Below are 115,343 nucleotides of genomic sequence, written 5' to 3' on the forward strand. Positions count from 1 at the left end.
GATGGTTGGTGGGGATTACCTAATGGTAAAGAGTGGTATCAAACGCTAGCAAATAGTCATACCACCACTAAAATGCCGGTTGATGAAATTCATCAAATTGGTCTTTCAGAAGTAAAACGCATTTTAACTGAAATGGATACAGTACGTGAACAAGTTGGCTTTGAAGGTGATTTAAGCGCTTTCTTCGCATCACTTTCAAGTGATCCAGAATATTTCTTTAGTGAGCGCCAAGGCTTAATTGATGGCTATATGGCACTAAAAGATGACATCAATAAAGAGTTACCTAAATACTTTAACGTGATGCCAAAAGCTGATTATGTTGTTAAACCTGTTGAAAGCTTTAGAGAAAAATCAGCAGCAGGGGCTTCTTATCAATCTCCTGCGGTAGATGGCTCACGTCCTGGTGTGTTTTATATTAATACCTTTAATTTAAAAGCACAGCCTAAGTGGGGCATGACAACGCTTTCTTTACATGAAGCCGCGCCTGGGCATCACTTTCAAATTGCCATTAAACAAGAGTTAACCGGTATTCCTGAGTTCCAACGTTTCCAAGGTTATACTGCATTTGAAGAAGGCTGGGCATTATATGCTGAGTACTTAGGCATCGAAATGGGCTTATTCAGCGATCCTTATCAGTACTTTGGTAAGCTATCTGATGAAATGCTCCGTGCAATGCGGTTGGTGGTTGATACTGGCTTACATGCTAAAGGCTGGAGCCGTGAGCAAGCTATTCAGTATATGAAGGACAACTCGCCAATGGCAGAGTCTGACATTATTGCAGAAGTAGAACGTTATATGGCTATCCCTGGTCAGGCGTTATCTTACAAAATTGGTCAGCTGACTATTTTAAGATTACGTGCTGATGCTGAAGCCCAGCTTAGTGATAAATTTGATCTTAAGGGCTTTCATGATCAAATTTTAACAACCGGTTCGTTACCTATGGCAGTCATGGAGAAAAAAATTGCCCGCTGGATTGAATCCGAATTGGCAAAATAACCAATAACTGATAGTTTAGTAAATGTAATCTGAGTAACAAGGGAGCAATTTATGCTCCCTTTTATTTTTTATAAAAAAATGACTAATTAATGGCATCAATTGCCAAAGGAGCTATAAATGGTACAGGCAACAGCTAGGCATCTTCTTGTGAGTTCTGAAGAACAATGTGAAACGCTTAAGCAGCAAATCATAGCAGGTGCAGACTTCGCTGAAATTGCTAAAGCCCATTCATCATGTCCATCAGGTGCACAAGGTGGAGAACTTGGCTCTTTCGGTCCAGGTATGATGGTTCGTGAGTTTGATGAAGTCGTATTTAGCGCGCCTTTAAATGAAGTACAAGGCCCAGTTAAAACTCAATTTGGTTACCATTTATTAGAAGTAACCAGCAGAGGCTAAACGCCTTATGTTGATTAAGGCAGCTTAGGCTGCCTTTTTTATTGGAGGTCACCACTTAATGATTGCGTTATATACTGACAGATTAAAAATTAGAACCTTAATCAAGGAGGATTGGGACAGTTTTAACCGCCTGTATCAAAATCCTGATGTCATCCAATATATCTGTGAGCCAATGACTGAGTTAGCCATTAAACAGAAATTTAATTCAAGACTTGCACCGTGGGAGTTTGATTTAGGAGAGTGGTTAACGTTAGTGATTGAAGATATTCACACCGGTGCTTTTATTGGTTTTACAGGTTTTCATTGTGATGATGCCTTGCTAAGGCGTGCTGAGGTAGGTTATATCATAGCACCTGAGATGTCCGGTCAAGGTTACGCTACTGAAAGCTTAAACGCAGTTATTGATTGGGGGATCCATCAATTTGGGGTCCACAAGTATATTGGTATCTGTTCAACTAACAATCTCGCTTCAGCCAAGGTAATGACGGCTTGTGGTTTTATTACTGAAGGCTGCTTAAGACAAAATTATAAAATAGGCCCCGATTGGCATGATGAATTTACTTTTGGCCTACTTACTCAAGACACTCGTTAACATTTAAGTAAACAAACACCTCATATAAGCAGCCAATTTAGCCGTTATCAAAATATAATACTCAAAGCACTATTTTCTTTTGGGCTTTTATCACATAATTGACAATACAATTGAAAACCATTCTCGTTTGCACTCGTAAAACATGATCTAGGTAAAGGTTTTGCTTAGTTAGCTCATATAAAATTAGTGTAATTCATATTTATAATCCCAAGGTAACTGCTTTATGAAGCTTAGTGAACTCAATCCCGGCGATAGCGCTAAGATTGCAGAGGTTGGCCAACTCTCTTTACCTCAAACAGTAAAGCGTAAATTACTCTCTATGGGCATCACTCCTCATACGTCATTTAAAATGTTACGCAGAGCGCCGATGGGTTCAGGAGTTGAATTAGATTTACGTGGTAGCCGTTTATGTATGCGCCGTGATTTAGCGGATGTTATTGAGGTAGTAAAAACAAATGACTAAAGAATTTCATTGCGTCACCGTAGGTAATCCTAATGCAGGCAAGTCAACGCTGTTTAATGCATTAACGGGCTCTAATCAGCAGGTGGGTAATTGGTCTGGCGTAACGGTAGAAAAGAAAACCGGTTATTTCACTCTTGATAACACCAATATCCATTTGACGGATTTACCAGGTATTTATGATTTATTACCGGCAGGAAATAGCTGTGACTGTTCTTTAGATGAACAAATCGCCCAGCAATATCTCGCCGAACAAAGAATTGATGGCATCATCAATCTTGTGGACGCAACCAATATCGAACGACATCTTTACCTCACAGTTCAATTAAGAGAGCTGGGTATTCCAATGGTTGTGGTGTTGAATAAAATTGATGCGGCTAAAAAATTAGGTATCGAAGTCAACCTTAAGAAAATGTCTGCAGAGCTTGGTTGCCCTGTTATTGCCGTTTGTTCACGAGAACTAAACGATGTTAAACAGGTTCAAGATCAAGTCTTAAAGTTACTCAAAGGCGAAATTTCAGAGTCTGCTTTAATTCTTAATTATGATGAAAGTATTGAAGCGGGCGTACAAACCCTGCAACAACATGCAAGTGATTTAAGTCGCGGACGCGCACTAGCCATGTTAGGTAACGGCAATGGTTGCGGGCAGTGTAATAACACCAGTTTAAAAGACGTAGTTAATGATTGCACTAAAATTGCTGAACAATCAGGTACAGACGTTGAAGTACTTGTTGCGACTACGCGTTTTGACTTTGTTGAAAAAGTATTTAGCCATTCTGTCGAAGTGGGTGAGTTTGAAAGCACCAGTGACAAGCTCGATAAATTGATTTTACATCCAGCACTCGGTGTTCCGGTGTTTTTGTTAGTGATGTATTTAATGTTCATGTTCAGTATCAATGTTGGTAGCTCGTTTATTGACTTTTTTGATATTACAGCTGGGGCTATTTTTGTCGATCATTTAGGTGCATTGTTAACCACAATTGGTGCTCCAGTATGGTTAGTGACAATTATTGCTGGCGGTATAGGTCAGGGCATTCAAACCGTGGCCACCTTTATACCGGTTATTGCAGCACTATTTCTTGCTTTATCAGTACTTGAAGCATCGGGTTACATGTCTCGTGCTGCATTTGTCGTTGATGGATTAATGAGACGCATTGGTCTACCCGGCAAAGCGTTTGTACCAATGATTGTCGGTTTTGGTTGTTCTGTACCTGCCATTATGGCAACACGCACTTTAGGTAGTGAGCGCGAAAGAATCGTTACCGGCATGATGGCACCCTTTATGTCATGTGGTGCTCGTCTTCCTGTTTATGCTCTATTTGCTGCGGCGTTCTTTCCTGATTCAGGTCAAAACTTAGTATTTTTACTGTATATCATTGGTATTTTTGCTGCTATTGGTACCGGTTTATTACTTCGCAGCACAGTATTGCCAGGTTCAAGCAGCGCGGTAGTGATGGAACTGCCTAGTTATGAAATGCCAAAAGCGAAAGCAGTTTTCTCTCGCACAGTTAAACGTACTAAAAGTTTTATTTTAGGTGCCGGTAAAACCATTGTTATCGTGGTGACGCTACTGAATTTTGTCAATGCAATTGGTACCGATGGTAGTTTCGGCCATGAAGACAGTAACGAGTCAGTACTAAGTGTATTAAGCCAAAAAGTAACACCATTTTTCTCACCAATGGGTGTAGAGCAAGATAACTGGCCTGCAACAGTAGGTATTATCACTGGTATTTTTGCAAAAGAGGCGGTTGTTGGCACATTAAACAGCTTATATGCCACGCCAGCAGGCGAAGATGAAGAGTTAGCGAGTCTGTCTGAAAGTTTTTCTGAGGCATTAAGTACTATCCCTGAAAACTTATTGGGTATTGCCCCTGAAGATCCTTTATCAATTGATGTTGGAAATGTCGAAAATTTAGAAGAAGCCGCTGCAGAGCTTGAAGTTGATAGTTCAACATTCAGTGCACTGCAAGCTGGTTTCACAACCAAAATTGCAGCATTCTCATATTTGCTCTTCATCTTGCTATACACGCCTTGTGTTGCGGCAATGGGCGCATTAGTGAATGAGTTTGGTGCTAAGTGGGCTCGATTTGCTGCGCTATGGACCTTTGCATTAGCTTATGGCAGTGCAACGGTAGTATATCAAGGTGCCAATATTGCTAAGCATCCAGTGCAATCTATCGGGTGGATTTCATTCTTTTCTATTGCGCTAGTGGGCTTTTATTTCTGGCTTAAAAAGCAAGGTAAAAAGAGTCAACAGATTATCCCAGGAATTAAAATCATCACTGAATAAGAGATTTTGTGTTCAAATTAAAACCAGCATTTTACGAAATGCTGGTTTTTTGTTTTTTGAGGGTTATTTTTAGCAAACAGGCATTGTAACTCGCGTAAATCTGTAGGATCATCAAAGGTCATAAATTTCACCATCGTGCACCAAGAGGAACTCCATGAGCCAAGTGGACAACGAAGTACGTCCAAGTAACTTCATTCGTAATATTATTGATGAAGACTTAAAAAGTGGTAAACACACCAGTGTGCAAACCCGTTTTCCGCCAGAGCCAAATGGTTTTTTACACATTGGCCATGCAAAGTCTATTTGTTTAAATTTTGGCATAGCACAAGATTATCAAGGTCAATGTAACTTACGTTTTGATGATACTAACCCTGAAAAGGAAGACATCGATTATGTTCATTCTATTCAGGATGATGTACGTTGGTTAGGTTTTAAATGGTCAGGTGAAGTTCGTTATTCTTCGAATTACTTCGATCAATTACATCAATATGCGGTTGAGCTAATCTCAAAAGGTTTAGCTTATGTGTGCTTCTTAAATGCTGAAGAAACACGCGAGTACCGTGGCACATTAAAAGCACCTGGTAAAAATAGCCCTTACCGTGATACCTCAGTTGAAGAAAACTTGAACCTATTTGAAAAAATGCGTGCAGGTGAATTCAAAGAGGGTGAGTGTGCACTGCGGGCTAAAATCGATATGGCTTCACCATTCATGTGTATGCGTGATCCGGTTATTTACCGTATTCGTTTTGCTCACCATCATCAAACAGGCGATAAGTGGTGCATTTACCCAATGTACGACTTTACTCACTGTATTTCAGATGCGATTGAAAACATCACTCATTCGTTATGTACTTTAGAGTTCCAAGACAACCGTCGTTTGTATGATTGGGTGTTAGATCATTTAGATGATTTTAATCAACCAAACCGTACACGTCAGTATGAATTTTCAAGACTTAACCTTGAATACACCATGATGTCGAAACGTAAATTGAACGATTTAGTAACGCGTGAAATCGTGTCTGGTTGGGATGATCCTCGTATGCCAACTATCGCAGGTTTACGCCGTCGCGGTTATACTCCGGCGTCTATTCGTGAATTCTGCCAACGTATCGGTGTTACAAAGCAAGAAAACCTTATTGAAGGTGGCGTGCTTGATGCGTGTATTCGTGAAGAGCTCAACGAAAATGCACCTCGTGCCATGGCTGTGTTAAGACCGATTAAAGTGGTAATTGAAAACTACCCGTCGGATACACCTGAAATAATTAATGCCCCAATGCATCCGAATAAACCTGAAATGGGTACCCGCGAAATTGCATTTGGTAAAGAGTTATTCATCGATGCCGAAGACTTTAAAGAGTCTGCTAATAAGCATTTTAAGCGTTTAGTACTTGGTAAAGAAGTTCGTTTACGTAATGCTTATGTGATTAAAGCTGAACGTTTTGATCAAGATGAAGACGGTAATGTCACCACTGTTTATTGTACTTACGACAATGAAACATTGGGTAAGAACCCAAGTGATGGCCGCAAAGTTAAAGGTGTTATTCATTGGGTTGAAGCGACAACGGCCAAACCAGCTGAATTTCGTTTATACCACCGTTTATTTACTGAAGCGTCTCCAGCAGCTTTTGAAACCTTAGACGAAGTGTTAAGCGATGACTCTTTAACTGTGCTTAAGGGTGTCGCTGAAGCAAGCTTAGCCAATGCAGTGGCAGAAAAAGCGTACCAGTTTGAACGTGAAGGTTACTTCTGCGCTGATAACAAGGATTCATCAAAAGAGGCTTTAGTGTTTAACTTAACTGTGGCACTACGTGATTCTTTTGCTTAAAGTTTACCTGTAGCTTTTACTGGGGGTAGTTTATCCCTAAGTCAGTTAATAAAAATGCCAGAACAATATTGTTCTGGCATTTTTTTGGTTAATCATCAGTAGAACTTGCTTGGTTATTTGCGGAAATTAAGTGTATTGGCGCACCATCACTTAAATAGGCGGCGTCCACTTGATCAAGTTTGTTGTAACGGATCATCTGCTGGATACTATCAATATAGGCTTGGCCACGTTCGGAATATTTATCTAATGTGGTGACTAATTTAAGGCCTGTAATCGGTTTTTTCTCATAACGTAATTGCTGTCTCATTTGTCTCAGTTTAAGGTAGGCTGCATGGGTATTGATATTTAGCATATAGCCCTCAACGGATGCTTGCGGAGTATTAAATCGTGCTAAACCGTAATTGCCTAACTCTGTTCTTTGCTTTTTAGGAGCCATGCCGTTGCCACTGAAATCCCACTGGCCAAAAAAGGCGTTACCTTCAACGGTAAATCGCGATGTCGCCCAGCCGCTTTCTTCAGCCGCTTGGGCTAGCACTAATGACGGCGGCATGATGTCTACGCGCTTAAGCAGTTGTTTTCGCAAATCTTGAGTTAATGGTGTTTGCTTATCGGGGATGACCTTGTATTTTGTTGCGATATCAATAAGCTTGTTATCGGTTAGCTCAGCCTGTTTCACCCATTTTCGCTCTAAAATAATATTTTCATTACTGAGTAATATTAATGGCGCCATTAATCTGAAAAAAACCATTTTCTTAACCTGTACAGGGATCTCATTTGAGGTTTTTTGCCAATTCTCACTCACGCTATCAAAGGTTAATCGAGGTACTTCCCTTACACCGGCATCCCAGCTTTGTTTGTTGTAATTTAACGAGTCGAATAATTCAATTAATTGATCGAGCGAGTTTAAAATAATCTCTGTTGAGGCCTTGGTTTGCGGTTTTTTAGTTGTGAGTTTGTTGTTTGCGGCATCTATATATTGATGATTAACATCTGGCTCAATTGTTGCTGTTGGAGATTTAGTCGCGTTTGTACCAGTAGTATCAGTCTCATTTTCTGTAGTGGATGACTTAACCCAGTAGTTGATGGCAAATAAACCCGCTAGAAGCAGCAATACAAAAAGGATTTTTTGATAGGTATTTTGGGTCATATATCACCTTAGTTCAAACTCACTTTATGGGCCGAGCCATAACAAAAAAGGCGCGAAAGCGCCTTTTAAATATAGTACAAAAACATTTACTGCATCATAGGTCCTAAGCCTAAGCTCCATAATATAACGCTAGTGCCCATTAATCCGACCAATAGCACTAAACCTGCAGTAACGACTGAACTTGCGTAAATAAAGCCTTTTTCTTCAGGGATATTCATAATGATGGGGACACCAGCATAAAGTAGATATACTGAGTAGGCTAAGCCTGCAAGGCCCACTAACATCATAAACCATAACACAGGGTATAGCGCTGATATGCCAACCATAAATAATGGTGTAGCGGTATAGGCGGCTAACTCAAGTGCTTGAGTGAAGGTTGGTGCGGCATCAAAGGTTTTTGCCATCCAATAAGATAAATATGCCAGTGCAAATACGCCAGCAATGAGGCCAAAGTACATACCCACTGACATGAACATGGCGCTTTGTGGAGTGAGAAATAGTAGCTCGCCGTTAGCAGGATGCCAGCCTATATAAGCGGTTGCTACAAAACTGCACACAGCAGGGATTAAGGCGATAAGTAAGATATGACTAAGGCTGCTTTTAACTGCCTCGTGATTACGTTCAATTGTTTGCCACTCTTGTTTCGGATGAGTGTATAGCCCCATTAGGTGATTCAATATCATTGTTATTATCCTTGTTTAGCATTTCATACATAGCTCGCCAAACTTCAGACGAACTGATCATAGCCCCATATATCAATCGCCTTAATCAGTCCTACACATACTTAATGCACTCGTTACTAGTGAGCCGTTTAAGTAATAACTTCATCCCTATCGAAGCTTATCCATTAAAGGTGATTGAAATACAACTTAAGCAACTATTGTTACGCAGATGTATAGACTATTTATTGAACATTAGCGGCCATTCGTCAAGTGCTATTGTTGTTTTATCAGTATAAAAAGCTAATAAGCTCATCAGAAGTTAGCTCATGCAGTATTTTTCTCTTTAGATTGTCGATTTATATGTAAATATTCGACGTTAATGTAACTTAGTTGATGATTGTTAAATATCTATTTGCTGCTTAATGCAATCTTAGAATATGCAGATGGGTTGTCGTATCTGTTTCATTTTTTTAATACAATGGCGGCACATAAAATATTTAGTGGTACTTCAATGATGTATGAGCAGGGTTTACTTGAGCCGATTTACTCTTTTTTGAATTGTGAAACACCTGATAAGTGGATTGAAATGGCCAGCAAGCCTGAAAACTTATCCATCATTCTTCGTGATCATATGATTTGTGAGTTAAAAGCCGCCCAAAGCGCGATGTTTTTAATTAGGAAATACGCGGTTGATAAACCCAGTGCTGAGCAGTTATCCCAATGGATAAAGCCATACGAAGAGTTTGCCTATAAAAAGGTCGGCGATTTAGCCTCTCTTAAAGGAAAAAGTAACGTCAGCAAACAAATCACAGTGCGTGAAGGCTGTGTTTATGGTCAAGAGTTAGTTGATAAAATGGTATTGCTGATCAAAGAAGAATTACATCATTTCTATCAAGTAATGGAGTTGATGGAAAAAAAACAGGTACAGTATGAGCTAATAGAGGCCGGACGTTATGCCAAAGGCTTACTGAAACATGTTAAAACCTTCGAGCCAGATGCATTAGTCGATAAGTTAATTATTGGTGCACTAATTGAGGCCAGATCTTGTGAACGTTTTGCCAAACTTGCCCCGCATCTGGATGAAGAATTAAGTAAATTCTACGTATCGCTACTTCGCTCTGAAGCTCGTCACTACCAAGATTACCTGACGTTGGCCGAGGTAGTATCGGATAAAGATATTAGTGACAGAGTAAGGTTTTTGACCGAGGTTGAAGCTGAGCTTATTTTAACCCCTGATACCGATTTTAAATTCCACAGTGGTTTACCCAATTAACACTATATCCTTGCGGTATTTGAAGTCCTCAAGTTAGCAAGGGCAGTTGTTCAAGATTGGCAGTGTATTGGTCGACAATCAGTATGCTGCCTTGCTCGTACCAGTCACCAACCACAATGCGCTGCTTGTTATCGGCTAATTGATGTATTGCCGGACGATGGGTATGGCCATGGATCATTCTTTGGCAGTTGGTTTTTAGCAGTAGGCTGTCAACGGCTGATTGCTCAACATCCATAATGGTATAGCTTTTTTGTTGATTGCTTTTTTGACTTTTTTTGCGAATATCAGCAGCGATGTTCTGTCGCGTTGATTTAGGCAAGTTACGGTAAATCCATTTCACGAATGATGAATTTCTGAAGCTTCTAAATCTTTGATAAGCCTTATCGAGCGTGCAAAGGCTATCACCATGCAAGACTACTGTTTTTATCCCATACAAATCTAACTCGACAACTTCTGGGAGTATGATCATTCCAGCTTTACGAGCAAATGATTTGCCAATCATAAAATCTCGATTACCGTGGATAAAATAAATAGGGATGCTTGTGGCGACACGTTTTAGATGGGTGGCTATTTCGTCAGTAAAGGGCTCGGCAATATCATCACTGGTCCAGACTTCAAACAAGTCACCGATGATATAAATCGCTTCAACATCAGAAAGATCTGAGTTGAGGTAGCGAATAAAAGCTTGGCTAATATCTGGGCGGTCTGCACTTAAGTGCAAATCGCCCATAAAAACAGTCTGCATTAATGATTATTCAGCAATGCTTGCACTGTTAATGATAACAGCTTCTAGTGGTACGTCTTGATGCATGCCACGGTTACCTGTGCTAACAGTTTTGATTTTCTCTACAATATCAAAACCTTCAACAACTTCAGCGAATACACAATAGCCCCAGCCTTGAGATGTTTCGGCTTTAAAGTCTAAGAAAGTGTTGTCATTCACATTGATAAAAAACTGTGATGTTGCTGAATGCGGATCAGATGTACGCGCCATCGCTAAGGTACCGACTTTGTTTGATAAGCCGTTGTTCGCTTCATTTTTAACTGCAGCATGAGGGGTTTTCTGAACCATATCTTCAGTAAAGCCACCACCTTGTACCATGAAACCATCAATCACACGGTGAAAAATAGTACCGTCGTAGAAACCTTCTTTTACGTACTTAATGAAGCTTTCAACAGTTAAAGGTGCTTTTTCAGCATTTAAAGCGATTTTGATGTCGCCCATATTTGTGTGCAAAGTGATCATATTTAATTACCTAGATAAAAATTGTTGCGCGATTCTAACTTATCTTACGTGAGGCTTAAAGTGCAGTGTTCAAAACAGTGTTGCTCATGGTAGACTTTGTGGCAATTAAATTGAGTTTTATTAAGAGTAAAAGAGAACCATCGATGTTGAAAATTTACAATAGTATGAGTCGTGAAAAGCAAGAGTTTAAACCGATTAACCCTGGCAAGATTGACATGTATGTATGTGGGATCACCATATATGATTTATGTCACATTGGTCATGGTCGTACTTTTGTGTCTTTCGATATGATAGTTCGCTACTTACGTTATAGTGGCTATGCGGTGAACTACTTACGTAACATCACCGATGTCGACGATAAAATCATTAAACGCGCCGCTGAAAATAACGAAAGTTGTGACTCACTCACTGAGCGTTTGATTGGTGAGATGCACAATGATTTTGATTCATTAAATATGCTACGCCCAGATTTCGAACCAAGAGCGACCCTGCATATTGATGAGATCATCGAAATGGTGCAGACACTCATCGCTAAAGAGCATGCTTATGTTGCTGACAATGGCGATGTGCTCTTTAGTGTGGCTTCATTTGCGGAATATGGCCGCTTATCAGGACAAAACCTTGAACAGCTTCAAGCTGGCGCGCGCGTTGAAGTGGAAGCTGCTAAACGTAATCCTATGGATTTTGTTTTGTGGAAAATGTCAAAACCTGGCGAACCAACGTGGGAGTCTCCATGGGGGCCTGGTCGTCCTGGCTGGCACATTGAATGTTCTGCAATGAATGGCAAACACTTAGGTGAAAACTTTGATATTCATGGCGGCGGTAGCGATTTACAGTTCCCACATCATGAAAACGAAATTGCGCAGTCTTGCTGTGCTCATGGCTCAAAGTATGTCAACTACTGGATGCATACTGGCATGGTGATGGTTGATAAAGAAAAAATGTCTAAATCACTGGGCAACTTCTTCACAATCAGAGATGTGTTAGAACATTACGATCCAGAAACAGTACGTTACTTCTTATTATCGGGTCACTATCGTAGCCAGCTAAATTATTCTGAAGATAATTTAAAGCAAGCTAAGTCGGCTTTAGAACGTATTTATACTTCGCTAAAAGGCTTAGATTTATCAGTTTCTCCAGCAGCTGCACCTGAGTATGTCGGTAAATTTAAACTGGCGATGGATGATGATTTTAATACACCAGAAGCCTACTCGGTTATCTTTGATATGGTACGTGAGATTAACCGTCTTAAATCAGTTGATATGGCGCAAGCCAGCGCCTTAGGTGTTAGCCTTAAGCAATTAACAGACGTGCTAGGCATTATCAGCAACGATGTTGATGTTTATTTCCAAGGCGAGGGCAGTGATGATGAAGTCGCTGAAATTGAGGCCTTGATCGTTGAACGTAATCGCGCCCGCGCTGAAAAAGATTGGCCTGCTGCAGATATCGCTAGAGATAGACTAAATGCCCTTGGGGTTATTCTGGAAGATGGCGAAAATGGTGTAACAACTTGGCGTAAAAAGTAACGTCTAAGTTTAATCCGCCATAAAAAAGCCTGCATTAGCAGGCTTTTTTAGTTAATACAATTATTAACTCTGATTAAACAAAGGTTTAGTCGTGGTAAGTCTCAGCAGCATATAAGGTATTTTCTAGTAAGCTGGCAATTGTCATCGGACCTACACCACCGGGTACTGGGGTAATGAATGCCGCTTTCTCAGCAGCAAGGTCAAATTCTACATCACCCACTAAGCGGCCATTGTCTAAGCGGTTAATGCCCACATCGATAACAATCGCACCAGGTTTAATCCAATCACCAGCAATAAAACCAGGTTTACCTACTGCAACAATCAACAAGTCAGCTTGGCGTACCTTTTGTTCAAGGTTTTTAGTAAAGCGATGACAGGTGGTCGTAGTACAGCCTGCAAGTAGTAGCTCCAATGTCATTGGTCTACCGACAATATTAGACGCGCCAACAATCGTTGCATCAAGACCATATGTATCTACACCCGTTGAGTTGATCAAGGTCATAATGCCTTTTGGCGTACATGAACGCAGCACTGGGATGCGCTGAGCAAGTCGGCCGACATTATAAGGGTGGAAACCATCAACATCTTTATCAGGGCGAATTTGCTCAATGACTTTAGATTCTTCAATGTGTGCAGGTAATGGCAGTTGCACTAAAATGCCATCAATTTTAGGGTCATCATTGCATTGATCAATTAAGGCTAACAATTCTGCTTCAGTGGCCGTGGTCTCTAAATCATATGAATAAGATTGAAAGCCGACTTCTTCACACGCGCGGCGCTTACTTCCTACATAGACTTGTGACGCAGCATCTGCACCAACTAAGATGACCGCTAAGCCAGGAATTCTTTTACCTGCTTCTTTACGGGCAAGTACTTTTTCTTTTAAAGTGATTCGAATAGATTGAGCGATCGCTTTGCCATCAATATTTTGGGCAGTCATGGGGGTATAGTTTCCTTTATGGCGCGATAATAAGACGAAATTAACGAAGCGTATTCTATCAGTCAGCTAAAGTCATGTCATGAATATTGCCTTAGTGATTTTTTAAAAACAGAATTTTTTGTTTGTTAAAACAGCAGCTGAACAAGTTTGTCAAAAAAATCGTTGACGATAGGAAAGTGACTCGTTAATATGCGCTCCGTTCTCACAGCGAAGGTGTTTAAAGAAAATAAACATTGTAGCATTGAACATCTCGGTGATTAGCGCAGCCCGGTAGCGCATCTCGTTTGGGACGAGAGGGTCAGAGGTTCGAATCCTCTATCACCGACCAAATTTATTTATTTGTAAAGCTTCGGTTTTATGAATAAGCTGTAAAAAGATAAGTTGTTAACCAAAGCAACTTATCACGTTAGTAGGATATACAGATTTATCTGTAAACCATGCGCCCGTAGCTCAGTTGGATAGAGCACCCGCCTTCTAAGCGGGTGGTCGCAGGTTCGAATCCTGCCGGGCGTACCAAATTATGGTGATTGTAGCTCAGTTGGTAGAGCCCCGGATTGTGATTCCGGTTGTCGTGGGTTCGAGCCCCATCAGTCACCCCAAATTTTGCATTGATAATGCACAGTTGTAGAAAAAGCGACCTAAGGTCGCTTTTTTTATGTCTAAAATCCCCATTTAACCGCGTTTTCAGACTCGACTCGGCAGTAAACGGTCGCTATAATGTCGCGTCTTGATAAATATCTAATACGGATTACTACGGGTAACAGCGCTTAAACGCTGCTGTATCACTACTTTTATTAGTAAACATTAATCATCAAGAAATGAATATTTAATAGTTGAGTTTTCGACTATTACAAAGGACGTCAGACATATTTCGAGGTAAAACAATGCAAGTTTCTGTTGAAACAACTCAAGGCCTAGAACGTCGCCTAACAATTTCTGTACCTGCTGAGCAAATTGAGAAATTAGTTAAAGACAATTTATTACGTGAAGCGAAGCGTGCAAAGATCTCTGGTTTCCGTCCAGGTAAAGTACCAGTATCAGTAATCAACCAACGTTACGGTAAAGCTATCCGTCAAGATGTGACCGGTGAAGTTATGCAACGCAACTTCATTGAAGCTATCATGGCAGAAAAACTAAACCCAGCTGGCGCACCAGTATTTGCTCCTAGTAAAGCAGAAGGCGAGAACTTCGAGTTCGTTGCTACTTTTGAAATCTACCCAGAAGTTGAATTAACTGGTTTAGATGCAATCGCTGTTGAACAACCACAAGCTGAAGTTAATGACGCTGACGTTGACACCATGATTGAAACGCTTCGCAAGCAACACGCTACTTTCGCTGTAGTTGAAACTGCTGCTGAAGAAGGCAACAAAGTTAAAATGAACTTTGTTGGTTCAGTTGAAGGTGAAGAATTTGAAGGTGGCAAAGCTGACGATTTCGAACTTGAGCTTGGTAGCAACCGTATGATTCCAGGTTTTGAAACTGGCATCATTGGTCATAAAGCCGGTGAAGAATTTGAAGTTGAAGTCACTTTCCCTGAAGATTACCACGCTGAAAACTTAAAAGGTAAAGCGGCTAATTTCGTTATTACTCTTACCGAAGTTCAAGCTGCAGAATTACCAGAAGTGAATGACGAGTTCGCTTCATTATTCGGTATTGCTGAAGGTGGCCTAGAAGCCCTTAAAGCTGAAATCCGTAAAAACATGACTCGTGAACTTGATCAAGCGCTTAAAGCGAATGTTAAAGAGCAAGTTATCGAAGGCTTATTAGCTGCTAACGACATCACTATCCCTAAAGCACTTGTAGACGGTGAAGTGAATGTTCTTCGTCAACAAGCTATGCAACGTTTTGGTGGTCAAGCTGAAAACATGCCTGAGCTTCCAGCTGATCTATTCACTGAGCAAGCTGAGCGTCGCGTTAAAGTTGGTCTATTATTAGGCGAAGTAATCAAAACGAATGAACTTCAAGCTGAAGATGAGCGCGTTCAAGGTTTAATCGCTTCAATGGCTTCTGCTTACGAAGATCCAACTGAAGTTGTTGAATACTACAATGGCAACAAAGAGCTTATGCAGAACATGCGTAACGTAGCTCTTGAAGAGCAAGCTGTTGAAGTGCTATTAAAATCAGCAAAAGTAACTCTAAAAGAAGTTGCTTTTGAAGAATTTATGAACAAGGCAACAGGTAAAGCGTAACCTTCGCTTGACTTGATTGGCGGTTCGCCATTTATAATGGCTCGTATGAGGTTCTCATACGAGCCATTTTTATTTTAGGGAAAGTATAAAATGCATAAAGCGCCAGAATCTGTACTCAATGCTCTCGTACCTATGGTTGTTGAACAAACAGCAAAAGGTGAGCGTTCATATGATATTTACTCTCGTTTATTAAAAGAGCGTGTAATTTTCTTGGTTGGCCAGGTTGAAGAACACATGGCTAATTTGATCGTGGCGCAATTATTGTTCCTAGAATCAGAAAGCCCAGACAAAGATATTTCAATTTACATTAACTCGCCAGGAGGCTCAGTAACAGCCGGCATGGCGATTTATGACACCATGCAGTTTATCAAGCCAAATGTCAGTACAGTATGTATTGGTCAAGCAGCAAGCATGGGCGCTTTTTTACTTGCTGGTGGCGCAAAAGGCAAACGTCATTGTTTACCTAATTCTCGCGTGATGATCCACCAACCATTAGGCGGTTTCCAAGGTCAGGCTTCAGATATTGCAATTCATGCTCAAGAAATTCTTGGCATTAAGAACAAATTGAACCAAATGTTGGCGGAACATACCGGTCAACCAATGGAAATCATTGAACGTGATACTGACCGTGATAACTTCATGAGTGCTCAAGAAGCAGCCGATTATGGTTTAGTTGATTCAGTTTTTGAAAAGCGTAGCTGATCTTTACGCCTGAGTGCGCTATTCTTTGAAGAATAGAGTATTAAAATATAAGACTGTGTTTGTGCATTTAAACAGTACAGATGGTTTTCTACAGACAGTGTCTAGGCTGTAACAGAGGTAGAGTTAATGGGCGATAACAAAAATTCCGGTGACAGCGGTAAGCTGCTGTACTGCTCTTTTTGCGGGAAAAGCCAACATGAAGTTAGAAAGCTAATTGCTGGACCTTCAGTATATGTTTGTGACGAATGTGTCGAGTTATGTAATGACATAATTCGTGAAGAGATAAAAGAAATTTCGCCTAAACGCGATCAAGACCAATTACCAACGCCACACGAATTACGTAATCACCTCGATGATTACGTCATTGGTCAGAATCAGGCAAAAAAGGTGCTATCGGTAGCGGTTTATAATCACTATAAGCGCTTACGTAATGGTACGCCGATTGAAGGTGTTGAGCTTGGTAAAAGTAATATCTTACTTATTGGGCCTACAGGTAGTGGTAAAACATTACTGGCTGAAACCTTAGCGCGTTCACTTGATGTGCCGTTTACTATGGCTGATGCAACCACATTAACTGAAGCAGGTTATGTGGGTGAAGACGTTGAAAACATTATTCAGAAACTTCTGCAAAAATGTGATTACGACGTTGAAAAAGCGGAACGTGGTATTGTTTACATCGATGAAATCGACAAGATTAGTCGTAAATCTGACAATCCTTCTATAACTCGTGATGTATCGGGTGAAGGTGTTCAGCAGGCGCTACTAAAACTAATTGAAGGTACTGTTGCTTCTGTGCCACCTCAAGGTGGTCGTAAGCATCCACAACAAGAGTTTTTGCAAGTTGATACTTCAAAGATCTTATTTATTTGTGGTGGTGCGTTTGCTGGGCTTGAAAAAGTTATTGAGCAACGTGGCTTAACAGGTACTGGTATCGGTTTTGGCGCTGAAGTTAAAGGTGATGCAGATAAAGCGACTATCTCGCAAACATTAGGTAAGGTTGAACCAGAAGATTTAATTAAATTTGGTTTGATCCCAGAGTTTATCGGTCGTTTACCTGTTGTTGCGACGCTAACTGAATTAGATGAATCTGCATTGGTTCAAATCTTATCTCAACCTAAAAATGCACTTACTAAGCAATATGGTGCCTTATTTGAGATGGAAGATGTTGAGTTAGAGTTCCGCGAAGATGCGCTTAAAGCCATTGCTCATAAAGCAATGACCCGTAAAACCGGTGCTCGTGGACTTCGTTCAATTATCGAAGATATTTTACTCGATACCATGTATGACATCCCTTCAGTGGAAGGCGTGATTAAGGCCGTTGTTGATGAGTCTGTAGTAAAAGGCGAATCCGCACCAATCCTAATTTACGAAAATGCCGAAAGCCAAGTTGCTGGTGGTGAACAATAAATAGACGATTTAGTCTTTTATTAAAAATAAGGAGTCCATTGGGCTCCTTTTTTCGTATTAACCATTGAAAGTTTGAGAAACATCCCAATATACTGACTTATAAAATCCATTCATCAAACGGAATCGAACTATGACCCAAGAGCGTGAAGCGCATATCGAACTCCCCGTGCTGCCACTGCGAGATGTAGTGGTTTATCCCCATATGGTAATTCCGTTGTTCGTCGGACGAGAGAAATCTATTCGTTGTCTCGAATCGGCAATGGAACAAGACAAGCAAATTTTATTGGTCGCACAGCGAGAAGCTGATTTAGACGAGCCAACAAAAGAAGATATTTTCGACGTCGGTACCGTAGCCTCAATTTTGCAGTTATTAAAACTACCTGACGGGACTGTTAAAGTCTTAGTTGAAGGTGGTCAGCGTGCAAAAGTAACCGCTTACACCCAAGAAGATGAATTCTTTGTCGCGACAGCTGAATACTTAGCTTCTGAAGACTTAGCTGACAAAGAAGAAGAAGTCTTAGTCCGCAGTGCAATCAGTCAATTTGAAGGTTACATCAAGCTTAACAAGAAAATACCGCCTGAAGTGCTCACTTCATTAACCGGTATTGAAGAAGCAGCGCGCCTTGCTGACACCATGGCGGCGCATATGCCACTTAAGCTAGAAGACAAACAGTCTGTGCTTGAGATGATTAATGTTGGTGAGCGCCTTGAATACTTAATGGCGATGATGGAAGGCGAGATTGACTTATTACAAGTTGAAAAACGCATCCGTGGCCGCGTTAAGAAACAAATGGAAAAGAGTCAACGCGAATACTATTTGAATGAGCAAATGAAAGCCATTCAAAAAGAATTAGGCGATCTTGATGAAGGCCAAGATGAGTTTGAAGTATTAGCTCGGAAGATCACTGAGGCTAAAATGCCAGCAGAAGCCAAAGAAAAAGCCGAAGCTGAGTTAAACAAACTGAAGATGATGTCTCCAATGTCTGCAGAAGCGACTGTTGTCAGAAGCTATGTCGATTGGATGACCTCGGTACCTTGGAGTCAGCGTTCTAAAATTAAGCGTGATTTATCAAAAGCTGAAGCCATTCTTGATACCGATCACCATGGGCTTGAGAAGGTTAAAGAGCGCATTTTAGAGTATCTTGCGGTACAAAGCCGTGTTAAACAGCTTAAAGGGCCAATTCTTTGTCTAGTGGGCCCACCAGGTGTCGGTAAAACGTCACTCGGTCAGTCAATTGCAAAGGCGACAGGTCGTAAGTATGTGCGTGTTGCATTAGGTGGTGTGCGTGATGAAGCCGAGATCCGTGGTCATCGTCGTACTTATATTGGTTCTATGCCAGGTAAAGTCATTCAAAAAATGGCTAAAGTGGGCGTTAAAAACCCATTATTCCTATTAGATGAAATTGATAAAATGAGTTCTGATATGCGCGGCGATCCATCGTCAGCATTATTAGAAGTATTAGATCCTGAACAAAACTCAGCATTTAACGATCATTACCTTGAAGTGGATTACGACTTATCAGACGTAATGTTTGTCGCTACCTCAAACTCAATGGATATCCCTGGACCATTACTTGACCGTATGGAAGTGATCCGTTTATCGGGTTACACCGAAGATGAAAAGCTTAATATTGCTAAGAAGCATTTATTAACCAAACAGATTGAGCGTAATGGCTTAAAAGCGAGTGAGATAACCATAGAAGACAGTGCCATTATTGGCATGATCCGTTATTACACCCGTGAAGCTGGCGTGCGTTCATTAGAGCGTGAGCTGTCTAAAGTTTGTCGTAAAGTCGTAAAAATGATTTTGCTTGATAAGTCAGTGAAAACCGTTGTTGTGGATCAAGATAACCTGAAGTCTTTCTTAGGTGTGCAGCGCTTTGATTACGGTAAAGCTGAATCTAACAATCAAATTGGTCAAGTTACTGGCCTTGCATGGACTCAAGTTGGTGGTGATTTACTGACCATTGAAGCCACTTCGGTGCCAGGTAAAGGCAAACTTGCTTATACCGGTTCGCTAGGTGACGTGATGCAAGAGTCAATTCAAGCTGCAATGACCGTTGTTAGAGGCCGCGCAGAGCAGTTGGGGATCAATAACGACTTTTATGAAAAGCGTGATATCCATGTTCATGTACCAGAAGGTGCAACGCCAAAAGATGGTCCTTCAGCAGGTGCGGCAATGTGTACTGCTTTAGTATCAAGTTTAACCGGCAACCCGGTTAAAAGTGACGTAGCGATGACGGGTGAAATTACCCTTCGTGGTGAAGTGTTACCAATTGGTGGCCTGAAAGAGAAACTGCTTGCGGCGCATCGCGGTGGGATAAAAGTTGTGCTTATTCCTAAAGAAAATGAGCGTGATTTAGAAGAAATTCCAGCAAATGTGATTGCTGATTTAAAGATCCACCCTGTAAGGTGGGTCGAGGAAGTCCTTGAATTGGCCTTAGAAAGACCTGTTAAAGGCTTCGAAGTGGTCAAAAAGTAACTAATCAGTAAGAAAACTTGCTAGTAACCCAAAAAAAATGAAAAAAGGGGCTTAACAAACACGAAAGCTGTGGTAGCCTAGATAAGTGGAGAGTCAGTTAGCACCAAACCCTTGGCGCATCTGACTTTGAGCTGTATCCAAGTACATTTTTTTTGGTTTTCCAACTAAGTTTGGTGTGGTATCAAACTTACGATAAAAAGCCTCCGTAGACCGTTCCAAAGACGGATTTGGTTGCGGCGCAAAAATAACATTCAAGGGGATGACATGAACAAATCTGAACTAATCGAGAAAATCGCTTCTGGTGCTGACATTTCTAAAGCAGGCGCTGGCCGTGCACTAGATTCTTTTATTGCTGCTGTTACTGAAGCGCTTAAAGAAGGCGATAAGATTTCTCTAGTTGGTTTTGGTACTTTTGAAGTACGTCAACGTGCAGAACGTACTGGCCGTAACCCACAAACGGGTGCAGAAATCAAAATTGCAGCAGCAAACATTCCTGCCTTCAAAGCTGGTAAAGCACTAAAAGACGCTGTTAACTAAATAGTTGGTATCGTTGCCTTTTGTAAGGCATTTGTAGAAAGCACTGTTTTAACAGTGCTTTTTGCGAAATAAAGTATCAGAATTAACTTTGTTTTTTTGATATTAGGAGAGATAAGGCATACCTCGGTAGCGTCTGAATACTCCGTCTAAATTACAAGAAGGCGCATCCGCAAAAGGTGCGCCTTTTTATTTTATTATGTCGCAACAAGCGAGAATTCAGATGTTAGAAAAAATTCGCGAAGGTTCACAGGGCGTTATAGCTAAAAGTATTTTAGTACTGGTGATCCTTTCGTTCGCATTTGCTGGTGTCAGTAGTTACCTAGGAACCTCGACAGATGTTCCAGCCGCAGTAGTTAATGGTGACGAAATCACAGCCAATGAATTAGAACAAGCATTCCAAAATGAACGTGGCCGTTTAGAACAACAACTAGGCGAAATGTTTGATGCCTTAGCTGCTGATGATAACTATATGAATGGTATCAAGCAGAATGTATTAGATCGTTTGATTTCAGATAAGCTAATTAGCCAAGCGGCTGAAGATTTGGGACTACGTGTTTCAGATGAGCAAATTAAACAAGCGATTCTGAATGAGCAAGCATTCCAAACCGATGGTGTATTTGATAATGACCGCTACTTAGCTGTACTACGTCAATTAGGTTATCAAACCACTAGCTTTAGAAATATGATGCGTGTTGATATGACTCGTCGTCAACTTTTAACCGCGCTAGTGGGAAGTGAGTTTGTTCTTGATGGTGAAGCAAAGCAATTAGCTGAAGTTCAAGGTCAAACCCGTGATATTCGTTATTTAGTTGTGGACTCTACACCTTTCTTAGCTTCTTCAACAGTTTCTGCTGAAGAGATTAAAGCCTATTACGAAAGTAACTTAATTCAGTTCATGAGCCAAGAAAAAGTTAGCTTAGAATATGTCGAGTTGGACGTTGCAGATCTGGCTAAAGGTATCGAAACGTCAGTTGATGATGCGCGTGCTTTTTATGAAGACAACCAACAACAATATCAAACGCCAGAAAAACGTTTAGCTGCACATATTTTATTTGCATCTGGCGATGATAGCGCCGATGAAGCAAAGGCCGAAGCTGCTTTAGCTAAATTACAAGCTGGTGAAGACTTTGCTGCCGTTGCTAAATCAGATTCAGATGACCAATTTAGCGCAGAGCAGGGCGGTCAACTCGATTGGTTCGAACAAGGTGTAATGGATCCTGCATTTGACTCAGCTTTATTTGCACTTTCAACTGGTGAGTACTCACAAATTGTGAAGAGTGAATTTGGTTATCACATTATCAAGTTACTCGATGTGGAATCTGGTGCTGCAGCGCCGTTTGATGACGTGCAAGATAAAATCATCGCTGATCTTCAAAACAAAAAAGCGGTTGATGAATTTTATAGCTTACAAAGTGTTTTAGCCGATACCAGCTACGAAATACCTGACACTTTAGATGAAACAGCTAAAGCATTAGGCGTTGAGGTTCAATCAACAGCGTTATTTTCTCGTGATAATGCGCCTGTTAATTTAAATACTCCAGCTTTAATCAAAGCTGCATTTTCTGATGACGTTATTGGTAGCGGCATGAACAGTGAAGTGATTGAGTTAGCACCTAACCATGTGGTTGTGATTCGTTTACTGCAACATAAAGATGCTGGTACATTGCCATTAACTGAAGTATCTAGCAGCATTGAAGCACGTTTATTGCAAGATAAAGCGAACTTTGCCGCAAGTGAAAAAGCCAATGAATATTTAGCGCAATTAAAAGCAGGCACTGAAATCACTGAAGTTGCAGTAGCAACGAAAGAGAAGCTAGCACGATTTAATCAAGATATTGATCAAGCTATCTCGACTAAGGCATTTAAAATTGCAGCTCCAGATGCTGGTGCAAGCTCATTTGATACCGCTGCATTAGCTAATGGCTATGCGGTTATTGCTTTGGATAAAGTTAATGATGCAGAAGGTATTGATGCAAATATTGTTGAAAGTATTAAGCAACGTTTAGTACCTCAATACAGCGAAGCTGATTACCGTTCAGTTGTCGCAGCTTTAAAAGCAAAAGCAACAGTTGAATACCCAGTAGCTGAATAAGCTGATTGGAATTCACAAAAGCCAAGGTTCGCCTTGGCTTTTTTATGTCAAAATTTTGAGGTTCTTATAAGGATATTTATGAACTTAGCATTGTTTGATTTTGATGGAACTATTACAAGTAAAGATACTTACACGCCATTTATTTACTCAAGTGTACCTAAGTGGCGTTTAATCGTTTGTTATCCGATATTAATCCCTGTGATAGCCGCTTATAAATGGCAGCTCATTGGTGGGTCAAGAACGCGTAGCATCATTTCTAAGTTTGCTTTTTGGCAACAAGATGAGCAACACATTAAGGCCATCGGCGAAGATTATGCTACAAGTTTTGATCTACAAATCAAACCTCAAGCGCTAGCGCGTCTGCAATGGCATCAGATGCAAGGTGACACCATTGTTGTGGTTTCGGCATCACTTAATGTTTATTTAGCGCCATGGTGTCGCCAGCATGGATTTAAACTGATATGTGCAGAGCTAGAAAGTAAAAAGGGTAAACTGACCGGACGGTATATTAATGGTGACTGTAGCGGCGCTGCAAAATCAAATCGAGTTTTAGCTCAGTTTGACCTACAAGATTTTGATAAAGTGTATGCCTATGGTGATACAGAAGAAGATAAACCCATGCTAGAACTTGCTGATGTCAGTTATTACCGATGGCAAAAACTGACAGGCTAACGCCGTTATATAGTAAAAAACTAAGGTATGGCTTTACTGTTTACTAGTAAATCTAGCGGTTTATAAGCCAAACAACTTGTTGCAGTCATGGGACTAAAAATCGGACTTGTAAGTTGTGTTTATATGAAAGATAAGTCAGTTTTAAACTAAGAGGTCTAGTCAAAAATTGAAAGATTTACATGCTCAATTTGAAGTGCTGTTAAGCTATATCGATAATAATCTACCTGCAATTTCTGCGTTTGATGACAATCTCAACAGCCGCTTAGCGGCGATTGCAGGGGTTGCTGAAGTGCATTTTGGTGCGTTATTTTACAGTCTGTTTCATACTAAAGTGCAGGATTATATTCGTTTGCTAAAAAACCTTGAAGCGGCGCAGTTACTGGGTTTTGATAAAACTATTAGCTTAGATACTGTCGCGTTAAAAATGGGCTACCCGTCAACTGCGGCATTTATTACCGCGTTTACCGACAGCATTGGTCAAAGTCCGCAAAGCTTTCAAGCCTCACCTGATTGGGGGAATTTTTTTGCCAAGCAGCAACCACTGAGTACCCTAGCAGAAGGGCATGAGCAGTTTTCTGCTGCTGAGGTTAATATTCAGGCATCGGATCTAACGGCGACAGAGTTAGTGGTTATTAAGCATCGTGGACCCGCTTGTTATTTATCTCAATCGAAAAATGCCTTAAACGCATTTAGGCAAAAATATCACTTATCGCCAAGTACTAGTCGCACCTTTAATTTCGTTTATGATATGCCTTATCCGCAAATTAATGCCTTAGCTGATGAGCAATCCATGTTATCGCTGGATATTGGTGTGAGTGTTAATCAAGCGCAGCTTACTGAATTAGCGCCTGTTATTGCTGAGTCTGGTTATTTTTCGAATAAGTCTGTGGCTAAGGGGCGTTATGCTCAGTTTTATCATTTGGGTTCTGAAAAAGAGCTCAATAGCAAAATAAAATATCTTTATAGTCATTGGCTTGCTGCCAGTGATTGGACTTTAACGACCCAGCCGCTGATAATTGAACGCTTGGATGTGATTAAGAGTGAGGCTGTTGAAGCTGCTATTGCCGATGACAACCAAGAGCTTGTAGAGGTTAGAGTCTATTTAAAATTACAGTAACAGGTATCCGTATATGTTCACTGTAAGAAATTAACTCATCGTTTTATTGCGATACGAGCCGCATCATCTCGGCGCATAGCCAAGCCATGTAAGTTGCCCAAGCATAACCAAATACTGAGAACATGATCGCGATAGGTACCAGTGAGCGGTGAAATGCAATTGCCACCACAGGGGATGATGCCGCGCCGCCAATACAGCATTGACTTGCTAATGCCATATAAGCCACAGGTGCTTTCATCACTAGCCCAGCAATAATCACGAACAGGCTATGAATTGCTAACCATACAAAGCCGATGGCAAAGTAGATTGGAAAGTCATCAATCATGGTCAAGTCCATTCTAAGGCCCATACTAGCAATCAAAATATACAGCATGACAGTGGAGACCTTTGATGCCCCTAATTGCTCAAGTTCACGCACTTTGGTATTTGAAAGTGCAATACTGATAGTGGTCACTATGATGACAATCCAAAAGAAATTTGAAGTCAGACTAAACTTTTCTGTTGCAGGGTAGTGGGCGGCAAAATATGGCGCCAGAATATCAGCCCCCATATGTGCTAATCCCGTCACGCCAAATGCCACACTGAATATTAATATGTAATCAGTTATGGTGATATTCTTGACCGTGTGAGCTTGCTGATATTCGCTTGTAGCGATTAACCGCTGATAATTGCTTGAGTCGGCACCCGTTTTTTTATCTATCGCAGCAGCATTATTGGCGCAGATTAATAAAAATGACATCCAAATCGCTGAGTAGACTACATTGACCGAAATCATAATCGCAAATAAGTTTTCTTTTACCTGATAGATTTCTTTCATGGCAAGTTGATTCGCTGTGCCACCAACCCAATTCCCTGCTAAGGTCGCCATTCCGCGCCAGGCAGCATCTTCACCTAGCCAATTAATAGATTCAGGCGCTATTTTCGCAAAAAGTATCAGAGTTAACGGGCCGCCAATAATAATGCCTAAGCTGGCAATTAAAAACAGCATGACAATTTTAGGGCCCAATAATAGAATGGATTTTATGTCTACACTGATAATTAGTAATGTTAAACAAGCGGGCATTAAATACTTTGAGGATATGTGGGGTAATTGACTTTGGGAAGCATCGACAATGTTTAAGGTATTTAAAAATGATGGCAACACATAAATCATGACCATAATGGGCACAAAACGGTAAAGTTGTTTCCAAAAGCTTTGTTTTAGCTTGCTAGTATAAAATACCAAACCAATAATCGCGGCCAACAAGCCAAAAATGACCGGATCTGCAGTAATCATAATTTATATTGGCAACCTTATTAGTTTATCGCTTTGTTATTGATTGCAGAATTGGATGAACTCTTCAAGTAACGGACTTAATGCTTCTTCATTACGCCAAATAGACCAGTAGTTTCGCTCGAAATCCCACTCTGGTAAATCTATTTCAATAAGTTGACCGCTGGCTATTTCTTCTTTTACAGCAAGGTAGGGCAGTACACTAACGCCAATGCCAGTACCAATAGCACGTTTTATCGCGCCCATAGTATTCATTGATAATTCTTGATGAATATTGATACTGGCACTTTTTAATAGCTGGGTATTACGTAGCCTCGACACCGAAATGGTTTCATCCATAACCCATAATTGTTGCGACAGCAATTCAGGGGTAATGGTTTCGCTTGCTATTGGATTGTTACTGCCGATGACGATACACAATCTATCTTTAAGCCACTGCTGATATTGTAAATTATTTAACCCAGGCTTGGCATCGACAAAACCTAAATCCAGTTCTTTTTCAGACACCATTTTCTCGATGGCTAAACTGTTGTTAATCACTAGTTTAATATCAACACAGGGGTGTTGTTGTTTAAATAATGGGATGATTCTTGAAAGAATATAGTTACCCGCAGTTTTACTACTGCCAACTTTGATGGTGCCACCGATGGCTGTTCGCTCAGTAAACATCTGCTCTAATTGATTACTTTTAGAAAGCATCTCATTGGCGTAAGGCAAAATAACTTCACCATTATCATTAATGGTTAAGCCGTTACTGCTTCTCTCAAACAGACGGGTGCCTAATGAACCTTCTAAATCCTTTAACGCCATACTGACAGCGGGGACTGACATATGTAATGTTTTGGCTGCTTTAGAGATCTGGCCATTAATATGGATGGCTTTAAATATTGACAGTTGCTTGAGTGTGATTTTCATGGGCAAATTATTCTATGAATTCATCAATAGTATAACGAGTTGACAATATTACTCTGTAAACTTTTGGTATTATTTTTAGGAATTGCTAACGAGTTCAAGTTATTTGAAAAAGTCTTACCTTGTTAGCATAAACCCATCATTTATGATGGGTTTATCATATTTTATCAGCGAGACCTAGATCGATATAAGTGCAGATATTAACGCGAAATAAAAATTGGACTTAGAAATCGTAGCGCACGCCTAGGGTAAATACATTATCATCTTCTAATTCAATCGTCGGGCCTGTGTTAGCAACCCGATATTCACCTTCATAGGTGGCGTAGTGGCCAAACACCATCGTTGATTTTGATAGACGGTAATCGGCACCGACTGTGAAGGAGTTAATATCGACATCGGTCGCTTCATTATATTGGGCTGAAGAGACGTCATTATTTTTAAAATATTTACCAAAACCGGCCTTGTCCTTGCCGTATTCAGCTTTAAAGTTGATGCCACTCCAGTTATATATTGCGCTAATAAAGTAAGAATTACCTTCTTTATCACTGTAAGTTTGGCTTTGGGTATTTTGTAATAAACCGCCTAGTTTAAGACTACCTATTTTGATTTGACCAACCCCGCGGTATGCGTCGACACCACCAATGGTGTTATATGCTGCTGCAACATAATAACGTTGTTTTTTGAGCTTTTTATCACCAGCGGTGACGCTTAATGCGTACTGACTTTCGCCAGAGTCATAATTGTTATCCACTAAATAGGTCGCATTTACACTGACTAAATCGGCAATTTTAGGTGAATAGTATGTGATTCCATCGGCTTTCCTGTCTTGCCCAGCAATCATTCTATTGTAGGCGGCATTGGTTAATGCAAATGCTTCAGCAGTACCTTTTGAGGTTTTCATTACCGTATCATTACGACCGACAATGACGGTACCAAAGTCACTTTTTAGCCCTAAGTAGGTGTTTCTTGGTTTAAATAAATCATCATCAGCTTCGTTGGTGGCAGCGTTAACCTGTACTTCAACATTGTAAATGATTTCAATATTTTCAGATATTTTCTCACTGCCTTTTACCCCTAGGCGAGAAAAGTTATTTTCCAGCACAGTACCCGATTTTTGATTTTGTGTTGTTAAACCGTTATCAGACTCTGTTAGTGCCATTTCTAAGCGGCCATAGAACTGCGGTGACTCAGCGAATGCGGCAAAAGAGCTCGCTGATAGGATTGATACAACAGTGAGTGAAACTAGTGATTTTTTCATCTTCTTACTCATCTCTATTTTAAAGTAATATTATCAATTGGTTATATTGCTTTAGCTAATGAATAGATTCATTAATAAACCTCAATATCATCAATTTTGAGGAGGTTGCAGCGTATGTAAACCTGATATACATAATAGGATTGAATCATGGAGATAAATTCTAACTGGGTCACAAATGTTGTGGCTTTGTAGCGATTTAAGTTAATTTTAATTTGGTTTCATTAAAACTTAACCAAGTGCCAATGTTGACCAATGTCTAAGTTTTACTATCTCTTTATGAGTATTCTATCGTCCAACAAAGCAAGTTGTGAAAATGATAATTAGAGGTATGAACCAATGAAACTTAAATATTTAGCTTCGGCAGTGGCAGTGATGATGCTTACTTCTGGCAGCGTAATGGCAAAAAATGACTTAGCGTCTTTCCATACTGAAATGGGTGACTGTCAAAGCTGTCACGTTGCAGAAAAAATGAAAGACATCAAGAAAAGCATGACTGATAGCCAAACTCATGAGAACGCCCAGTGTCAGGACTGTCATGGTGGTTATGCTGATTTAGTTAACGATGAACTTGCGTTTGACCCTCATGCATCTCATTTAGGAGATATCAACTGTACTTCTTGTCATACCGCCCATGCTAAACCTGAGTTGACTTGTAATAACTGTCATAACTTTGAAATGGAAATGCCATTTGCTGATTCAAAAGCGAAGAAGAAGTGGGATGGTGATTGGAATCAAGACAAAATCCAACAAGCGATTGATAAAGGCCCTGTAGAAACGGTTGATGTGATTGTTGTTGGTGGCGGTAGTGCCGGTTTCAATGCAGCGATTTCAGCTAAATTGGCAGGTGCCAACGTTGTTTTATTTGAAAAAGCCCCTTATACCGGTGGTAACTCAATGCTTGCTGCAGGCGGTATTAATGCTGTCGGCACACCACAACAAAAAGCCAAAGGCATTGAAGACACTGTTGATTGGTATGCTGAAGATGCCATGAAAGGCGGTCGTTATCAAAATGACCCTAAACTTGTGCAAACTATGGCTGAAGAGTCTGCTGGCGCTGTAGCATGGCTTGAGTCTTTAGGTGCTGATATGTCAGAGCTTAAACGTTCAGGCGGCGCAAGAGCAGAGCGTACTCACGCACCTTCTGGTGGCGCGTCAATTGGTCCACACTTAATTGATACCTTGCGTAAAGCCGCAGTAGAACGTGATATTCCAGTTCGCGTTAACTCAAGAGTTGAAAAAATCGTCTTAAATGATGATCAATCAGTTGCTGGCGTGGTGGTTCACGGCCGTCATTCAGGCTACAACATGGTCGCTGCTGATTCTATTGTATTAGCGACAGGTGGTTATGGTATGAATAAGCAAATGGTTGCTTACTACCGCCCAACAATGAAAGACATGTCTAGTTCAAATAACGTTACAGCCACTGGTGATGGTGTGCTACTTGCTAAAGAAATTGGCGCTTCAATGACTGATATTGATTGGGTTCAAGCGCATCCTACAGTAGGTAAAGATAGCCGTATTTTGATTTCTGAAACCGTTCGCGGTGTTGGTGCAATTATGGTCAATACTGATGGCAACCGTTTCATTAATGAACTAACGACTCGTGACCGTGCATCAGATGCAATCTTAAAGCAAAAAGATCAATATGCTTGGTTAGTGTTCGATGAGCAATTGGTTGAGAAAAAGAAAATGGTACGTGGTTACGAACATTTAGGTATGTTAAGTAAAGCCAACACCATTGAAGAACTGGCAAAAATCACCGGAATGGCTGATTTACCGAAAACTGCAGCGGATTACAACAAGTATAAAGCAGCAGGTAAAGATGATGCATTCGGCCGCGCCAATATGCCATTAAGCTTAAGCACGCCGCCATACTACGCTGTAAAAGTAGCACCTGGTATTCACCATACTATGGGCGGGATCGCAATTGATACCGATACGAATATCTTGAACCTACAAAGCTGGAAAATGCCTGGTTTGTTTGCGGCTGGTGAGGTCACTGGTGGTGTTCATGGTTATAACCGTCTAGGCGGTAACGCAATCGCTGATACGGTAGTATTTGGTCGTAAAGCTGGTGAAAACGCCGCTAAGCATGCGCTAAAAACTAAATAACTCTTAGTTAAATTTCATCATTCCCTTATAAAGGCCAAGTCTCATCAACTTGGCCTTTTTTTATTAATAACGCCGCATTAATAAAATAAAGAGTCACTGTGCAGTTAACCAGATATAAAAAAGCCAAGTTATAATAACTTGGCTTTTCTTATTACCTTAGGGGATTAAAGGCTGATAACATCAAAAGTCACGTTTGGATTAACGTCAGCTTCATAGTCGATGCCAGCAATACCAAAACCAAACAGTTTTAAAAACTCTTCTTTGTATTCATTGTAATCAGTCAGTTCAGCAAGGTTTTCAGTGGTGACATCCGGCCATAAGTCACGGCAATGTTTTTGAATTTCTTCGCGTAACTCCCAATCATCTAAACGAAGACGATTTTCATCATCTGTTGGTGCCGCTTGACCATCAGCGCGATATAAACGCTCGCTGAACATACGGTAAATTTGGTCCATACAGCCTTCATGAACGCCTTCTTCACGCATTTTCTTAAATACCATCGCGATGTATAAAGGCATTACCGGGATAGCAGAGCTTGCTTGAGTGACAACACTCTTAAGCACAGCCACATTGGCAGAGCCGCCTGTTTTGGCTAACTTTTCATTAAGGCTATGAGCCGCACGGTCTAAATCCATTTTGGCTTTACCTAATGCGCCATGCCAGTAGATAGGCCAAGTGATCTCGGTGCCAATATAGCTGTAGGCCACGGTTTTACAATTATCCGCTAATACACCCGCATCACTTAAGGCGCTCATCCATAATTCCCAATCTTGACCGCCCATCACTGTCACGGTATCAGCAATTTCTTGCTCTGTTGCTGGCTCTACCGAGGTTTCGATGATGGTGTTTTTGTTGGTGTCTACCGCAGTTGCGGTATAAGTTTCACCGATAGGCTTAAGGCTTGAGCGGATCACTTCACCGGTATCAGGCAATTTACGCACTGGAGAAGCTAAAGAGTAAACCACCATATCAATTTGACCTAAGTCTTGTTTGATAAGCTCAATGACTTTTTGTTTAGCTTCATGGCTAAATGCATCACAGTTAATGCTTTTTGAATATAAACCTTCAGCTTTAGCGAATTTATCAAAGTAGGCAGAGTTGTACCAACCGGCCGTACCTGGTTTGGTTTCTGTGCTTGGTTTTTCAAAGAAAACACCAATGGTGGCCGCATCACTACCGAACGCTGATGCAATACGAGAAGATAAGCCGTAGCCACTTGAAGAGCCAACCACTAAGACTTTTTTAGGGCCATTGGCAATTTTGCCTTTTGCTTTGGTTAATTCGATTTGTTCTTTGACGTTAGCTTCACAACCGATAGGATGAGTGGTTGTACAAATAAAGCCACGTGTTTTAGGTTTAATAATCATAATTTGGTTTCTTCCTTTAACAATCGCACTAGGATAAATAGTTAGGCGACGAATTGGCACTAGTTTTTATGTTTTTTGGCTAAATTACTCAGTGGTTGGAGCAGTTTAGCGTTTGGCTGTGAGTTGTGTTTGCTGCGATATTAAGCGGCGAGAGTATTCTTGTTGTGGGTGATTGAATAATTCTTCTGTGCTCGCTAGTTCAACTACGCTGCCATTTTTGAGCACCAGTACCTTGTCACTAAAATGACGTACAATGTTCAAATTGTGGGTCACAAAAATATACGATAGCCCCATTTCTTTTTGTAATTTTATCAGCAGATTAAGTATTTGAGAACGCACTGATAAATCTAATGAGGCAAGTGCTTCATCAGCGATAATGATTTTAGGGTTTAACATTAAAGCTCTAGCAACGGCTACACGTTGTTTTTGACCTTCAGAGACCATATGAGGATAGAAATTGGCATGTTCAGGTAGTAAGCCCACTTTTCTGAGTCTATCTGCCACCCGCACTTTTCGTTCCGCTGAATTCAATGTGGTGTTAAATCGTAATGGTTCTTCTAGTAGGCTACCAATGGTTAACCTCGGGTTTAATGAGGTGTTAGGGTCTTGAAAAATCATTCTAATTAAGCGGCTGCGCTGTTTGAGATTTCGCGCCTCCAATGCTTCCCCTTCAAACAATATTTCTCCACCGCTGCGAGGCTCTGCGCCAACCAGTATTCGCGCTAAGGTACTTTTACCTGAGCTTACTTCACCGACAATAGCCAAGGTTTGTCCACGCTCAAGTTTAAATGATAGTGGTGACAGGGCTTGATTATATTGCGCTTTGAACCTTTTATAACCCGTAAAATAGCGTTTGCTTAGCTGGTTTACTTTAAGTAATGGAGTTGTCATCTTCTATCTCACTGTTATACGGGAAATGGCAGGCAAAATAGCGATCTTTTTCGTGGGCCAAACTGGGTTGGATAACACATGCTCTTTGGGCGTCAGGGCAGCGAGGACCCAGCCTGCACCCTGCAGGCAAATGCTGCAATGACGGCGAGGAACCTTGCAATGTTGGTAAATAGGCTTTGTGGCGTATTTGGCCTGCAAAGTCTGGCAGATTTTTGAATAATGCTTTGGTATAGGGGTGATAGGGTTGTTTGATTAATTCGTTAACGGGCCCCGACTCCATGATTTGTCCGCTGTATAAAATACTGATGCGATCGCACCATTTTGCTAAAGTTTCTAGTTCATGGCTGACTAGAAGTATAGAGACATTTTGAAGTTGGTTTAATTGAGCTAACAAACGAAATATTTGCGCTTGAGTACTTAATTCCATCGCATTCGTTGGTTCGTCGGCGATTAATAACTTAGGGTGGTTAGCTACTGCCATAGCAATCATTACCTTTTGGCAGGCACCTTCAGAAAGTTCCCAAGGGTAGCGCTTCATAATGGCTTTGGGCTTTTTAATTCCAACTTTATGAAGCCATTTTTGCGCGGTTAAATGAGTGTCTTTTGCTCTGCGCCAAAAAGGCACGGCTTTGTTTGGCGTGAGCGATTCAATTAACTGACTGCCGATAGTTTTTACCGGGTCTAAACTGCCAGAAGGGTCTTGGAAAATCATGGTCATATCACTGCCCATTAAGCTGCGACGTTGCTTTTTAGTCATTTCCAATAAATTTTTGCCATCCCACATCATGCGATCGGCAATGATGCGCCAGTTTGGGCCTAAAACGCCTAGTACCGCTTTGGCTAATAAGCTACGCCCAGAACCTGATTCACCAACTAAGCCATGAATTTCACCCGGATTAATGGTTAAACTGACTTTCTCAAGTACCTTCACTGTGCCTTGTGGGGTATCGAGTTCGATAGTGAGATTTCTGACATCAAGTAACGGCATGGGCTAGTTTCTTATCGGCGCGAGCGCCGAGCGTAATCCGTCACCCACCAAATTAATGGATAACACGGTAAATAGGATCGCCAAACCTGGAATGGTAATCGACCAAGGCGCAATTAATTGGCTGTTTAACCCTTGAAAAATCATCGCTCCCCACTCTGAGCTAGGGGCTTGTGCTCCAAGATTGAGAAAGCCTAAGGCGGCAATGTCTAATATCGCCACCGATATGGCAATGGTCGTTTGAATAATAACCACTTCCCAGACGTTTGGCATGATGACATACCAAAAGATTTGTATTTGACTGGCGCCATCAAGTTTAGCGGCAATAACGTATTCTTTTTGTAGCTCTTCATGTACTGCTTGGTGAATTGCCCGCACAAATTGCGGCGTTAAGGCTAAGCCTACTGCCCAAAATACATTTATTAACCCCGGACCGGTCACTGCGACAACCAAAATGGCGAGCAATAATGACGGAATTGATAATAAGGCATCGAGCAAATGACCTAAAATACTTGATTTTAACCCACGCATCATTCCTGAAAGGGAGCCAATAATAAAGCCGACGATTAAGGCGCAAAGCACCACAATTAATGACATGCCGAACGTTAATCTAACCCCATGCAATAAGCGGCTGAATAAGTCTCGGCCTAAATCATCGGTACCTAAAAAATGCGAAACATGTCCAAGGGCGTCCCATGATGGCGGTAATAATATGGCATCAGGATTTTGCATTTCTGGTGGGTAAGGAGCGAGTAGCGGCCCCAATACAACCAGTAGTAATAAAAATATTACCGCCCAAAGGCCTGCGACAGCAAATGGGTTACTAGCAAATGCTTTCCACAATTGCATCATAGGTGAAGCTATGTGTTCATCCTGATATATTTTAATTGCTGGCATACAGTTCTTTCCTATTAATAGGGTTAATAGTGGTATGCACTAAATCAATCATAATGCTTAAAAAGATAATCAGCAAAGAGACTGAAAGGATCCCTGCTTGAATCACGGTGTAATCTCGCTGATATATTCCTGCAATAAGCCATGATCCCACCCCTGGCCATGCAAAAATTACCTCGACAATAATGCCGTAACTGGCAAACGAGCCAAGCATTAAGCCAAAGGCTTTAAGAACTGGGATAAGCGCGTTAGGTAAGGCGTGTTTCATTAAAATACTATAGGTATTAAGGCCACGGGCTTCAGCAGCGCGAATATAGGTTTGGGTCATAACCGTCATCATTGCTTGACGTGTGATACGTATAACGACAGTAAAAGGTAATACCGCTAAGGTTACCGCAGGTAAAATGATGTGTAATAAGGCATCTTTAAATGCTGAGATCCGATAGGCTTCATGTGATAGCAAAGTATCGATCAGCATAAAACCTGTGACGGGTTCAATTTCATATAATAAATTGATTTGTCCAGAGATCGGCAACCACTCTAGCTTTACCCCAAACCATAATGACAAGGTTAATCCGAGCCAGAATACAGGTATAGAGTAACCGGTTAAGGTTAGGGCTAAAATACTGCACTGGACTGACTTGCTTTCACTTAATGAGGACAATACGCCAAGTGGCACTCCAAAAAATATTGCTATCGTCCCAGCAAATAATGACAATTCAAAAGAGGCGGGTAACACGTTACTGAGCTCTGTGGCGACACTTTGTTGTGAGTTAACCGAAATCCCTAAATTGCCTGATAATCGCTCGGTTAAATAAGCGATAAATTGACTAAGCTGGTTACTATCAAGCTTAAAGTCTGCAACGGTTTGTGCTTGTTGCTCACTGCTAGGGAACTGTATCCCAGTTAAGGCGTAGCTTTTTTCAACTGGAAACATACCTGTGGCAAAAAACAGTACCGCAATCATAACCAATGAAGTGGCAAAAAATAAATTAATTCGTCTTAGAAAATAACGCCACATTAAGGTTTTTTCTCCGCAGTTTTTAGTTCGATATTAGAGAAAGCCATTCCACCATAGGGGTTAACATCTTTAGTTGATACTGAAATGTTTTTTAGGATCAATTTTTGTCCATGGGCAATATTAACCAAGGGAACTTGCTGATGAATGAGCTGTTCAGCTTGCTGATATAGCGCCTTTCTTGTGGTTTTTATTGGCGTAGCTTTAGCTTGTGCAAGTATTGCGTCCAATTCAGCTGAACACCATTTAGAACGGTTATTATTTGATTCTAGGGCTGAGCAACTGAGTAGTGGGGTAAAGAAATTATCAGGATCGGTATTGTCAGCATTCCAACCAATTAATACTGAATCATAATCTTGGCTAATTAATTTTTGCGTAAACACGCTCCAGTCATAACTGACAATATTCACTTTAACCCCAATGTTGGCTAAGTCGGCCTGAATCAGCTCTGCGGTCTTGAGGGCGTTTGGATTATAAATTCGCACCACTGGCATCGCCCAAATATCAAAGGTTAAGTTATTAACCCCTGATTCTTCTAACAGCCTTTTAGCTTTCTCAGGATCAAAATCATTAGGGTCGGATGAGTCTGAATAAGCCCATGATCCTGGCGGCAGCATTCCGGTCGCTTCTACAGCGGTGTCATGGTAAACCACATTAAGGATATTTTTCTTATCAATGGCATGGGCAAGGGCAAGTCGAACTCGCACATCGTCTAGAGGAGGCTTTTGAGTGTTAAATGCCCAAAAACCGACGTTTAACCCCGGTTTAGTGTTAACTTTTAAGTGTTTATGCTGTTTAATTACTGCAAGTTCATTTGCCTTTGGCAGGGCAGACACATGGCAATCTTTAGTGATGATTTTAGCCAGTCTAGACTCACTTTTAGGTGTGATATCAAAAACTAACAGGTCAATTTTAGCCGCTTTACCCCAATATGCGGTATTGCGTTTATAGCGAATAAAATCATTTTTGACATAATCTGCGAGGTAAAAAGGCCCTGTGCCGATGGCGAAGTAATCGATATTTTCAGGGGTACCTGCCTGCCATTGTTGCTCGCCATATTCGGCAGAAAGAATAACGGCAAAATCAGTGGCCAAATTAGCTAAAAATGATGCATCAGGTTGGGTTAAGTGGAATACCACTTCATAATCGTTTACTTTTTCGACTCGACTCACTAAGTTGGAAAAATCAATACTTTGGAAAAATGGATAGCCAGTTCTGCTCACTGAGTGAAAAGGATGCGCGGGATTAATGATGCGATTAAATGAGAATAGGACATCATCGGCATTAAAATTTCTTGAAGGTTTGAACAAATTATTGTGCTGGAACTGTACGCCTTTACGCAACACAAAGTGATAACGTAAGCCATCATCGGATATGCGCCACTGGGTTGCCAGCGCAGCCATAAAATCAGATGAGTCATTGTTATAGTCAATTAGGCGGTTGTATAACTGATTAGAACTGGCATCAATAGTGGTACCAGAAGTGACCAATTGCGGATTAAAGGTTTCAGGATTGCCCTCAGAGCAATACACAATACCTGATGGGACATTGAGTTCACCACAACCTGTTACTAAAAAACTTAGCAAGCAGAGTAATGCAGCAGGTTTAAAGCGTTTTAATGTCTCACGCATTTTTTCATCATATTATTTAGGTACTGAATAAGTATTTTAGCAGTGTTAATAACTTAGGAGCAAATATCCTATTAAGACTTTTCAAGTAAATTATACTTTTTCAAAATGCCCCGCAGTTGGTGGTAGCTTAAACCTAATATTTCAGCGGTTTTCTTTTGATTATATTGGCTTTGGGCTAAGGCACTTTTTAGCAGGTTAATCTCATAGTTTTCAGTATGCTCTTTAAAGTCTAATGGGAAGCGAATATCTCTGTCTGTTGCACTGGTGCTAACTGATGATGCTTCATTTTCAGTGGAGTCATCGGTTACTGGAACCGCGACTGAAGTATCGGGAGCTTGATGCTCTGTTTGCTGCCTTTCACGAGTTTTGATTCTTGATGTTGGTCGATAAGGAGAGGCAAAAGGATCGACAATAATGTGGTCAATTTCTTCACCTTCAGATCCTCGACGATAGACGCTGCGTTCGACCACGTTTTTAAGTTCGCGGATATTACCTGGCCAGCGATATGACATGAGTTGCTCTATAGCTACTGGACTAAAACCGCCAAAATAATCTAAATTCAGTTGCCTTGCCATGCTCACGGCAAAATGCTCTGCTAAAGGCATAATGTCTTCTGTGCGGCTACGAAGGGGCGGTAGGGTGATAACATCAAAGGCTAACCTATCCAGTAAATCAGCCCTAAATTCACCATTTTCAGCTAATGAAGGTAAGTCCTCATTGGCAGCACAAATTAACCTTACATTGGTATTAACTGTTTTACTGCCACCCACTCGTTCGAATTCACCGTATTCGATGACACGTAACAGTTTCTCTTGAATTAATCCTGAGGTATTGGCCAGCTCATCTAAAAATAAGGTGCCTTCATCGGCGCGTTCGAAGCGACCTTCATGTTTGCCTTTCGCGCCCGTAAACGCACCAGACTCGTGGCCAAACAGTTCGCTTTCAAGTAATGATTCACTTAATGAAGAGCAGTTTAATTTAATAAACTCTTTATCCCAACGGCCTGATAAATAGTGTAACCGCTCGGCGATTAATTCTTTACCTGTGCCGCGTTCACCAATAATTAATACCGGCTTAGAAAGTGGGGCAACTTTAGAAACATGTTCTAATACCTCTAACAAAGCATTAGATTGTCCGATAAGATTGTCTTGCTCAAATTGTTTAGTCACTGTAATTTTTAGTCTATTACGCTAACAAGTGGTGAAAATCATAATAGTGGGCTGCGGCATTAAAAGAAAGAAAAAGTTAATATTTTGGTTATGATGTTGAATTGTCTGGTTTTTTAAAAGTTGGCACAACTCGTGAATAGTAAACTTCGACATTAACAATATTTTTGAGGGACACATTATGGGAATCTTCTCACGCTTTGCAGATATCATTAATTCGAACATCAGTGCTTTACTTGATAAAGCTGAAGATCCAGAAAAAATGGTACGCCTGATCATTCAGGAAATGGAAGACACGTTAGTTGAAGTACGCTCTACTTCTGCAAAAGTATTAGCAGAAAAGAAAGAATTACTAAGACGCATTAGCCGAGTTCAAGAGCAAGTGATTGATTGGCAAGCTAAAGCTGAATTAGCTTTATCGAAAGATAGAGAAGACTTAGCAAAAGCTGCGCTAATTGAAAAACAAAAAACGGTTTCATTATTAGAAACCCTTGAGATGGAACTTCAAGTAGTAGAAGAGCACATTGCTCGTCTTAAACATGAAGTTGAACAGTTACAAGAAAAACTGAATGATGCCAGAGCACGCCAAAAAACCATTATTATGCGCAAGCAAACTGCCACTTCACGTTTAGAAGTTAAAAAGCAGCTTGATTCAAGTAAAATTGATGATGCGATGGTGAAGTTTGAGCAATATGAGCGTCGCGTTGAAGGTTTAGAGTCACAAGTTGAAGCTTATGATATTGGTAAAAAGGGTAGCCTTGCTGATGAGTTTGCGGCACTTGAAGCTGAAGATTCAGTCAATGACGAACTTGAAGCATTAAAAGCGAAAGTGAAAGCTAAATCGCAACCTAAATCAAAAACTAAATCAGACAAGTAAACTTTTTCAGAGGTGAGTTATGGATATGGATCTTCTTATTGCCCCAATCATTATATTTTTAGTTATTGTGGCACCTATTTGGTTGATTCTTCATTATCGCAGTAAGCGACAAGTGAGTCAGGGGCTCACTGAAGAAGAGTTTACACAATTGAATGAATTAATTGCCCAAGCTGAGAAAATGGGCCGACGTATTGAAACATTGGAAGCTATTTTAGATACGGAAGCGCCAGAGTGGAGGGGGAAAGATGAGCACAGCTAACGGTCGCACATTATACCGCATCCCATCATCAGGCAAAATTTCTGGGGTATGTGCAGGGATTGCAGACTTTTTTAATCTTGAAACCTGGTTAGTCAGAGTGGTCGTAGTCTCAATATTTTTATTGGGTGGTTCTGGGCCTGTGTTTATTATCTATGTCGCCTTATGGATGATATTAGATATTAAGCCTGAAGATACAACACATGCCAAAGGCCACAAAGATATTGAAGTGAAGAAAAAGGTTTGGCAGGCAGGAGAGCCGGCAAAACGTGCCTTACATGATGTAAATAGTCAGTTTTATGCACTTGAAATTAGACTGCAACGACTTGAGCGCCATGTCACTTCCGATAATTTTGATTTGAAAAGAGAAATTAATAATCTTTAACTCGATTCAGACGACTATCTTCATATAATTCCAATGGGCGGTTTACCGCCCTTGTGTTTTTTTAGCAAAGACTTGATTATCAGTACTTGAAAATATTTTTCATCCCTATTTTGCTTATTCCTTAATTTGAGATTAACTATGAGCTTTATTGATCGTTCAATTAATAAAATTTCCCAAAAAACTCATCAATTAGTTCATCGCTCAACCGATCGGCATGTTCGTTTAGCCGTGACCGGTTTATCAGGGGCGGGTAAAACTGCCTTTATAACAGGGCTGGTTAATCAAATGCTCCATGCTGGGCTGCAATCAGAAAAAAGCCAAACTCAAAACCCATTGCCTTTGTGGCAAGTGTGCCGTGAAAATCGTTTGATAGGCATTAAACGCGCCATGCAACCTGATTTAGCCATTGCCAGTTTTGACTATAAAGGAGCGATGACATCATTAACCCAGTCGCCTGCAACTTGGCCTGCATCAACCCGTAATATCTCTGAGTTAAGGCTAGCGATTAAATATCGTCCTCAAAAGGGCATATTGGCAAAACTTGCTGATACTGCCACCTTGTATGTGGATATTGTTGATTACCCAGGTGAGTGGTTATTGGATTTACCAATGATGAAGCAAAACTTCATCCAGTGGTGTGAGTCACAAATTGACGTTAAGCACCGATTAGCTGCCTCAAGCTATTATCCGCAGTTTGTTAGTGTATTAGCTAACATCAATTTATCAGAAACTGCTGATGAGCATAAGTTAAAGCAGATTGCAGACTTGTACCAAACATTACTGGTCGACTTGGTTAACAACCAAGGCTTTTATCTTGCACAGCCTGGTCGAATGCTATTACCTGGAGAGTTTGCCGATACCCCTTTATTGGCCTTTTTCCCACTCATAAATCTCAGTAATGATGAATTAGCCAATTTAGAAAACGCTGCGGACTCTAGCTATTACCAAGTGCTAAAGCGTCGCTATGAAGAGTATGTTTCAGTGGTGGTTAAGCCGTTTTATCGGGATTATTTTGCTAGTTTTGATCGTCAATTGGTGCTGGTGGATTGCTTTAATGGCCTAAACAGCGGTAAAGCACAATTTGAGGATATGGGTAATGCACTCAATAGTATTGTCGAAAGCTTTCATTTTGGACAATCGAGTTTATTAAGGCGTTTGTTCTCACCTAAAATTGATAAGTTACTGTTTGCCGCCAGTAAGGTTGACAGGGTTACTCGTGATCAGCAGAGCCATGTATTAAGTTTATTGACCGATATGCTAAAACACAGTCAGCACTTTGCTAACTATGAAGGCTGCGAAGTCGAAACGATGGCCATTAGCGCCATCAAAGCCACACAGCATGGCATGGTATCAACAACCAGTGGCGAGCAAGAAGTGGTCAGAGGCATAGATAAAAATCAGCAAATGCTCACCATATTTCCAGGCGAAGTGCCTCAGCGGTTACCCCAAGATAGCTTTTGGGACAAGCAAGGCTTTAATTTCGTGTCTTTTAACCCGCCTCGATTACCACAATCATCGATGTCCGACCCTCGTTTTGAGCATATTCGCTTAGATCATCTTTTACAGTTTTTGCTGGGGGATAAGTTGCAATAATATGAGTAACAATAATAGCAAGAGAACAGAGTTTGAAGACGCTCAACTTAAGCAGCAGCAAGTGTTTGATACTGAAACGCTTGATTCGGGTAAGGATCAAGACGTTAAAGGGTCACAATCATTTACCGATGTCGAGTTTATTTGTGAAACTAATTTAGCAAAACTCCCTGAAACCATCGATGAACTCGAGTCCATCGATAAGCTCGGCGCTAAGCCTAAAAAAATCTCAATGCTTGCCAAGTTATCATTGTTAGCTTTGATACTGGTGGTTATCGTTCAAACCATACAAGGGCTGCAAACTGCCTACCTTCAAAGCCCGTGGCTATTTGGTTTTTACGTGACAATGGCGGGGTTCATCATGGCGTGGGCTGGGGCAATAACCCTGTCAGAGTGGAAAAAACTGATAAAGCTTAAACATGTGGCCGATACCCAAGCCACAGGCGAGCGTTTAGCGTTAAGTATGCAGCGCGGTGAAGCCAGTAAGTTCATCAGCCCCTTATTGCAAAAATACCCAGATACCGAAGGTAAAAAGCAATATTTAGCCATTAATAGCGTTGAACATAATGACGCTGAAATGGTGATGCTATTTGATGAATTAGTCTTGTCTGAACGCGATGAAAAAGCCAAAAAAATTGTAAGTCGCTTTGCGGCGGAGTCGGCACTACTGTTAGCGGCGAGTCCTTTAGCAGTATTAGATATGGCGATTATTTTATGGCGTAATCAGCGCATGGTTAATGTTATTGCAGATGTATATGGCATTGAATTAGGCTATTGGAGCAGGATTAAACTGATAAAAAGTATCGTACTAAATATTGTTTATGCTGGCACCACTGAAGTGGTAACAGATTTAGGCACCCAGTTATTATCGGTTGAAATGACCGGAAAGTTATCAGCACGTTTAGCCCAAGGTTTAGGCGGAGGTTTATTAACTGCGCGACTTGGTTATCAAGCCATGAGCTTATGTCGGCCGCTAAGTTTTAAAGCGCAAAATCGCCCTAAATTGAGCCAAGTGCATCAGCAGTTGTTAGGCGAACTAAAAAGCTTTTCTGCGAGTGTAATGAAAATAAATAAAAATAAGCAAAAACAAACAGTAGAAAAATAATCTTACTTATTTTTTGCAAAAAATAAATTGTTTACTACAGTTTTATTTTAGCGATAAATGCCCTGTTTTTAATAGATCATTTTCTTGTTGAATAGGGTGTAACGCTGACAAATACCGACCATGGATAGGGAAGTTGGTCGGGTTATTAAATAGGACTTTAAGGAGTTAACAATGAAACATCCATTACTCATGGGCGTCATGCTCACCTGCGCGTTATCAGCAGCAAGTATCAGTTTGGCTGTCGCCAAAGACACCACTAAACCAGCAGCACTCACTTCAGCTGAAATGTCTAAAACCACAGCCGTGAAAAGTAGCAATACAAAGATGGCTAAGGTGAATATTAATAAAGCGACAGCAGAGCAGTTACAAGCCCTCAATGGTGTTGGTGAAGCCAAGGCAAAAGCCATTGTGGAATATCGAAATAAATATGGTAAGTTCAAAAATGTCCAGCAATTAACCCAAGTTGCCGGTATAGGTGAAAAGCTGGTTGAGAAAAATGCTAAAGCGATAAGTTTGTAATTTATCAATTGACGACTTGGTATTAAAAAAGGGAGCTTTCGCTCCCTTTTTCAGTTTACAGATTCAATGGATGGTTACTGAGCGGTAAGTTGCTGACCGTTGACTTCAAAAGAATCTTCACCCATTAAATATAAGTAGGTTGGCATGATATCTTGTGCGGTTTTTAATGTTTGTGGATCTTCACCTGGGTAAGCTTTTGCGCGCATTTCAGTGCGGGTTGCACCAGGGTTAATACTATTTACACGCAGGCTAGTGCCTTCACATTCATGGGCAAGTACTTGCATCATGCCCTCAGTCGCAAATTTAGAGAACGCATAAGGTCCCCAATAAGCTCGTCCTTGACGACCAACACCGCTAGAAGTGAAGACAATAGATGCTGATGGTGCGCTGCGCATTATCGGTAATAAGGCTTTAGTTAAGATTACTTGGGCGGTGACGTTCACTTTCATTACATCTTCAAGTGATTCAAGGTCGATATGTTCAAACGGCCCTAATGCGCCAAGTAAACTGGCATTATGCAGTAATCCATCTAAATGACCGAATTGCTCAGCGATAGTTTCGGCCATATCTTGATAGTTTTGCTCTGTGGCACCTTTTAAATCTAATGGCACAATAGCAGGTTTGGGATAACCAGCTTGTACTATTTCATCATAAACCGTTTCAAGTTTTTTAACTGTTTTACCTAGCAAAATAACGGTCGCGCCGTGTTTTGCGTAGTTTATCGCCGCAGTGCGACCAATACCTGCGCCAGCGCCGGTAACCAGGATTGTTTTATTTTTTAGTAAATCTTTTTTAGCTTGGTATTCCAACATGATTCAATTTTTCCTTGGACTGTAAAAGCATGTCAAATCTCGTTTCGAACAAAAAGTAAACGAACGTTTTAAACAATTGACTTATATTTGTTAGTGAATAGTATGTTTCTTTGTAACAAATTTGTGGCTAACTCTATAATTTTACGTTAACTTGAGATGAGTTAAGGGCAAAAATATGTCCTTATGGTCATGCGTTTACGCTATTGTGACCAATTTTTGGGGAAATTAAAATTATTACAACAAGATTTGGGGAAAAAAGATGAAAAGACTCATATTGGGTGTTGCTATTGCATCTGCTCTTGGGCTTAGCGGCTGTAGTGAAGATAGTTCTAACGAAGCAAAAGATAATGTAGAAACGCTAATTCCATTCTCTCAAGTGGTATTTGACCCTGCTGCAGGTGATGTGCCATTACCAAATGACCTTTTATTTAACGGAACACTTGATGGAACGCTAGCTATACCAGGTGAAGACGGTATTGATTATGTTGATCCATCGCTTGCTTTGGGGGCATTAGATGGCTGGTCAACTTCATCACCAATTTCGCTTAGTGTTGATTTAGCAACAGACTCTGATGGTGCAATGCTCACCCTTGATGAAGCCTCTGTTTCTCAACCTGGTGCAGTAAGATTATTTGAAGCCACTGTTGGCGGCGCTTTATCATCTGATCCTGAATGTAGCGATGCGCCCTCTGTATCAGCATGTAAAGTGGGTGATGAACTGCAATTTGGTGTTGATTTTGTGGCATTAGCTTCAGGTAATAAAATTGCAATCGTGCCTTTAAAACCGCTTAAAGCTAATCAATCTTATATTTACGCTACCACCACATTAGTTCAAGACTCTGCAGGCCGCGCCGTTGAACCATCGAGCACATATAATTTATTAAAACTAGATATCGACACTAAGCCTCTTGAAACACCTGATCAATTATTCCTTCAAGGTTTAGTTAATAGTTATGAAAAGGGCTTAGCAGCAGAGCATGGTGTTGATGCTGAAACTATTTCATATTCTGGTTTGTTTACCACCCAATCGGTTGCAGATGTATATGAAACCAGCAAATTATTGATGGCTGGAGATCCTAATTATCAGCCATCATTTGTACAATTACCGACTCCAGCAGGTTACACTGTTGCACAAGCTGCAGGTCTCACACCTGAAGATGGTGCTGCTTTTGTGGTATCTGATTTAGCAGATGTTTATACCGCTACAATTCAACTACCTTTTTACGGGAACTGTTCATCGGTTACTTGTGACTTTCCAATAGTTGATGGTGTGCCTAGTGCACCAAATGGTCGTTGGTTTGCGAAAGGTGATAGCCCTGTATCAGTTTTATTAGCGCTCCAATCTGGGACAATGAGCCAAGCTAACTTTGGCCAACAAGCGGTTGCACAAGGTGTTGACCCTGTGGCGGCATTGCAAAATCCAGCATTAATGGCAGGTAAAACCTGGTTGTTAGATGCTGATGCAGACGGTAATAGGGCTGATGCTGATCCAACGAAGCATTTAACCAAATTTAATCCTATACCCGAATTAATGAGAATGGAAACTGTACCTGTATTAATTGCATTACCAAATGCCGCTAAAGTTGCTGCTTTTCAAGCATCTCAAGGTTCAACCTTTACACCTCCGTCAAACGGGTGGCCAACGAATATTGCCTTACATGGTTTAGGTGGAGGTAAAGAAATGGCACTAGCTTATGCCGGTTCTTATGCAGCTTTAGGTATTGCGACAATTGCTATTGATATGCCTCTACATGGTGCACGTTCTTATGGGGATGACGGAACTGGTTCATATATTATTTCAGCATCTGATCCTTCTTACGGGAAAGTAATTGGACAACCTGACGCTTTCAAATACGGAAATCCATTAGTATTCGTTAACATCGCAAGCACGCTAACGGTTAGAGATAATTTCCGCCAAGCAACTATGGATCATTTGGCGCTACGTTTATTATTGACTGGTTTATATACGACTATCGCAGGTGCAGAGGGTCAATTAGGACCACAAGTATTTGATATCAGCAAGATCAGTGCTCAAGGCTTAAGCCTAGGTGGCATTGTTGGTACTACTGTTTCAACTTACGCATCAACAGGTTTAGTCAACCCTACTGACGGCAGTGCATTGCCAAATGCTTATGCTATTAATGCCGCATCTTTGGTTGCTCCTTCTGGTGGCTTAGCCGGTTCATTTGCCGGTTCTGCGACTTTTGGTCCTGTATTATTTGATACTGTTACAGCAACTGATGATTTTATGGATTTGGTTGATGAAGCTAATGTGGGTGATTTTGAACCTGGAACACCTGAGTACGCTGCGTTAGTGCAAGCTGTATATGCTGAGTTTATTCCAACATTTGCCTTTGCTGTGCAAACGGCGGTTGATTCAGCTGACCCAATTAACCATGCGTCAATGTTAGCTGATACACAACTACCGGTTCATTTAATTGAAGTTGTAGGTGATGGTGCGGGTAACTTATCTGACCGAGTATTACCTAATCAGGTTGAAGGCTTCCCATTATCAGGAACAGAGCCGTTAATTGCAGCGATGGGCTTAGATTGTGTAAGTTCAAATAATGCAGGTTCTGGTGCAGTTCGCTTTAGTAAAGGTCATCACAGTTCAATTGTGAGCCCTGCTGAAATTGATGGTGTGACTGATGGTATGGCTGGCGCAGCGACAGTGGAAATGCAAACTCAAGTTGCCGGATTTGCTAAGTCAGCAGGTCAAGGTGAGGCTTATATTTTGGTTAATAACGACGAAGTGCTTCAAGAATGTAACTAAGCTGAATTAATTTATTCTTTCGGTTAAAAACCCAGCAACTGCTGGGTTTTTTATTGTCTACAGTGCTTAACTTCCTGCTAAGATAACCCTAATTATCTTTTTCCATCTGGAGTGAATTTTGGAGTTTTTATCAGAGTACGGCATGTTTCTAGCGAAAGCCGTCACGATTGTTGTAGCAATTCTTGCCGTTGTTATTGTTGTTCTAGCAAGCAGTATTAAACATAAAACTGAAAAGGGTGAGTTAAAGCTTACAGATGTTACTGATGAGCTTAAGGAACTTGAGAAAGAATTAAAGCAAGAGCTGCTGTCTAAAAAGCAATTTAAAGCTTATGAGAAAAAACTAAAAGCTGATGAAAAAGCAGATGAAAAAGAAGACACGCCAAAATCAAAAGTGTTTGTTATCGATTTTAAAGGCAGTATTGATGCAGGTGAAGTCGCCTCATTAAGAGAAGAAATTACTGCGGTATTAACCGTTGCTGATGAAAACGATCAAGTGTTAGTGAATGTTGAAAGCGGCGGCGGAATGGTGCACGGCTATGGTTTAGCCTCTAGCCAGTTAGACCGCTTGAAGCAAGCCAATATCCCACTGACTATCTGTATTGATAAAGTGGCAGCCAGTGGCGGTTATATGATGGCCTGTGTTGCGAACAAAATTGTTGCCGCGCCATTTGCGATTGTGGGTTCAATTGGTGTTGTAGCCCAGTTACCTAATTTCAGTCGTTTATTGAAAAAGCATGATATTGATTATGAGCAACACACAGCAGGTAACTTCAAACGTACATTAACGGTATTTGGTGAAAACACAGACGAAGGTCGTGAAAAGTTCCAGGAAGAACTTGAAGAAACCCATGTGTTATTTAAAGAGTTTGTCAGTAAGTATCGTCCTGATATGGATATTGAAAAAGTCGCTACCGGTGAGCATTGGTACGGTCAACAAGCCATCGAGTTAGGCTTAGTTGATGCTATTTCTACCAGTGATGATGTGGTGCTTGAGTTAGCCAAAAAACACCAAGTCATTAAAATTAAATATCAAATGAAAAAGAAACTGGCTGATAAAATTGCCCATGGCGCTTCTTTATCGGTTGATAGTGTATTAAACCGTTTGATGGAGCGTGATAACGCTGTTAAATAAGCCATTTAGAATAGGGTATCGATGCAAAGAGAATTAGGCTACAAGGCAAATATGATGGTAGGGGATCAATGTTACCCTGCCTTTGAACTACGGAATTTGCTTAACTTTATTGAACTGCATCTTGGCGACGTTGTCGCTACTGATATCTATTTAAAAATTGGCTTAGGGCCGCAAGAACTCAACGCCATGCAGTTTGTTTATGTATGGCAGGTTGAGTATGCCATGGAAGTGTTAAGAACGACCTCGCCAGATCCTGAAATTGGCGCTCGATTGGGCGCCAGTTATCAAATTGCCAGTCTTGATGTGTTACTGCCTTTCTTTGATAAATTTACCACCTTAAATCAATGCCTACTGTTTGTGATCAAAAACCCTGATTTAGCAGGCAGCTTTGCCGATACCGTTATTCGTTTTGATGAGACGACATTATGGGTAAGGTGGCTTAATACTGGTAAAGTTGAAGCCCAAAAGTTTGCTTTTCAATTTCAGCACAGTGTTTGCGCGTTATTAGGCGCCGCAAGGCAGTTAGTAGCTTCACCTGTGGTTATTGATGAAATTCATCTGGCAGAGCCTCAATGTAATACTGAGTTTTTAAGTGAAGAAACTGGCGCAACAATTGTGTTTGATTGTGATTTTTATGAGTGGGGCATTGATATCGCTTTACTCAACACACCGTTAAGTTATCAATTTGACCAAGTGGCATTAGCTGCAGCAACGCCCAATAATGTGTCATTTATCGATCTGCTGCTAACTGACATTCGCTTAGATATGCCTAAACCGCCTAAGCTTGAACAATTGGCAGAAAAACACCATATGAGCGCCCGAAGTTTACGCCGAAAATTATCTGCAGCGGGTACCAGTTACCAAAAGCTTGTTGATCAAGTGCGCTGCCAAGCGGCGATTAATTTAATTCTAGCTAATGAATTGGGAGCAGAAGACATTGCTGAATCGCTCGGTTATGGCGATGTTAGCCATTTCAGACAGAGCTTTAAGCATTGGCTTGGCTATCCACCCGGTCACTTCTTAAAGCTTAATCTTGTCAGTTAACAGTCTTTAGTTTTCCTATTTCATTGCTTAATCATTCATTATTTAACGGTGCACTCTGCTACAGCTAATTTAACTGCACGTTGCAATGGTGATAGCCATGTCATCAATCCAGCGTTTAATTAAATCAGCGCCTTCAATGTGGGTCATTTCTCGGCCAATGGGCGGCATTCTATCTTTAGGGCTTAACAGTGTTTGTCGATAATGCACAATAGAGCGCTCGCCATTGCCAGGAACAATGTCATAAGCAAGCCCATTAGGGCCGCCATCCCAACCTGGTGGCTGCTTACAAACGCCATACTCAAATGAAGTATGATCAATATGATACTCAAGTCTGAGGCCTGAAATGCTGGCAAAGCCCTCTGCGCTATGACAATGGGCGCAATTCACATCGAGGTAGCCTTTAGCGCGGCTGGTTAATTCTGCTGTTTCATCATTAATGGCAAAAGATTGTGCAACGCTGTTAAACGCGGGTAAGTTTATTAACTGGCCTTGCTGTGCCCACTGAGTCAGTTGATTAATGGGGGTGTTGTTACTGTCTGTTATTTGGCGGTTTAATAAATGGGCTTTAAGTCCAATAGGCTTTATGTTGCTGCTTCCTTGCTCATTAACTTGATGGCAAATTTTACATTCAGCTTTGCTGGGAATGTGATAATCAAAACTAATCGATTCGCCCTGATTATTCATGGTGTGGGCCACATTCGCGCCAGCGATAACAAGTTTAGCTTGGCCTTGAAGCCATTGGTAGGCTAATGCTGTCCAGCCCGTTTCTCGATGGATTAATAGCCGTGTTTCGATTAATTTCTCATTATCTGCGCCACTATTTTGGGTATCAAAAGGTAACGCAAAGCTTTTAACTAATACACTACCAACGGGTAATTCGAATTGGCTTTGGGCTTGAAAGCTGATTGCTTGATTATCAGGTAAAAAAACAAACCGATATTTACTGGCGTAATTGGAAAATAACTCAGTAGATAGTTGGTAAAGCATACCTGGGCTTCGTGGTGATTCAGTTGGTTTGCTTGGGTCGATAAACAAGCTGTAATCCGCTAGATTGTCACAATCTGCGCTCATTAATGCGGGCCAATTCACTTCGCTATTGTTTTGTAAACATAGCTCATCTGGCGCTGTCTCGGGATCCTCTGGTACTGCTACAGGTGGCGTTGGCGTATCAAGGATATTGTTATCGTTATTATTCTCTTTTGAGTCAGAGCCGCCGCAGGCTATTAGCGACAAACATAAACTAATAACAAGTATTTGATGGGCTTTAAAAACAAACATTGATGACATCCTTGTATGAATAGAATGTACGATGAAAAAGCCGAGTTTCCCCAGCTTATTTGGTTTGATATAACCCGTGTTTACATTACATGGGTTAAAGCTTACTTAGGAGCATGATGCTGCAGGTAATCGCTTAATCCACTCGTTGATGAGTGCAACACCTTCATCATGGGACAAGCTACGGCCAATTTCAGGCATACGATCGCCAGGTTCATTGGTTTCCATACGGAAATGTAAGATTGACTCTTCAGGATTACCCGGAACCACATCAAAACCTAAGCTGCCGCCGCCATAAGCAACAGGTGACTTACAAGTACCATGAGAAAATCCTGCATCTTCATCATAACTGCGCCAGTACTCAAGCTTTAAGCCTGTGTTAGAGGCATTACCTTCAGGTCGATGACAATGGGCACAGTTAATATCTAAGTAGCCTTTAGCAACGGCCATAAGCTCAGTATCCGACATAGAATCAATATTTGCTTCATCGCCATCTTGGAATTTTGGCACCATAGGGACAGTGTCTAATTCTGGCACGCCTTGTAAAATACCTGCCGCTTGCCATTTCGCGAGTTGATTCATTGCTCCATCAGCATATGGGTAAGTTTTATTAAGGTGACGAGCTTTAGGTCCAATGGGCATAAATACCGCATTACTGTCTTCATCGGCTTTAAATTGATGACATTGCTTACATTGATTCATGCTGGGTACGACGTAATCAAATGCCAATTCAGCGCCTTTGTGAGTAATGGTTTTTCCTTGAATCGCGCCCGCTTTAGCAATAACAGCATCGGATTTATCGGCTTTCCAAACATAAGGCAGCGCTGTCCAGCCAGTGTCACGATGGATCAGTAATCGTGTTTCAATTAAATCCTCGTTTGCAAATCCACGATTATTAGTGTTTGTTGGTAAAGAGAAGGTTTTACTGATCACTGTGCCTACAGGGAAGTCGAATGATTCATTTTCGCTGTAGTCGGCGATAGTGCCATCAGGTAAATACACAAAGCGATATTTACTGGCATGATCGGTAAATAATGGCGTATTAAGATCATAAGGTAAGCCACCCGAGTTTGGCCCATCGGTTGGATTAGCCATATCTGCAAATAGATTATAATCAGACAGGTTAGGGCAGTTAGCTTTTAGTAGTGCATCCCAGCTGACATTATCACCACTGGCTTCACATAAGGCTAAATCACCATCGCCTTCAAGGCCGCCTTCACCTTCACCAATAGAGCCACCGCCACCGATTAAAGTGCCGCCATCACAACCTGCGGTATCATCATCAACACCACAGCCAAATATCTCATCACCAAAGGTAACGGTATGAACAGGTAGGCTCACTTGGGCGCAGTTCATTAAGTCCATTTGCGTTTTTTCATAAAGCACATCGGCAATACTGGCATCGGTATTATTATTGGCATATAAACGGCCAATACTTACCTCACCATTATTTTGCGCACACACGTTATCACTGCCATCGGCGGCAAAAGGTAACTCCTGTAAACCTAAATAGGCCGCGGTGCCGTTGTTAGAGAACATCTCACCTAAACCATCATATAAAATCCCCGGTAATGCGCCGTGGGTTAATACATAAGCGGTGATGATATCTTTAATTAAATAGCCTTTTGGCTTAGTGCCATAATCGCTTATCACGTTGTCATGAATGGAGATATTACGCGGTGTTGGACGCCAGCCATCATCAATAGCTTGGCCTGGTTGACCATAATTACCCACAAAAGTACTGATATCGGGCTCAGCAATAAAGAAGCTCGAAATAGTTAAGCCAACCGTGTCGTGGTTTGTAATTTCATTATTAAAAATTTCTACATCGTCAGTGGATAACACAATCACCCCAGTTCCGGGTGGCACAATATGTACCCCTGCTGGGTTTGATGATGCGTTAGCAAAGTTCAAGGTATTATTATCGTAAACTTTGTTATTAAAAATACGTACGCTTGAACCATATCTATGGTTATTAATCGGTAAATCGAAGACTAAAATACCGCCGGTATTACCCATGGCCTCGTTATCGTAAACGTCGGCATATTTAGAGTTTTCAATTTCAATGCCGGCGACGTTTTCTTTAGCGATATTGCGGCGCACTACAATATATTGGGATTGGCCAACGTAAATACCGGCATCAGCACTACCGCGAACATAGGTATCTTCAATAAGAATGTTTTCACACTCTACAGGATACAAACCATAAGCACCGTTGCCTTCATCAAGTTCGCCTTCCCAAATGGTTGCCAATCTTCTTAAAATAATGCCATTGGTATTTTTGAGTTTAATACCGTTATTTTTGGCTTCGTTAACGGATAAGTCTTGAATAATAATGTTCATGGCATTTTGAACAAAAATACCATCACCCGAATTGGCCTCAGAAAAATCCAACACGGTTTCATCTTGGCCGTAACCCATAATGGTAATATTTTTGGCAAAACTGCCGTCGCCGTCTACATCACCATCAAACAGTAAGGTTGATTCTATTTTGAAGTTACCTTTGGGTAATACGATAACGTCATTACTTTGGGCGTTGATTAATGCTTCTTGAATACTGATAGTGAGGTTATCACCCGCTTCGACCATGATGGCACCTTCAGGGAAGGTGGGACCGGTTTCTGCTGGTGGTTGAACAACGGGTGGGGTTTCGGTGATCTGTGAATCGTTATCATCTGAGCCGCAGCCCGCTAAACTGATTGTGACAGCTGTTGCTACAAGTGTAGGTACCAGCCAAGGCTTTGTCTTGTTGAACATAGCATCTCCTGCTTTTTATTATTTATGTCCTACTCCAGCGTTATACGCCCCAAAGGAGTGGATACGATTTATTCGTATGTTGTTCAACATGCCTTGGAGGACACTTGTTAATCAATGTGAAATCTGGCCACATTTATTTAACAAGTTTTTTTGATGTATCTTGCACAAGGAAGGATGATAAAAAAGGAGCAATAAAAAACGGCAGCTAGGCTGCCGTTTATGGGGAGAATAGAGTTAATTATGCTTTATAGCTAAGGTGTTGATGGAAGCCTACAGTTAAATCGATGTGCTCTTTATCAAAGTCGATGTCACTGATAAACTTACGCATCGCATCTTCAACTTGGTTCATAAAGCGGCCATAACCACCATCAGCAATATCACTATCACCCGCAACAATGACAAAGCGTATTGCTTCAGTAATGACATTTCCATCCCAATGACAGATAGGCTCAGCATCTGTGGCACTAGGGTCAAAACCGATCATTTGAAATTCAGCGGTACTTTGTAAATCTTCAAACTTACTATTACGTACTAAAGGTACTTTACCATTAGCAACCACGGCTAATTTATTCAGTTGTTTTGAGCGAGCAGCGTCAATAAATTTTTGGCAAACCTTTTGGTAACTATCGCTAAAATCATTGCGGTTTTCTGCAAGTAGCTGATTTTTAATTCGGCGACCAACAGGCATAGTGATCTGAACGTAAGAAAGTGCACTGACATCTTCTGGTAATGGGCAGTCACGATGCTGGTAGCGGCTATTAAGCGCTCTTAGCTTATAACCGTAGGTTTCTTTATGACCTTTATTTTTGGCAAATAGATCATAAGAAATATGCTGGTGATCGCGTATTTTGGTTGCCAGCTTCTGAGTGGGTAACTGTGGCATTAATGCCTCAGTAAACTCACGAATACGAGCATGAAAGTTTGCTGCTTTGCTGCGAATTTCATCACCCGTTGCTAAAAAGACCACTTTAAGTTTTTTAGCGCGATAATCAGGAATCATGTGTAAACGGTTTGCTTCATGATGCACCGGGTTATAGAAAAATCGTAACTGCTCTTGGGTTGAAAAACAGTAAACCTCATTATGAAAACGGACAACAGGGAGTTTATCTGTCGCAACAACATGGACATTATAAAGTTCAAATTTATCCGCGGTTTGAAAAACTAACTTAGAAAACTCTTGGTAGCAGTTTTCTAACGTTTCATAATGAGCGATAAACTCATCGGTAAGTGGGAAACCAACGGTAATATATTGATTTTTTCTGGTCGTAGTAGGTAGGTAAACTTTCTTTTGCCGACTGATAGCCATGAGATTTCCTTGTAGTCATAAACAAAATACCAAACCTTATTGCTCAAAAACTGTCATTAAGGATTAGTATTTTAGAACGTTTGAACAAAGTTATTTGTGTATCATTCTAAATCCTAAACCTTAAAATAAAATTACTATTTTAGGCTTTTGTTCTCATTTTTGACTAAATGTTTTAACCTCTGTTACTTTTTTACTGCATCGATGATCCATGGACTCATCCATTGCGTAATTTTAGGCTGGGCATCCTCATTAGGGTGAATGCCATCTCGTTGCATTAAGTCAGGGTTAGGAGCGATTTCCAGCATAAAAAATGGGATCAGTTCAATATCATAATCACTGGCCAATTGATGATAAACATCATTAAACATTTTAGTATATCGAGGACCATAATTTGGCGGCACCATGATTTCAGTAAGTAACACATCGGCGCCACTTTGTTGAGATAACTCAATCATTTTTGTAAGATTTGATTTCAGCTGTTTTGGGGGGAACCCACGTAGACCATCATTACCACCAAGCTCAATAACAACAAGGTCAACAGGGCTCGAAGCCAGTAGATCTGGTAGTCTACGTAATCCGCCAGCTGTGGTTTCACCGCTGACAGAGCCATTAATAATTTGGTATTCGGGCAGGTCATTACGTAACAATTGTACCCAACCTTGCTCTTCCGACATGCCATAACCTGCACTTAGACTATCGCCAAGGATTAAAACCGTGGCAGCATAGCTAGGTGTCGATGTTAACAACGCGGATGTGACCAGTGTTGAAAACGACACTGCAGATACCACAACTAAGATGAAAGCCGCATTAAGCAGGCGTTTCGCCGGTAATAATAAGAAGGATCGTATGTCTACTAATTTTGCAAATAATTCCAGTGCCATTAATGTAACTAACCTCAATAAAACAGTGGTGACCCAAGAGGGGGAGCTCACTATCCTCAACGGCATTAATATGGATGTCAAGCAGGGAGACAGTATTGCTATTCTTGGGCCTTCTGGATCTGGCAAGTCAACCTTACTGGGTTTACTGGCTGCGCTTGATACGCCAACATCGGGTGAGATCTATCTTGATGGCCAAGCATTATCGGGCCTGAATGAAGAGCAAAAAGCCGCCTTGAGAAAACAAAAGGTCAGTTTTATTTTCCAATCTTTTATGTTGGTCGATACCCTTACCGCACTTGAAAATGTCATGCTGCCAGCGGAGCTTGCTGGTGTCAGCAATGCTAAAGAAAAGGCCCAAAGCATGCTGGGCAGAGTGGGGCTTTCCCATCGTTTGACCCATCTTCCTAAGCAATTATCGGGCGGCGAACAACAACGTGTGGCTATTGCTAGAGCCTTCATTTGCGAGCCTAAAGTGTTATTTGCTGATGAACCTACCGGAAATTTAGACAGTGTAAACGGCGATAAAATTGCTGATATGTTGTTTGCCTTAAACCAAGAAAGTGATACCACGCTGGTGTTAGTGACCCATGATCTTGAATTGGCTAAACGCTGCAAACGTCAACTGGTGATGGAAAATGGTCATTTGTCTGAACCTGCGATAACGGCTGCAAACACTAACTCGACGCTTGAAAACGTCACCGAGGAGGCCAGCTAATGGAGTTACAATTAGCGTGGCGTCTGTTTAAAAGAGAATTAATGCAAGGCCAGCTAGTACTAATTGTATTGGCGATAACCTTGGCTGTGTTATCGGTCAGTGGTCTTGCTCGAGTGAGTGAGCGATTACAAGTTGCCATTAATGGTGAGGCGGCTAATTTTATCGCCGCTGATCGCATTATTGATTCACCTGTTAAAATTGATGACAAGGTATTGGCGATAGCAGAGTCATTATCGGTTAACTATGTCACCAATATGAAGTTTAACTCCATGGTTTACTCGGGTGACAAATTTCAACTGGTGACCATAAAAGCTGTTGCTGATGGTTATCCACTGCGGGGCGAAATAGAGCTATCATCAGGCGCGACTCAAGCACTGCCCGCTAAAGGTGAGGCGTGGTATGAAAATCGCTTAGGGGGGTTACTGAATTACCCCAAAACCCTTGAACTGGGTAATATAGAGCTTAATTTAAGCGCTGAGATTAGTCGTTTACCCGATGCAGGCTTTAATCCTTTTGCATCATCACCAGTACTTTTAATGCGTCTTGATGATGTTGACTCAACAGGCATTATCCAACCAGGTAGTCGAGTCAGTTATATTTATCAATTTGCTGGCGATGCAGCGCAATTAACCAAGTTTGAAAACCAAGTTAAACCGCTATTAAATAATAGTCAGCGCTGGGTAGACGTTCAAAGTGGTGATTCACCGATTGCCTCTGCGGTAAAACGTGCCGAACGCTTTTTATTGCTGGCAAGCTTGTTAGGTATTGCCCTTGCGTGTGCAGCCATTGGTATTGCCGCTCAGCGCTATTGTCAGCGTCATTATGATGTGGTGGCGATGCTTAAAACCTTTGGCGCTTCAGCTAAGCAAATCCGCAGCTTGTTTGGGTTGCACCTCATGTTGGTAACGGCATTAGGTATTGTCTTAGGTTTAATCGGTGGTGTGCTACTGGATATTGGTATTACCCAGTTTTTACCTGCTGAAATAGCGGCTTATTCTCCGCCTTATAGCCGACCAATTCTTCTGGGTGTCAGTACCGGGCTCATCAGTGCATTTATGTTTTCTGCCTATCCATTGATGCGCTTGTTAGCTATTCCACCATTACGGGTATTACAGCGTCAATTAGAAGGCTTACAGCTGGGCATGTGGCTGCATTTGTTGCTGAGTTTAGGGGCGATGGCGCTACTGGGCTACTTATATTCACGCAGTATTGAACTTACCATGACTGTGGTGTTGGCTGTATTGTTATTGGGAGTGCTGCTTAGCGTGCTGGGCTTTGTGATGATCCGCCTTGGTCACAGCGTTGGCATGAAAACCACCAACCCATTTCAGTTAGCATTAGCGGGTCTGCGCCGCAGAGCTAGACAAAATGCAGTGCAGTTGGTTGGGTTTAGCAGCGCATTAGTGCTTTTACTGACCATTTTGGCGTTACGACAAGACTTACTCAATGAATGGCAAAAACAATTACCTGAAAATGCGCCTAACTATTTTCTGGTCAATATCGCCCCAGAAGATGCTAAGCCATTAGATGACTTCTTAGATACTAACAAAATTATCGCGACCGATATTTACCCTGTGATCCGTGGTCGCTTAACTCATATTAATGATGAAGAGTTGATCTCGCGAGATGAAGAAAAGTCTGGCATAGAAGGGCGAGTCGGTATTTCAAGAGAGTTAAATCTGACTTATCGTGACGCCTTGCCGCCTAACAACGACATCACTGAAGGCACATTTAATCAAGCAGATGATGAGGTGTCGGTCGAGTCAGGTGTAGCAGAGCGCTTAGGCTTAGCCCTTAACGATACCATGACCTTTACTATGGATAATCGGGCGGTTACCGTTAAAGTGACCAGCTTTAGACAAGTACAGTGGGAAACCTTGCAACCTAATTTCTTTATGATATTTAGGCCTAAAGCCTTAGAAGGTTTTTCGTATACTTCTATGGCGAGCTTTCATTTAAATGATGAAGACTTGAAACAAGCGGGCAGTTCGCTAACTGCAAATGCCGTGGTATTGCAGTTAATTCAGCAGTTTCCGACCATATCAGTTATTGATGTTGGCGCTATGGTGCAACAACTTAGACAAATTATTGACCAAGTGTCATTGTCATTAACTTTAGTATTAGCACTCGTTTTACTGGCAAGTGCACTAGTGTTGATTGCGCAAACTGAAGCAGGAATGGCTACTCGCCAACGAGAACTTGCGGTGCTGCGTACATTTGGTGCTTCTGGCTGGTTGCTGCGTTCAGCAACTGGGCTCGAGTTTGCCATTTTAGGGGCTATTGCAGGTATTTTAGCGGTAATCGTTGCTGAATTTGCCTTGTATATGCTTAAAACACAAGTGTTTGAACTGGTGGTGTATATGCATTGGCCGTGGTGGGCAATCGCCCCTGTAGCAGGCGCTGCAGTGGTATCCTTCTTAGGCATGTGGCGCTGCAGACAGTTACTTAATCGCTCCTGCGGTGAGTTACTTAAAGCAGGTTAATAACGCTTGATGAGCAATTAATAGCACTTATATAAATAGGTATTAGTTTAAATAGGGAGTTTAACTCCCTATTTTTATGCCTTATTACTAATCAAAAGGAGTTTGAAGCATGTTTGCGGTGATATTTAAAGCAACGGTTGGACAACAAGATAAGCATTATTCAGATACTGTTGCCGTGATGAGGGACCTAGCGTTTAACCATTATAATTGCATCGATTTTATTGCAGTATCAGAAGGGGATAAGGAAATCGCGATTTCATATTGGCATTCAGAGGCTGATATTCAAGCTTGGCATCAAGATTCAAAACATGCCGTGGCGCAAAAGTTAGGTCAAGATAAGTGGTACCGCGCTTACAGCGTTGAAGTTGTCGAAATTAAAAGGCAATATTCCTTCGATAATCAATAGTTGTTAACTTACTTTCTCCAGCTTCTTACTGCTAATAGTTAAATCATTTAATTATCAAAGTGAGTAAATTTTATAACCTGCTGTTATTTAAAATTTGCTATGCTATCAAAACTAAAGATTAGCAGAGCGCGCCATCTGCACTTGCTGCTTGAATAACAAAGGTAACACTTTGATGATTAATCAAAAATGGTTAACGACCTTCTTAAAATTGGCTGAAGTAGGCCACTTTACTCAAACTGCTGAGCAGTTGTTTATGACTCAACCGGGTGTGAGTCAGCATGTGCAGAAATTAGAAAAGCAGTTGAACGTAAAGTTAATCGAACGCTTTGGTAAGCGCTTTGAATTAACGTCGGCCGGTATGCAGTTACAGCAATATGGCCAATCTCTAGTTAAGGAACAGCAGCAATTATTAACCGATTTACAGCTTGATTCAGAACATGTGGGTGAGTGCCGCTTTGCTTGTTCAGGTTCATTAGCCTCATTGTTATATCCGCACTTTATTGATTATCAAATCAAACATCAGCAGCTGAATGTTTCAATCGAAGCTGGACCCAATAGAAGGATAATAGAGTTATTAACCAATAACGATATTGATATTGGCATTGTGACCCAGCTTGTTTCCGACCCTGAACTTGAAGTGTTAGCCATAGGCTATGAGCACCTTTGTCTTGTGGTGCCGAAAAGTGAATCAAAAACGGTAATAAATTATGATGAGTTAATGGCGTTGGGCATGGTTGCTCACCCAGATGCGATGCATAATTGGCAGCAAGTGGTGGCTAATAACTATAAAGATAAACAAGCAATAGAGGTTCGGGTTGTCAGTTATGTTAATCAACTTAACCAAATTTTGTTGCCAGTTTCAAAAGGCCTAGGTTTTACTGTGTTACCTGAGTTTGCAGTAAAAAGCTTTAGTGATGTAGCGGCAATATCGATTGCTAAACTTGATAAGCAGGTAAAAGAGCCCTTGTACATGATTTATAAAAAACATCGACCTTTACCAAAACGTTACCAGTGGTTTATGGATAAAACCACTGAGCTGGTTAACAGTAAATAGTGTTCTTGAAGACCACAATAATCAGAACTGCACATATCCAAGTGATTAGGCATTAAAAATTGAATCTAACGCTGGGTCAATATGGGTATATTTAAAGTTAAAGCCTGACGCCAATGTACGTTTGGGCAATACAAATTGCCCTTCAACAATTAAGTCTGCCATTTCGCCCATGGCTAACCGTAATGCTAATACAGGTGTCGGGATTTTAGCTGGGCGCTTTAAGGTAAAGCCTAATGATTGAGCAAATTGCTTGTGATTAACAGGATTCGGTGCCGTAGCATTGAAAATACCCTTAGCATCGTTAGAGTTAATTAAGTGTTCAATCAAATGGGTTAGGTCATCAATGTGGATCCAGCTAAGCCCATGGGTGCCTTTACCAATCGGGCCGCCCAAGCCTAATTTAAACGGTGGCAACATTTTTGCTAATGCACCGCCATTTTTACCTAATACAATGCCAATTCTGAGCACACAGACTCGGGTGTTTTCTGACTGGGCTTTTAAGGCTAAGTGTTCCCACTCACTACAAACCTGATGGCTAAACTCATCATGGGCTTGGCTATGCTCATCAACAGGCTCTTGGCCTTGGCGACCATAAAAGCCGATGGCAGAGGCGCTAATAAAACTTGCTGGTGGGGTAGTGCTTTGTTGGATCAGCTGGGCCAGTCTGGCGGTTATATTCCAGCGACTGTCGCAAATACGTTGCTTTTGTTGTTGGCTCCAGCGTTTGCCGACAATGGGCTCTCCAGCTAGATTTATCACGCTATCAAATTCATTGAGATTGTCTAAGGTATCAAGGCCTGATAAGTAATGATGTTTATTACCCAGCACGGCTTCAGCATGCTCAATATTACGGCTAACAATAGTAAGCTTATGTTCTTCTTGCAGTAAATGTACTAATTGTTGGCCAACAAATCCTGTTGCCCCAGTTATTAAAATCTTCATAAAGTCTCACCATTCATTTTGCCAACATAAGTAATAATACGTGCTAGCTTAGCGTTTCGATCAGTGTTTAGTGACTTGCTTTAGTTTCAAATTAATTAATTTTACTCGCTTAATTCACCCTTGGGGCGCTTTAAACATTTATACACAAAATATAACAGGTATAATCAATAACTTTGCAGTTAGTTGTTTTGTTTTTTCAATTAATTACGCATATAGTTTCAACTTAACAAATCTTAGTTTAATTCACGTTTAAGTATAAAAAGGTTTTCATTATGAATGGAGGTAACTCTTCGTCGATTGCGTTACGTGGTTTTGCCATCATGGCTTGCTTAGTGGTGATCCTTGCCGGTATCAAAACAGCAAGTCCAATTGTGGTCCCGTTTGTATTATCTGCATTTTTAGCGGTTGTTTGTAATCCCGCCATTGTATTTATGAGCCGTTTTAGGGTACCTAAATGGCTATCAATTATACTGTTGATGCTATTGATCGTGCTAATGGGCTTATGGCTGGCGAGTTTAGTGGGCAGCTCTATTAATGAGTTTTCTAAACAAATACCGGTTTACCGCCAACAATTAATTGAGCAGTTTTCATGGATATTAGAAAAGCTAACCGCGTTAAATATTAATATCTCTAAAGAAAAAGCCTTAGAATACTTTGACCCCGGTATGGCCTTAAGCATGACCACTAATATGTTGTCAGGCCTTGGTAATGTGATGGCAAATCTGTTTCTAATCATCTTGACCATTATCTTTATGTTGTTTGAAGCCCAATCATTACCTAAAAAGTTTCATTTTGCCTTAGACGATCCAGACATGCGCTTGAAGCAAATTGATAAATTTTTGCATTCAGTTAATCAATATATGGTGATAAAAACCCTCGTCAGTATTGGCACCGGTATTATTGTCGGTATTGGCTTGAGTATTATTGGGGTTGACTACGCATTATTGTGGGCAGTGTTAGCCTTCCTGTTTAACTATATTCCCAACATTGGTTCTATAATTGCTGCTATTCCAGCGGTACTATTGGCATTCATTCAAATGGGGCCCGGGGCTGCAGGTGTTACGGCTTTATTATTTTTAGGCACAAATACTGTCATGGGCAATGTGGTTGAACCTAAATTTATGGGCCGCGGTTTAGGCTTATCAACCTTAGTGGTGTTCTTGTCATTAATTTTTTGGGGCTGGTTACTTGGCTCAGTAGGGATGCTGTTATCTGTACCACTGACTATGATTGTCAAAATTGCATTAGAGTCCAGTGACAGTGGTAAGTGGTTGGCTATCTTGTTATCTGATGAAATCCATGATGAAGATGACAAAAATGGGGAATTAGTTGCCCGAGTAGAAGAAGCCGAACAAACAACAGATGAAACCCCATCTGAAAAGTCCGAAAATGGTCATGTTTAATTTACATAAATGAGCGTTATAAATGAATTCAAATGATTCAAATTTTCCTGCGGTTAACGCATTAGCCCAAGCACAATTAGGTGATGACCTTTGTCGCTTATTTCATGGTCGCGGGGGGCTCTTTAGCGGTTATGAGCATATTTGCTTAGACTGGTTTAACCCTGTGTTACTGCTTACCAGCTTTAAAGAGCTGCCAGAATCAGAAAGACAGTCAATGGTTGCTGATATAGAAGCAGTTTGGCAGCAGTGTCATGGCGATAAACCGTTTAATTTAGTATTTCAGTACCGTAATGCAGGGCAAACTATAACCGATGTTGTTGCCGGTGAAGTACCTGAAAAACACATAGTGACAGAAAATGGCGCCCATTTTTTAGTCCACCTGTTACGCGGGCAAAATCACGGTATTTTCCTTGATATGGCCAATGGTCGAAAGTGGGTTAAAGCACACGCAAAGGATAAAAAAGTGCTTAACCTATTTGCTTATACCTGCGCCTTTTCTGTTGTCGCTTTACAGGGCGAAGCGACTGAAGTGGTTAATATGGATATGAGCAAGGGCGCATTAGCCATAGGCAAACAAAACCATTTGCTCAATGATTTTGCTTCAGGCGCACGCTTTCTCGGTCATGACATCTTTAGATCATGGGGCAAACTAACCAAACTTGGGCCTTATGACTTAATTGTTGCCGATCCACCAAGTAATCAAAAAGGAAGTTTTGTTGCCACCAAAGATTATGTAAGGCTGCTGAGACGTTTACCAGAGTTACTGGCTGATAACGGTGAAGTGTTGTTGTGTTTAAATGCGCCTGAGCTTGGCTGTGATTTTTTAATGAAGCAAGTTGAAGAAACTGCAGAAAGCTTAACCTTTGTTGAGCGTATTGATAATCCCCCCGAGTTTACTGATATTGATGAGCAAAAATCCTTGAAGGTCTTACGCTATAAGTTATAAGTATTTAACCGTGTAGTGACACATCTATATTTCTTTAAAAAGCACAATTGAATAACAATTCAGTTGTGCTTTTTTATTTGAGGATAATTTAAAGGTGGAGAAGTGATCGAGGTAACTCGCATGGTTATCGGCTAAGCCTGTTTGAAATCACTAGAATGTTCTGTAAGTGTTTGATTGACGATTAACAAGTTGATAACTTTTGTGTTAGAGACTATATATACTTATGCATGAGTATTTCTCTCCAGTGGTTCTGGTTTAAATCGAATCAATTAACATGAATGAGATTTTTATTTTTGGCTGGATTTACTATTGAAGCGCTTTATTGTTCATATGCCATTTCTAGTTGTAATAATTGTTGGTTTTTTTATGATCTAGATCAACATTTATTCGTTTTACCAATTTGTGAGTATATAGTTTAGTCATTGATAAAAGATAGAATTCACAAGAATATCAATCAGTAACAATTATGCTACATCCCTTTCCTTAGAAACCTCTGCCGGAGGCTCCATGAATATAGATTCTAAAACTGAGAAAAGCCTAGAACTTAAAATTTTTATATTTTTAACGGTTTTCTTAGCACCCATTTTGTCAGCGATACTCGTTAGTGCATTAGGGTTCACCATTTGGTTTAGTCAAATTCTTTCTGGCCCTCCTGGCGCTGGATAATCATAGAAATTAAAACAAAAATTAATAGAGAAGTAATCTTGATGAGCAAAAAAGAAATCCACGTAACTAGCCTGATAGTGCAAGTAAAACCAGAGCAAATGGCTGAAGTTCGCCAACAAATTATGGCCATGGACAATGCAGATTTATCAGTTAACAACGAGATGAAGATAGTCGTAGTGATTGAAGGACCAAGCCAGCGTTCCTTAATGGATGACATTTCAACTATTAACGCAATACCTGGTGTGCTTACTGCCACTATGGTTTATCACCAAAGCGAAGAGCTAGAAGAGGGTGAAGAATGAGTATGAACAGACGTGAGTTTATGAAGGCTAATGCTGCTATGGCAGCTGCCAGCGTGGCAGGCATGGCTTTACCGGCATCAGCAAGTAACTTAATTACTAGCTCTGAGCAGACCAAATTAGAGTGGAACAAAGCACCATGTCGTTTTTGTGGTACAGGTTGTTCCGTTATCGTTGCGACGCGTGACGGTAAAGTGGTTGCAACCCATGGTGACGCAAAAAGTGAAGTCAACAAAGGCCTTAACTGTATTAAAGGCTACTTCTTATCAAAAATTATGTACGGTCGCGATCGCCTTCAAACTCCAATGTTAAGAATGACCGACGGAAAATATGATAAGAATGGCGAGTTCAGCCCCATTAGTTGGGATACTGCGTTTGATACCATGGCTGAAAAATGGAAAAAAACCATTAAAGCTAAAGGGCCTACTGCAGTCGGCATGTTTGGTTCTGGCCAATGGACTGTGTGGGAAGGCTATGCAGCGGTTAAATTAATGAAAGCAGGCTTTGGTTCTAACAATATTGATCCCAATGCACGTCATTGTATGGCTTCTGCTGTTGGTGGATTCATGCGTACCTTTGGTATTGATGAACCCATGGGTTGTTATGATGATATGGAAGCGGCGGATGCTTTCGTATTATGGGGCTCTAATATGGCAGAAATGCACCCGATCCTTTGGACTCGCGTGACTGACCGCCGTTTAAGTGCACCACATGTGAAAGTTGCTGTGTTATCGACGTTCCAACATCGTTCATTTGATTTGGCGGATTTAGGCATAGTATTTACGCCGCAAACCGATTTAGCCATGCTTAACTTTATCGCCAATTACATTATTCAAAACGATAAAGTAGACAAAGATTTTGTCGCTAAGCATGTTAATTTCCGTAAAGGTGAAACGGATATTGGTTATGGTTTACGAGCCACTCATCCATTACAGAAAAAAGCCAAGAACGTTGAGACTGCGGGTGATTCAACCCCAATCGATTTTGAGCAGTTTAAGGCGTTTGTAGCTGACTACGATGTTAAATCAGTAAGCGAGCTTTCTGGTGTACCTGAGCACAAGTTGATTGAACTTGCAGAGTTGTACGCTGACCCTAAAAAGAAAGTCACCTCTTTCTGGACTATGGGTTTCAACCAACATACTCGTGGTGTGTGGTGTAATAACCTTATTTATAACATTCACTTGCTAGTCGGTAAAATTTCTACTCCTGGCAACAGCCCATTCTCATTAACGGGTCAACCATCAGCTTGTGGTACCGCGCGTGAAGTCGGTACATTCTCGCATCGTTTACCTGCTGATATGGTGGTTACTAACCCTGAGCATCGTAAACATGCTGAAGAAATTTGGAATATTCCAAGTGGCATAATCCCACCAAAGCCTGGCTACCATGCCGTTGAACAAAATCGCCGTCTTAAAGATGGTGATTTAAATTGTTATTGGGTTCAAGTGAACAACAACATGCAAGCTGCGGCTAACATGAACGAAGAAGGATTACCGGGTTACCGTAATCCAGAAAACTTCATTGTTGTTTCTGATGCTTATCCAACGGTAACAACACAAGCAGCTGATTTGATTTTACCTACCGCAATGTGGGTTGAGAAAGAAGGGGCTTATGGTAATGCAGAGCGTCGTACTCAATTCTGGCATCAAATGGTTAAAGCGCCAGGCGAGTCAATGTCTGACTTATGGCAGTTGATGGAATTCTCAAAACGTTTCACCACTGATGAAGTTTGGCCGCAAGATGTTTTAGATGCCAATCCTAAGTTTAAAGGTAAAACGTTATTCGAAGTACTTTACCAAAACGGTAATGTTGAGAAGTTCCCATTAAGTGATGCTGATCCTAAGTTCTTGAATGATGAAGCTAAACATTTTGGTTTTTACGTTCAAAAAGGCTTATTTGAAGAATATGCAACCTTTGGTCGTGGACATGGTCATGATTTAGCTGACTTTGACCGTTACCATGAAGAGCACGGTTTACGTTGGCCTGTTGTTGACGGTAAAGAAACCAAATGGCGTTTCCGTGAAGGGTCTGACCCTTATGTTAAAGCCGGTAAAGGTTTTGAGTTCTATGGTAAGCCAGATGGTAAAGCGGTTATTTTTGCACTGCCTTATGAACCAGCGCCAGAGATGCCAGATGAAGAATACGATATTTGGTTATCAACCGGTCGCGTACTAGAACATTGGCATTCGGGTTCAATGACCCAGCGTGTGCCAGAGCTTTATAAAGCCTTCCCTGATGCAGTGTGTTTTATGCATCCAGATGATGCTAAAAAACGTGGTTTACGTCGTGGTGATGAAGTGAAGGTTATTTCTCGTCGTGGTGAAATTAAAACCCGTATAGAAACCCGAGGTCGTAATAAGCCGCCTGTTGGCTTGGTATTTGTTCCTTGGTTTGATGCTAGCCAGCTCATTAACAAAGTCACGTTAGATGCGACAGATCCATTGTCAAAACAAACAGACTTTAAAAAGTGCGCGGTTAAAATCGTTAAAGCCTAAGGAGAGACACCATGAAAGCACGTAAAATATTGTCAATCATTGCGTTAGTTGGATTCTCTTTTGGTTTGACGGCAGCAACTGTGCCTGATGAGAAAGTTGCTACATTACGCCTTGCACCATTAAACGTTGAACCAACACCGCCTGTTATGCAGAAAGTGATTAATTCAGATGTTAAGCAAGTGCGTAATTACCCGATGCAGCCGCCAATTATTCCTCATAAAATTGATGGTTATCAAATTGATTTGAAAGTGAATAAATGTATGCAATGTCATGCGCGTAGTAGCACTGGGCATTCTCAAGCTCCTATGGTAAGTGTGACGCATTATATGGACAGAGATAATAATTTCTTGGCATCGTTGTCGCCACGTCGTTATTACTGTACTCAATGCCATGTATCTCAGTTAGATGCCAAGTTATTGGTTGAAAATGATTTTGTGGATGTTAAAGAACTCATGAAAAAATCTTCAACGACTGAGCATTAGGAGCATTTATGATTTCAAAAATACTAGAAAAATTGAAGTTAGTTTGGCAGGTAGTAAACAGGCCAAGTGTTCATTACAGCCTGGGTTTTTTGACATTAGGTGGCTTTGTAGCAGGGGTGATTTTTTGGGGTGGGTTTAATACCGCTCTTGAATTAGCAAGCACCGAGGAGTTCTGTACCAGTTGCCATGAAATGGAAAGTAATGTTTATCAAGAGCTGCAAAGCACCATTCACTTTACTAACCGAAGTGGTGTGCGCGCAACGTGTTCAGATTGCCATGTACCACATGAATGGACCAATAAAATTGCTCGTAAAATGCAGGCTTCGAAAGAAGTTTGGGGCAAGGTATTTGGCACCATCAATACTCGTGAAAAGTTTGAAGGTAAACGCCGTGAGTTGGCAGAGCATGAGTGGGCACGCCTTAAAGCTAATGACTCATTAGAATGCCGTAACTGCCATAATTTCGATTATATGGACTTTACGCGTCAATCGACTCGCGCTTCGCAAATGCACTCAACCTCATTAGCGAGCGGTGATAAAACCTGTATCGACTGTCATAAAGGGATAGCCCATCAATTACCTGATATGGCTGGTGTGGAAGGCTTTTAGTAAAAGCCAATAGCAATAAATAAGGTCAGCGAAAGCTGGCCTTTTTTGGGGTTGCATTTAATACTATTTGAGGCCTATGTCAGAGCAGGTATTCTTTGTGGCTGGCTTGTAAAAATATTTGAAGTTTATAGCTGGGAATAATCATTAAGAAGTTAAATTTGAAGTAACGAAAATGGCTTATTGAAGTAACTAAACAAAGCTTACAGTACATCCATGTACATAAGCGGTTAGAGTACGATTAAATTAAATATTATTTTTCTGATAGCTATAGTTTGATTGTCCGTAATCAGCCATTAACTTAGAATGACTTTTAAGTTTTTTAGCTGGAATTAAGGAAATATTGTTACTATCACTAATGATCAGTAATGTTTTAAGTTTTCCTTTTAAAAAACCATGTTCTTTAATTGGGGAAAATAAAATACTATTTGACTTCGTTGTGTGCTCCCATTCACCATAAGAAAACCCCTCTATTCCAATGGTTCCATTTAGTTGAGACTCGTAACCCCCATCTTCATTTAAAACGATATTAATACGGTTTCCAAAACCATCATCATTAGTATAAATGCCAACTAGGGAGTTTGAATTAAGGTTTGAATCATTGAAATGAGGAGTTTGACTACAGCCAGATATGAGCATAAAACTGACTATGCATAAAACAATTTTTGACATTATTCCTTTCCGATTAAGTTATGAGGAACAACATAGAAGTAATACTATATATAACATTAAGCTGTTAGGTTAATGTTGCAATACTGTTCTAGTAAACGGATAAAATCAAGTTGTAAGTCATTTTGTTGACACTGGTTAAAAAGTTGACATCTTAATATGTTTTTATTTGACTGTGTTTGTTTTATTCTAATTCTTTATATTTCAATGGGTAGTGTGTGATTTCTTGGTGTTAAACTACCGTTTTTTCATTTGATGAATAATGTTTGGCCAGATGAGTTTGTTAAACTATTGTGCTGAAAATCGTAAAGTGCACTAAACTATTAGTTAGATTTAGTTGTAGTTTTTTTGATTTAAATACGAGGGCAATCAAATGGTGAGTTCAAAAGATTTTGCGAATTGGCTAATGATTCAATTTGAACAATTAGAGAATGGAGTAAGCTTAACGCGAGGAGACATTAATCAGTTAACAGGCAGGCAGAATTTTTCTTTGGTATTTGTACATGATATTCATTATGAATTAATGCAACATGGGATTGCATTCGTCACTGATACCTACCGTGAGCGTTTCTATATGGTCAGGGTTCAAGACAACCCTTGGCGCAAACAATTGGAAGATGCTGGCCATCAGCAAACATATTCCAATATTGTTTCAATCAATATGACGCGATAGCTATTTTGTCGTTAATCGTCGTATCAAGTTGGTATATGTGTTTAGATTTATAATTGGCTTTTGATGTTTTCAACCAAGTAATCAGTAAAGTTTTCGCCGTGATTTTGTAGCATTTTCGGAAACATTGAAATTGGTGTAGAGCCAGGGAAGGTATTAATCTCGTTTAGTAAAATTTCATTCTCTTCGGTTAGAAAGAAATCAATTCTTGATAAGTGTCTTAACTTCATCCCTTTAAATGCTTTTATCGCATAGCTGCGAATCGCTTCACACACATCCTCAGATAAATTCTTTGCGACTACATTGGTGGTCGCCTTACTTGAAGCATTATATTTTTCTTCAAAAGTATAAAAAGTGTTACTGGCACAAATGATCTCACCTGGCAGTGTTGCTATTACTTCACCTTGATATTGATAAACTGCGACTTCTAACTCTCGGGCGATAATGGTCTTTTCAACCACCACAGAAGGCGCAAAACTAAAGGCATCAGCTAATACTTGTTGTATTTGCGTTGCGTCATCAACTTTATAGCAGCCCACTGATGAACCTTGAGAGGCGGCTTTAACAAATACTGAGCCCCATTCTGATAAGGCTGCTGCCGTTTGTTGTATAGCGTCATCATTTAGTTCATTAAGAAAAATATAAGGCGTATTAGGGATGCCTAAGGCGCTAAACCACATTTTGGCGGTGATTTTGTTAAAACAGTTTCTTGAGGCTTCTGACTCACAACCAAAGTAAGGCAATTGGATTAAATTGAAATAAGATTGAATGTCACCGGTCTCACCGGGAAATCCATGAATACAAGGAATGACATAGTCTACAGGCCAAGGTGCTTTTTGCTGATCTTCAAAACGAATTTCGCGCTTATTGGTTAGCTCACAAACATTACCATCTTGATCGTGATAATGGCCATTTTTATCAAGTTCAACTCGCAGTAAATTAATCTCGTTACTATTTGCGAGAGATGATTCAAAAAAATCAGCTGATAACAAAGACACATCATGCTCTGCACTGCCGCCGCCACAGATTAAAAGTAAGTTGATAGTTGTCATTGTTGCTCCGCAAAATTGCTGATGGATATCACTGAATGTGCATTAAATTAACTTATGATAATGAACTGACAAGCCACTAGGCAAGAGCAGGGCTGAGTAAATGGTGAACTAAGCAACAAATAGTCATGAACACCGCTTAATTGCGCGTTTTATGGGCAATAAAGTTGTGCCATAGCCATATTATTTACTTGGGATATTTAAAACGGCTTAGGTGTACTCCCTAAGCTTGCTTGGCTGTTATACATTTATTCATTGCCCAATGTATGGGGCTTATGGGTGAGTTTATTCATCCGCTCCGTCACGATTTATCCATTTATCCATTTATCCATTTATCCATTTATCTGTCTATCTATCTGTCTATTTATAAATAAGGGAGGCGTTAACCGAGCATGGGTGTTTTCTGTGTTAGTTCTCTGTGTTAGTTCTCTGTGTTATTTCTCTGAGTCATATCGCGAGCTTATATCGGTAAACATACTTTGCCCTGCTTATGCTTTAGCCACAACTTAGCAGCGTTGATTTATCACTGGCGTTTTATACTTTTGTCGACAATCTAGCTTGTTTATGTTGACCACTTGTTATTATTGGCTTATATTGTCGACAATTATTCTTTGGTCAGACAGCCTACTTAAAATGACATTTTTTACTGAACAGCCCATTACAGCAGCCGATAAAACCTTTTTTGAGTTAAGAAAGGACATCGTTGAAGGCGATATTACGGCAGGCTCAAAACTGAGTGAAACAGAACTGTCGACAAAGTACGCCGTTAGCCGCGCAGTTATCCGCGAGGCAATAAACCGTTTAGAGTCATGCCATTTGGTTGAACGTAAAGCCAATATAGGTGCCCGAGTGGTGGCATTAACGCCTGAAGGGCTCATAGAGTTGTATCAAGTGCGCGAATCTCTTGAGGGCATGGCGGCTAGGCTTGCCGCTAAAAACATGACTGATGAAGAGATTGCAGATTTATTAACGCTTCTGAGCAAACACTCTAATGAAGTGAAATCTGGCGAGTCTTATTATCAAGAAGCAGGTGATGTGGATTTTCATTACCGCATTATTCTAGGGAGCAAAAACAAACACCTTATTTCAGTGCTGATAGATGGTATGTATCACCTTATTCGTATGTACCGAGTGCAATTAGGCATGGCAGGACCTCGGGTGACAACTGCCTTTGAAGAACATACCCATATAGTTAAAGCCATTTCAAATCGTGATGAAGAGTTAGCAGAGATGCTAATGCGTCGTCACATCATGTACTCCAAAAATAATATCGAAACTAAATTAAACCGTTGATTAAGCTTCGGCAGTTAAGCGTAAACAACTGCCGCATAGCAATAACAAATAGAGAGAGGGATATCATGAGCGCAGGCAAAAAATTCCGTCAGGCATTAGTCGACAACAAGCCACTACAAATCGTTGGAACTATTAATGCGTATTCAGCAATGATGGCGAAACAAATTGGTCATCAAGCGATATATTTATCGGGTGGCGGTGTGGCGAACGCATCTTATGGTTTACCTGATTTAGGTATGACGTCACTCAATGATGTGATTGTTGACGTTCAGCGTATTACTTCAGCCTGTGACTTACCACTATTAGTGGATATCGATACCGGTTGGGGTGGTGCATTTAACATCGCTAAAACCGTTCGTGATATGGAAAAAGCCGGCGCTGCAGCTGTGCACATGGAAGATCAAGTTGCGCAGAAGCGTTGTGGTCACCGCCCGAACAAAGAGATTGTGTCTACTGAAGAAATGGTTGATCGCATTAAAGCGGCTGTCGATGCCCGTATTGATCCTGATTTTTTCATCATGGCAAGAACCGACTCATTTGCTCAAGAAGGTTTAGAGGCGGCGATCGCCCGTGCTAAAGCCTATGTTGCCGCCGGTGCAGACGGTATTTTTGCCGAAGCGGTAAAAACTGAAGAGCATTATCGCGCCTTTGCCGATGCACTTGATGTCCCGATTTTGGCTAACATCACCGAGTTTGGTCAAACAGAGTTATGGAACAAAGAGCAACTCGGTCAGTGGGGCGCAGCCATGGTGCTGTATCCGTTAAGTGCATTTCGTGCGATGAATAAAGCCGCTGAAAATGTCTACAGCGCAATCTTAAAAGATGGCGACCAAAAAGCGGTTGTCGACACCATGCAAACCCGTATGGATTTATACGATTACCTCGGTTACCACGATTATGAGCAAAAGCTTGATAGCTTATTTGCTGAAGGTAAAAACAAGTAATTACTGGCAAGACATAAAAGCAGTTTTCTGTTGATAGAAAGTGTTGATAAACAGTGTTTATAAGCTTTGTCGTTGTAGCAATAGCGATTTATTGCGATTGGATGATTAATGCACAAATATTGTTCTTGAACAAAGATTGTCGACAAGCAAACCGATAATTTAAAAGACAACCAAATAGTACTCGAAACACATAAAAGAATAGGAAATCATTATGGTAGACAAGAAACTAAGTGGTGCAGGCCTTCGTGGTCAAAGCGCAGGTGATACAGCATTATGTACCGTAGGTAAATCAGGCTCAGGTTTAACCTATTGCGGTTACGATGTTGCCGATTTATCTGAAAATGCTACTTTTGAGGAAGTCGCCTATCTATTATTTAATGGTGAATTGCCAACGCAAGATCAGCTAGATACTTATAAATCAGTATTGACGACTCAGCGTGATTTACCACAAGCATTAAAAGAAGTATTACAACGTATTCCTGCCGATGCGCATCCAATGGATGTGATGCGCACTGGTTGCTCATTTTTAGGTAATCTTGAGCCAGAAGCTGATTTTGCTGAGCAACATAAAGCAGCAAACCGCTTACTCGCCGCTTTTCCTGCCATCATGTGTTACTGGTATCGTTTCAGCCATGAAGGTGTTGAAATTGACTGCGTTACAGATGAAGAAACCATCGGCGGCCACTTCTTAAAACTATTGAATGGTAAAACGCCTTCAGAGCAACATCGTAAAGTGATGGATGTATCGTTAATACTTTATGCAGAGCATGAGTTTAACGCTTCTACCTTTACTGCGCGCGTATGTGCTTCAACCTTATCTGACATGTTCTCGTGTATTACCGGTGCTATCGGTACTCTTCGTGGCCCACTTCATGGCGGTGCTAATGAAGCAGCAATGGACATGATCCAAAAGTTTACTTCGCCAAGCGATGCTAAAGCGCAAATGGCAGGCATGCTAGAGCGTAAAGAAAAAATCATGGGCTTTGGTCATGCGATTTACCGCACTTCAGATCCACGTAATGTGATCATTAAAGCCTGGTCAGAAAAACTGGCTCAGGAAAATGGTGATACTAGCTTGTACGACATCTCAGTGGCTTGTGAAGAGTTTATGTGGGATACAAAAAAACTATTCTGTAATGCTGATTTCTTCCATGCATCGGCTTATCATTTTATGGGTATTCCAACCAAGCTATTTACGCCTATCTTTGTGTGTTCACGTCTTACTGGCTGGGCTGCTCACGTCATGGAGCAGCGCTCAAACAATCGTATTATCAGACCAAGTGCTGATTACATCGGATCTGAGCCACGCACTGTAACGCCAATTAGCGAAAGATAAACAGTCAAAGGCTGGCCAATGGGTCAGCCTTTTGTTTTTCAGACCTTGTTGAACATGCAAATTGCAAACTAGCTAACAATTACCAAACTTGATGGATTGGGTTATGAATTCAAATTATAGAAAACCGTTACCAGGTACAGAGCTGGATTACTTTGATACCAAAGCTGCTGTTGATGATATCCAAGCAGGCGCATTCGACAAACTGCCATACAGTTCTCGTGTTTATGCCGAGAACCTTGTGCGTCGTTGCCCACCTGAGACGCTAACAGATTGCTTAAAACAAATTATTGAACGTAAGCGAGATCTCGATTTCCCTTGGTTTCCAGCCCGTGTTGTTTGTCACGACATTCTTGGTCAAACCGCATTAGTTGATTTAGCGGGTTTACGTGATGCTATCGCTGAAAAAGGCGGCGACCCATCAAAAGTGAACCCAGTAGTGCCAACGCAGTTGATTGTCGATCACTCTCTGGCTGTCGAACATGCAGGTTTCGAAAAAGATGCCTTTGAAAAAAACCGCGCCATTGAAGACAGACGTAATGAAGACAGATTTCATTTTATTAACTGGACTAAAACGGCCTTTAAAAATATTGATGTGATCCAGCCCGGTAACGGCATCATGCATCAAATTAATTTAGAGAAAATGTCGCCAGTGGTGCAAGCCCGTGAAGGCGTGGCATTTCCTGATACCTTAGTGGGCACAGATAGCCATACGCCCCATGTGGATGCTTTAGGTGTTATCGCTATTGGTGTTGGTGGGCTTGAAGCTGAAAGCGTGATGCTAGGTCGCCCATCTTATATGCGTCTACCTGATATAGTCGGTGTTGAGCTGGTCGGCGAGCGTCAATCAGGCATTACTGCGACAGATATTGTGTTAGCGATTACCGAGTTTTTACGCGAGCAAAAAGTAGTATCAACTTACCTTGAGTTTTATGGTGAAGGCGCCGCTAATCTGACATTAGGCGATCGCGCTACGATTTCAAATATGACGCCAGAATTTGGCGCCACAGCAGCGATGTTTTATATCGATGATAAAACCATTGATTACTTAAAACTGACTGGCCGTGATGATAAACAAGTTGAGTTAGTTGAGACTTACGCCAAACAAAATGGCCTATGGGCTGACACGCTAGTTAATGCAGAATATGAACGCGTGCTGCGTTTTGACTTATCCAGTGTTGGACGTAACATTGCAGGTCCTTCAAACCCACATCGCCGCGTATCGACAAGTGATTTAGCCGCTAAAGACATTAGCGGTATTGTTGAGAATGAAGAGGGCTTAATGCCTGATGGCGCTTGTATTATTGCCGCCATTACCAGTTGTACTAACACCTCTAACCCACGCAATGTGATTGCTGCAGGCTTAATCGCCCGTAACGCCAATGCCAAGGGGCTTACACGTAAACCTTGGGTTAAAACCTCATTAGCACCAGGCTCAAAAGCGGTGCAGTTGTATCTTGAAGATGCCAATTTATTAACCGAACTTGAAGCCTTGGGCTTTGGTATTGTCGGTTTTGCCTGTACTACCTGTAATGGCATGAGTGGCGCGCTCGATCCTGTGATTCAACAAGAAGTGATTGAACGTGATTTATATGCCACCGCGGTGTTATCAGGTAACCGAAATTTTGATGGTCGTATTCATCCTTATGCGAAACAAGCGTTCTTAGCCTCGCCGCCACTGGTGGTTGCCTACGCTATTGCTGGCACCATTCGTTTTGATATTGAAAAAGATGTTTTAGGTAAAGATCAACAAGGTAACGATATAAGGCTTAAAGATATCTGGCCATCAGATGCTGAAATTGATGCGGTTATCGCTGCTAGCGTTAAGCCTGAGCAATTCCGCAAAGTGTATGAGCCAATGTTTGATATCAAAGTTGAATACGGCAGCGATTCTTCAGCTAAGATTGATCCACAGTATGATTGGCGCCCTCAAAGTACCTATATCCGTCGTCCTCCTTATTGGGAAGGCGCATTAGCGGGTGAGCGCGCCATGAAAGGCATGCGCCCATTAGCGGTATTAGGTGACAACATCACTACCGATCATTTATCACCATCAAACGCTATTATGCTTGATAGTGCAGCAGGTGCTTACCTTGATAAAATGGGCTTGCCTGAAGTTGATTTCAACTCATATGCCACCCATCGCGGCGATCACTTAACCGCACAACGTGCCACATTTGCTAACCCTAAACTGTTTAATGAAATGGTGACCACCTTAGGTAAAGATGGCAAGCAAGTGATTAAGCAAGGTTCTTACGCCCGAATCGAGCCAGAAGGGCAAGAGTCGCGCATGTGGGAAGCCATTGAAACCTATATGGAGCGTAAGCAGCCACTTATCATCATCGCAGGTGCTGATTATGGTCAAGGTTCAAGCCGTGACTGGGCAGCCAAAGGGGTCCGCTTAGCGGGCGTTGAAGTGATTGTTGCTGAAGGCTTTGAGCGTATCCATCGTACCAACCTTGTGGGAATGGGTGTTTTACCGCTTGAATTTACCAATGGCGAGAACCGTCATACCTATCAAATTGATGGTACTGAAACCTACGATGTTATCGGTGAGCGTACTCCAGGTGCGGCGCTATCAGTAATCATTACTCGCACTAATGGTGAGCATTTAACTGTGCCAGTTAAATGTCGATTAGACACCGCTGAAGAGGTGTCTATCTATGAAGCGGGCGGTATTTTACAACGCTTTGCCCAAGACTTTTTAGAGGCCAGCCATTAGTGACTAGTGATGAGTCATAAGTAGTTATAGCTGCGTTAAATTTAACAAACATCAGCACAATGAATGCCTCTCACTCATTGTGCTGATTGATTTTAGGAAACATGATGTCTCATATTCCACAAATAAAAATTCCAGCAACCTATATGCGTGGTGGCACCAGTAAAGGGGTGTTTTTCAATCTAACTGATTTACCTAAAGCGGCTCAAGTTGCGGGCGATGCCCGTGATGCCATGCTACTTAGAGTCATTGGCAGTCCAGATCCCTATGGCAAACAAACTGATGGCATGGGCGGCGCAACCTCAAGTACCAGCAAAACGGTAATACTGTCTAAAAGCCGCCACGCCGATCATGATGTGGATTACCTTTTTGGCCAAGTGGCCATAGACAAACCCTTCGTTGATTGGAGTGGTAATTGCGGTAATTTAACGGCGGCTGTGGGTTCGTTTGCCATATCCAATGGCTTAATTGACAGTAGCCGCGTACCTGAAAATGGTATTGCGGTAGTGCGTATATGGCAGGCCAATATCAGCAAAACCATAATTGCGCACGTGCCAATGGCTAACGGCGCAGTGCAAGAAACCGGTGATTTTGAATTAGACGGGGTGACCTTTCCTGCAGCCGAAGTACTGGTAGAGTTTTTAGCGCCAGCAGACGCTGATGCAGCGATGTTCCCAACTGGCAATGTGGTGGATGATTTAGTTGTGCCAGAGCTTAGCGCAAAAGGGATCCCATCCATTAAAGCCACTATGATCAATGCTGGTATTCCAACGATATTTGTTAATGCTGCCGACATTGGTTATGTGGGTAATGAGCTTCAAGATGACATAAACAATGATGATAGCGCATTAGCATTTTTCGAAAGCTTACGTGCCCATGGTGCAGTGCAAATGGGGTTAATTAAACACATTGATGAAGCCGCAGCGCGCCAACACACGCCAAAGATTGCCTTTGTGTCGCCGCCAAGTGCATACAACTCATCAAGTGGTAAAGCGGTATTAGCCACTGATATTGACTTACAAGTGCGGGCATTATCAATGGGTAAACTGCACCATGCCATGATGGGTACAGCAGCGGTAGCAATAGGCACGGCTGCTGCCGTTGAAGGCTCGCTAGTCAATCTTGCCGCTGGTGGACAAGCACGTACTTCAGTGGTGTTTGGTCATCCATCGGGCACTCTAAAAGTGGGCGCAGAAGCGACATTATCCAATGGTAGCTGGCAGGTGAATAAAGCCAGCATGAGCCGCAGTGCAAGAGTGCTTATGGAAGGTTGGGTAAGAATACCTGGGGATAGTTTTTAGGTTGTTTTTAGTGTTTGATTTGGCAGTTATCTTAACGGGATAACTGCCAGTTTAAGTTTTTAAAGATTATCCGTTCGATGATACTAGCCTGTTCGCTTTAAAAATACGACGCATTCAAACGAATCCTTTCCAGCTGAAGAACTTAAAACAGGCTTAGAGGTTTTGCCCGTTGAGGGGGTAGTTTTTGAGTCACAAGCTAGATCATTGAACGCGACTGAAACACTTATAATTTCACCGTTATAATCAATCACAGTGGATATTTTATCATTAGTGATATGGGTTACAATAAATGCAGCGTTTTCAAAGCCTTCCTTATGTAGCGGCGCAATTTTAAATTCATGCCCCGGGCTGAATCGATTGATAGCTAGGTTATAGTTTTCTTTACCTATCTTTTGCCATCTAGGCGGGTTAGGGTCATTTATTGTCTTATCTGCTTGGTCTAAACTATTTTCTAGATCCATAATACTTCCTTGTTTCTATGAATTAACTCATAGGAACTAACTTAGCTGCTTTATGGAAAAACATCAAAAAGTTACATTTCTAGCTCTATCTATATCTATTTGATCAATTGCTTGGCGGCAGTATCCGTAGTTGTGATACCAACTACTCGTTATCCTCTCCCCATAACCTCAGCGCTAAACCTGATGCGCGTGAGGTTACCTGTTTGCTGGCACGCTCAAATACATACGGTGTGCCTAAGCAAATAAAATGCTCTTTAGCGCGGGTGATAGCGGTATAAACCAACTCTTTAGTCAGCAGCTGCCATTGGGCGTTACTGGGTTTTTGTGGTAACACAAAGGCGACTTTTTCAAACTCGCTGCCTTGGCTTTTATGTACGGTCATCGCAAAGCAACTGTCGTGATTGGGCAGCCTTGCAGGTTGTACTTTTAACAAGCTGCCATCGGCTTTAACGAAGTAGGCCATTAATTTTTCAGGCTTTTGCTCATCTTGCAAAATCAAACCAATATCGCCGTTGAATAAGCCTAAATTGTAATCATTACTTTGAATGATAATCGGTCTGCCAAGGTAAAATTCTTGAGTGGGTTTTATCCAATGATTCTGTTTGAGCACATTAGTGATGGCGAGGTTCATGCCATCAACGCCAAATTCACCTGAGCGCATGGCACATAGAATGCGGAATTTATTGAAGGTATCAATAATTTCTTCAGCGCCATAAACCTTGCTTAATTGTTGCGAGTAAGCATGCTGATTATCGAACACTTTTTGCAAATACTCGGCATAAGCTGCCACTGCCGATTGCAATAACGGCAGACTTTGGGCATCGGGCTGATGCTCTATCCAAGTTAACTCTTGATGGCCGCACTGCCACTCACGGCGAATGCCGTTGATGTTGACATAGTTTACCGCATTGGCCAGCAAGCCAATGCCGCCATCGCCTTTAAAGCGGTGGCTGTGCATCAGCATGCATAAATTGTCGCCGAGCATAGGTTTAGGATGAATAAACTGACTGGTATTTTGCTGAGTTAACTGCTGCAATAAGTTGGCCTGCTGTTCTGAATAGCGCATTCGCCATGGTGATGCATTAGCACTAAGATCGGCAGTCACTTTTAACCCTGCACAAATATCAGCCAATACTGCGCCTGCTTCAACGGATGCCAGCTGGTCTTGATCGCCCAATAATATTAGGCGGGCATTTTTAGGCAGGGCGCTTAATAGCTTATGCATCATAGGCAAATCCACCATTGATGCTTCATCGACCACCAATAAATCTAACCTAAGAGGGTTATCTTTATGGTGTCTAAATAAGTGTGAGTTAGGGATCACTCCCAACAAACGGTGCAGCGTAGCAGCCTCTTCAGGAATTTTGCTTAGGGCATCAATTAGCTCTGGCTTACCGGTTTGCTCAACTTGACTTACTAGCCGCGCTTTAGAGGCTTTAATGGACTCACTTAATCGCGCAGCGGCTTTACCGGTTGGCGCCACCAGTCGAATGGTTAAGGCTTTTTGAGTTAGCAGTAACAAGAGCAACTTAGTGACAGTGGTAGTTTTACCAGTTCCTGGGCCGCCAGTAATCACCGCTAAGGCTTTAGTTAGCGCCGTTGCAGTGGCCACTTTTTGCCAGTTGATGTTAGTGCTATTTACATCTGGTTTTTCATCGAATAAGTCATTCAAATATTGCGCTAGCGTTGCGGTATCAACAGTTAAGTTAACTTGTGCCAACTGGTTGAATCGGGCTGCCACTTGGGTTTCAAAGTGATAATACTTGTTTAAGTACAATCGGTTATGCTCAACAATTAATGGCTGGTTATCATCAGGTTGGCCGACACAGGCTAATGCTTCGATAGCGTCACTGAGTTGCTGGTGGGTTATTGTTAACTTGCAATGGGACTCTTGCTCGCAAAACGGATTATCAAGATCGATATTATCGATAACTAAGCAGCTGTGCTGACTTGATAATTGCTGGCTTAATAGCGCACAGATTAATAATAAAAACTCATCAGCAGTGTCATTTTTGGCATCAACTTGAGCGAGCTGAGAGTTGGCCATTTCAAGGGCAAAGTGACGATCAAGTGGGGTAATTAACCCTTGTTGTTGCCAATTTTTAAGTAACTGAGTCATTGGGGCGCTAAGGGTAATCATTATTTTTGCTCCAATGCATTGTTGTTTGAAAATAGTGCATCTAAATCAGTGATTAAGGCCAATGGCGGTTTATCAAAAAATATTCCTGCGCCTGAAGCTTCTGGGCTCATACCACGTAAGAAAAGGTAAAAACTGCCGCCTATATGACGCTGGTAATCATAACTTGGCATTCGCAAAGATAAGTAACGATGCAGTGCCAAGGTATAAAGAATATATTGCAAATTATAACGGTGGCTACTGATGGCTGTCGCCATCGCATTATGGTCATAACATGTTAAATCGTCACCCAAATGGTTAGATTTATAATCGGCAATAAAATACTGGCCTTTATACTCAAAGGTTAAATCGATAAAGCCTTTTAACATGCCTTGTAGCTCGTCAAATTCAAGCCCTGCATCATAACCATATTGTTGTAACAACTGATTTAACTGCTGAGATTTTAATTGGCTAATGGGCAGATAAAACTCCATCTCAACTAATTTTTGCTCTGGGGCTAACTGGGCTAATGTCAGTGGCAAACCATGATCATTTAATAGCTGATTATCTTGCGCTGCATTATTGGTAATGAGCGGGCTATGAAGGATTTGCTGGTACCACTGGATTAAGGTATCTGTCCATATCTCTTGGTCAAAACCATATTGCTCCATGGCTTTGGGTAAGGCTTGTGGCAATTCAACCTCAGCATTGGTGAAATCAAATAGCTCTAACACCAAATGCATGAAGCTACCGGCATTGGCGCCGCGCTCGAAGGTAAAACGATTAATGGCGTTGTTTTCAACATCAGTGTCAAAAGGGTTGATGTCAGCTGCGGATTCAAATTGCGGCAGGGTTTCTTGGCTAAAATCTTCATCGTCGGCACCCGGAGAGACTTTTTCATGGGCAAGGTGTTTCACCAAACCTGAGTAACTGCCAACTCGCCATGGGGTGTGGTAATCACGCTGCAAAGTTTTTGCCGCCAATTGTTGCGACTGGCCATTAAGTTCAGTGAGTACTGAGTCATCAATCGCCTCTAGCTGAACCACGCTAATGGCATCGGGCACTGGCGCGCTGGTTTTTATGGCCAGTGCTTGTTGTGATAACAACTCAAAATCACAATCTTTAGTGGTGATCCCCAATAAATAACCAATGGCGGTTTCGTATAAGTGACTACTTACCCCTGCTTTAAGCATGCGGCTATGGTTGGCAATGTATAAGTAACACACATAAACCGGACGGGTGAGCGCCACGTATAACAGACGTAAATCTTCAGCGAGGTTTTCTTGTTTGTATTGCTCCCAGCCTTCTTTCGTGCCCTCAACATCCCAAACTAATTGGTCATTTTTATGGTAAAGCATAGGCGCAGGCTTTTTGCGATTATCCCGCGCGAGACTGATAAATGGCACCATACAAACGGGATATTCAAGCCCCTTACTTTTATGAATGGTAACGATTTGCACCAGATTTTGTTCGCTTTCAAGGCGCAATTGCTGCTCATCATTGCCTTGAGCATCAATCAGTTGTTGCTCAAACCAATTCATTATCGCGCTGCTACCATCAAGTTCGGTGGCTTTTTGCTGCAGTAGTTCGCACAAATGGCGGAAATCGGTGAGTCGGCGCTCGCCACTTTCAGCATTACTATTAGCACTACTATCAACACTACTATCAGCCATACTATCTGAGTTGCTGTCGACGCTTGGGCTAAGCTGTTTACTTAAATAGCGCTTAATCAGCTGGGTTTGGTTAGCCAAACTTAACAGCGCAGGCATGATGCCGCGCTTAAGCCAGGTTTGATGCCAATCAGCAAATTGGTCCAGTAAGCTTTGTCGCTGCTCTTCATCTTGATTAAACAGATGAATTTGCTGGGCGCTGTAACCCATAAGCTCAGTGGCAAGTGCTGCGCGAAGGCAGCGCTCATCTTTCGGGTTAGCAATAGCCCGTAAAATTATCGCCAGTTCAAAGGCCTCTTGGGTGTTAAATACGCTATCTCGGCTTAAAAATACTGCGCCAATATTACGCTCGCTTAAGGCTTGCTTCATCACCGAGGCTTCATTTTTATCGCGCACTAACACGGCAATATCTTTGGCGATGAGCGCTTTGCCATTCATATGGCATTGCTCAGTTTGCGCTTCAGTTAATAAACGTTTTATTTCACTGGCAGCATCATTCGCCAGTAGATGACGGGCAGTAGTTTTATTTAAGCCGCTTTCACCTTCGCCAAGCAGTTTAATTCGCAGCGCTGATTTGTCTTCAGTGGCTTCAGTGAGCTTTTTATTGTCAGCGCTGGCTGGGGTATCAACCACATCATAAGGGATCGCATCACTGATAAATGGATCCTGATGTTGGCTAAAGAGCTGGTTAACCCCATTGACCAGTGCCGTGGATGAGCGGTAATTGGTTTCGAGGTTATAGTGCGCTTTAGTTTGCTTACGGGCATGGATATAGGTATGAATATCGGCGCCGCGAAAGGCATAAATGGCTTGTTTGGGATCGCCAATCATTAATAAACTTAAACTATCAAGCTGGGTTTGCTGCTGATAAATGGTTGAGAAAATAGTAAATTGCAGCGGATCAGTATCTTGGAATTCATCAATTAATGCCACCGGAAAGCGTGTTGCAATGGCTTTGGCTAAATGGTGTGCGCTGGATTCAGTAGCAGTTGATTCAGTATCAGTTGATTTAGTAGCAGTTGATAAGGCATCAGCCAAGGTGATCAAGAGATCATCTGGGGTCATTAAGTTGCGCTGGGCTTTTTGCAGCATAAATCGCAGCCGAATACCGTCACGGGCGCGAATTAAAAATGATGGCTTTATTTGCTGGATAAGTGCAAATAATCGCTCGATATGATCGAGCAGCGGCGCATCATTTGCGCTGGGGATAGTGCCACCTTTATTGAGTTTTAACTCAGATAGCGCCAGCATTTCTAAATCTTTAACTGGCGGCAGGCCATTGCCGAAGCTAACCCAATTGGTTAAGCGATCATACATGGCCGCAAGCTTTGGATAATCATCGGCTTTTTTGCCGAATCTCGCGCCATTGAGCGGTAAGCTGTGTAGCAGTTCCAGTTCTTTTTCACTGTCTGTTGGCCAGCGCTTTTTAAAGCGAGCAAGGCTTTGAACTAATTCATCAGCTAACTGGTTAAACTCTTTCGCCACAAACGGGATATTGGCTTGGCTCGCGCCGAGTAACGGTTTAAGTTGCCAAGCCAAGCTATCAGGGTCGCCAAACTCGTTATCAATCACTTGGGCTAATACTTGTGGCAGTGGGTAACAGGTCTCACGCCAAAAATCACGCACGGCATGATGTAAAAACTCACTGTCATCGAGAGTAAATTCTGACTCGAATAATAGCGATGACTCAAACGCCATGTCAGATAAAATGCGCTGACAAAAACCGTGAATGGTAAAAATCGCCGCTTCATCTAGTGACTTTATTGCTAAATCTAACCGTCTTAGGGCAATTGCCCGCTCAGACTCTGGTACTTGTTGGTACAGCGCCTCTACAAATTCATCATTGGTGTCTAAGCCAATAAAGCACTTAAAGGCCACTTGAATACGTTTACGAATTCGATCCCGCAGCTCTTCGGTTGCGGCATTAGTAAAGGTCACCACTAAAATTTGTTCACAGGTGAGCGGCGCTTTATCTTTATCGCCCAGTAATAGCCGTAAATACAGCCCTGAAATGGTGTAGGTTTTACCTGTGCCAGCACTGGCTTCAATTAAGCTTGAACCTGCAAAAGGCAGTGTTAGCGGATTAAGCTTACTGACTTTTGAGTGAGTTTCTTTGCCATTAGCGATTTCAGAGTCAGTCATTTCGGTGTTAGCGGCCTCTAACTTGCTAGCATTGTCATTAATTTGAGTCATTAGGCTTTGCCCCCTTTAATTACAGAGAGCTTAGGTGGTTGGATAGCATATTCGTCAAGCTCGGCGAGGGTGCCTTTGTGATAAATACTCAACATAGGTTGCAGTAACATGGTGGCTGTTTTGCCAAATTCAGCTTCAGTAAAGTCTTCAGGAAAACTAAATAAACGGCGATTATGGGGATCGTTCCCTTCACCAAAGCCTGATTGTTCATCAAGCCATAATGGCTCGGCAGCTTGCAGTTTTTCCATATGATCACCATCGGCTTCAACATAGGCTAACGCGGTGCGCGGCATAAAGCATAACGGCTGGGCTTGGCCATTGAGATAAGCTTGAATAAATTGCTGTAATAATTGCTGAGCGGACTCTGGCGTAATTGCGCTAAAGGCATGAAAATGGCCAATATCCAGCAGGTAACTGTTTTTCTCAACCCCTGCGGCATTAAGGCATAAATGGCGCAAATACACCCTGACAAAATCACGGCCATGGGCAGTGCCAGGGCGATAATTTATTTGCCCTTTAGCGTAAATATCATCGATGCGGCCAATAAGGTTAACGTTAATGCTTGATTGAGTGCTGTCTAAAGCCTCGCTGTTTAGCGGCGTTAGCCCTTCAAACTGTAAATCAATATCCACTTCCTGACTGTGGCTCTTATCGCCTGTGAGATAGAGCACCCGACCAATGACGTATTTAATGTCGTTTTGATAGCGATTAAGCAGCACATCATCAAAGGGCGCCATGGGTAAACTGCCACTGGCTTTTAGCTGGTTGATAAACTCAATGTCAGCGTGTTCAAGTTGGTGATGCACTGCACTGTCAATCATTGCTGATTGCAATTTATAGCGCTCTAATGCATCTAAGTTAAATGGCTCGTCGTTATCGTCAGCTTGAATTCGTAAATTAAAATCAATTTTTAAACTGCGATTGAAAAAGAATTGCGCTGGGCTTCTGAAAAAGCGTAATAATGCCGACAATTCAAGTTGCACAATGGCGCTGCCATCGTCGGCAACAGCATCAAATGGGTTGTCATCGTTGGCTAAATCTAACGGCTTAAGGCGGTTAAAGAAGCGGGCATTATTAAGTAAGTGGTTCGCATCTGCGATACTTGGCGGGCACCACTGATGATTATAACTTTGCTGCAATTTAGTTTGCTGAGTTGCAGTAAACAATTTGGCATCAAAGGGTTGCAGCGGTTGCTGCTGGATTAAATGGCTTAATATTGCTTTATCGGCGTTATTAACTTCAACGCTTTCACGTAAGCCTTGGCCGATTTCGAGTTGAGGCTCATTATTTGTAGTGAAATAATAGTCAGCAAAATAACACAGCTGGCAATACTCGGTTAGCTCTGACACCAACATTGAGGGAATTCGTTCAGCGTTATCACGCTCAGAGTGGCCAATGTAGCTGATATAAAATTGCTCTCTGGCAGACAATAAAGCTTCTAAAAACAGGTAACGATCGTCTAATCGGCGGGAACGGTCACCTTTAATAGCGCCATTGTGGGCCATTAAGTCAAATCCAACAGGGTGTTGTACTCGTGGATACACCCCATCATTCATACCCAGTAAACATACCACTTTAAAAGGAATTGAGCGCATCGGCATCAAGGTACAAAAGTTCACACTCCCTGCAAGGTAGCGCTGACCAACTCGAGATTCATTAAGGTTTTGATTAAACCATTGCTTGAGCACTTCAACATCGAGTTCACCTTGATGACCGGCGTCTTCAAGCTCGGTACTTAAGGTGACTAAGGCTTCGCGAATGGTTTGAACTTGCTCGCGCTCGTCATCATCAGCATCAAAGAAAACCTCTAATAAAGCTTGTAGCTGCGCGATACGTTCAAGGGTTGGACATTGGCTAGCCAGTTGCAGTTGATATTCGTCAATGGCCTCTAAGAAATTGAGTAAATAGCCAAGAATTTGCGCAGACTGGCCTTCAACACCTTGTACTAGCAGTGAATCGTTATAAAGCGCTGATTCATCATTAAAAGCATAACCTTGAATTAAGCGGCTAATACCAAATGCCCAAGAGTTCTGCTTAAACGCTGGTACTCCTTGTTGCAATCGGGTTTTTTCATCACGGCCCCAACGCACGTTGGCATCATCTAGCCAACGTCTAATAAGCTGCAGAGCATCATCATCGAGCTGAAATTTTCGTAAAATTGCTGGGACTTCGAGAATACTGATAATGTCAGTGAGGCCAAAACGGCTTTGATTAATATTGAGTAAATTCAAAAAGCTGTTAATTAGCGGTGACTCTTGAGCTGCGCCTCTATCGGCAATGGCATAGGGAATATAGTAGTTGGCTGTTTTGCCTGAGTCTTGATTACTTCGATGTAAACCGCTATTGCTGGTGCCAAATACTGCATCAATATAAGGCGCATAAGCTGCCACGTCGGGCATCATCACCACGATATCTTTGGGTTTTAGTGATGCTTTACCGTTGTCATTCGCATTGCTTGACAGTAACTCGAGTAAATGATCGTGCAGGGTTTCGACTTCTCGTAGCTGGCTATGGCAACTGCGCAGGGTAATTGATTGGTCTTGCTGGCTTAACGAGCGTCTATTGGCGACATTTTGATAAAGTGCTGCATCAGGGCCAAGGGCTTGGCCTAGGGTTTCCATTTGCAGAATATCGTATTGCACCCCTTGGAGTAGATTTAAACTGTCAGGGGATTGTTCGGGCTCGATATAGCAGTCGTAACTAAAGTCAGTGTGTTCTGGCGGTAGTTCGAGCATTAAATCCAGTAATTCACGGCCCATTTTGCCATTGTTAGCCAGGATCGGATTACCCACTTCGAGCTTTTCTTCCCATTGCTCGCCTAACTGCTTTTTATCAACATATTGCAGCGCCATTCTTGCGCGAGCTTTAGGGTCAACAATATCGCCCCAGTAATGCTGACAAGGGCTTAAGGAAAACATAATCACTTCAATGCGTTCAGCCAAGTGATACAGCACTTGCAAGGTTTGTGGCGGCATAGAAGAAATACCAAACACAAATAATCGCTCAGGTAGCGACTTAATTACAGTGTCAGGGTTTTGCAGTGCAGCAATTAAGTGTTGATGTAAGTTGGCGCGATGATAAGTGCTGGCATGAAGGTGGTGCTGGTTATATTCAATCAGTGCCCGCCAGAGCTTAGGTTGCCAACGCTGGTTTTCTTCCAGCTTCAGCGGATGCTCGTTTTGCTCCCAAGCTTGAATCCACTCAGGGCGATACACTAAGTATTGGTCAAAAATATCGGCAATACGGCCACATAATTGATACAGCTTAATGGCATCAAAACTGCCAGCTTGGACATAAGGCAGCGCTTCATCTGTATGGTTGGCGTGCTGATTTTCAACCGGAGCTAAATAGGCTTGTAGCGGCGCAAAATCAGGGTCATCAAGTAATGGCGGCAGTAAATCCATTAACTTCCACGTCATCGCCGCTTTAGTAAAGGCATTATCTTTAGGCACATCTGGCAGCAGTTCATGGCATAACTGCCAGGTAAAACTCGACGGCAGCGGAAAGGACAGGGCGGCAGCAATACCATTATATTTAGCCACTTCTAGGCGCAGCCAAGTCGACATCCCCGGGCTTTGCACCAAGATATGTTCATTTGCGAGTAAATTAGCGTTATCAAGGGGGATAGCGAGCATTTTAGACAGTTGTTCTGACAGAACTTCCATCTGATTTGATTGAATTAATCTAAGCATTAATCGACTCTACAAATGATGATAAAAGCCATTCTAAGAGGTTGTTATTAGGTTTGAAAGGCTTTTATCACATCTAGGGTTTAAGCGCTAAATAAGCAACCAAATTACATGGAGTTTGGTTGGCAAAACTCCTGTTTTTTTCTATAGGATTTATTGATTGAAGCTAAATTTTAATTCAATAATTTACTTGATTATTAATTGAGATCCACTCCCAAAAAAACAACAAGTAGCCTGTTTACTCATGTTTATAGGCAAACAAGCTAGAGAGTATATTAATGAGACTGAGTCAGTTTATAAAGCCAATGAATAGGTAGCTGGCTAGAATCACTGCTACCCAAAGCACCATGTTGCCAGATGGATAGTCGCTCGAGATAAGGCTCCCCCCCCCTTTGTATTGGCGCGCTAAAAACTGCTGACATTGGTCTAACTTCCCACGAATTGATTGACGAATTTCGCCATCCACTTTCCAAATGACTGCAAATATGCGCTGTAGTGCATTAGGCACTAAGCGCCTGTATACCCAATCTACATCAAGGTGAGTAGAGCGAAGCTCTGGTGGATATTTACCTTTGAGATTGAGCCAAACGAACGCTAATGCTGAAAACAGTAGTAACTGAGTCTGAGCGAGTACATGGGTCGCATCATATGGGTTGTAACCCGTATCGTATGGCAGCAGAGAATAAAGCGCTGCAGGATAAATACCAATACCAATACATAGACAGGCAGCGATAAACATTGCTGTTAACATATTGAGCGGTGGATCGTTGGCTCGAATACCCGAGTCATGGGCAAAGAAGGCAAAGTAAGGGATTTTGATCCCCGCGTGATGAAAAACACCTGCTGACGCAAACAGTAGCATTAACCAGACCCAGTCATGGCCAGTTTCCATTGCGGCAGACATCACCATGGATTTACTGACAAAACCGCTAAACAGAGGGAATGCAGAAATGGAGGCCGCACCAACAATACACAGTATCGTGGTTTTTGGCATGGTCTTATAAAGGCCGCCGAGATCGGAGCCATTTATACGCCTTGTCATATGCAGTACGGCGCCCATACTCATAAACAACAAGCCTTTAAAAATGACATCGTTAAAAGCATGAGACACTGCACCATTTAATGCCAGCGAAGTCCCGATCCCGATGCCGACGACCATAAAGCCTACTTGGTTAATCAAACTATAGGCAAGCACTCGGCGAAGATCGTTTTCAATCACCGCAAAGAAGATTGGGAAACAGGTCATTGTAGCGCCAATGTATATCAGCAACTCAGTGCCAGGGTAAGCCCGAGCAAGTGCATAAACCGCCACTTTAGTGGTAAATGCGCTGAGTAACACTGTACCGGTCGGCGTCGCTTCAGGGTAAGCGTCGGTAAGCCAAGTGTGAGCAAAAGGAAAAGCACACTTAATACCGAAGGCAATAAAGATAAGCCATCCTGCAATGCTATCTAGGCCGATATAGTCAAAGGCTAGGCTACCGGTTTCAGAGATATAAAACAGCGCACCTATCAGCAAAATAACCCCAGAGAGAACCTGCATGATGAGGTAGCGCATTCCCGCGCTATATGCTGCTGGAGTACGACGAGCCCAAACTAGAAATACTGAGGTAAATGCCAACAGCTCCCAGAACACAAACAAGGTAAGTAAATCACCCGCAAACACCGCACCAATAGCGCTACCTGCGTACAGCATAGCGGCAACTTGTTGCACTGTATCTTTAACGTGCAATGAGTAGACGATGCCAATAAATGCGGCAATATGGAAAATATAGCCAAACATCAGGCTTAATTTATCTGCGCGATAAGGGATTAATTCATAGTCTAAAAACATCAATTGCAAATGGACGCCTTCTGGCACAGTCCACAAATGCAATCCGCTGATCACTGGAATCGCTATCATCAAGGCACCGCGCAGCTTTCCACGAGTTGTAGCAGCAATCAATCCGCCAATGATAAACAGCACAAACGGCGGTAACTCAAGCATCCACATTGCGATCACCTTTATTGTTAGCTTCTTTGGCGTGGCCATCGCTGACGTCGACTATTTCAATTTTGCTATTATCAAGCTCTTCAACGGGTCCATAATAATCTTCTGGGCGCATCAAAAAGGTACGCATCCAGCTGGCGACTATGACCAAGATGACGCAGCCGACAAAGCCATAGATAGGATAAAACGCTGGCAGGTTTTCCCAGCTATGATAAACATGGCGATGAATAACAAAATCAAGTGCCACAAGCAATGCACAACAGGTATATAACAGGTATAAAACCCGCTGAATGTTTTTCGGTTTATCAAAGAGATATTGCTTCTCATTGTCCATGGCTAACTCCAGATACAGTCAAGATAGCTTTCGCCAACTCATAAACGGGCTGTGGATGGATGAACATAATCAAGCAGCCTAGGGATGTGATAATTAATGCGATTAATGAAGCCATTGGTGCTTCTTTAATATCTGTACTTGATGACTTATACCCTTTACCGGGGAAAAACGCATGGTAAGGAATAGGTAGTAGGTAGGCGATGTTGAGTAATGAACTGAGCATTAAAGCAACCATGACAACCCAATAGCCGGTTTCAATAGTGCCCATCAATAGGAACCATTTACTCCATGTCCCTCCGGCTGGTGGAACGCCGATAATGCTAAGGCTGGCAATAAAAAAAGCGCCCATGGTGATTGGCATGGCAAAACCTAAGCCGCGCATTTCGCTTACCTTAGATTTATGGCTAGCCACCAAAATGGCGCCAGCACAAAAGAATAGGGTAATTTTGCCAAAGGCATGGGAGGCAATATGCATTGAACTACCAATCACACCCGATGAAGTAGCTAGCAGTGCCCCAATAGTGATATAGCCGAGTTGGCTCACTGTTGAGTAGGCCAATCTGGCTTTTAAGTTGTCTTGTCGCATCGCCACGATTGAAGCTAAGAGCACTGAAAGGGTAGCTAAATAAAGTAAAAATTCAGTAGTTGGTAATTGGGGGAGTAGGTCGAGTCCAAAAATGAAAATACACACCTTCAATACCGTAAATACCCCTGCTTTTACTACCGCTACAGCATGAAGCAGGGCGCTGACCGGTGTTGGTGCCACCATCGCTGCGGGTAGCCAGCGATGAAATGGCATAATGGCAGCCTTACCAATGCCAAATATAAATAGCATTAGGATTATGCCTGCAATGGTGGTATCCACATCGGCATCAAATACGCCGCCTGCTGTAAATTCAAGGGTGCCAGTCACAAACCAAGTTAAGATGATGGCCAGTAAGAAAAAGGCGATAGAGGTAGTGAGCAAGATACCGAGGTAGACACGGCCACCTTGTTTGGCCTTGTCTGTACCTGAGTGAGTCACCAGCGGATAGGTTGATAGAGTGAGCACTTCGTAAAAGATAAACAGAGTAAACAGGTTGGCTGAAAAGGCGAGCCCCATCACTGCACTAATCGCCAAAGCGAAACAGATATAAAAGCGAGTTTGGTTATCCTCATTATGGTCACGCATATAGCCGATGGCGTAAATGGTGGTGATTAGCCAAAGAAAACTGGCAATGAGAGCAAACAGCATACCGAGCGGTTCTACGACAAAACTCACCTCTAAATCAGGCATCAGCTCCCACCATGAGACCTCAATACTGGCACCAGCCATGAGGGCTTGGTAGATATTGATTACGCAGTAAAGCACCATAAGGCTGATACTGATGGTGATAGCCTCACGCAGGTTAGGTTTCTTTCCTGTTGCTGCAATTGCAAAGGTTGCCAGTAAAGGCAATAAGATAGTTAGCTGTAACATCAGCGGCAAAGATGGATTCATGGGGTTATTCCAAACAAACTTTGAGAAGCCGCCTGTGCAACTTGCACGCTTAGGCGAGTATCTATACCGAAATAAATATTAGCGAAAATGAGCGCCCAAATAGGGGCGAGGAAGGTCCAAGGCGCCTCTTTGACAGTTTCACACCCATTAAGTGGCGGCTTGAAGTAAGCCATTTCTACAATACGCCAGATATAGATAATCGCCAGCAGTGATCCCAATAGAATAAGAACGGCCACTGGCCACATACCAGCCTCAACACTGGCGATAAGCAGATACCATTTACTGACAAAACCGACGGTCAATGGCACACCAATCAAACTGAGCCCACCAATAACGATGGCTGACATGGTCAATGGCATTTGTTTACCTAGGCCTTGGAACTGTTTGAGCTGGACGCTGCCAATGCGGTACATTACAGCGCCTAATGCTAAAAACAGCGCGCCTTTCATTAAGGCATGGTTAAACAAATGTAGTAAGGTGGCCATAATGCCGGTACTGGTATTAATCGAGTAGCCAATGATCATATATCCCACCTGAGCGATACTTGAGTAAGCTAAGATGTGTTTCACATTTTGCTGATAAATAGCCGTGATAGATGCGGCAAAAACACCTATAAGACCAAGCACCATTAAAATACTTTGCAGGGGCAGGGTGGTGAATGAGAAAGAGATGCCAAGTACGGTAAAAGTAAAACGAATGAGCAGATACACAGCAACCTTAGTTGAGGTTGCTGCTAAAAATGCTGTCACAATTGAAGGTGCATAGGCATAAGCATTAGGTAGCCACAGGTGCAGTGGAAATAACGCCAGCTTTAAGCAGATCCCGACAATTAAAAAGGCGAATGCTGCAAATACTGTACGGGTGTGGCCAACATCAACTAACCTAACAGCTAAATCGCTCATGTTTAGCGTGCCCGTCATTTGATAGAGCATGCCAATACCAATCAAAATAAAGGTGGCACCAATGGTACCCATTATCAGGTATTGGTAGGCAGCCCACAGTGCTCGTCTATCTTTACCCAAGGCAATTAAGGCATAGGAGGACAGTGAGGAAATCTCTAAAAATACAAATACATTAAAGGCATCACCGGTTGCCACAATGCCGAACATGCCGGTTAAAGACAGCAGGTATAAGCTGTAAAATAAGGTGTGGCGGTCTTCGTCTAACTCTTTTTGTATGCTGGTGTTAGCGGCAAACAACACCACAGTACCTATGGTGGAGATGATTAGCAGTAAAAAGGCGTTCAGCTTATCGATGCGATATTCAATGCCCCAAGGTGCTTCCCAACCCCCAAGTTCATAGGTAATGGTGCCAGACTTCATGACCTCAATTAGTAATATTATGCTGTTGATACAGGTAGCACTGCACACCAATAAGGCAAATATCCACACAAGTTTGGAGCGATTTAGGAACCAGCATAGCGGGGCTGCCATTAGCGGCACCACAACTTGTAAAACAGGCAGGTGAGCTAACACTATGATTCGTCCTCGTTGAGCTGATCTTGTTTTTGGATCTCATCTTCTTCTATACAGCCATAGGCTTCTTTGATTCTGATCACCAGTGCTAGACCAAGCGCTGTGGTCGCAATACCCACCACAATGGCAGTTAGAATTAACACATGGGGCAGCGGGTTAGAGTAATCACTGATCCCTTCAGCCAATATCGGTGCGCTACCACGCTCGACCATGCCGACACTGATATAAAAAATAAACACTGAGGTTTGAAAAATGGTGAGTCCAACTAACTTCTTAACCAAGTTTCCATGGGCGATAACGATATAAAAGCCAATCATCATCAACAATACGACGATCCAATAGTTATAGAGTCCGAGAAACATCCTGCTCCCCTTTTTTATCTGAGCTGTTTTTCTCAGCTTGAATTTGAGCCTGAGCTTGTCTGCGGCCATCAAAGTTGAAAAAGATGCTTAACATCACCGAAGCGACAGTGATGCCCACGCCTAATTCAATCAGCAGTATGCCTAAGTGCTGGCCATCAATCGGATTTTCAGCCAGTACGTTGTAATCTAAGAAGTTAGCCCCATTAATCATGGAAACAACTCCGACACTGGCATAGAGCAAAAGCCCAACAGCAGCAAGTAATTGAATTAGCGCCGGATTAAATACCTTTTTAGCGGTATCTAAACCAAATAGCATGGTATAAAGAATAATCGCAGCAGCGAAGATAACACCTGCTTGAAATCCGCCACCAGGCCCAAAGTCACCATGGAATTGTACATACAGTGCAAATAACAAGATTAAAGGAATAAGTGTTTTACTGACGATGCGCACCACCATGTGGCGCTCATGCATTTGTTCTTCTGTTGGCTCTTCAGATTGAATTTTTTTACGGCGACGAGGCAGTGATAACAGCGAAAGCACGCCAATACCTGCGGTAAAGATAACGGCTACTTCACCTAAAGTATCAAAGGCTCGGTAGCTCCCTAATACTGACGTCACAATATTAGGCACACCTACCTCGTCCATCGAGTCATGAATATAGCGCGGGGCAACATGTTGATGCACTGGCGCATCAACAGTGCCAAAATAAGGCATATCTAGGGTACCGTAGATCAGCATGCTACCAGTGACGAGTACAACAAACAGTGCAAGAAAGGGTTTATGCCGCTTTGGCGCCTCTTTTCGGCCAGTCATGGTAATGGCGGCTAGCATGAGTAAGCCTGATATTCCTGCACCTACAGACGCTTCGGTAAAGGCAACATCTACAGCGTCGAGCACCACAAAGAAACAGGCTGATAATAAGCCATAAATTCCGGTTAACATGACGACCGCTAATAGATCTCTCATGCGAACGATAGCGATGGCGATGACCACTAAAAAGATTAATAGTATTACATCTACTAAGGCTTCGATGGCTTGTTTCCTCCCTGAGGATCAGGCTTATCTTTTTGCGGTAATAGGCCATTATGTAATGCCGCTTTTGCTAAGGCATGACTAGCAGAAGGGTTGATAAAGAGTGTGAATACTAAAATCAATACCAACTTAATGAGTACTAAACCATTTGGGCTTTGCAGCATTAACCCTATCAGGATTGAGCTTGCACCTAAGGTATCGGTTACGCTTGCAGCGTGCATTCGGGTGTAAAAATCAGGGAAACGAATAATCCCTATACCACCAGAAAAACAAAGGAAGCTACCAATTAGTAGGCATAAACCACTGCTTATTTCGAGTAAGAGGTTCATTTCTTCCTCTTCTTGGTTAAATGAGATTTATAGGGGGTCACTTTGAACTCGGCTGAGTCTGAATAGCGTAAAACGCCGATGACGCTGATAAAGTTAATGAGGGCATAAACAAGGGCGATATCGAGAAACTCTGGGCGTCCCATTAAAAAGCCCAATAGCGAAATAAGCAGTATGGCTTTAGTACCAAAAGAGTTGAAAGCTAATATTCGATCATAAAGCGTCGGGCCGGCAATACAGCGAATGATTGCCAGTAGCATAACAACGAGAATAGCGATGGTGGCAGTAGCTAACATTAGTCTTCAAGCTCCCTTACCCGGCGGTCCATCTCTCCGGCTTTTAGTGCGTCGATACCATCTTTATGTAAAGCATGAACAGTAAGCTTGTCATCAATTAAGTCTATCGCTACTGTGCCAGGGGTTAGGGTAATGGAGTTGGCGTAAATGACTTTATTAATATCTGAGCATTGGCGAGTGTCTATGGTAGTGAGTGTTGAAGAGATACTGCTGTTACCCAGCCAGATATGTTTAACCACACTAATATTAGATAAAATAACTTCTTTCACTAACCATATCGTATAGCCTGGCATATTGGCATTTAGACGGATTGGGTGCGTTTCTTGGTCGATAACATCCATTTTTTGGGCAATATAAAGCACCAGCATGATTGAGCCTGCACCCAGTGATAATAAAAGCGGGTTAGTGTAATTTGAGTTAATCCACCAAAATAGGGCTAAGGTTAATAACAGGCTAAGCCTATGGCTTGGAACAACGCCGCTTTTATTTTTTTGTGTCATATTATTTAATGCTTCGTGTTAGTTAACTCCAGTACAAAACCTGGCGAGTTTTAAGATTATTATGGTTAGCTTTTTACTCGTTAATCATTTTGCTCGCATGACGATTCATCAGCTAATGCTTGATATACTTGCCTGTGAAGGTCATTAAAAGAATCTGTAGATGGAGACAGTTGGTTAATTGTTCGATCGACTATCTGCTGAACCAGTTGTTCTCGAGTTACATCTGAGGGTATACATACGATTGTAGGTAGCTTTTTGGATGTCTGTGTACCAACTCGAGTACGGTAAGCTCTGTCAGCAAATCCTTCGGTATTGTTTCTAAGTTCGTATTGCTGACTCGTATTTAATGCACCAGCAAGAAAGCCCTGAATATAGTAAGTACATGGCATAGCCGAAATGGTGGCTGATTCGTTATTTAGCGACTTACAAGATGATAGAACAAGTTTTTCTTCATTTTTAGCGTTATTTGAGGATGCGGAAAGCGAAAAAGTAACACTGAATGTAAATAGTACTAAGAGCTTTATGAGCGACATATAACCTCCTTTTATAATTCTATTAATTTTAATATCACCTAGTGAAATATTTCAGTGCAGTACTCTTTAGGCGACTTTGTTTAGCTTCGTATCATGCATTTCTTGCTTGCAATGATATTTCAAGATTATTACGTTGCGCAAAGCTGTTGCTAGCAACATGCTGTTTACTTTTTGCTAACCAATACTCTTTATTTATAACATGAATTATCCAAATTTAAATGCTTAGTAAGTGTAAACTGTATATTTTTTTGATTTTGAGCAGGTTACACCAGCTATAGAAAGGCTCTAGCAAGGGCTACGCACTTGGTTATTGCTAATTTTACTCAGTTAAGGTTTTATATGACTTGTGGCTTTAGTGAGTATGTAAGTTTGAAAATAGAGTGAGGTTATTAGCTTGGTGAAGCTAACTTCTAGATCTAGTACTGGCTGACTGCTAATGGGTTTTTAACCGCTTTAAATTGCAACCTTTTCAAGCGCTTAGTCCCATCAATGAGTTTGAGGATAGGCTTCGGTGTTTAACTGACTTAGCTTGATAATACCTATGGTAAAAAGGCGTTAAAGCTACATTGCTGACCCATAAATTTGTTAAAGGTGAAGTGCTTAATGAATTTGAGTTAAAGACGGCTCATGAATGTATCATTCAATACCGCCAACGTTTGACTGACATTAGCTGGTTTATGGGTTCCTTGAGTGAACCCATTACTAGAATGGCCAATAAAGAAGATAAGTGAACAGGCCGTTTTTGGGAAGGGCGGTTTAAATCTCAAGCCTTGTTAGATGATGCGGCCGTACTCGCCTGTATGGCGTATGTTGATTTGAATCCTATTCGCGCACAAATGGCTGCAACACCTGAAACTTCAGATTACACCAGTATTCAACGACGCATAAATTCAGCGATTAAAGGTGAGCAACCAAAAGAGTTACTACCATTTGTAGGAAATGAACGTTTAGATATGCCTAATGGACTGATGTTTAGTGTTAAAGTCTACATTGTGCTGGTTGAAGATACAGGGTGAATTATTCGAGAAGATAAACGCGGCGTCATTAGCTCGAGTAGTCAGAATATCCTCAATAGGCTGAACATTCCCGCAGAGAATTGGCTTAAAATCACCACTGAGTTTGGCGCTTTATTCAAAGGTGCGGTGGGGGCGTTGCCTGCATTAACAGATTATTGTGAGCATTTAGACCTAAAACGACGACAGGGCGCAGCTAACTGTCAGCGCTGGTTGTGCGCTTAATACACCATTTATTAATTTCAAATAAAAGCATTTTCCACTTGATAGATATCAAGCTTTTTTGCTGTGTTGAATTTAGTTTATGAGTTATTTTTGGTGATTAATGATGAAATATTCAGTCCTTTGGCAGGAATAATCCCATCAGTTAATGGATGTAAGTGTTAGCAACTTAAAACGAATGGCGTTATGTTATAACTTCTAAATAATGGGTGGCTTTGTAATACTCCCCCAAGGCTGCACCGAGGGCTGGCGGGTAAAGACAGATGAGATGCTTTAAAGGATAAAAGGATAAAAGGATAAAAGGATAAAAGGATAAAGGGGGGCGGAGCCCATTAGCTTGTCGCTCGGTCTCGGCTTAATTTGTTTTTTATCGGTCTTAAACAGTCATGCCGCTGACATCATTATTAAAGCAACGCACAAGCTCCCTTTGTTGCGCAACCTGAGGGTATGGACTAATGAGTGATAATATTTATTATTCGGTGCACTGGCAGTTAACGCCAGCGCAGATTGCACAATTACGGAAAAAACACATAAGGGAGTAACAAATGCTAGCCACGGCAGAACAACAACAGATAGTGCTCAATGGATGTGGGGCGCCGTTACTGCAAGCGGCCATCGATATCAACTTTGCTGCACGCTACGAGGCGCTACTCAGTGAGTTCCCTAAAGTTGAGGATTATATTTGGCCTGAGCATTACGTAAGCCTCACTCGGCAACAAGAGATGGTGACCGAGGTTAGCACGGCGGCGGGGATGCCCATGCGCTACTACAAAGCCACCGGTGGCTGGTGGGAAAGAACCAAAAAATACCCGCGCCAAGATATACGTGCAAAAATTGAGATGCGCCAATGGGTCACTTTTGGCATGCGCGTCATCCCGCCTGCGAGCCACCTTGGCGGCGGCGGTGGTTTCAAAGATATCTGGAATGCACTGCGGCTGCATAGGGGAGGGAGAGGTTCTTGATTACGATGCCGATATTCAAACCCCACATTCGCCGGGGTGTTACACAGAGAAAGAATATTACACCGGGCTAACGGAGGGGTTTCAACGGCGGGAAAATTAAGAACTGCTATTACCCCAAGGCAGCACCGAGGGCTGGCGGGTAAAGACAGATGAGATGCTTTAAAGGATAAAAGGATAAAGGGGGGCGGAGCCCTTTAGCCCTAATAATGCAGTACATCATTATTAAAGCAACGCACAAGCTCCCTTTGTTGCGCAACCTGAGGGTATGGACTAGTGAGTGATAATATTTATTATTCGGTGCACTGGCAGTTAACGCCAGCGCAGATTGCACAATTACGGAAAAAACACATAAGGGAGTAACAAATGCTAGCCACGGCAGAACAACAACAGATAGTGCTCAATGGATGTGGGGCGCCGTTACTGCAAGCGGCCATCGATATCAACTTTGCTGCACGCTACGAGGCGCTACTCAGTGAGTTCCCTAAAGTTGAGGATTATATTTGGCCTAAGCATTACGTAAGCCTCACTCGGCAACAAGAGATGGTGACCGAGGTTAGCACGGCGGCGGGGATGCCCATGCGCTACTACAAAGCCACCGGTGGCTGGTGGGAAAGAACCAAAAAATACCCGCGCCAAGATATACGTGCAAAAATTGAGATGCGCCAATGGGTCACTTTTGGCATGCGCGTCATCCCGCCAGCGAGCCACTACGGCGGCGGCGGTAGTTTTGATGATATCTGGAATGCACTGCGGCTGCATAGGGGAGAGGTTCTTGATTACGATGCCGATATTCAAACCCCACATTCGCCTTGGTGTTACACCGAGCAAGCATATTACACCGTGCTAACCGAGGGGTTTCAACTGCTGCAAGATTTAGAGTTGCTATTACCCCAAGGCTGCACCGAGGGCTGGCGGGTAAAGACAGATGAGATGCTTTAAAGGATAAAAGGATAAAAGGATTAAAGGATAAAGGGGGGCGGAGCCCATTAGCCCTAATAATGCAGTACATCATTATTAAAGCAACGCACAAGCTCCCTTTGTTGCGTAACCTGAGGGTATGAACCAATGAGTGATAATATTTATTTTTCGGTGCACTGGCAGTTAACGCCAGCGCAGATTGCACAATTAGCACAATTACGGCAAAAGTTTGAACAAACTGAATGCTTTCGGTATCTCGACGATAACTTTGGCATGGAGTCGCTTTATTTTATGGAGCGTGACAGCGATGAAGTTGACGAGCGCCTGAGCGAGTACGGTAAAACCTGCTATTGGGGTGGGGTTAAGTACCCCAATGTCAATCATTTAGTGGATCAAATCGATTTTGAAGGCTTGGTATTAGCTTGGTTGAGTGAGGTTAGGCGCACCTTAGGTGGTCGAGGTTGGGAAGTGTTACGCAATGAGAATGAGCCAGTTGCTTGGATAGAAGCAGAGCAAGCTTACTTTCATAGCGATTGGTAGCAGAACTGGGTGATAAGTGTATGAAAAGGAATTTCAGTTGATGAGTAAAGGGCAGATATTGTTGGCGTGTGTGCTGTTGGTATTCACCAGCGGCTGTCAGTTGCGCTATGTAGCCGCAACGGATAACGGCCCAGGGTATAGTGATAGCCCCATTGGTGAAAGCTGCATTGCAATCAGCTATAAAAATGGCGCTGGAGGCGGCGGATGGGGGAGTCTTGACAAATAACATGGCCACCCATGATTAATATAACATGGCCACCCATGATTAATGGCTATATATCAAACACTCTACTAGGCTTTGGTTACTGCTTAATATTCGGTGATAATAATAACATGGCCACCCATTCTAAGTGGCTAAATATTGTACTCCTTACTAGGCTTGAGTTATTGCTCATTACTTGGTGACTAAAGATGGCCAGACCTAGAAAAACACTCGTGAGTTTAGAAGATACGCCTTACTACCACTGTTGTTCGCGTGTGGTACGTAAGGCATTTTTGTGTGGGTTTGATAAGTCGACAGGCGAAAACTTTGAACATCGCCGTGAGTGGATTGATAGCCGCATTATTGAATTAGCGACGATTTTTGCCATTGATATCTGTGCTTATGCCGTTATGAGTAATCACTTACATGTCGTGCTTAAAGTCGATGTAGATAAAGCCAAAGAATGGTCTGATATTGGGGTGTTAACTCAATGGCATAAAGGCTTTAAAGGTACATTGCTGACCCATAAATTTGTTAAAGGTGAAGCGCTTAATGAGTTTGAATTAAAGACGGTTAATGATTGTATTGCGCTATATCGAGAACGTTTAACTGATATCAGTTGGTTTATGCGTTCCTTGAGTGAACCGATTGCTAGAATGGCCAATAAAGAAGACAAGTGTACAGGCCGTTTTTGGGAAGGGCGGTTTAAATCTCAAGCCTTGTTAGATGATGCGGCCGTACTCGCCTGTATGGCGTATGTTGATTTGAATCCAATTCGCGCGCAAATGGCTGCAACACCTGAAACTTCAGATTACACCAGTATTCAACGACGCATAAATTCAGCGATTAAAGGTGAGCAACCAAAAGAGTTAATACCATTTGTAGGAAATGAACGTTTAAATATGCCTAATGGACTGATGTTTAGTGTTAAAGACTACATTGTGCTGGTTGAAGATACAGGGCGGATTATTCGAGAAGATAAACGCGGCGTCATTAGCGCGAGTAGTCAGGATATCCTCAATAGGCTGAACATTCCCGCAGAGAATTGGCTTAAAATCACCACTGAGTTTGACGCTTTATTCAAAGGTGCGGTGGGGGCGTTGCCTGCATTAACAGATTATTGTGAGCATTTAGACCTAAAACGACGACAAGGCGCAGCTAACTGTCAGCGCTGGTTGTGCGCTTAATAAATCATTTCTTAATCTCAAATAAAAGCATTTCCCACTTGATTGATATCAAGCTTTTCAGCTGGATTGAATTTAGTTTATGAGTTAATTTTGGTGATTAATGATGAAATATTCAGTCCTTTGGCAGGAATAATCCCATCAGTTAATGGATGTAGGTGTTAGCAACTTAAAACGAATGGCGTTATGTTATAACTTCTAAATAATGGGTGGCTTTATATTTATGTCAAACTCTGTATTGGCCCAAAATGAATTAGGTTTTTTAGTGTGGGTGATCAAAGTAAGAATAAGTAAAGAAAACCCAACAACTTTCAAAACAAATGTCAAAATCCGCACAAAAAGCTATTACGTCATCGATACATAAAACCATATAACTTAACGAATATCTAGTTGATAATTGGAGGTGACAGTAAGGTAAACCATAATTATTTCATTGATATAGAATTATCATATAATGCTTTGAGGATAAATTTTTCAAATTAAAAATAGAGATTAATATGCCTTTTAAGCAGTATCATATTCACAATATTAGTATGTTTTTTCGTGCATGTATTACAGCTCAAACTAACACTTCAATAACGCCTTCAATCGCACAAAGAAAATCAACTGAGACTCTAGCTGTTAATTCATTACTGGCTTTATACCTTGGACTATTTACGTTATTTATGTGGTTCGAGCAATTCAGAATGCCTTATATTCACATGGAAAACTTAGAATTTTATTGGGAATTATTAAAATTAGGTCCTTTTTCTGATGCAGAAATGAACTATAGAGCAGTTGCTAAGCGTGAAATTGCTGACCTTTATATCTTGCAGTGGGCCCTCTTTGTATTAATACCTTTGTTCGCTTTAATCATTTTTGTCATTGCTCGGTCTAAACTTAAACAAATGCCAATGCATGAAGCTTCTCAAGGCGGAAAACTGCCCACATTCGGCAGAGTATTGGCATTATTTATTGAAGGTAAAGCGCAGTTTATAATGTTATTTGTGATTGGTTATAGTTTTTTTGCCACGTCAGCGTTTTCCCAATGGATGATAGATGCTGCCAAGGGCCATGCGGACTTCAACATTTATAGCTTGTTTTTTCCGTTAGCATCGTTACTGCTTGTCTGGCAGTTCATTCGACCTTTTGCCACTTACTATGTAATTACAATTAACAAAAACCGTAATCATGGCCTATCGTGATTAAACAGTCCTTATCCCCAAATCGTTGTCCAGCTCGCAAATTTCAAAGCTCGTGCGGGGTTAGGCCTCGGTATTCAACCTTCTTTGAAAATAATATTTCAAAGAAGGTTGTAGTTCATTAATTAGCTCACCCACTCTAGCTTTATGTTATAACTTCAAAATAATGGATGGCTATATATTATTCAGCTCTTAAGCTCTATAAGATGCAATTAAAAAACAAATCAACCCAACTAATTCATCTTAACCTTCCTAAAATACCGCTTAACCAATCGTTGGTGAAACATAAGGTGTTTCATCGGCAAAGGTTGGTATAACAGCGTAATAAAATGTTCACTAAAAGCCTGAAAGTTATCAGCCAATCCCCAGTAGATTTACTTCTTTATTTAATAAGCGTTAGTCCACATTTTGGCATTAATGTCAAAATGCTACCGTTGTCACTTTAAATACAATTATGGAACCGAGATTTAACTTATTGGTTACAGCTTGGTTGTTTTTTCCAAACCCTATTGCAACCCTCGTTTTGGAATTCATTCCAGTTCTATGATCACATCATTGATTACACATAGTTTCTCTGTGAGGCACCTTCTTTAAAGCTTAATTATTAGAGAAGGTTTTTTTAACAATAAAAATAATGGTGATGTGATGAAAAAACGTTTATTTCGAAACAATAAAAACTCGGCAAATAGTCAATTTAATCATACCAAAATAGGATTGAATTTAATTGGCGTATTGATTGGGAGTGCGCTTTCTGTGACTGGTGCAAACGCGGCAGTTATTGAAAATACCGATGTACAATTTGGTGGTTACATTAAAGTCGACAGCATGTTCAGTGATTATAGCCATGGTGCACCAGATTCAGGGTCTATTTCTAGGCAGTTTTATGTACCTGGGACAATATATGGCGTAGAGGGTAACGGAAATCAGGTGGTCGATTTTCAGGCGAGAGAAACACGATTTAACTTTAAAACGATTACAGATATTGATGACCATAAGTTAACCGGCTTTATCGAACTGGATTTTATGACTCATGCTGACGGTAACGAACGAGTGTCCAACAGTTATTCGCCACGTATTCGTCATGCATTTGTGAGTTTTGATAATTGGACTGTTGGTCAATCATGGACCACTTTTCAAAATCCAGCCGCTTTACCTGAGAACCTCGATTTTGTTGGCGCTGCAGAAGGCACCCCATTTGTACGCCAAACTCAAATACGCTATACCAATGGCGGCTTTCAATTATCTGTAGAAAACCCTGAAACCACCTTAAATGGTTACCAAAGCCCTAGCCGAATTCTGAGCGGTAGTGGCATGGTACCTGATGTTGTTGCACGCTATAACTTCAAAACAGAGGCTGGTGCTAAATTGTCTGTTGCTGGTATTGCAAGGCAACTCAATATTGAAACTCGCATTAGCGATACTCAATTTGATGCAACGGCTTTGGGTTACGGCGTTAGTTTTAGCGGTATTTTACCCGTAGGTGCAGATGATATTAAATATACTGCGACTTATGGTGAAGGTCTTGGCCGATATATGGCGCTCAATTATGTCAATGCGGGAGTTATCGATGCCGATGGCGATATTGAGGCGATTACCTCTTATGGTGGTTTTATTGCTTATCGCCATTGGTGGAATGACCAATGGCGTACCAGTGTGACAGCGTCAGCGTTTAGCGCGGATAATGATGTCAGCTTGATGGGCGAAAATGTTAATAAAGACTCATATTCTGGCTATGTGAATTTACTTTATTCACCAGTGAAACCATTAACTGTGGGTGTTGAATATATGTACGCTAAAAACAGTAAAGAAAACGGTATTGAAGGCGAACTTAATCGGGTGATGTTTTCTGCTAAATACGTGCTTTAGTTTACTTATAATTAGTGAGAATAGATATATAGCGAGAACAGAGACATAGCATGAGCCTGACAGCAGTCAGGCTCGATTTTAAGTACGTTTACAGGCCGATAGTAAGTGCTAGCCTTGTTATATACTATGTTAAAAATAATCAAATGGCCTTTGATTACCACATTAATTCATTAAATTCCTTTTCAGCTTACTAAAGTAGCGTTTAAACAACCTTTGGTGCAAAACAACTTGTTTAGCGCTCAAAGGTTGATATTGCAAGGCTATAAAGTGTTCAGTCATTTTGTCAAAATTAGCCACCAGTTGTGGTTGCTGCTCACTAAATGCTTGATGAATAAACTGGGCATAAGCTTGTGGTGGCATCGCATCACGTTGAAATCCTTTATTCGCAAGCTTTGCGCAAATAAGGTTATAGCGTTTGATGCAAGGATCTTGTTTGGGCTGCAGTTTAAACACGCCAGCAAAATAGGCAATGATAAGGGCAATGATGATAAAGCAGATGATCATCATAATAGCCACTTTACTGCTGCTGACATTGCCAAGGAGTTTGGCTAATACTTGTTGCTGGCGTTGCTCATCAAAACCCAGTACCCACACACTCCAGTAAAAATCGATGCTCGCCAGTTGCAGGCGAATATTGTTTAACCACGGAATATTTTTGACCTGTAAACTGGTAAATAGGCTGTCTTGTAAGTAACTGTCTTGGCCTGTAAATGTGGCATCAAAGCCGTCTAATACTCGCTCTGGGGCAATCATGGCGGTGGGGTCAAACCTTACCCAGCCTTGGCCTTCAAGCCAAACTTCAGTCCATGCATGGGCCATGTATTGATAGATGCTGTAATAACCGGCTTTGGGGTTATATTCGCCGCCTTGGTAACCGGTGACCATTCTGGCAGGTATGCCACTTGAACGGGCGAGAAATACTAGCGCTGAAGCGTAGTGGGAGCAAAAGCCTGCTTGGTTAGTAAATAAAAAGTCATCTACTTGCTGTTGGCCAAGCTTTGGCGGGCTTAAGGTGTAGTAAAAAGCCTGCTCAGCAAAGTAACCCATCATGGCATTGATGCGGGCTGCTGGCTGTGGGTAATCCTTAGCAAATTGGGCTGCCAACTGGCGACTTTGTGGATTGTTATTATTAGGAATGGCCAAATTTATCTTGCTGATGTCTGGCGCGAGTTTGGCATCAAGAGCGCTACTTGGATAAGAGCTCACTTGGTAACTTAAGCGTTGATCAATGTTGCGCAGTGAGAATAGCCTAAAGTCGGATAACTCGACAATGTGCTCAGATTGACTAAAAGCCTGATCTAAACCAAACAACCATTTTTGATAGGTCGGCTCGGTGATCACTTGATAAATTAATGGCGCAGTAAGACCTGCTGAATTGGGCTTAGCGCGCTTAGGTTTATTGCCATAGGCGCTACGTTGTTCATTTTTACGATAAGGCGACTGACTCCAGCGTTGACCATCGTAGTTTTCCATGACCAGTGTGCGCCAGTACAGTTGCTCATTGCTAATGAGTTGCTGCTTATCGGTGTTATTGAGTTCATTTTCAAAACCGACTCTAAATGCCAAATTCGGCGAGCGGGTTAACTTACTAATATCCCCTAATGCAATTTCATCTGACAGGCCGGTAGTAGCATTTTTCATGCTGGGGGCTAACCACAATGGTGGCAGCCTTGGAAACACCACAAAAAGCAGTATGGCTAAGGGTAGGCTTTGGGCAAATAATTTCACCCCGAAGCGAAAGTTTACCTTGCGACTTGAATGCTGATAAATGCTGATCAGCACACAGGTATTAATGATGGCGACAAAGCTCAGTTGTAGAGTGTCGAGGATGGATTGGCGATCTAATAACGCAAAGCCTATTAAGAAAAAGCCCACCAAAACCACGACTTTAACATCGCGCACTTGGCGCATTTCGATGTATTTAAGGGCATAGCCTAGCAGGAGCAAATTGACTAATGCGTTAAGTAAACCAATTTCCTGTGACACTAAAGCCAAGGTGACAGCGGCGCCAATGGCTAGCCCTGTGACTAATACTTTAGGCGGCGCCGCTACCTTGCCAAGGTAAATTCCCACACGCCACACAAAGCAAATGGCGCAAATGCCGATGCTCCATAAGGTGGCATGCTGGTATAACGGTGATAGCACCAATACATTGGTAATTAATAACCAAAATAGGGTATTACGACCAATGTTCTCATTAAATGGATCATTTAACTGATGTTTTAACGCCTCTGAGCCTTGGGTCATTTTCTGTTCCCCACTGGGTGTTTATCAGTAAATGCTGACGTTGACTCAGGTGTAACTCTTGGTTCTGTTGTAATTGCTGGCTTAGCTACTGAACCATAAAGCGCAATCATTTGCTGACATTGTTTTCTGTGTGACTCGCCACTGTCTTGTTCGATAATTTGTTGGTTTAATGCCAAGCCAAAAACTTGCTGCGATTGAGATAAGGCGTTGACTTGCCACGCCAGCTTACTGAGTTTTTGTTCAAGACTATCACCGAGGGTGCCGTCTAAACTTAGCCACACCGGTTTGCCTTCAGGTTGGGCAAATTCTTTTGTTAGCATTCCGCGCCCTTGTGCCCATTGCTTCCACGCCACTTGTTTAAGTGACTCACCTTCAACGAAGGTTTTAAGGCCTTTATAGTCATCAACCCCTGGTTGTAATTTACCGTGTTCAAATTCGGTTTGATTGTCATTATCTAAACTGGTTAACGATACATGGGTGGCCAGCGGCGCGGCATAAATAATATGCTGGATATTTAAATCCACATAGGACCAAGTGTTAAATAACCCCAGTGGGAAACTGGATGAGACGCGAATTCTACCGGGGTTAACTAGGCCTCTGGATTGCGCGGTACAGCTGACGCTGGTATCGACGCCTTCAGCGACATCGGTAATGCGGCTATGGCGCTCATTAGGTAGATTCAAGCAAATTTGCTGGTGGCTGGTTTGGCTGTTGTCTTTGTTGATTTTACTGGATAATACAATCGGAAAGGCCAAGTTTTGGTTGGCATAAGTCTCAGGCGGGGTTAATGCTGTTAAGGTTAAACCTGCAAGATTTTTATAGCTGTAAATAATGCAACTATGGAACACACTGGCCAGCAATAAACTTAAGCCGATCACCAAATTGTTTTGATAGTTGGTGCCAAATAAATACAGCACCACTATCAGCACAAACCAAGCGACGCCAAAGCCACTGGGTAAAATAAAAATACTTTTATGGCTTAAGGTAATTTGTTTGTTCGCCGGTATTCGCTTATCTAGCCACTTTGACCAGCGCTGCTTAATCGCGGCGGGGATCAAGCGTGAATACCATTTTTTTGCTGCCTTGGAATTATTCATCTGCAATTAATTTCTGCTTAGCTTATTGGGTTAACGCGTGCGAGAATTTGATCTGACAGCGCTTGCCCCTGCAGTTGGCTATTGGTTCTTATGCGGTGCTCTGCTACGCAATGAAATACGGCCTGAATATCTTCTGGTACCACATAATTACGATGATTTAATAGCGCCCAGGCTTTAGCTGCGTCTAGCAGTGCAATACTGGCCCGAGGCGATAGCCCATTGCCATCGATTTGCTGACGAGAGTATTGGGCAAGATTGATCAAATACTTAAGCACAGCATCAGAGGCACTGACTTTTTGTACTTGTTGTTGCAAGCTCATTAGCTCGGTTGGGCTTAAGCATTGTGTGAGCGGCGGGGCATCGCTGCGCTGATGTAGTCCTTTTAGCATGGCTAACTCAGCATGTTCATCTGGGTAGCCAATAGAAATGCGCATCATAAAGCGGTCAAGTTGCGATTCAGGCAGCGGGAACGTCCCTGATTGCTCAATGGGGTTTTGGGTAGCGATAACAAAAAAAGGCTGTGGCAATGTGTGTGTTTCACCATCAATGGTGATTTGTCTTTCTGCCATGGCTTCAAGTAAGGCACTTTGGGTTTTAGGGCTGGCGCGGTTGATTTCATCGGCTAATAACATTTGATTAAAAATCGGCCCTGGGTGAAATTCAAACACTTGATTTTGTTGCTGGTAAATGGATACCCCTAGAATATCAGCGGGTAACATGTCACTGGTAAATTGAATACGTTGATAGCTCATGCCCAGTGAGGTGGCTAAGGCCTGAGAAAGACTGGTTTTACCCATGCCAGGTAAATCTTCAATCAGTAAATGACCTTTAGCGAGAATGCAGGCTAGCGCCAGTTTGATTTGCTCAGGCTTACCTAATAATACCGTTTCTAATTGGCTTAACAGCGATTGTAGTTTTGTTGCTGACACTAAACACTCCGTTAGTTAACAAAAAGGGCCTAATTAAGCTATTTTGCTAACAAGTACATCGAATGGCTTACGTTAACCTGCCAAAGATAATAAAGGAAGATATTCAGTGATAAAAAATGATAGCTAAACTCTGTGATGAGTTTAACTATCGTGGCAGTGAGTTATCGGTTTCGAACACTACTCACGACAGCCTTAGTAAGTCTTAAGCGGCGTTAAAGTGGCTAAGCTATTAAGCTAAGGCTAATGGCTAATGGCTATTGGTTAATGACAAAGTGACCAATAAACACATTGCCGCCGTCAAATCTATCAGTAAGCAAACTTGCGTTCGGCTTCGCTGAACATAGGGGCATCGCGACCCTCTTGTTGCTGATAGATCATTCTATAGCTCAGTACGGCTTGCACATATTCCCGGGTTTCCTTAAAGGGAATGGTTTCGATAAAGCTCATGACATCCAGTTTTCCGTCAGACTCTTTTAACCAACGGGTGACCCTGTGGGGGCCGGCATTATAGGCTGCTGTGGCGAGCACGCGATTTTGATCAAACTGTTTGAGCAATTGGCCGTAATAAGCGCTACCAAGTTGAACATTATAATTTACCTTATATAGGTCATTTTTATTGTTAAATTTGAGCTTATTTTTTCGGGCGGTTTCTTTTGCTGTTGCGGGCATGAGTTGCATTAATCCGCGCGCACCCACACCCGAGGTGGCATAAGGGTAAAACGCACTTTCGCGGCGGGCGATTGCGCGTATTTCATCTATCTCAACCTGATATTTTTTACTGGCTTGTTCAAATTCGTTTTGGGCGGCGTTAGGAAAGCGCAATTGCAAACTATTCCATTGTCTGGCTTGTATGCTGGCTTCGACGCTATAATCAAACCAGCCATTTTTAAGGGCGAGTAGGCCATATTCAGCCTTCATCGCGGTATCATGGCGGCGCAGCAAATGAACCCATTCACTGCGAGCATCGCGGGTTTTATCGATGGCAATCAATTCGATAATTCTGGCAAGCCCTGGGTCATCATGAAGTTTTTTGGCAAGCAGTGGCGATGACTGTAACTTGTCATTATTTAACGCCAGCGGGGCCTTTATGGATTGGGCGGCGTAAAAACCATAAAAATTACGTGCTTGGCTAAGTTGCTTCGTTATCTTGTCTGCTTGGGTTTTATCTGTGGTTTTATTTATGCGTGCGCTCCAATACTGCCAGCGAGAGTCATCAATGACATCATCACTGAGTAAGGTTAGATAGTGTTTGATTGCTTTTGTATCTTGCGCTGCGATTGCCCAGCGCAAACGAATTTGAAATAAGTCATCAGAGTCTAAAATCGGTAAGCTTGCATCAATGTGTTCCAGTAAATCAGCTTCTTTTCTGATTAATGCTCGGCGGACAATATAACGATTAAGTTGTTGGCCTTTGATGGCATTAAAACGGTTAGCTTTATCATATTTCTTATATAATTTTACCGCTTGTTTTAAGTCTTTTCTGGCAAGTTTTCTGAGCCCAACATTAACAATATCCGCCACAATGGGCGTTTTAGAAGAAAACTTTTTGGTATTACGTAGGCTGTTGGGATCGCGATAAACTGAAATTAGTAAATCGGCCTCAGCTTTATTTTTGGTGATTTTTCTGGATAGGTATTGGGTTAAGCCATATTGGTTTTCATTAAAACTAAGTAACATTCTTGACCAAATTAATGCTTGGGTTCTTTTACCGGCCTTGGTCCATTGACTAAATAACACATCACAAGCCTTGGGGCGTGAGCGACCATAAAGCCACAGTTTTTCAGCGCCGTCATAAGCGATGTTGTTATTGCCTTGAGATAATTGAGCGCGGTAATAGTAACACTGCAAGGTGACATCATTAGGGGCGTTAGGTGAGATGGCTAAAAAGTTTTGCCACTGCTTTTTCTCGCCAGCATTTTTCAAATAGCGATAACGTAAGCCGTTATAAAGCGGAGTGGTATTAAACTGCTCGATGGCTTTATGGGCCTGAGTTCCACTCATTTTTATAATGTCGGCTACTTGCTCATGGTAATCAAGGTAGACAGTTAATGGGTAATCACCCAACTGCTTACGTAGCTTTTGGTATTGGTTGAGCTGTTGTTTATCTAGCGCTTTGCGGGCATCAAGATACAATTGTTGCTGGGGGCTTAAACTTGATTCTTCAGCATGGGCGAGATTAACGCTAGCTGACAGCCACAATAACCCTTGAAAAAATACAAAACTAACCAATATGTTGCGCATAATAATGAGAATCTCCGCCTCAGTATGACATCTTTTGCGAACCAAACTGTTTGAATCTAATTAATAAATAGTATCTATTAAGCTGCATTATCAATATTAGCCAAGTGTCTATTTTTGCTTAAGGTGTTGCCACCTCAAGCCAAAGAATAGTGCAATTAGCTATAATTGCTCATAAAAATTGCTCATAAAAACTGAATTAAAACCGCTTATGACTCTTTAGAGTCATCTAAGGCTTTATTTATTAATTGAGGATCAAGGTTTTTACTGGTTTCAACGCCCAACTTTTGCATAACATGGGCTTGCCTTATTAAATTACCTTTACCTTGGGACAGTTTATTCATTGCTTGCTGGTAGGCTTTATCGGCAGTGTCTAAAGCGCGGCCAAGTTTATCCATGTCGTCAACATAGCTGCATAATTTATCGTAAATTTTACCTGCTTGGGCTGCGATACTTTGGGCATTTTGGTTTTGGTACTCATAGCGCCAAATATTGTTAATGGTGCGCAGTGCTACTAATAAGTTGGTTGGACTGACTAACATAATATTATGATCGAGGGCGAAGTTCACTAAGCTAGGATCTGACTCCAGAGCCAGTAAAAATGCAGGTTCTATTGGAATAAACATTAATACATAGTCGAGACTTTTTAGGCCGTGTAGCTTGTGATAGTCCTTATGGCTTAGGCCTTTAATGTGTTGACGAATAGATAAAGCCAGCTCTTTTATCGCTTGTTGCTGTACTAGCTCGTCTTCACTATTAAAGAAGCGCTCGTAGGCAATTAATGACATTTTGGCATCAATCACCACATCTTTTTGTTCAGGAAGGTGAACGATGACATCAGGTTTAAAGCGCTTACCTTGATCGTCTTTTAAATCTTGCTGAGTATGGTATTCATGGCCTTCACGTAGACCACTTTCTTGTAGGACCCGCTCAAGGATGACTTCACCCCAATTACCTTGCTGCTTGTTATCGCCTTTGAGCGCCTTAGTAAGATTGACTGCATCTTGACTCATTCGCAAATTAAGTTCTTTGAGTGCATCAAGTTGATGTTTAAGGGCGCTGCGTTCAGTTTGCTCCTGGCTATAGGATTCTCTAACTTGTTGTCTAAAGCCTTCTAGCTGCTGTTTTAATGGCCCAAGCACGCCATCCATTTGGCTGACATTTTGCTTTTTAAAGTTTTCTGACTTCTCCTCGAAAATACGATTCGCCAGATTTTCAAATTGCAGTTTTAGTCTTTCTTCGGCTGATTCTAGTAAGGCGATTTTGTCATTTAAAGCGGTTTTTTCGATATTAGCCTGCGCTTGAATGCTTTGTTGAATCGCATTAGATTTAGACAGTGCTAGCTGGGTTTCCATGAATTTACGCTGGCCATCGTTTAACTGTTGTTCTAGTAATGGCACTCTTTCGGCAAAGGCTTCCATTTTAGCTAATTGACCAATCAATGACTCGAGCTTATTTTGAGTGAGCATTAACGCATCTTGTTTGTCATCAATTTGCTCTGTAAGTGATTGCTGTTTAATTTCAAATTCAGCAGTTAATTGGCTCATTTCTTCAGCAATGCGTTGTCTGTGTTGCTCCCAGCGCTGACGGGTTAATCGCTGATTAAGTAGTGCGCCAATTAGAAGAGATAAAAAAGCGACGGCGGCTAAAACGATAATTTCGGGGATAGTTAAACTTGTAGGAAATGTCATGCAAAAAACCTGCAAAAAATGATGCTTAAGATTCTCATGCAGGGCAGTACACTGCAAGGCTCAAAAGGACTAATTAATACTTAAGCGCTTAATTATTAAACTCAAAACATCAAAATAGTAAACTTTTTGAAATTTTAACGCGTATTAGACTGTCTACTATTTATATCAAATGATAATAATTGAATGAGGTGACCTATGGTGTCAAAAAAAGGTTTTTTCAAAGGCATTGCCAACCCACCATCATGGGCATTAAAAGAAAATCAAGTCACTCCAGAAACGGTGTTTCGGGATCGACGCAATATCGTTAAAGCCTTGGGGCTAGGCTCGCTCGGGGCTAGCTTGCCGGGGCAAGTGCAGGCGGGTTTGTTCGATTTATTTGGCAGCGACGATAAATCTGCGTTTGCGGTGCAAGGTATTGATTATACAAAGCCTAGCCGCTTTCAAATCAATGATAAATTAACCCCAGAAGATAAAATTACCCGTCACAATAATTTCTATGAATTTGGCACTAATAAACAAGACCCGTTTGAAAATGCGCAATCATTTCAAGTTAATCCCTGGGAGCTTAAAATTGAAGGCTTAGTGGATAAACCGTTAACCTTAGATTTGAACGACTTAACCAGTAAATTCGCCCTTGAAGAACGTATTTATCGCTTAAGATGTGTAGAGGCGTGGTCAATGGTGGTGCCTTGGGTAGGGTTTTCATTGGCTGAGTTATTGAAAATGGCAGGGGTATCTAATAAGGCAACTCATGTGGCCTTTGAGACCTTGTTTGACCCTGACCAAATGCCAGGGCAGCGAAATCGTTTAATGGGCGGCGGGATACATTACCCTTATGTAGAAGGGGTAACCATTGCTGAAGCCATGAATGAATTGCCATTTCTTGCCGTAGGCTTATATGGTAAAACCTTGCCGCCGCAAAATGGTGCGCCAGTGAGGTTAGTTTTACCTTGGAAGTATGGCTTTAAGAGTATTAAGTCCATCGTTAAAATTCGCGTTACCGATAAACAGCCACCTACCAGTTGGAATCAATTAGCGCCAAGCGAATATGGTTTTTATGCCAATGTGAATCCGCAGGTTGATCATCCTCGTTGGTCGCAGGCCTCTGAGCGCAGTATTGGTGAAGGAGGCTTGTTTTCAGCCAAACGAATTCCAACACAAATGTTTAATGGTTATGGTGAGTCTGTGGCTGGTTTATATAACAATCTCGATTTGAGGAAGTATTATTAATGCGCTTAACCCCGGGTGGTTTATTGTGGTTAAAAGGGCTTTTACACCTTAGTTTTATCTTACCGGTTGTTTATTTAATTATGCTGGTATTGACCGATAATGCTGGTGGCGATCCGGTGCAATATATTATTCATTTTACCGGTATGGGCGCGATAAATGCTTTGGTGGTGACCTTAATGATCTCACCACTGGCTAAGCTGACTAAACAAGGCTTGTTATTGCAAACAAGGCGGCTAGTGGGTTTATATGTATTTGCCTATGCTTGTCTACATATTAGCGCCTTTATCAGTTTAGATTTGCTGTTTGCGTGGGGCTTTTTAGTTGAAGAAGTCATTAAACGGCCTTACATTTTAGTCGGATTTAGCGGTTTTATTATTGCACTATTGCTAGCGGTGACCTCTTTTAAAGCATTAAGGCGCAATATGGGCAGGCGCTGGCAATCATTACATAATTGGATTTATGTGTTAGCGATATTGGCACCCATTCATTTTTACTGGTCGGTCAAATCTGAGATTATTGAACCGAGTATTTATATTGCTGTGATAGCGTGCTTGTTATGGCTAAGAAGACGCCAAATTAGTCACTGGTTAATGCCGAAATCAAAATTGAGACCGAAAATTAATACGAATGCTAAAAGCCAAACCTGAATATTTAAGGTTTTTGAGTAGTTGAATTTTGAACGCTTAAGCTTAAAGGCTATAAGCTTGAAGATTTAGCTGATGACATAAAAATACCGGCAAAGTGTCGGTATTTTTATGGCTAGCATTTATTGAAAATCATTTATCTAAATAAGCTTTGTTTGCTTCTAGCTTGTTTTACTAAGCCATTGACCGAGTAACTGGCAAATAGACTAAATAACATTACCCCAGTCATAATCGCAGCAAGGCGCAGCCAAGGTTGCTCCATGGCTATTCGTAGATCAATATATTGAACAGTGCTTACGCCCCATACCCCGATAGTGCCTAATACCAAGCCGATTTGGATTATTCGGTTTAAAAAGTTGTTTTTAAAAGCCAAAAGTAATGGCATCACTGCACAAATTATTGCTAATGGCATTTGAGCGTAACGCAAAAAGTGTGCGCCAAGTAACATGTACGCTAAGGTGATTAATAGTACGCGCCACCGCATAGGGATTCTCCGAAAAGCTGACAATTGCTTAATGAGCTTCTTAAGCAAGGGTGTTGAAAGATGACGCAATATAACCGATTTGCTAATGCAAATTTCTAATCTCTATCACATATTCAATAGAGAATAGTTCTTTAGGTGACAAAGCTTGCTGAAAGCGCTGAAAGTGAGATTTAAGGATTAAATCTAGGCTTGGGATTATGTGGTGATATTGTCATTGTATGGCAAGCACAGATGAAGTTATTAAGGTAATTTAAGCCTCTGAGCTTAATAATGAGTATTGATTTTATGTGTTATTTAGGCAAACGAGAAACTTAAAGAAGGGGTAACGCTAAAGCAGAAGAATTGGTCGGGATAACAGGATTTGAACCTGTGATCTCTTGTCCCCCAGACAAGCGCCTTACCGGACTAGGCCATATCCCGAACGTCATTCTTTAGCTAGATTACCTAGAAGGTATTTGCGCCGCAACAATAAAATGCAAAATTGAATTTAAATGATTAATAAACAGGCATTTGCTTTGTGGCTTTTACATCTTTAGTTATCTTTTGCTTGGAAAATAGGCAATATTTTCTGACGATTAAACCGAGATTGAGTTAAATAGCATCAACCACGGTTCAATGGTTATTTATTGTAAAGCCTTCGACCTTCGCGCATGACCTGAATTAGCTCAGGAGCACTGAGTTTTCGCTTAAGACGTTTTTTGTAGTCGATATCATAAATTCGATATTTTCCATGTCTGCCTAGAACCGTAATCTCATCTTGTTGGTATATTGCAAAGGTGCTGCTATCACCGATATAGACCCAGCTCTTCTCACTGGGTTGTAATAGGTTGTATCCAGAGCTGTAATCGGTGATCGGGTTATTACAATGCAGTGCTTGCCCCATGATTGTCGGTACTACGCCATAGTGGCTAGTACGATAATTTACGGTATCAGAGGTTGTTTTAGGCCAATGCATGACAAAGGGCACTTTGACATTAGCAGGTGAAAGATCCTGAT

General features: G+C 41.7%; 96 protein-coding genes, 4 tRNA genes and 1 pseudogene (2 of these 101 cut by a window edge). 56 read left to right on the forward strand and 45 right to left on the reverse strand.

Annotation, left to right across the window (positions count from 1 at the left end):
• From BCU57_RS03745 to glnS, 6 genes are all read left to right on the forward strand, one after another.
• Window positions 1–996, forward strand: partial view of a DUF885 domain-containing protein gene (locus tag BCU57_RS03745; protein WP_102440507.1) — the 3' portion only. 831 nt of this gene lie to the left of the window's left edge; 996 of the gene's 1,827 nt are visible here — the last part of the coding sequence; its start codon lies beyond the left edge, outside the window; it ends in the stop codon at window positions 994–996.
• A gap of 117 nt (window positions 997–1,113) precedes the next feature.
• Window positions 1,114–1,392 carry a peptidylprolyl isomerase gene (locus BCU57_RS03750; protein WP_076537011.1) on the forward strand — a complete coding sequence of 93 codons (279 nt, stop codon included), beginning with the start codon at window positions 1,114–1,116 and terminating at the stop codon, window positions 1,390–1,392.
• A gap of 58 nt (window positions 1,393–1,450) precedes the next feature.
• Complete coding sequence (locus tag BCU57_RS03755) at window positions 1,451–1,984, forward strand: GNAT family N-acetyltransferase (protein ID WP_102440508.1); 534 nt, start codon at window positions 1,451–1,453, stop codon at window positions 1,982–1,984.
• Window positions 1,985–2,207: 223 nt separating this feature from the next.
• Window positions 2,208–2,447: a FeoA family protein gene (locus tag BCU57_RS03760; protein WP_076537007.1), complete on the forward strand. Its 240-nt coding sequence runs from the start codon at window positions 2,208–2,210 to the stop codon at window positions 2,445–2,447.
• On the forward strand, window positions 2,440–4,734 hold the full coding sequence (gene feoB, locus BCU57_RS03765) for a Fe(2+) transporter permease subunit FeoB (RefSeq protein WP_102440509.1): 2,295 nt from the start codon (window positions 2,440–2,442) through the stop codon (window positions 4,732–4,734). The genes BCU57_RS03760 and feoB overlap by 8 nt, the downstream gene beginning before the upstream one ends.
• Window positions 4,735–4,888: 154 nt before the next feature.
• Window positions 4,889–6,559, forward strand: a complete 1,671-nt coding sequence (glnS, locus tag BCU57_RS03770; protein ID WP_102440510.1) for a glutamine--tRNA ligase — start codon at window positions 4,889–4,891, stop codon at window positions 6,557–6,559.
• 88 nt (window positions 6,560–6,647) lie between these two features.
• Here glnS and BCU57_RS03775 read toward each other — a convergent pair whose 3' ends face one another.
• Together BCU57_RS03775 and BCU57_RS03780 are read right to left on the reverse strand one after the other, a co-directional pair.
• Entirely contained in the window at window positions 6,648–7,706 is a 1,059-nt protein-coding gene (locus BCU57_RS03775; RefSeq protein ID WP_102440511.1) for a glucosaminidase domain-containing protein, read from the reverse strand.
• Between the two features lie 86 nt (window positions 7,707–7,792).
• Window positions 7,793–8,389 (reverse strand): Yip1 family protein, encoded by a 597-nt coding sequence (locus BCU57_RS03780; RefSeq protein ID WP_102440512.1) that lies wholly within the window; start codon window positions 8,387–8,389, stop codon window positions 7,793–7,795.
• Window positions 8,390–8,882: 493 nt separating this feature from the next.
• Between BCU57_RS03780 and miaE the strand changes: the two genes are divergently transcribed.
• Window positions 8,883–9,641 (forward strand): tRNA isopentenyl-2-thiomethyl-A-37 hydroxylase MiaE, encoded by a 759-nt coding sequence (gene miaE, locus BCU57_RS03785; protein ID WP_102440573.1) that lies wholly within the window; start codon window positions 8,883–8,885, stop codon window positions 9,639–9,641.
• Window positions 9,642–9,669: 28 nt separating this feature from the next.
• On the opposite strand, the gene BCU57_RS03790 is transcribed toward miaE, so the two are convergent.
• A complete protein-coding gene (locus BCU57_RS03790; RefSeq protein ID WP_102440513.1) occupies window positions 9,670–10,386 on the reverse strand; it encodes a UDP-2,3-diacylglucosamine diphosphatase in 717 nt (238 codons plus the stop codon).
• Window positions 10,387–10,392: 6 nt separating this feature from the next.
• Window positions 10,393–10,887 carry a peptidylprolyl isomerase gene (locus BCU57_RS03795; protein WP_102440514.1) on the reverse strand — a complete coding sequence of 165 codons (495 nt, stop codon included), beginning with the start codon at window positions 10,885–10,887 and terminating at the stop codon, window positions 10,393–10,395.
• A 143-nt stretch (window positions 10,888–11,030) separates the two neighbouring features.
• On the opposite strand from BCU57_RS03795, the gene cysS reads away from it, so the two are divergent.
• On the forward strand, window positions 11,031–12,413 hold the full coding sequence (gene cysS, locus BCU57_RS03800) for a cysteine--tRNA ligase (RefSeq protein ID WP_102440515.1): 1,383 nt from the start codon (window positions 11,031–11,033) through the stop codon (window positions 12,411–12,413).
• An 85-nt stretch (window positions 12,414–12,498) separates the two neighbouring features.
• Here the strand turns inward: cysS and folD are convergent, their stop codons facing one another.
• Complete coding sequence (folD, locus tag BCU57_RS03805; protein WP_102440516.1) at window positions 12,499–13,353, reverse strand: bifunctional methylenetetrahydrofolate dehydrogenase/methenyltetrahydrofolate cyclohydrolase FolD; 855 nt, start codon at window positions 13,351–13,353, stop codon at window positions 12,499–12,501.
• A 251-nt stretch (window positions 13,354–13,604) separates the two neighbouring features.
• Between folD and BCU57_RS03810 the strand changes: the two genes are divergently transcribed.
• The 11 genes from BCU57_RS03810 (at window position 13,605) to BCU57_RS03860 (ending at window position 24,551) form a co-directional block, all read left to right on the forward strand.
• Window positions 13,605–13,681: transfer RNA gene (locus BCU57_RS03810), tRNA-Pro, on the forward strand.
• 111 nt (window positions 13,682–13,792) lie between these two features.
• A tRNA-Arg gene (locus BCU57_RS03815) sits at window positions 13,793–13,869 on the forward strand.
• A 7-nt stretch (window positions 13,870–13,876) separates the two neighbouring features.
• Window positions 13,877–13,952 (forward strand) — tRNA-His (locus BCU57_RS03820).
• 285 nt (window positions 13,953–14,237) lie between these two features.
• A complete protein-coding gene (gene tig / locus BCU57_RS03825; protein WP_102440517.1) occupies window positions 14,238–15,542 on the forward strand; it encodes a trigger factor in 1,305 nt (434 codons plus the stop codon).
• Window positions 15,543–15,632: 90 nt separating this feature from the next.
• Entirely contained in the window at window positions 15,633–16,244 is a 612-nt protein-coding gene (gene clpP / locus BCU57_RS03830) for an ATP-dependent Clp endopeptidase proteolytic subunit ClpP (RefSeq protein WP_076536986.1), read from the forward strand.
• A gap of 126 nt (window positions 16,245–16,370) precedes the next feature.
• The gene (clpX, locus tag BCU57_RS03835) at window positions 16,371–17,651 is read left to right on the forward strand and encodes an ATP-dependent protease ATP-binding subunit ClpX (protein WP_076536985.1); all 1,281 of its coding nucleotides are present in this window, start codon (window positions 16,371–16,373) and stop codon (window positions 17,649–17,651) included.
• Between the two features lie 130 nt (window positions 17,652–17,781).
• Window positions 17,782–20,133, forward strand: coding sequence for an endopeptidase La (gene lon, locus BCU57_RS03840; RefSeq protein WP_102440518.1), 2,352 nt, complete (start codon window positions 17,782–17,784; stop codon window positions 20,131–20,133).
• Window positions 20,134–20,397: 264 nt separating this feature from the next.
• Window positions 20,398–20,670: an HU family DNA-binding protein gene (locus BCU57_RS03845; protein ID WP_076536981.1), complete on the forward strand. Its 273-nt coding sequence runs from the start codon at window positions 20,398–20,400 to the stop codon at window positions 20,668–20,670.
• A gap of 220 nt (window positions 20,671–20,890) precedes the next feature.
• Complete coding sequence (locus BCU57_RS03850) at window positions 20,891–22,762, forward strand: SurA N-terminal domain-containing protein (RefSeq protein WP_102440574.1); 1,872 nt, start codon at window positions 20,891–20,893, stop codon at window positions 22,760–22,762.
• 78 nt (window positions 22,763–22,840) lie between these two features.
• Window positions 22,841–23,434 carry an HAD-IB family hydrolase gene (locus BCU57_RS03855; protein ID WP_102440519.1) on the forward strand — a complete coding sequence of 198 codons (594 nt, stop codon included), beginning with the start codon at window positions 22,841–22,843 and terminating at the stop codon, window positions 23,432–23,434.
• A gap of 166 nt (window positions 23,435–23,600) precedes the next feature.
• Window positions 23,601–24,551 carry an AraC family transcriptional regulator gene (locus BCU57_RS03860; RefSeq protein ID WP_102440520.1) on the forward strand — a complete coding sequence of 317 codons (951 nt, stop codon included), beginning with the start codon at window positions 23,601–23,603 and terminating at the stop codon, window positions 24,549–24,551.
• Window positions 24,552–24,594: 43 nt separating this feature from the next.
• On the opposite strand, the gene BCU57_RS03865 is transcribed toward BCU57_RS03860, so the two are convergent.
• From BCU57_RS03865 to BCU57_RS03875, 3 genes are all read right to left on the reverse strand, one after another.
• Complete coding sequence (locus BCU57_RS03865; protein ID WP_102440521.1) at window positions 24,595–25,827, reverse strand: DUF819 domain-containing protein; 1,233 nt, start codon at window positions 25,825–25,827, stop codon at window positions 24,595–24,597.
• A gap of 36 nt (window positions 25,828–25,863) precedes the next feature.
• Window positions 25,864–26,739 carry a LysR family transcriptional regulator gene (locus BCU57_RS03870; protein ID WP_102440522.1) on the reverse strand — a complete coding sequence of 292 codons (876 nt, stop codon included), beginning with the start codon at window positions 26,737–26,739 and terminating at the stop codon, window positions 25,864–25,866.
• Window positions 26,740–26,959: 220 nt separating this feature from the next.
• Entirely contained in the window at window positions 26,960–27,994 is a 1,035-nt protein-coding gene (locus BCU57_RS03875) for a porin (protein WP_102440523.1), read from the reverse strand.
• A 336-nt stretch (window positions 27,995–28,330) separates the two neighbouring features.
• Between BCU57_RS03875 and BCU57_RS03880 the strand changes: the two genes are divergently transcribed.
• Window positions 28,331–30,106, forward strand: coding sequence for a flavocytochrome c (locus BCU57_RS03880; RefSeq protein ID WP_102440524.1), 1,776 nt, complete (start codon window positions 28,331–28,333; stop codon window positions 30,104–30,106).
• Window positions 30,107–30,270: 164 nt separating this feature from the next.
• Here the strand turns inward: BCU57_RS03880 and fabV are convergent, their stop codons facing one another.
• From fabV to pspF, 7 genes are all read right to left on the reverse strand, one after another.
• Window positions 30,271–31,473, reverse strand: a complete 1,203-nt coding sequence (gene fabV / locus BCU57_RS03885; protein ID WP_102440525.1) for an enoyl-ACP reductase FabV — start codon at window positions 31,471–31,473, stop codon at window positions 30,271–30,273.
• A gap of 105 nt (window positions 31,474–31,578) precedes the next feature.
• Window positions 31,579–32,364: an ATP-binding cassette domain-containing protein gene (locus tag BCU57_RS03890; protein ID WP_102440526.1), complete on the reverse strand. Its 786-nt coding sequence runs from the start codon at window positions 32,362–32,364 to the stop codon at window positions 31,579–31,581.
• The gene (locus tag BCU57_RS03895; protein ID WP_102440527.1) at window positions 32,345–33,352 is read right to left on the reverse strand and encodes an oligopeptide/dipeptide ABC transporter ATP-binding protein; all 1,008 of its coding nucleotides are present in this window, start codon (window positions 33,350–33,352) and stop codon (window positions 32,345–32,347) included. The genes BCU57_RS03890 and BCU57_RS03895 overlap by 20 nt, the downstream gene beginning before the upstream one ends.
• A 3-nt stretch (window positions 33,353–33,355) precedes the next feature.
• Entirely contained in the window at window positions 33,356–34,246 is an 891-nt protein-coding gene (locus tag BCU57_RS03900) for an ABC transporter permease subunit (RefSeq protein ID WP_102440528.1), read from the reverse strand.
• Window positions 34,233–35,264 carry an ABC transporter permease subunit gene (locus BCU57_RS03905; protein ID WP_102440529.1) on the reverse strand — a complete coding sequence of 344 codons (1,032 nt, stop codon included), beginning with the start codon at window positions 35,262–35,264 and terminating at the stop codon, window positions 34,233–34,235. Before BCU57_RS03905 ends, BCU57_RS03900 begins: the two co-directional genes overlap by 14 nt.
• Window positions 35,264–36,892, reverse strand: coding sequence for an ABC transporter substrate-binding protein (locus BCU57_RS03910; protein ID WP_102440530.1), 1,629 nt, complete (start codon window positions 36,890–36,892; stop codon window positions 35,264–35,266). The genes BCU57_RS03905 and BCU57_RS03910 overlap by 1 nt, the downstream gene beginning before the upstream one ends.
• 71 nt (window positions 36,893–36,963) lie before the next feature.
• Window positions 36,964–38,061: a phage shock protein operon transcriptional activator gene (gene pspF / locus BCU57_RS03915; protein WP_102440531.1), complete on the reverse strand. Its 1,098-nt coding sequence runs from the start codon at window positions 38,059–38,061 to the stop codon at window positions 36,964–36,966.
• A 178-nt stretch (window positions 38,062–38,239) separates the two neighbouring features.
• Here pspF and pspA point away from each other — a divergent pair, with 178 nt between their 5' ends.
• The 6 genes from pspA to BCU57_RS03945 all read left to right on the forward strand — a co-directional run bounded on the left by pspA (window position 38,240) and on the right by BCU57_RS03945 (window position 42,790).
• Complete coding sequence (pspA, locus tag BCU57_RS03920) at window positions 38,240–38,935, forward strand: phage shock protein PspA (protein ID WP_076536951.1); 696 nt, start codon at window positions 38,240–38,242, stop codon at window positions 38,933–38,935.
• Between the two features lie 19 nt (window positions 38,936–38,954).
• On the forward strand, window positions 38,955–39,194 hold the full coding sequence (gene pspB, locus BCU57_RS03925; protein WP_102440532.1) for an envelope stress response membrane protein PspB: 240 nt from the start codon (window positions 38,955–38,957) through the stop codon (window positions 39,192–39,194).
• Window positions 39,181–39,576 carry an envelope stress response membrane protein PspC gene (gene pspC / locus BCU57_RS03930; RefSeq protein ID WP_076536947.1) on the forward strand — a complete coding sequence of 132 codons (396 nt, stop codon included), beginning with the start codon at window positions 39,181–39,183 and terminating at the stop codon, window positions 39,574–39,576. Before pspB ends, pspC begins: the two co-directional genes overlap by 14 nt.
• 138 nt (window positions 39,577–39,714) lie before the next feature.
• Window positions 39,715–41,169: a YcjX family protein gene (locus BCU57_RS03935; RefSeq protein ID WP_102440533.1), complete on the forward strand. Its 1,455-nt coding sequence runs from the start codon at window positions 39,715–39,717 to the stop codon at window positions 41,167–41,169.
• Between the two features lies 1 nt (window position 41,170).
• Window positions 41,171–42,271, forward strand: a complete 1,101-nt coding sequence (locus tag BCU57_RS03940; protein WP_102440534.1) for a TIGR01620 family protein — start codon at window positions 41,171–41,173, stop codon at window positions 42,269–42,271.
• Between the two features lie 171 nt (window positions 42,272–42,442).
• Window positions 42,443–42,790 carry a ComEA family DNA-binding protein gene (locus BCU57_RS03945; RefSeq protein ID WP_076536941.1) on the forward strand — a complete coding sequence of 116 codons (348 nt, stop codon included), beginning with the start codon at window positions 42,443–42,445 and terminating at the stop codon, window positions 42,788–42,790.
• Window positions 42,791–42,864: 74 nt separating this feature from the next.
• Here the strand turns inward: BCU57_RS03945 and BCU57_RS03950 are convergent, their stop codons facing one another.
• Window positions 42,865–43,602, reverse strand: coding sequence for a YciK family oxidoreductase (locus BCU57_RS03950; protein ID WP_102440535.1), 738 nt, complete (start codon window positions 43,600–43,602; stop codon window positions 42,865–42,867).
• Between the two features lie 259 nt (window positions 43,603–43,861).
• Between BCU57_RS03950 and BCU57_RS03955 the strand changes: the two genes are divergently transcribed.
• The 3 genes from BCU57_RS03955 to BCU57_RS03965 all read left to right on the forward strand — a co-directional run bounded on the left by BCU57_RS03955 (window position 43,862) and on the right by BCU57_RS03965 (window position 48,551).
• Complete coding sequence (locus BCU57_RS03955) at window positions 43,862–46,375, forward strand: VolA/Pla-1 family phospholipase (RefSeq protein WP_102440536.1); 2,514 nt, start codon at window positions 43,862–43,864, stop codon at window positions 46,373–46,375.
• A 118-nt stretch (window positions 46,376–46,493) separates the two neighbouring features.
• Window positions 46,494–47,507, forward strand: a complete 1,014-nt coding sequence (sohB, locus tag BCU57_RS03960; protein WP_102440537.1) for a protease SohB — start codon at window positions 46,494–46,496, stop codon at window positions 47,505–47,507.
• A gap of 21 nt (window positions 47,508–47,528) precedes the next feature.
• Complete coding sequence (locus tag BCU57_RS03965) at window positions 47,529–48,551, forward strand: AraC family transcriptional regulator (protein WP_102440538.1); 1,023 nt, start codon at window positions 47,529–47,531, stop codon at window positions 48,549–48,551.
• 69 nt (window positions 48,552–48,620) lie between these two features.
• Here the strand turns inward: BCU57_RS03965 and BCU57_RS03970 are convergent, their stop codons facing one another.
• The 4 genes from BCU57_RS03970 to BCU57_RS03985 all read right to left on the reverse strand — a co-directional run bounded on the left by BCU57_RS03970 (window position 48,621) and on the right by BCU57_RS03985 (window position 54,650).
• Window positions 48,621–49,829: an SO2930 family diheme c-type cytochrome gene (locus tag BCU57_RS03970; protein WP_102440539.1), complete on the reverse strand. Its 1,209-nt coding sequence runs from the start codon at window positions 49,827–49,829 to the stop codon at window positions 48,621–48,623.
• Window positions 49,830–49,934: 105 nt separating this feature from the next.
• On the reverse strand, window positions 49,935–52,583 hold the full coding sequence (locus BCU57_RS03975) for a parallel beta-helix domain-containing protein (RefSeq protein WP_102440540.1): 2,649 nt from the start codon (window positions 52,581–52,583) through the stop codon (window positions 49,935–49,937).
• A 238-nt stretch (window positions 52,584–52,821) separates the two neighbouring features.
• Window positions 52,822–53,889: a DUF3083 family protein gene (locus BCU57_RS03980; RefSeq protein ID WP_102440541.1), complete on the reverse strand. Its 1,068-nt coding sequence runs from the start codon at window positions 53,887–53,889 to the stop codon at window positions 52,822–52,824.
• A 182-nt stretch (window positions 53,890–54,071) separates the two neighbouring features.
• Window positions 54,072–54,650: an arylesterase gene (locus BCU57_RS03985; RefSeq protein ID WP_241904094.1), complete on the reverse strand. Its 579-nt coding sequence runs from the start codon at window positions 54,648–54,650 to the stop codon at window positions 54,072–54,074.
• 85 nt (window positions 54,651–54,735) lie between these two features.
• On the opposite strand from BCU57_RS03985, the gene BCU57_RS03990 reads away from it, so the two are divergent.
• From BCU57_RS03990 to BCU57_RS04005, 4 genes are all read left to right on the forward strand, one after another.
• Window positions 54,736–55,485, forward strand: coding sequence for an ABC transporter ATP-binding protein (locus tag BCU57_RS03990; RefSeq protein ID WP_102440543.1), 750 nt, complete (start codon window positions 54,736–54,738; stop codon window positions 55,483–55,485).
• Entirely contained in the window at window positions 55,485–57,968 is a 2,484-nt protein-coding gene (locus tag BCU57_RS03995; RefSeq protein WP_102440544.1) for an ABC transporter permease, read from the forward strand. Before BCU57_RS03990 ends, BCU57_RS03995 begins: the two co-directional genes overlap by 1 nt.
• Window positions 57,969–58,077: 109 nt before the next feature.
• Window positions 58,078–58,374, forward strand: a complete 297-nt coding sequence (locus BCU57_RS04000) for an antibiotic biosynthesis monooxygenase family protein (protein WP_102440545.1) — start codon at window positions 58,078–58,080, stop codon at window positions 58,372–58,374.
• A gap of 172 nt (window positions 58,375–58,546) precedes the next feature.
• On the forward strand, window positions 58,547–59,428 hold the full coding sequence (locus BCU57_RS04005) for a LysR family transcriptional regulator (RefSeq protein ID WP_102440546.1): 882 nt from the start codon (window positions 58,547–58,549) through the stop codon (window positions 59,426–59,428).
• A 45-nt stretch (window positions 59,429–59,473) separates the two neighbouring features.
• Here the strand turns inward: BCU57_RS04005 and BCU57_RS04010 are convergent, their stop codons facing one another.
• On the reverse strand, window positions 59,474–60,370 hold the full coding sequence (locus BCU57_RS04010; protein WP_102440547.1) for a TIGR01777 family oxidoreductase: 897 nt from the start codon (window positions 60,368–60,370) through the stop codon (window positions 59,474–59,476).
• Window positions 60,371–60,642: 272 nt separating this feature from the next.
• Here BCU57_RS04010 and BCU57_RS04015 point away from each other — a divergent pair, with 272 nt between their 5' ends.
• The 7 genes from BCU57_RS04015 (at window position 60,643) to BCU57_RS04045 (ending at window position 67,269) form a co-directional block, all read left to right on the forward strand.
• On the forward strand, window positions 60,643–61,773 hold the full coding sequence (locus BCU57_RS04015) for an AI-2E family transporter (protein ID WP_102440548.1): 1,131 nt from the start codon (window positions 60,643–60,645) through the stop codon (window positions 61,771–61,773).
• 22 nt (window positions 61,774–61,795) lie between these two features.
• Complete coding sequence (locus tag BCU57_RS04020; RefSeq protein WP_102440549.1) at window positions 61,796–62,719, forward strand: class I SAM-dependent methyltransferase; 924 nt, start codon at window positions 61,796–61,798, stop codon at window positions 62,717–62,719.
• A gap of 507 nt (window positions 62,720–63,226) precedes the next feature.
• Window positions 63,227–63,385 carry a periplasmic nitrate reductase, NapE protein gene (locus BCU57_RS04025; RefSeq protein WP_102440550.1) on the forward strand — a complete coding sequence of 53 codons (159 nt, stop codon included), beginning with the start codon at window positions 63,227–63,229 and terminating at the stop codon, window positions 63,383–63,385.
• A gap of 41 nt (window positions 63,386–63,426) precedes the next feature.
• Window positions 63,427–63,687: a chaperone NapD gene (locus tag BCU57_RS04030; protein WP_102440551.1), complete on the forward strand. Its 261-nt coding sequence runs from the start codon at window positions 63,427–63,429 to the stop codon at window positions 63,685–63,687.
• A 2-nt stretch (window positions 63,688–63,689) separates the two neighbouring features.
• The gene (napA, locus tag BCU57_RS04035; protein ID WP_102440576.1) at window positions 63,690–66,179 is read left to right on the forward strand and encodes a nitrate reductase catalytic subunit NapA; all 2,490 of its coding nucleotides are present in this window, start codon (window positions 63,690–63,692) and stop codon (window positions 66,177–66,179) included.
• A gap of 11 nt (window positions 66,180–66,190) precedes the next feature.
• Window positions 66,191–66,661, forward strand: a complete 471-nt coding sequence (locus BCU57_RS04040; RefSeq protein WP_102440552.1) for a nitrate reductase cytochrome c-type subunit — start codon at window positions 66,191–66,193, stop codon at window positions 66,659–66,661.
• A gap of 20 nt (window positions 66,662–66,681) precedes the next feature.
• Complete coding sequence (locus BCU57_RS04045; protein WP_102440577.1) at window positions 66,682–67,269, forward strand: cytochrome c3 family protein; 588 nt, start codon at window positions 66,682–66,684, stop codon at window positions 67,267–67,269.
• 243 nt (window positions 67,270–67,512) lie between these two features.
• On the opposite strand, the gene BCU57_RS04050 is transcribed toward BCU57_RS04045, so the two are convergent.
• Entirely contained in the window at window positions 67,513–67,938 is a 426-nt protein-coding gene (locus tag BCU57_RS04050) for a hypothetical protein (protein WP_102440553.1), read from the reverse strand.
• 370 nt (window positions 67,939–68,308) lie between these two features.
• Here BCU57_RS04050 and BCU57_RS04055 point away from each other — a divergent pair, with 370 nt between their 5' ends.
• Window positions 68,309–68,608, forward strand: coding sequence for a hypothetical protein (locus BCU57_RS04055; protein ID WP_102440554.1), 300 nt, complete (start codon window positions 68,309–68,311; stop codon window positions 68,606–68,608).
• A gap of 47 nt (window positions 68,609–68,655) precedes the next feature.
• Here the strand turns inward: BCU57_RS04055 and BCU57_RS04060 are convergent, their stop codons facing one another.
• Window positions 68,656–69,657: a D-alanine--D-alanine ligase gene (locus BCU57_RS04060; protein ID WP_102440555.1), complete on the reverse strand. Its 1,002-nt coding sequence runs from the start codon at window positions 69,655–69,657 to the stop codon at window positions 68,656–68,658.
• 630 nt (window positions 69,658–70,287) lie between these two features.
• Here BCU57_RS04060 and BCU57_RS04065 point away from each other — a divergent pair.
• The 5 genes from BCU57_RS04065 to prpF all read left to right on the forward strand — a co-directional run bounded on the left by BCU57_RS04065 (window position 70,288) and on the right by prpF (window position 77,244).
• A complete protein-coding gene (locus tag BCU57_RS04065; RefSeq protein ID WP_102440556.1) occupies window positions 70,288–70,947 on the forward strand; it encodes a GntR family transcriptional regulator in 660 nt (219 codons plus the stop codon).
• 65 nt (window positions 70,948–71,012) lie between these two features.
• Window positions 71,013–71,891, forward strand: a complete 879-nt coding sequence (gene prpB, locus BCU57_RS04070; RefSeq protein WP_076536891.1) for a methylisocitrate lyase — start codon at window positions 71,013–71,015, stop codon at window positions 71,889–71,891.
• Window positions 71,892–72,102: 211 nt separating this feature from the next.
• Entirely contained in the window at window positions 72,103–73,227 is a 1,125-nt protein-coding gene (prpC, locus tag BCU57_RS04075; protein WP_102440557.1) for a 2-methylcitrate synthase, read from the forward strand.
• A 103-nt stretch (window positions 73,228–73,330) separates the two neighbouring features.
• Window positions 73,331–75,946, forward strand: coding sequence for a Fe/S-dependent 2-methylisocitrate dehydratase AcnD (gene acnD, locus BCU57_RS04080; RefSeq protein ID WP_102440558.1), 2,616 nt, complete (start codon window positions 73,331–73,333; stop codon window positions 75,944–75,946).
• Window positions 75,947–76,050: 104 nt separating this feature from the next.
• Window positions 76,051–77,244 (forward strand): 2-methylaconitate cis-trans isomerase PrpF, encoded by a 1,194-nt coding sequence (prpF, locus tag BCU57_RS04085; RefSeq protein WP_102440559.1) that lies wholly within the window; start codon window positions 76,051–76,053, stop codon window positions 77,242–77,244.
• A gap of 83 nt (window positions 77,245–77,327) precedes the next feature.
• Here the strand turns inward: prpF and BCU57_RS04090 are convergent, their stop codons facing one another.
• From BCU57_RS04090 to BCU57_RS04155, 14 genes are all read right to left on the reverse strand, one after another.
• Window positions 77,328–77,705 carry a hypothetical protein gene (locus tag BCU57_RS04090; RefSeq protein WP_102440560.1) on the reverse strand — a complete coding sequence of 126 codons (378 nt, stop codon included), beginning with the start codon at window positions 77,703–77,705 and terminating at the stop codon, window positions 77,328–77,330.
• A gap of 142 nt (window positions 77,706–77,847) precedes the next feature.
• Window positions 77,848–79,845, reverse strand: coding sequence for an exodeoxyribonuclease V subunit alpha (gene recD, locus BCU57_RS04095; protein ID WP_102440561.1), 1,998 nt, complete (start codon window positions 79,843–79,845; stop codon window positions 77,848–77,850).
• Window positions 79,845–83,633: a UvrD-helicase domain-containing protein gene (locus BCU57_RS04100; protein WP_102440578.1), complete on the reverse strand. Its 3,789-nt coding sequence runs from the start codon at window positions 83,631–83,633 to the stop codon at window positions 79,845–79,847. The genes recD and BCU57_RS04100 overlap by 1 nt, the downstream gene beginning before the upstream one ends.
• A gap of 50 nt (window positions 83,634–83,683) precedes the next feature.
• Complete coding sequence (gene recC / locus BCU57_RS04105; protein WP_102440562.1) at window positions 83,684–87,376, reverse strand: exodeoxyribonuclease V subunit gamma; 3,693 nt, start codon at window positions 87,374–87,376, stop codon at window positions 83,684–83,686.
• A 286-nt stretch (window positions 87,377–87,662) separates the two neighbouring features.
• Window positions 87,663–89,363, reverse strand: a complete 1,701-nt coding sequence (locus tag BCU57_RS04110) for a Na(+)/H(+) antiporter subunit D (RefSeq protein ID WP_102440563.1) — start codon at window positions 89,361–89,363, stop codon at window positions 87,663–87,665.
• On the reverse strand, window positions 89,350–89,694 hold the full coding sequence (locus BCU57_RS04115) for a hypothetical protein (RefSeq protein ID WP_102440564.1): 345 nt from the start codon (window positions 89,692–89,694) through the stop codon (window positions 89,350–89,352). Before BCU57_RS04115 ends, BCU57_RS04110 begins: the two co-directional genes overlap by 14 nt.
• Window positions 89,684–91,174 (reverse strand): monovalent cation/H+ antiporter subunit D family protein, encoded by a 1,491-nt coding sequence (locus tag BCU57_RS04120; RefSeq protein ID WP_102440565.1) that lies wholly within the window; start codon window positions 91,172–91,174, stop codon window positions 89,684–89,686. Before BCU57_RS04120 ends, BCU57_RS04115 begins: the two co-directional genes overlap by 11 nt.
• Complete coding sequence (locus BCU57_RS04125; RefSeq protein WP_102440566.1) at window positions 91,171–92,649, reverse strand: monovalent cation/H+ antiporter subunit D family protein; 1,479 nt, start codon at window positions 92,647–92,649, stop codon at window positions 91,171–91,173. Before BCU57_RS04125 ends, BCU57_RS04120 begins: the two co-directional genes overlap by 4 nt.
• Entirely contained in the window at window positions 92,649–93,011 is a 363-nt protein-coding gene (locus BCU57_RS04130) for a cation:proton antiporter subunit C (RefSeq protein ID WP_102440567.1), read from the reverse strand. Before BCU57_RS04130 ends, BCU57_RS04125 begins: the two co-directional genes overlap by 1 nt.
• On the reverse strand, window positions 92,992–94,005 hold the full coding sequence (locus BCU57_RS04135) for a Na(+)/H(+) antiporter subunit B (protein ID WP_277869117.1): 1,014 nt from the start codon (window positions 94,003–94,005) through the stop codon (window positions 92,992–92,994). Before BCU57_RS04135 ends, BCU57_RS04130 begins: the two co-directional genes overlap by 20 nt.
• Window positions 94,006–94,031: 26 nt before the next feature.
• Window positions 94,032–94,373 (reverse strand): monovalent cation/H(+) antiporter subunit G, encoded by a 342-nt coding sequence (gene mnhG / locus BCU57_RS04140; RefSeq protein WP_102440569.1) that lies wholly within the window; start codon window positions 94,371–94,373, stop codon window positions 94,032–94,034.
• The gene (locus BCU57_RS04145; RefSeq protein WP_102440570.1) at window positions 94,370–94,666 is read right to left on the reverse strand and encodes a monovalent cation/H+ antiporter complex subunit F; all 297 of its coding nucleotides are present in this window, start codon (window positions 94,664–94,666) and stop codon (window positions 94,370–94,372) included. The genes mnhG and BCU57_RS04145 overlap by 4 nt, the downstream gene beginning before the upstream one ends.
• Window positions 94,666–95,166 carry a Na+/H+ antiporter subunit E gene (locus tag BCU57_RS04150; protein ID WP_102440571.1) on the reverse strand — a complete coding sequence of 167 codons (501 nt, stop codon included), beginning with the start codon at window positions 95,164–95,166 and terminating at the stop codon, window positions 94,666–94,668. The genes BCU57_RS04145 and BCU57_RS04150 overlap by 1 nt, the downstream gene beginning before the upstream one ends.
• An 80-nt stretch (window positions 95,167–95,246) precedes the next feature.
• Window positions 95,247–95,699 (reverse strand): Rap1a/Tai family immunity protein, encoded by a 453-nt coding sequence (locus tag BCU57_RS04155; RefSeq protein ID WP_102440572.1) that lies wholly within the window; start codon window positions 95,697–95,699, stop codon window positions 95,247–95,249.
• A gap of 557 nt (window positions 95,700–96,256) precedes the next feature.
• Between BCU57_RS04155 and BCU57_RS04160 the strand changes: the two are divergent.
• The 8 genes and pseudogenes from BCU57_RS04160 to BCU57_RS04195 form a co-directional block, all read left to right on the forward strand.
• A pseudogene (locus tag BCU57_RS04160) lies at window positions 96,257–96,937 on the forward strand (transposase); the annotation flags it as partial.
• Between the two features lie 542 nt (window positions 96,938–97,479).
• Entirely contained in the window at window positions 97,480–97,896 is a 417-nt protein-coding gene (locus BCU57_RS04165) for a hypothetical protein (RefSeq protein WP_413211395.1), read from the forward strand.
• Window positions 97,897–98,259: 363 nt separating this feature from the next.
• Entirely contained in the window at window positions 98,260–98,835 is a 576-nt protein-coding gene (locus tag BCU57_RS04170; protein WP_102436884.1) for a hypothetical protein, read from the forward strand.
• Between the two features lie 126 nt (window positions 98,836–98,961).
• On the forward strand, window positions 98,962–99,354 hold the full coding sequence (locus tag BCU57_RS04175; protein WP_102436882.1) for a hypothetical protein: 393 nt from the start codon (window positions 98,962–98,964) through the stop codon (window positions 99,352–99,354).
• Window positions 99,355–99,394: 40 nt separating this feature from the next.
• A complete protein-coding gene (locus tag BCU57_RS04180; RefSeq protein ID WP_413211396.1) occupies window positions 99,395–99,580 on the forward strand; it encodes a hypothetical protein in 186 nt (61 codons plus the stop codon).
• Between the two features lie 185 nt (window positions 99,581–99,765).
• Window positions 99,766–100,743 carry a transposase gene (locus BCU57_RS04185; RefSeq protein ID WP_413211397.1) on the forward strand — a complete coding sequence of 326 codons (978 nt, stop codon included), beginning with the start codon at window positions 99,766–99,768 and terminating at the stop codon, window positions 100,741–100,743.
• Between the two features lie 494 nt (window positions 100,744–101,237).
• Window positions 101,238–101,924, forward strand: a complete 687-nt coding sequence (locus BCU57_RS04190) for a hypothetical protein (RefSeq protein ID WP_102439753.1) — start codon at window positions 101,238–101,240, stop codon at window positions 101,922–101,924.
• A 642-nt stretch (window positions 101,925–102,566) separates the two neighbouring features.
• A complete protein-coding gene (locus BCU57_RS04195) occupies window positions 102,567–103,787 on the forward strand; it encodes a DcaP family trimeric outer membrane transporter (protein ID WP_241903564.1) in 1,221 nt (406 codons plus the stop codon).
• Between the two features lie 162 nt (window positions 103,788–103,949).
• Here BCU57_RS04195 and BCU57_RS04200 read toward each other — a convergent pair whose 3' ends face one another.
• The 5 genes from BCU57_RS04200 to rmuC all read right to left on the reverse strand — a co-directional run bounded on the left by BCU57_RS04200 (window position 103,950) and on the right by rmuC (window position 111,989).
• Window positions 103,950–106,034, reverse strand: coding sequence for a transglutaminaseTgpA domain-containing protein (locus BCU57_RS04200; protein ID WP_102439754.1), 2,085 nt, complete (start codon window positions 106,032–106,034; stop codon window positions 103,950–103,952).
• On the reverse strand, window positions 106,031–107,131 hold the full coding sequence (locus BCU57_RS04205) for a DUF58 domain-containing protein (RefSeq protein WP_102439755.1): 1,101 nt from the start codon (window positions 107,129–107,131) through the stop codon (window positions 106,031–106,033). The genes BCU57_RS04200 and BCU57_RS04205 overlap by 4 nt, the downstream gene beginning before the upstream one ends.
• Before the next feature lie 17 nt (window positions 107,132–107,148).
• Entirely contained in the window at window positions 107,149–108,060 is a 912-nt protein-coding gene (locus BCU57_RS04210) for an AAA family ATPase (RefSeq protein ID WP_102439756.1), read from the reverse strand.
• Between the two features lie 306 nt (window positions 108,061–108,366).
• Window positions 108,367–110,301: a transglycosylase SLT domain-containing protein gene (locus BCU57_RS04215; RefSeq protein WP_102439757.1), complete on the reverse strand. Its 1,935-nt coding sequence runs from the start codon at window positions 110,299–110,301 to the stop codon at window positions 108,367–108,369.
• Between the two features lie 206 nt (window positions 110,302–110,507).
• A complete protein-coding gene (gene rmuC, locus BCU57_RS04220; protein WP_102439758.1) occupies window positions 110,508–111,989 on the reverse strand; it encodes a DNA recombination protein RmuC in 1,482 nt (493 codons plus the stop codon).
• A gap of 195 nt (window positions 111,990–112,184) precedes the next feature.
• Here rmuC and msrP point away from each other — a divergent pair, with 195 nt between their 5' ends.
• Window positions 112,185–113,219 (forward strand): protein-methionine-sulfoxide reductase catalytic subunit MsrP, encoded by a 1,035-nt coding sequence (gene msrP / locus BCU57_RS04225; protein ID WP_102439759.1) that lies wholly within the window; start codon window positions 112,185–112,187, stop codon window positions 113,217–113,219.
• Window positions 113,219–113,866, forward strand: a complete 648-nt coding sequence (msrQ, locus tag BCU57_RS04230; protein WP_102439760.1) for a protein-methionine-sulfoxide reductase heme-binding subunit MsrQ — start codon at window positions 113,219–113,221, stop codon at window positions 113,864–113,866. Before msrP ends, msrQ begins: the two co-directional genes overlap by 1 nt.
• Before the next feature lie 133 nt (window positions 113,867–113,999).
• Here the strand turns inward: msrQ and BCU57_RS04235 are convergent, their stop codons facing one another.
• The 3 genes from BCU57_RS04235 to BCU57_RS04245 form a co-directional block, all read right to left on the reverse strand.
• Window positions 114,000–114,347, reverse strand: coding sequence for a hypothetical protein (locus tag BCU57_RS04235; RefSeq protein ID WP_102439761.1), 348 nt, complete (start codon window positions 114,345–114,347; stop codon window positions 114,000–114,002).
• A gap of 343 nt (window positions 114,348–114,690) precedes the next feature.
• Window positions 114,691–114,767: transfer RNA gene (locus BCU57_RS04240), tRNA-Pro, on the reverse strand.
• Between the two features lie 199 nt (window positions 114,768–114,966).
• Window positions 114,967–115,343 carry the 3' portion of a DUF3413 domain-containing protein gene (locus BCU57_RS04245; protein WP_102439762.1) on the reverse strand. It continues 1,414 nt past the right edge of the window, so the window shows 377 of its 1,791 coding nt (coding positions 1,415–1,791); its start codon lies beyond the right edge, outside the window; its stop codon occupies window positions 114,967–114,969.

Origin of the sequence: Shewanella sp. 10N.286.48.B5 (genome assembly GCF_002874355.2) — a bacterium.
Classification (GTDB): domain Bacteria; phylum Pseudomonadota; class Gammaproteobacteria; order Enterobacterales; family Shewanellaceae; genus Shewanella.

Bases quoted from the DNA above. Each gene is read 5' to 3' on its own strand.
- BCU57_RS03750 (WP_076537011.1), top strand. From the start codon at position 1,114: ATGGTACAGGCAACAGCTAGGCATCTTCTTGTGAGTTCTGAAGAACAA.
- BCU57_RS03755 (WP_102440508.1), top strand. From the start codon at position 1,451: ATGATTGCGTTATATACTGACAGATTAAAAATTAGAACCTTAATCAAG.
- BCU57_RS03760 (WP_076537007.1), top strand. From the start codon at position 2,208: ATGAAGCTTAGTGAACTCAATCCCGGCGATAGCGCTAAGATTGCAGAG.
- feoB (WP_102440509.1), top strand. From the start codon at position 2,440: ATGACTAAAGAATTTCATTGCGTCACCGTAGGTAATCCTAATGCAGGC.
- glnS (WP_102440510.1), top strand. From the start codon at position 4,889: ATGAGCCAAGTGGACAACGAAGTACGTCCAAGTAACTTCATTCGTAAT.
- BCU57_RS03775 (WP_102440511.1), bottom strand. From the start codon at position 7,706: ATGACCCAAAATACCTATCAAAAAATCCTTTTTGTATTGCTGCTTCTA.
- BCU57_RS03780 (WP_102440512.1), bottom strand. From the start codon at position 8,389: ATGATATTGAATCACCTAATGGGGCTATACACTCATCCGAAACAAGAG.
- miaE (WP_102440573.1), top strand. From the start codon at position 8,883: ATGTATGAGCAGGGTTTACTTGAGCCGATTTACTCTTTTTTGAATTGT.
- BCU57_RS03790 (WP_102440513.1), bottom strand. From the start codon at position 10,386: ATGCAGACTGTTTTTATGGGCGATTTGCACTTAAGTGCAGACCGCCCA.
- BCU57_RS03795 (WP_102440514.1), bottom strand. From the start codon at position 10,887: ATGATCACTTTGCACACAAATATGGGCGACATCAAAATCGCTTTAAAT.
- cysS (WP_102440515.1), top strand. From the start codon at position 11,031: ATGTTGAAAATTTACAATAGTATGAGTCGTGAAAAGCAAGAGTTTAAA.
- folD (WP_102440516.1), bottom strand. From the start codon at position 13,353: ATGACTGCCCAAAATATTGATGGCAAAGCGATCGCTCAATCTATTCGA.
- tig (WP_102440517.1), top strand. From the start codon at position 14,238: ATGCAAGTTTCTGTTGAAACAACTCAAGGCCTAGAACGTCGCCTAACA.
- clpP (WP_076536986.1), top strand. From the start codon at position 15,633: ATGCATAAAGCGCCAGAATCTGTACTCAATGCTCTCGTACCTATGGTT.
- clpX (WP_076536985.1), top strand. From the start codon at position 16,371: ATGGGCGATAACAAAAATTCCGGTGACAGCGGTAAGCTGCTGTACTGC.
- lon (WP_102440518.1), top strand. From the start codon at position 17,782: ATGACCCAAGAGCGTGAAGCGCATATCGAACTCCCCGTGCTGCCACTG.
- BCU57_RS03845 (WP_076536981.1), top strand. From the start codon at position 20,398: ATGAACAAATCTGAACTAATCGAGAAAATCGCTTCTGGTGCTGACATT.
- BCU57_RS03850 (WP_102440574.1), top strand. From the start codon at position 20,891: ATGTTAGAAAAAATTCGCGAAGGTTCACAGGGCGTTATAGCTAAAAGT.
- BCU57_RS03855 (WP_102440519.1), top strand. From the start codon at position 22,841: ATGAACTTAGCATTGTTTGATTTTGATGGAACTATTACAAGTAAAGAT.
- BCU57_RS03865 (WP_102440521.1), bottom strand. From the start codon at position 25,827: ATGATTACTGCAGATCCGGTCATTTTTGGCTTGTTGGCCGCGATTATT.
- BCU57_RS03870 (WP_102440522.1), bottom strand. From the start codon at position 26,739: ATGAAAATCACACTCAAGCAACTGTCAATATTTAAAGCCATCCATATT.
- BCU57_RS03875 (WP_102440523.1), bottom strand. From the start codon at position 27,994: ATGAAAAAATCACTAGTTTCACTCACTGTTGTATCAATCCTATCAGCG.
- BCU57_RS03880 (WP_102440524.1), top strand. From the start codon at position 28,331: ATGAAACTTAAATATTTAGCTTCGGCAGTGGCAGTGATGATGCTTACT.
- fabV (WP_102440525.1), bottom strand. From the start codon at position 31,473: ATGATTATTAAACCTAAAACACGTGGCTTTATTTGTACAACCACTCAT.
- BCU57_RS03890 (WP_102440526.1), bottom strand. From the start codon at position 32,364: ATGACAACTCCATTACTTAAAGTAAACCAGCTAAGCAAACGCTATTTT.
- BCU57_RS03895 (WP_102440527.1), bottom strand. From the start codon at position 33,352: ATGCCGTTACTTGATGTCAGAAATCTCACTATCGAACTCGATACCCCA.
- BCU57_RS03900 (WP_102440528.1), bottom strand. From the start codon at position 34,246: ATGCCAGCAATTAAAATATATCAGGATGAACACATAGCTTCACCTATG.
- BCU57_RS03905 (WP_102440529.1), bottom strand. From the start codon at position 35,264: ATGTGGCGTTATTTTCTAAGACGAATTAATTTATTTTTTGCCACTTCA.
- BCU57_RS03910 (WP_102440530.1), bottom strand. From the start codon at position 36,892: ATGCGTGAGACATTAAAACGCTTTAAACCTGCTGCATTACTCTGCTTG.
- pspA (WP_076536951.1), top strand. From the start codon at position 38,240: ATGGGAATCTTCTCACGCTTTGCAGATATCATTAATTCGAACATCAGT.
- pspB (WP_102440532.1), top strand. From the start codon at position 38,955: ATGGATATGGATCTTCTTATTGCCCCAATCATTATATTTTTAGTTATT.
- pspC (WP_076536947.1), top strand. From the start codon at position 39,181: ATGAGCACAGCTAACGGTCGCACATTATACCGCATCCCATCATCAGGC.
- BCU57_RS03935 (WP_102440533.1), top strand. From the start codon at position 39,715: ATGAGCTTTATTGATCGTTCAATTAATAAAATTTCCCAAAAAACTCAT.
- BCU57_RS03940 (WP_102440534.1), top strand. From the start codon at position 41,171: ATGAGTAACAATAATAGCAAGAGAACAGAGTTTGAAGACGCTCAACTT.
- BCU57_RS03945 (WP_076536941.1), top strand. From the start codon at position 42,443: ATGAAACATCCATTACTCATGGGCGTCATGCTCACCTGCGCGTTATCA.
- BCU57_RS03950 (WP_102440535.1), bottom strand. From the start codon at position 43,602: ATGTTGGAATACCAAGCTAAAAAAGATTTACTAAAAAATAAAACAATC.
- BCU57_RS03955 (WP_102440536.1), top strand. From the start codon at position 43,862: ATGAAAAGACTCATATTGGGTGTTGCTATTGCATCTGCTCTTGGGCTT.
- BCU57_RS03965 (WP_102440538.1), top strand. From the start codon at position 47,529: ATGCAAAGAGAATTAGGCTACAAGGCAAATATGATGGTAGGGGATCAA.
- BCU57_RS03970 (WP_102440539.1), bottom strand. From the start codon at position 49,829: ATGTTTGTTTTTAAAGCCCATCAAATACTTGTTATTAGTTTATGTTTG.
- BCU57_RS03975 (WP_102440540.1), bottom strand. From the start codon at position 52,583: ATGTTCAACAAGACAAAGCCTTGGCTGGTACCTACACTTGTAGCAACA.
- BCU57_RS03980 (WP_102440541.1), bottom strand. From the start codon at position 53,889: ATGGCTATCAGTCGGCAAAAGAAAGTTTACCTACCTACTACGACCAGA.
- BCU57_RS03990 (WP_102440543.1), top strand. From the start codon at position 54,736: ATGTCTACTAATTTTGCAAATAATTCCAGTGCCATTAATGTAACTAAC.
- BCU57_RS03995 (WP_102440544.1), top strand. From the start codon at position 55,485: ATGGAGTTACAATTAGCGTGGCGTCTGTTTAAAAGAGAATTAATGCAA.
- BCU57_RS04000 (WP_102440545.1), top strand. From the start codon at position 58,078: ATGTTTGCGGTGATATTTAAAGCAACGGTTGGACAACAAGATAAGCAT.
- BCU57_RS04005 (WP_102440546.1), top strand. From the start codon at position 58,547: ATGATTAATCAAAAATGGTTAACGACCTTCTTAAAATTGGCTGAAGTA.
- BCU57_RS04010 (WP_102440547.1), bottom strand. From the start codon at position 60,370: ATGAAGATTTTAATAACTGGGGCAACAGGATTTGTTGGCCAACAATTA.
- BCU57_RS04015 (WP_102440548.1), top strand. From the start codon at position 60,643: ATGAATGGAGGTAACTCTTCGTCGATTGCGTTACGTGGTTTTGCCATC.
- BCU57_RS04020 (WP_102440549.1), top strand. From the start codon at position 61,796: ATGAATTCAAATGATTCAAATTTTCCTGCGGTTAACGCATTAGCCCAA.
- BCU57_RS04025 (WP_102440550.1), top strand. From the start codon at position 63,227: ATGAATATAGATTCTAAAACTGAGAAAAGCCTAGAACTTAAAATTTTT.
- BCU57_RS04030 (WP_102440551.1), top strand. From the start codon at position 63,427: ATGAGCAAAAAAGAAATCCACGTAACTAGCCTGATAGTGCAAGTAAAA.
- napA (WP_102440576.1), top strand. From the start codon at position 63,690: ATGAACAGACGTGAGTTTATGAAGGCTAATGCTGCTATGGCAGCTGCC.
- BCU57_RS04040 (WP_102440552.1), top strand. From the start codon at position 66,191: ATGAAAGCACGTAAAATATTGTCAATCATTGCGTTAGTTGGATTCTCT.
- BCU57_RS04050 (WP_102440553.1), bottom strand. From the start codon at position 67,938: ATGTCAAAAATTGTTTTATGCATAGTCAGTTTTATGCTCATATCTGGC.
- BCU57_RS04055 (WP_102440554.1), top strand. From the start codon at position 68,309: ATGGTGAGTTCAAAAGATTTTGCGAATTGGCTAATGATTCAATTTGAA.
- BCU57_RS04060 (WP_102440555.1), bottom strand. From the start codon at position 69,657: ATGACAACTATCAACTTACTTTTAATCTGTGGCGGCGGCAGTGCAGAG.
- BCU57_RS04065 (WP_102440556.1), top strand. From the start codon at position 70,288: ATGACATTTTTTACTGAACAGCCCATTACAGCAGCCGATAAAACCTTT.
- prpB (WP_076536891.1), top strand. From the start codon at position 71,013: ATGAGCGCAGGCAAAAAATTCCGTCAGGCATTAGTCGACAACAAGCCA.
- prpC (WP_102440557.1), top strand. From the start codon at position 72,103: ATGGTAGACAAGAAACTAAGTGGTGCAGGCCTTCGTGGTCAAAGCGCA.
- acnD (WP_102440558.1), top strand. From the start codon at position 73,331: ATGAATTCAAATTATAGAAAACCGTTACCAGGTACAGAGCTGGATTAC.
- prpF (WP_102440559.1), top strand. From the start codon at position 76,051: ATGTCTCATATTCCACAAATAAAAATTCCAGCAACCTATATGCGTGGT.
- BCU57_RS04090 (WP_102440560.1), bottom strand. From the start codon at position 77,705: ATGGATCTAGAAAATAGTTTAGACCAAGCAGATAAGACAATAAATGAC.
- recD (WP_102440561.1), bottom strand. From the start codon at position 79,845: ATGATTACCCTTAGCGCCCCAATGACTCAGTTACTTAAAAATTGGCAA.
- BCU57_RS04100 (WP_102440578.1), bottom strand. From the start codon at position 83,633: ATGACTGACTCTGAAATCGCTAATGGCAAAGAAACTCACTCAAAAGTC.
- recC (WP_102440562.1), bottom strand. From the start codon at position 87,376: ATGCTTAGATTAATTCAATCAAATCAGATGGAAGTTCTGTCAGAACAA.
- BCU57_RS04110 (WP_102440563.1), bottom strand. From the start codon at position 89,363: ATGTGGATGCTTGAGTTACCGCCGTTTGTGCTGTTTATCATTGGCGGA.
- BCU57_RS04115 (WP_102440564.1), bottom strand. From the start codon at position 89,694: ATGGACAATGAGAAGCAATATCTCTTTGATAAACCGAAAAACATTCAG.
- BCU57_RS04120 (WP_102440565.1), bottom strand. From the start codon at position 91,174: ATGAATCCATCTTTGCCGCTGATGTTACAGCTAACTATCTTATTGCCT.
- BCU57_RS04130 (WP_102440567.1), bottom strand. From the start codon at position 93,011: ATGTTTCTCGGACTCTATAACTATTGGATCGTCGTATTGTTGATGATG.
- mnhG (WP_102440569.1), bottom strand. From the start codon at position 94,373: ATGAACCTCTTACTCGAAATAAGCAGTGGTTTATGCCTACTAATTGGT.
- BCU57_RS04145 (WP_102440570.1), bottom strand. From the start codon at position 94,666: ATGTTAGCTACTGCCACCATCGCTATTCTCGTTGTTATGCTACTGGCA.
- BCU57_RS04150 (WP_102440571.1), bottom strand. From the start codon at position 95,166: ATGACACAAAAAAATAAAAGCGGCGTTGTTCCAAGCCATAGGCTTAGC.
- BCU57_RS04155 (WP_102440572.1), bottom strand. From the start codon at position 95,699: ATGTCGCTCATAAAGCTCTTAGTACTATTTACATTCAGTGTTACTTTT.
- BCU57_RS04165 (WP_413211395.1), top strand. From the start codon at position 97,480: ATGCTAGCCACGGCAGAACAACAACAGATAGTGCTCAATGGATGTGGG.
- BCU57_RS04170 (WP_102436884.1), top strand. From the start codon at position 98,260: ATGCTAGCCACGGCAGAACAACAACAGATAGTGCTCAATGGATGTGGG.
- BCU57_RS04175 (WP_102436882.1), top strand. From the start codon at position 98,962: ATGAGTGATAATATTTATTTTTCGGTGCACTGGCAGTTAACGCCAGCG.
- BCU57_RS04180 (WP_413211396.1), top strand. From the start codon at position 99,395: ATGAGTAAAGGGCAGATATTGTTGGCGTGTGTGCTGTTGGTATTCACC.
- BCU57_RS04185 (WP_413211397.1), top strand. From the start codon at position 99,766: ATGGCCAGACCTAGAAAAACACTCGTGAGTTTAGAAGATACGCCTTAC.
- BCU57_RS04190 (WP_102439753.1), top strand. From the start codon at position 101,238: ATGCCTTTTAAGCAGTATCATATTCACAATATTAGTATGTTTTTTCGT.
- BCU57_RS04195 (WP_241903564.1), top strand. From the start codon at position 102,567: ATGAAAAAACGTTTATTTCGAAACAATAAAAACTCGGCAAATAGTCAA.
- BCU57_RS04200 (WP_102439754.1), bottom strand. From the start codon at position 106,034: ATGACCCAAGGCTCAGAGGCGTTAAAACATCAGTTAAATGATCCATTT.
- BCU57_RS04205 (WP_102439755.1), bottom strand. From the start codon at position 107,131: ATGAATAATTCCAAGGCAGCAAAAAAATGGTATTCACGCTTGATCCCC.
- BCU57_RS04215 (WP_102439757.1), bottom strand. From the start codon at position 110,301: ATGCGCAACATATTGGTTAGTTTTGTATTTTTTCAAGGGTTATTGTGG.
- rmuC (WP_102439758.1), bottom strand. From the start codon at position 111,989: ATGACATTTCCTACAAGTTTAACTATCCCCGAAATTATCGTTTTAGCC.
- msrP (WP_102439759.1), top strand. From the start codon at position 112,185: ATGGTGTCAAAAAAAGGTTTTTTCAAAGGCATTGCCAACCCACCATCA.
- msrQ (WP_102439760.1), top strand. From the start codon at position 113,219: ATGCGCTTAACCCCGGGTGGTTTATTGTGGTTAAAAGGGCTTTTACAC.
- BCU57_RS04235 (WP_102439761.1), bottom strand. From the start codon at position 114,347: ATGCGGTGGCGCGTACTATTAATCACCTTAGCGTACATGTTACTTGGC.